Here is a 111,808-nt window from a genome sequence, read left to right as displayed (position 1 = left end):
GACGTGCCTTGACAAAGGAACAGACACACCGATCCGGCTGCGAGAGCGGCCGAAGGCATTTGGTTCCGAAGTATCAGAAAAAATTCGGAGAACGCTGCGCCTGAAGGCTCTCAGCAGGACTCTCCGAAGTCCGCCGGCTCATGCCGTGGCGGACCTATCGCACTATCTAGATATGAAGCGAAGCTAAGATCGCCGAAAACGCCGCTCCAATTTATCAGGGCGCTTTCGAAGGCGCATTTCGCCACGAAGACAATGTGGATATCCCCGGTCTTCCGCACAGACGCCATAGCGAATCCCCCAACCTAGAAAAGCTGCCGCTTCTCTATCAGTCCCACTCGTCACAAAAAGCGTCGCCAACTCAGGAGCACTCGCCGCGTGAACACTACTCGTTTGTGCTGTCGAACTCGCGTTCTGCCGGCTTGCGCCGGCATTCCATAAGGACGCGAAGTGTGAACGGATCACGAATTTAGAAGATTTGCCGACCATGCTTCGATGCTGTCTCGATGGCCGGTTCTCTCCGTTGTTCGACAGGAAGAAAACTACATGCGCCTCGCTTTCGACGCAATGACCAGAGGAGATGAATCATTGCGCCGGGGACACGAGGTAAATGAATTCGGTTCGCTACTCCTGATGTAAACCAATGATTTGCTGGATGTCTAAAATCGCGGGAAATGGCCAAGTCAAATTGACGCGCCGCCGCCGACGGCCAGACAAAAGCCCTTCATAAATGTGTCAAGACGGCACTTGCGCGACCTCCAAAAGCATCTTGCACACAAGGGACTGAATCGCGGGCCATTTAGCGGCGCGCGCAATCGAAGCCAAAAAATATAGGAAGGTGTGGCTTAATTGCATCGACATAAAGACGTCGCAATCGGGTAGTCGCCACGCAAAAAAAAGACCCGGCTGAGCCGGGCCTTTGTGAGCGGGTATAGGGTATCGGCCGATCAGGCGGACGCCGAAAGCGCCTTAACGCGCGCCGTCAGACGCGACACCTTGCGGGACGCCGTGTTCTTGTGAATGACGCCGCGCTGAGCCGCCTTCATGACCACGGGGGCGGCGGTCTGCAGGGCCTGAGCCGCCACGGCGGCGTCGCCGGAGGCGATCGCCTCCTCGACCTTGCGCACGAAAGTCCTCAGCACGCTGCGACGGGCGCGGTTCACCGCAGTGCGGCGGGCGATCTTGCGAACGGCCTTTTTAGCCGAGCTCGTATTGGCCATTTGTTCTGCTTTCTTTGGCGGAGAGCCGACAGCTCCCCAGAAAAATAATCGGGCCGCGAAAACGCGGCCACATCCCGAGCCTTATACGCCCGCGTCCGGCCGCACGTCAACGCAAAATGCGCGGCCGGAGCCGCGAGGCGCCTCCGGGCGGGCCCCTCTTCGGCAGGTTCACCGATTCTTGAATTTCGGCCGTCTCTTCTCGATAAAAGCCGCCATGCCTTCCTTTTGATCCTCGGTCGCGAACAAGGCGTAGAAGGCGCGCCGCTCGAATTTCACCCCTTCAGCCAGGGTCGATTCATAGGCGCGGTCGACTGCTTCCTTGGCCGTCATCGCGGCGGGCAGCGACATCCCCGCGACGATCTGGGCGGCCTTGATCGCTTCGGCGAACAACTGCTCCTCGGGAACCACCCTCGCGACCAGACCGGCGCGCTCCGCTTCCTCGGCGCCCATGAAACGCCCGGTGAGGCAGAGGTCCATGGCCTTGGCCTTGCCGATGGCCCGGGTCAGCCGCTGCGTGCCGCCAGCCCCCGGAATGACGCCCAATTTGATCTCGGGCTGGCCGAATTGCGCCGTCTCCGAAGCGATGATGAAATCGCACATCATCGCGAGTTCGCAGCCTCCCCCGAGCGCATAGCCGCTCACCGCGGCGATGATCGGCTTGCGCAGCCTCGCCACGCATTCCCAACGCGAAATAAAGTCGCCGAGATAGGCGTCGGCGAAGCTTTTCGCCTGCATTTCCTTGATGTCCGCCCCGGCGGCGAACGCCTTTTCGGAGCCGGTCAGAACATGACAGCCAATGCGCTCGTCCGCCTCGAAGGCGGTCAGCGCCTGATCGAGCTCGTCGATGAGTCTCGCATTCAGCGCATTGAGGGCCTCGGGCCGGTGAAGCCTGACGAGCCCGGCGCCGCCATGGATTTCGACCTGGATGGTCTCATAGCTCATGCACGCATCCTCCTTGTCTTTCCGGGACGATTCCCCATCCCATGAAACATGGGACGGATTACGGCGGCGCGACGCGCTCGATCGCGGCGCCCGCGCCGACCGAAACAGCCCAAAATCCGGCGACTCCGCTCCTTATATTTCGAAGTGGCCGCCGCTTTCGGACGTCTCGCCGAAGCCGTCGGCGAGGGCCCGGAAGTGAAGTTCCTCGAGCGTCACCGATTCGAGCTGCTCGAAAATGCCGGCTTCGATTTCCTGCAACATCGGGTCCAATATGGCGTTCAGGGACGCCGCCTGCGGCCGGGCGGCGGATTCGTCATCGACGCCGAGCGCCGCGCGCACGATTTCGCCCATCGTCAGCCTGCGGCGTTCGCGCGCCAGCTCATATCCGCCGGAGGGACCGCGCAGGCTCTTGAGGATTCCCGCGCGCACCAGCGCCTGCAGCAGACTCTCGAGCCGCCGGGGCGGAAGATCGTAGCGTTTCGCCAGCTCCCTGGACGATACCGGCCGCCCGCGCGCATGCAGGGCGACGTCGAGCACCGCCAGCAATGCGAAATGGGCGGCGCGCGGCAGAAGCGTCATGTCCGGGCGTCTTCGCCCATGCCGGTGGAGCCGAAACCCCCGCCGCCGCGCTCGCTCGCCTCCAGCGCTTCTTCGGTTTCGAAGAGCGTAACCCGGGCGATGGGGGAGACGACCAGCTGGGCGATTCTCATGCCGCGGATTATCTCGAAAGGATGCGCTCCGAGATTGATCAGCAGAGCCCGGACTTCTCCCCTGTAGTCGCTGTCTATGGTCCCGGGCGCGTTGAGAATCGTCACCCCGTGGTCGAGAGCGAGGCCGGAGCGCGGGCGCAACTGCGCCTCGAAACCATCCGGCAGCTGGATCGAGAATCCGGTGGGCACGAGATCGCGGGCGCCCGGCTCCAGCACCAGCTTGCGCCCGGCGGGCAGGGCTGCGCGAAGATCGAGCCCCGCGGCTCCCGCGCTGGCGTAAAACGGCAGCTCCAAACCTTCGCCATGGGGCAAACGTCGAATCATGACTTTCATGCCGAAGTCTCGCTGTTGCGGTCCGCGAGCATCCTGGCCAGACGCCCCGCCAGCCTTTCGGCCACCTCTTCCTTCCCCAGGCGCGGCCAGTCTTCGACCCCCGAGGCGGTGACTATGTGCACCGTATTTTCGTCGGCGCCAAATACCCCCGAGCTGACGTCGTTGGCCACCAGCAGATCGCAGCCCTTGCGCAGGAATTTTTCCTGCGCCCGCCGCACTGTGTCGCCGGTTTCGGCGGCGAAGCCCACGACGATTCCAGGCCGGTCTTGGCCCGGCGCCGCGACGGTCGCAAGAATATCGGGATTCTCGACCAGGGTTAAAGACGGCGGCGCGCCCGATTTCTTTATCTTTTGCGCCGCGGCCTCCACGCGCCAGTCGGCGACGGCCGCAGCTGCGACGAATACGTCGGCCGGCAGCGCGCTCTTCACCGCCGCCAGCATTTCCTGGGCGGTTTCGATACGGCGCACATCGACGCCCGGCGGATCTTCGAGCGTCACCGGCCCCGAAATCAGCGTCACCCGGGCCCCTGCCCTCGCCGCCGCAGCCGCTATGGCGTGCCCCTGCTTGCCCGACGACCGGTTGGCGATGAAGCGGACAGGGTCGATCGGCTCGTGGGTCGGCCCCGAGGTCACCACGACATGACGCCCGGCGAGACCTTCGGCGCCCTGGCTGAGAGGCGGCCGCAAGAACATGTCCTGCGCCAGCGCCGCCTCTATCGCCGCGATGATGTCGGCGGGCTCGCTCATGCGGCCGGGACCACGTTCTCCGCAGGCCATGTCGCCTTCTTCCGGACCGACGAACAGGGCGCCGTCCGAGCGCAGCAAAGCGACGTTCCGCTGCGTCGCCGGATGGAGCCACATGCGCAGGTTCATCGCCGGCGCAAACAGGACCCGCTTGTCCGTCGCAAGCAAAAGCGTCGTGGCGAGATCGTTCGCGATTCCATTGGCGGCGCGGGCCAGCAGATTGGCCGTGGCCGGCGCGACCACCAGAAGATCCGCCTCTCGCGAAAGCCTGATATGCCCCATTTCGCCTTCGGCCGCGGCGTCGAAGAGATCATGAGCGACCGGCTTGCCGGACACCGCCGCAAAGGAAAGATCGGTGACGAAGCGCCTGGCGGCTTCGGTCATGACCACCCGCACGGCGGCTCCCCGCTCGGCCAGTCGACGCACCAGCTCCAGACATTTATAGGCCGCCACGCCGCCGCCGACGACCAGCAGGACGCGCTTACCGGCGAGGTTCTGCGCCAAAAATCCCTCCGTCACATGAAATCCGTGTCCAAGCCCCGCGCCGGGCGACAATAGCGGTTTTGTCGGCGGCGCCCAAGGGCGCGCGACGCTACATATGGGAGCGAATCCCGGCTCCGGTAAACGGGGGACGGACCCGGCAGAACAAAAGAGCGCGCGCCGCCGCTCCGTCGAAGGGGCTGGCTCTTTTCAAGCGAGCATGGCAAAGCGACGCGAATGTCTTTACAAGACGCCAATCAGGCCCTCGTGCGCCCGCTGATCTCCCGGCTGACCCTGCGCGACTTTCGATCCTATGTCGCGCTGGACATTCGCCCGAGCGCGAGACTGGTGGCGCTCACGGGCGAGAACGGCGCCGGCAAGACCAATATTCTCGAAGCGATCTCGATGTTCTCGCCCGGGCGAGGCCTGCGCCGGGCCGAGATCGGCCAATGTGCGAGGCGCGCCGGACCCGGCGGCTTCGCCGTTTCGATCGAAGCCGACATCCGCGGCGACGGCGTGCAGCTCGGCCACGGTTACGAGCCCGCCGGGCAGGACGCCGCGACGCGCCGCTTCCGTATCGATCGGGCGCCGGTTTCCTCCGCGCGCGCCTTTGCCGATTACGTCAATGTGCTGTGGCAGACGCCGGCCATGGACGGGCTGTTCTCGGGTCCCGCGGGCGAGCGACGGCGCTTTCTCGACAGGCTGACGCTGGGTGCGGACGCGGACCACGGCGCCCGGGTCGCCCGGCTGGAGCGCGCGTTGCGCAACCGCAACCGACTGCTGGAAGACCAGGGCGACTCCCGCTGGCTGTCGGCGGCGGAACAGGAAATCGCTTCGCTCGGCGTCGCCGTGGCGAGCGCCCGGCTCGATACGACCGAGCGCCTCTCCGCCCTGATCGAAGCCGGCAGAAACGACGCCTCGCCCTTCCCCCACGCCGTGATCCGGCTTGAGGGCGATCTGGAGCGGATGCTGGTGGAGGAGCCGGCCTTTACCGTCGAGGAGCGCTATCGCGCGACGCTGGCGGAATCCCGCCGCCGCGACGCCGCCGCGGGCCGCACCCTGATCGGGCCGCAGACCAGCGACCTCGTCGTGTTCCACGGCCCCAAGGGCGTCGCCGCGCAGGACTGCTCCACGGGCGAGCAGAAGGCGCTGCTCACCGGCCTGGTTCTGGCGCATGCGCGGCTGGTCGCCGCAATGAGCGGGCGAAGCCCGCTGCTGCTGCTCGACGAGGCGGCCGCGCATTTCGATTCGAGGCGGCGCGAGGCCTTGTACGAAGAGCTCGAGAATTTCGGCGGGCAGGTCTGGATGACGGGCGCCGATCCCGAGCTTTTCGCCTCGCTCTCGGATCGGGCCGATATTTTTACGGTTGCGCCGGGGACAGTCGAGCGGCGTTAGTTTTCGCGCAAAGTGGATCGCGCTTCGCGCGAAGAAAGAAACGCATGAGGTGAGGCGCCCCTACCTTACAAACGCCGTCTTGGCCGGGACAAGCCCGGCCATGACGGCCTCCTGGAGATGTGTGACTCCCTTAGCCCCTAATAGGGAGGGAAAGCGCCGTTCGCCCGATGCGCGGATTAATCCAGCAGCTGCCGCAGCACATAAGGCAGGATGCCGCCATTGCGGAAATATTCCAGCTCGTCGAGCGTGTCGATGCGCGCAAGAAGCGGCACGTCCTTCGTATCTCCATTGGGGAAGGCGATTTTGGCGTGCAGCGTCTGGCGCGGGGCGAGGCTGTGGCCGAGGCCTTCGATGGTGACGGTCTCTTCGCCGGTGAGGCCGAGGGACGACCAGCTCGTTCCAGGTTCGAATGTCAGCGGCAGAATGCCCATGCCGACCAGATTCGAACGGTGGATGCGCTCGAAACTCTGCGCGATGACGGCGCGCACGCCCAGAAGCGCCGTGCCCTTGGCGGCCCAGTCGCGCGACGAGCCATTGCCGTATTCAGCTCCGGCGAAGACGACCAGAGGCGCGCCCTCGGCTGCATATTTCATCGCGGCGTCATAGATCGACACGACCTCTCCGCCCGGGAAATGCCTGGTGTTTCCGCCCTCGGGCACATTGCCGGCGTCGTCCTTGAGCATATGGTTCTTGATGCGGATATTGGCGAAAGTGCCCCGCATCATGACCTCGTGATTGCCGCGCCTGGTGCCGTACTGGTTGAAGTCCTTGGGCTCGACGCCCTGCTCCTGCAGCCATTTGCCGGCCGGCGAAGCCGCCTTGATCGAGCCGGCCGGAGAAATGTGATCGGTTGTGATCTTGTCGCCGAACAGCGCCAGGACGCGCGCGTTCTGGATGTCGGAGACAGGCTTGGGCTCCCGGGTCAGCCCGGCGAAATAGGGCGGATTGCGCACATAGGTCGATTCCCCGTCCCATCCATAGGTTTCTCCGGACGGAACCTTGATCCGGCGCCAATGCGCGTCGCCGTCGAAGACGCCGGCATAGGCGCCGCGGAACATCGAACGGGTGATGTTCTTGCGGATGGTCTTTTCGATCTCCTCGTTGCTGGGCCAGATGTCGCGCAGGAAGACAGGCTCGCCTTTCTTGTCGTGGCCGAGCGGCTCGCTGGAAAGATCGATCGCCACCGTGCCGGCGAGTGCGAAGGCGACGACCAGAGGCGGCGAGGCGAGATAATTGGCCTGCACGTCCGGGTTCACGCGCCCTTCGAAATTGCGGTTGCCGGAAAGAACAGAGGCCGCGACCAGATCATTGGCGTTGATCGTCTTCGACACCGGCGCAGGCAGCGGGCCCGAATTGCCGATGCAGGTGGTGCAGCCGAAGCCGACGAGGTTGAAGCCGAGCTTGTCGAGAGATTTCTGGAGCCCGGATTTCTGCAGATATTCCGCCACCACCTGGCTTCCGGGCGCGAGCGAGGTCTTCACCCAGGGCTTGACCTTGAGGCCCCGCTCCACCGCATTGCGCGCCAAAAGTCCGGCGCCGATCAGAACGCCGGGATTGGAAGTATTGGTGCAGGAGGTGATCGCGGCGATGACCACGTCGCCATGGCCGAGATCGTAATTCGTATCCTCGACCGCGAAACGCTGGCCGAATCCGTCCGGCTTCTTGTATTCGGCGGCGAGCGCGGCCTCGAAGGTGGACTTCATGTCTTCCAGCGCGACGCGCCCTTCAGGCCTCTTGGGGCCGGCGAGCGAAGGAACCACCGTGCCGAGATCGAGCGAAATCGTGTCGGTGAATTCGGGCTCCGGCGAGCGCGTCGTACGCAGCATGCCCTGAGCCTGCGCATATTTTTCGATCAGCGCGACGCGGGCGGAATTGCGCGCCGAGACATGGAGGTAATCGAGCGTTTCGGCGTCGATCGGGAAGAAGCCGCAGGTCGCGCCATATTCCGGCGCCATATTGGCTATCGTCGCGCGATCGGCGAGGGAAAGATGGTTGAGGCCGTCGCCGTAGAATTCGACGAACTTGCCGACCACGCCCTTCTTGCGCAGCATCTGGGTCACGGTGAGCACGACATCGGTCGCGGTCACCCCTTCGCGCGGATGGCCCTCGAGCTTGAAGCCGATAACCTCGGGCGCCAGCATGGATAGCGGCTGGCCCAGCATGGCCGCCTCGGCCTCGATGCCGCCGACCCCCCAGCCCAGCACGGCCAATCCATTGACCATGGTGGTGTGCGAGTCGGTGCCGACCAGCGTGTCGGGATAGGCGGTCTCGATGGTCTGGGTCCGCCCCTTGACCTTGATCTTTTCCTTCTTTGTCCAGACCGTCTGGGCGAGAAACTCCAGATTGACCTGATGGCAGATGCCGGCCCCCGGCGGCACGACGCGGAAATTGTCGAAGGCCGACTGGCCCCATTTCAGAAAGCGGTAACGCTCGCCGTTGCGCTGATATTCGAGATCGACGTTCTGCTTGAGCGCGCGCGCCGCGCCGAAATTATCGACGATGACGGAATGGTCGATGACGAGATCGACCGGCGCCAGAGGGTTGATCTTCTGCGGATCGCCTCCGAGCGCGACAAAAGCGTCGCGCATCGCCGCAAGATCGACCACGGCGGGAACGCCGGTGAAATCCTGCATCAGGACGCGCGCAGGCCGAAAAGCGATCTCGACCTCCTTCTTGCCTTTCTGGGTCAGCCAGCCGGCGAAGGCTTCGATCATCTCCTTGGTGACGGTGCGCCCGTCTTCGTTGCGCAGCAGGTTTTCCAGCAGGACTTTGAGCGAATAGGGAAGCCGCGACACGCCGGAAAGGCCATTTTTTTCTGCGGCCTTGAGAGAATAATAGTAATAGGTTTTGGCTCCGACGACGAGTTTTTTGCGGGCTTTGAAACTGTCGAGAGAATCCATATTCCTTATCCTTCCGGGTTCCGCATCGTTCTGCAAACGCCAAGCCAAGGGATGAAAAAAGCGTTCGAGACGAACTCTTTTGAGCCTCTTCGAAGGCCCGACGACGCCCTGGCGAAACGGGAATTTGCGCAAGAATCGCAGCTGCTACAATCCTCGCTTTCCAAATAGCCCGCAATGCAGGCGGCGCAAAGCGTTTTGCGCGGCGCCCGTTGTCGTCGCCGCGCCGCAGCGCAGCGCGCACGGCCTGTTCGGCACACAGAAAAACGGCCCCGGCGGGTTTGACGCCAGGGCCGCTTCCATGATGCGAAAGGGGAAAGGAAGCTCGCGCTATCCCGCCTGCATGGCCTCCGGCTTGGTCTTGGCCCGCTTGGCGATCAGCCTGTTGAGGGCGGAAACATAAGCGCGCGCGGCCGCGACCAGAGTATCGGGGTCGGCGCCGCGGCCGGTGACGGATTTGCCGTCCTCCGACAACCGCACCGAAACCTCCGCCTGAGCGTCGGTTCCCTCCGTGACGGCGTGGACCTGGAACAACTCCAGCGTGGCGTCATGCGGCGCGAGAGCCTTTATGGCGTTGAAGATGGCGTCGACCGGCCCATTGCCGGTCGCCTGATGCGTGACCTTCTCGCCGTCGATGTCCAGCGTCAGGGCGGCGGACTGCGGACCATGGGTGCCGGCCATCACCATCAGGGCCAGGACCTTGATGTGATCGTTGGCGGTGACGATCTCGTCGTCCACCAGAGCCGCGAGGTCCTCGTCGTAGACCACCTTCTTGCGGTCGGCGAGATCCTTGAAGCGCCGGAAGGCGTCCTCCAGCGCGTTTTCGCCGAGGTCGTAGCCCAGTTCCTTCAGCTTCTCGCGGAAGGCGTGACGCCCCGAATGCTTGCCCATGACCAGAGAAGTCTTGGTCACGCCGACGCTTTCCGGCGTCATGATTTCATAGGTGTGCGCATTTTTGAGCATCCCGTCCTGATGGATGCCGCTTTCATGGGCGAAAGCGTTCCGGCCGACGATCGCCTTGTTGTATTGGACCGGGAAAGAGGTCACCGCCGAAACCAGCTTGGAGGCGCGGGTCAGCAATTTGGCGTCGACGCCGGTGTGATAGGGCAGAACGTCCGGGCGGGTCCGCATCGCCATCACCACCTCTTCGAGCGCCGCATTGCCGGCCCGCTCGCCGATGCCGTTGATGGTGCACTCGATCTGCCGCGCGCCGCCGCGCACGCCGGCGAGCGAATTGGCGACGGCCAGACCCAGATCGTCGTGGCAATGCACCGAGAAGATGGCCTTGTCGGAATTCGGCACGCGCTCGCGCACGGTGCGGAACAGCTCCTCATATTCCGCCGGCGTGGAATAGCCCACGGTGTCGGGAATATTGATGGTGGTCGCGCCCGCCTTGATCGCGATTTCGACCGCGCGGCACAAAAAGTCCAGTTCGGTGCGGGTGCCGTCCTCCGCCGACCATTCCACTTCCGCGACATGGTTCCGGGCGCGGGTGACCGAAGAGGCCACCAGCTCCAGAACGCGCGCGGGCTCCATCTGGAGCTTGTATTTCATATGCACCGGCGAGGTGGAGATGAAGGTGTGGATGCGAGGCCGGCGGGCCGCCCGCAGAGCCTCGGCGCAGCGGTCGATGTCCTTGTCCGAGGCGCGGGCGAGACCGGCCACCGACGCGTTTTTCAGGCGCTTCGCGATTTCGGTGACGCTCTCGAAATCGCCCTCGCTGGCGATGGGAAAACCGGCCTCGATGACGTCGACGCCCAAGGCGTCGAGCAGGTCCGCGACCTCCAGCTTCTCCTCGAAGGTCATGGAGGCGCCCGGCGACTGCTCGCCGTCGCGCAAGGTGGTGTCGAAGATGACGACCCGATTGGCGTCATCCTGGCGGGACGCCGGCTGTGGGGCGGGATTGGTCTCAGTCATGGAAAAATTCCTAAAGCTGCCTGCCCGCGAGGGGCTGTCCTGGTTCGTTTCGCGCTATATCCCCTGTCGCCTGGGCAAAAGCCCTTAGTGCGCTCAGGGGCGGCTAAGCAGAAGCAGCAGGAGGGCAGGACGAGCGCAGGCGAGCGGCGCCGCGGGGCGTCGCATCTTGGGGGCAGTCGCAGGGGCGATCGCGCGCGCCATGCTCCAAAATCCTCACATCGCCAAAAGAGCTCAGGTCTTCCGAGCCAGGATAAACGGCTTAGCGCCGGCTGACAAGCCTTGTGCACAGATTGCCGCCATTGCCTGCCGTAACCCCGATGGGCTGGTCTCACCTTGATTGCAATGCAATCATTGCTTAATTTCAAACGGGGATATCTTGAGGCGATCTGATGGCGAGCATCACAATCCGCAATCTGAACGAAGATTTGAAGCGCCGCCTCCGCATTCGCGCGGCCGAGCATGGCCGCTCCATGGAAGAAGAAGCGCGAGAAATCCTGCGCCGGGCGGTCAGCGGCGCCGTCGCGCCAAAAAATCTCGGCCAGGCTATTCACGACCGCTTTGCCGCCATAGGCGGCGTGGAGTTGGAGCTTCCCGCGCGCGGCCCGATGCGCGACCCACCGTCATTTTCTCATGAATGACGCCGTTATCCTACTGGACACAAACATCGTCTCCGAGCTTATGCGGCCAAATCCTTCGCGGGCGGTCCTGGACTGGTTCGCCGCGCGGGACTCGACCAGGCTGTTCCTCAGCGCGGTCAGCGAGGCCGAATTGCGCTTGGGCGCGGCGATACTCCCCGCCGGCAAGCGCCGCGATGGTCTGACCGCCGCGATAGACATAATGATCGCGGAGGATTTCGCAGGCCGTCTCCTGCCCTTCGATAGCGCCGCCGCCAAGGCTTATGCCGTCATCGCGGCAAAGCGCCGAGCGGCTGGCCAGCCGATTATGGAGGCCGACTGCCAGATCGCCGCCATCGCCCGCGTCCGGGGAGCGGCGGTGGCGACCCGGAATGTGCGTGATCTCGAGGGATGCGGCGTCGAGATTGTCGATCCGTTCAATGTGAGTTGAGGCCGAGCCACGCCTCCAGCATTTGGATCTGGCGCGGGTTCTATTGGTCAGGCGTTTCCGCCCGATTGGAAAGCGCGCCAGCGAGCGCCCTTTCTCGAAAAAAGAGCGAATCGCCGCTCCCTCGGGTATAAGACGACTACAAAATCTCAAAATCCGGCGCGTTCCATGACTGTTCGACTGCATAAAGGCGACCTCCCCGACGACTATCGCTGGGGGCCGATCGTCGCCATCGACACCGAGACCCTGGGCCTCAATCCGCTGCGCGACCGGCTATGCCTGGTGCAGCTTTCCAATGGCGACGGCGACGCCGAGCTGGTCCAGATCGCCAGGGGACAGAGCCGCGCGCCCAATCTCGAGCGCCTTCTGAGCGACCCCGAGACCCTGAAGCTTTTCCACTTCGCCCGCTTCGACCTCGCCATTCTGGGCCAGACCTTCGGCGCGATCCCGCAACCCGTCTATTGCACCAAGATCGCCTCCAGGCTGACCCGCACCTATACCGACCGCCACGGGCTCAAAGACCTGGTGCGCGAGCTTTTGGGCGTGGAAATCTCCAAGCAGCAGCAGTCGTCGGACTGGGGCGCGGAGACACTGACCGACGCGCAGCAGGCCTATGCCGCCTCGGATGTCCTTTATCTGCATCAGCTCAAGAGCCGCCTCGACGCCATGCTCGAACGCGAAGCGCGCATGGAGATGGCGGCCGCCTGCTTCGAGTTCCTGCCCGCGCGGGCGCGTCTTGATCTCGCAGGTTGGCCGGAAACCGATATTTTCGCCCATTCCTGAGCGATCAGGGCGCCTGCGCCTCGAATTCGCCACCGGAAGGGAGTATCCGCGCCAAAAATTGGAAAGCATCAAAACCGCGAAATTCCGCTCGTCGAGGCGTTCTTGCAGGAAGCTCCATCCAGTTCGCGCAGCCGGCTAGGCTCCATCGTCGCTCCTAGAGAGGACGCGTTCCCCGCGGCGCTGCGGCACACGGCCCGGGTCGCGCGGCTGCGGCGCCTGACGCTCTGGGGCAGCGGAGCTATCGTCGCGATCGTCGGCGTCATCATCCTGTTCCAGATGCTTCGTTTTTTGCCGGTGGACCTGCGCTTTTCCCATATCGGCCTGAAGGGAAGCAGGATAACCATCGAAACGCCCAGGCTCGTCGGCTATCGCCAGGACGGACGCCCCTATGCGCTGAAAGCCAAGCTCGGCATTCAGGACATGTCCAAGCCCGATCTTTTCGAACTCGAAAACCTCGAAGTGCGGCTGGAAACAAGCGGCGAAAGCGCGGTTCTGCTGGAGGCGGGCCATGGCCTCTATGATTCGAAGAAGGATCGCGCCGATCTCACGGAAACGGTGCGCATCCATGACGGCAAGAATTTCGACCTGCAGCTTCAATCGGGCGTCATGGACTTCAGGGCGAGCACCTTGACCTCCGACAGCCCGGCGAGGTTGAAACTGGACGGCGGAGAAGTGACATCCAATTCGGCGGAGTTCAGCCAGGCCGAGCGGCGGGCGACATTCACCGGCGACGTCCATTCCGTGCTCTATGGAGAAGCCGACGACGAAGGGGCTCCGGCGGCGGCTGATGGAGCGGCGCCGGCGCACGCCGTGCTGGAAGCGCCCCGGGCCGAAGACGAAGACCGCGGCGGGGCGAGCGCCCGCCCGAAAAAGTGAAAGCGATAATTCGATGCGTCTCCAGATATTCTCCACACTCCTGGCGGCCGCGCTCGTCTCGGTGGGGCCGGCGCATGCCAAAGGTGGCAGAAGCGGAGGGATTCTGCCCGGAGCCAGCGCGAAGGATCCCCTGAACATCGACGCCGGGAAGCTCGACTATTTCGACAAGGAGCAAAAGCTCGTTTATTCCGGCAGCGTCATCGTCGTGAACGGCCCGTCGACGCTGAAAGCTTCTAAACTCACCATCTTCCTCCAGGACAAGGGCGCCGGCGCAAAAACCCAGCCTTCCGGGGACTCCCAGGCCAGCAGCGACAGGGTCAAGCACATCGAGGCCGAAGGCCCGGTCACCATGGTGTCGAAAGACCAGGTCGGCACCGGAGACCACGGCAGCTACGACCGCTCCGAAAACAAAGTCTATCTGAACGGAAACGTGGTCCTGACCCAGGGCGAGAGCGTGACCAAAGGCGACCGGCTGGTCTACGACATCACCACCGGCCAGGCCGTTGTTCAGGCGGCGGGCGGCGGACAGAGTCCCGGCCGCGTTCACAGTATTTTCACGCCAAAAGAAAAATAGCCGGCCCGGAGACGGGGAGCCCCGGCTTCGCCGGTCGGAACTCGAGCGGCGCCTATTCCGGCGAAGAATTAGCGCCCGATTATTTATATGGCGCGGTTTCCGTCGCTTCGCCGCCACTGCGGCGCTAAAACGGGGCCATGAAAACGAAACGGATTTTGCGTATCGAATTGCGCTCCTGCCTCGGAGAGCTGGGGAGCTGGCATCCCGCGCTCGCGGAACGGCTTCGACAAAAGGGTCATATCGTGCGTCTGACCCATGCGCCGGGGACGCCGACGCCTTCCGGTCTGCATTTGCTGATGCAATTGGAGCGTATGGTCTACCGACGGGCCGCGCCTCACCTCGACGCCGGGCCGCCGTCGCCCGCGCCCGAAGACGCCGGACCGCCGGATCTCGTGATCGATCTTACCGGGGCCGATCCGGGTCCGGTCGCGCAGCTCTCGCTGAAGCCGCTCTTCGATCTGCGCGCTTCCGAAGCCGCGGCGGCGGATGCGCTACTGGATCGGCGGGCTCCGCAGATCGACCTGATGCAGACGGAGCCGGGCGAGGCGCCTCGCTGCGTCGCAAGCGCCACGCCGGCGCTCGAAAATCGCGATTTGCTTTCGGCGGGTCTCCGCGCCGTCGCCGCGGCGCTCGCTTCCCTCGTCGAGAGCGCCGTCGACCGCGTCGCACGTGGCGAGGCTTCGCCTTCCGTCAGTCCCGCGGCCGCGCGCGCCACGCGGCGGGGGTCCCCGGCGCAATTCGCCCTCGGCGCCCTCGCCGCCAAGATCGAGAACCGGCTGACGCGGCTCGCCGTGCATCGCGAGCATTTTCGGATCGGATGGCGCCGCCCGGCCCCCGGCCAGACGATGGCGGACACGCTGTCCTGGCCCGATCAGCCTTATTCCTTCCTTCCCGACGACGGACGGAGGTATCTGGCTGATCCTTTCGTTTTCGCCCATGGCGGCAAAACTTTCCTTTTCTGCGAGGAATTCCCCTACGCGACCGGAAAAGGCGTTCTGACGGCTTTCGAGCTGAGGGATGACGGGTCCGTCGGCCCCGCCCTGCCTGTCATGGAGCAGCCCTGGCATCTTTCCTATCCGCAGGTCTTCGCGCGCGACGGCGAAATCTGGATGATCCCGGAAAGCTGCGCGGCCAATCGGATCGAGCTTTATCGGGCGACGCGCTTTCCCGATTGCTGGGCCCTGGAGGCGATATTGATCGACGATACGCCGGCCTCGGATGCGACCCTGGTCGAGCACGACGGCCGGTTTTGGCTTTTTGCCACCGTCTCCAGGGACGGTCTGTCGAGCTGGGACGCCCTTCATATCTATTACGCCGACCATCTGACCGGACCCTGGCAAGCGCATCCGGCCAATCCGGCGCTGATCGACGCCGGCTGCGCAAGACCGGCGGGCGCGATGTTCCTGCGCAACGGCGAGCTATGGCGCCCGGCGCAGGATTGTTCGCGCGGATATGGCGGCGGCCTTACGCTCTGCTCGATCGAGCGGCTCGACGACGAGGAGTTTCGCCAAACTCCGCGCGCCCGCATCGCGCCGCCCCGCAATCTCGGACACGGCGCTCACACGCTGAATTACGCCGCCGGGATCGAGACGATCGACGTGGTCGGCGCCAGATGGCGAAGGTGATCGGACCGCGAGATCGAGATACGACTCCGGACCAATGCGGGGCCGCTGCGTGAAAACCGCGCTGGGACGGCAGCCTCGAGGCCGCCACGACAATAATGAATTGGTAACCATAAGATATTAATTTTCGTTCAACGCGGGGGAATGGCCTCCCCTGTCGACCGGCAACGCGCGGATCAACGCTTTGACAACCACTGACGGCGGCATCGAGTCGGCGCGGTCGCGTTCCAGCGCGGAGCCGCTGGCCGATTCGAACATGCAAATCGACATCGGCGACCTCTACAAGGCGGTCGTTCGCCGACGGCTCCTGTTGGCGCCCGCGCTGCTGCTCACCTTTTCGCTCGCGGGAGCCTATATTCTCCTGACCCCCGCCCGCTACGCCGCCACAATGTCGCTCATGGTGGATACGCGAGAGCGACCGCCGATAGGAATGGACGCCCAGCCGGTGCCTCAAAGCCCGGACACGGGAATGATCGAAAGCCAGATGCGGTTGCTCACCTCGAACGAGGTTCTGCGCCGCCTGATCAACGACGAACAACTGCGCTCGGACCCCGATTTCGTCCCGGCCCGCCCGGGAATCTTCGCGAGGCTCAAGGCCCTCGTCGGAATTGCGCCGCCAAAATCCGAAGTCACCATCGAAGGGATCGTCGAGAATCTCGGCAACGCCATCACCGCAAAGCGCAACGAGAAAAGCTACGTCATCGACGTGGAGGTCAAAGCCTCCAGTCCCGAAAAAGCGGAACGGCTCGCGCGCGCATTGGTGACCGCCTATCACGAGACGCAAGCCCAGATGGGCGATGAAATCGCCGACAAGGAAATCGACTGGCTCGACAAGAGAATCGCCGATTTCCGCACGCGGCTGGAACAGGCCGAGCAACGCGTCCAGGATTACCGAAAATCCAAGGCCTTTCTGGTCACCGACGGCCACACTGCGCCGGAACAGCAGCTCAAGGACGCCAATTCCGCCCTGGTGGAAGCGCGAAAAAAGCGCGCCGAACTCCAGGCCAGATACGACCAGCTTCAGGCAGCGATACGCGCCGGGGGCTCGATCGAGAACGTGAACGAGGCCATCCGCTCGCCGGTCATCGAAAAGCTTCGCGGCGACTACGCCGCTTTATCGCGCGACGCGGCCTATGCCGAGTCGACGCTCGGCCCCCGTCATCCTTCCTATGCGATCATCAAGGCGCAGATGGCCGCTCTGCGGGCTCAGATGAAAGCGGAGATGCAGCGGATCTCGATCGCCGCCGCCAATGAGCTGAAGACCGCGCGCAACACCGAGCGGGGAAATGAACAGCTCGTCTCCGACCTGGAAAAATCGATACGCGAAAACGGCGGGCGCCGCCTCGAACTGAACGAACTCGAGCGGCAAGCGGCCGCCGTGCGCGAACGCTACGAGAAAGCCCTCGCCGCGCGAGAGAACGTGCATAGGGAGGTTGTTTCCTCGCCCAACGGCGTATTGATAAATCAGCCGACGGCGACGAAGAGCAAAGTCAGCCCGAAGACCCTTCCCGCCCTGATTATAGCCCTGGCCGCGGGACTCAACATCTGGATTGCGACCGCCCTGGTGCTCGAGTTCCTGGAGCGCAAGCGAAACGCCCCGAACCGGACCGGCGGCCCCTCCCCGCAGTTCTCCCCCGGCAAGCCCCGCGAGGCCGCGAGCGGCGGGGCTGCAAACGACTCGACGATTCCCCAGGTCGCCGACAGCCGTTGGAGAGCCTCCGACGGCGAGCGCCCGCCCGTCGTCGTCACGCTTCCTCCGCTGGATGCTGGCGGCTCCGACGCGGCAAGGGATCGCCACCTCGCCTCTCGCGTCAAAGCTGCGATGGAGATCCCCGGCGCGCCCTACCGCCGCGCAGTCGCCCGGCTCTATGACGCCCTCTGGACTGCGCCGACCGCTCGGGAGGCGACCGTCGTTGCGCTCGGTGCGAGTTCCGTCGGCGCCGGAGTGACGTCGACCGCGCTCTCGCTGGCCTTCCTGGCTTGCGCGCAAGGCGACCGGGTACTTCTTCTGGATTGCGACGCCCGCCGTCCCTATCTCGCCTCTTTGAAGACGAAGCTCCCACGTGCGGGAAAGCCCTTCGGCTACGAGGGAAACCTATACAATCTCCACAAAGACCGGCTGGCGGGCGGCGAGATTCTCATAGCGGAGCGGCGGTGGCCGCAGGAACGCGATTTCAAATCCTGTTTCGATCTCGTCCTGCTCGATTGCGGCGCCCTGCTCGGCGAGAATTCGAGCCTTCCGCCAGCAGATGAAATCGACGCGCTCGTGATGATCGAAAAGAGCGCGACGAGAGAGCGAAAAGCCTGCCTGCTGTTCGGCGAGGATTCGCTTCCCGCGCAGAGCTCCGACCAAAGCGATCGCCAGGCAGGCGAGCGCCGGATGAGGGCATGAGCGAATTCGCATATCCCCTCGCCGGTCGAGCCGCCATGCAGCGATGGGCGTCGCGGATATTCACTGTTTCCGCCATTCTGCTGTTTTGCGTGTCGCCGATGGCTCTCGGCGTCATCGGCTTCAATTACGACGGCGCCGGCGGCGCCATGTGGCAGAAGCTGCATCCGGCCACATATGCGGCTGCGCTGGCCTTCGCTCTCGACGTCGCGAGCAAGCCCGCGCCAGCGGCGTTCATCAGGGAGCTGCCGGCGAGATTTCCCGGCGCGGCGCTGTTTTTCATTTCCTGGGTCTTGACCATCATTTACGCCGTGCTCGTGCAGCATTTGCCGGTCACGAGCCTGATCGAAACCTATTTTCTCGCGCTCGTCGCCTTGCTCGTCGCCGACGATCTCGGCGAAGAAACGCATCGGTTTCTGCGCCGATTCATCCATGTCGTTCTCTTTGCGAACGCGATCATCGCGGTCATCGAGTTCGTCACGCACTGGAGGCTGTTTCCCTATGTGCTGTCGGGCGAGGAACTGACCTATGATTACCGTTCCACGGCCTTGCTGGGGCATCCTCTTCTGAACGCCGGCATCACGGGAGCTTACGCGCTCTGTCTTTTCCTTGGAGCCGACCAGTCCCTGCCTCCGATGGCGCGCGCGGTCATGATCGGCGTCCAGATACTCGGACTTGCGGCCTTCGGCGGCAGAACCTCCATGCTCATGTGCGGCCTGATCATGGGCGGCGTTCTCGTCAAGGATTTCGCGCTCATCCTGCTCGGCAAACGCTTCGATCTCGGACGGCTCCTGGCGGCGATGTTCTTCGCTCCCCTCGTTATCGGCGGCGTCGCCTATGCGACTTACGCAGGGATTTTCGACGATCTGATCGCCCGTTTCGTCGACGATAACGGATCTGCGGAAGCGCGCGTCATCATGATGCGGATGTTCGACGCCTTCGACCTGACCGACCTTTTGCTCGGCCCGAGCCCCGAGACGGTGACGTCCACGCAAAGATCGCTCGGCATCGCAGTGGCGATAGAAAACACCTGGATCGCGCTCATGTTCATGTACGGCATAATCATGAGCTCGTTCTTCATCATCGGACTTCTGGCCCTGCTGTGGGAAATCTGGCGGCGTTCGAGGCGCGGAGCGACGCTCCTGATCGTGTTTTTCATCGTCGTCATCAGCTCCGCGGTCGGGCTGGCCTCGAAGACGATGAAGCTCAATCAATTCACCTTCGTCATGCTGTTCATCTTTCCCCGCGAAGCGAAACCGTCTCCCGCTCGCAGCGGGCCGCGCGAGTCGTAAAACAGAGAAACAGAATCTTCACCGGCCGGCGCACAAATAGAGCCCGACTGCTGTCCCACGCCATAATAGACGCGGAGCCGATCATGGCCTCTCTCATCGCCAGCCTTCAGAATTACTTCAGGAAACGGCGCAACGGACGGTTGTCCGGACTCATCGACCTGCTGGCGCGGCGCCTGAACCGGCCCGTGCGCATCCTCGACGTGGGCGGGCGCCCGGTGTTCTGGGAGACGGTCGAAACCTCCAACATCGAAGAGATAACCCTCGTCAATATCGAAGCGGTCGATCTTTCGGGCAAGGAGACCCGCTTCCCGATGGAGGCCCTCAACGCCAACGCCCTCGACCTGTCGAAATTCGCAGGCGGCAAGTTCGATCTCGTGGTCAGCAACTCCGTGATCGAGCATCTCGGGTCCTGGAGCAATATCAAGCTTTGCGCGCGCGAGATGCGTTCGGTCGCCGACTGCGGCTATGTGCAGACGCCGTCCTTCTGGTTTCCGGTCGAGCAGCATTTCATGATCCCCGTCTTCCACTGGCTGCCGAACCAGTTGAGGGTGATCTTGCTGCCCTATCTGCCGCGCGCCGGATATGAGGATGCGAAATCGCTGGACTGCGCTCGGGATTATATCGAAGAAATCAATCTGCTGACCGGCAGGGAAATGGCGTTTCTTTTTCCCGATGCGCGCATCGACCGCGAAAAGCTTCTGTTTTTCACGAAGTCCTATGTGGCGGTGTGGGACGCGGCCGCCTGAATCGCGTGGCGTTCGCCCGCGGCGCGCGCTCTATGCATTCGAAGACGCGGCTGCGAAACCCGGCGAAATCTCTTCGAAAATCCGATCATAGCCCTCCATGGCGGCGCGCAGGGTGAAATCCCTCGATCGCCGCTGACGAGGCGAAGGATCTCCCGGCGCTGAAAGACTGGCGGAGATCGCCGCCGCCATCGCCGCCTCGTCGCCGACGGGAACAATCCGGCCGAGCTCAGGAGAATTCACGATTTCCCTCGGCCCGCCGCTGTCGGTCGCAACGACCGCCAGCCCATGGTCGAGCGCTTCCACGACGGCGAGCCCGAAGGTTTCGCGATAGGAGGGCGAGACGAAGCAGCGCGCCCTCGACAAATAGGCTCCCGTATCGGCGACATAACCCGGGAACTCAACGCGATCGGCTATCCCCAGACGCTCCGCTTCGGATTGCAGCCTCTGAAGATCGGGACCCTTGCCGAGAACGATCAGGCGCGCTCCCGGATAGGCCACTTGCGCAAAGGCCTTCACCAGAAACAACAGGCCTTTGTCGACGACGAGCCTGCCGACGGCGACCACGATCGGTTCGCGGGCGCCGAGGGCCTCGGCCGTGACCGGCGGATGCGCGATTTCCGGCGAGGCCGGATTATAGACCGTCCTGAGCCGCGCCGGCGCCGCATGGAAACGGCGGATCAGTTCGTCTCTCAAGGCGTCCGAGACAGCCACGCTTTGCGCCGCGAGCCGCGACAGGACGGGGATGAGCTTATAGCCGATCTGGCTGAGCTTGCTCGGCTCGCCCTCGGCAAAGCCATGGTAGCAGATCACCGCCCGCCGGCGCCTGCCCGCGAGAAGAGCGGCGACCAGATGTTTCAGATTGGTGGCGCCAAGCGCGGAAATGCTGACGTCGGGAGCAAGAGTGAAAAGCCGGGCGGCGAAGGCGAGCGTGCTCAGGACCGGAAGCTGCGGCAACACCGCCATTTCGATCCGTTCGTCGAGCAGGCCCAGCCATTCCTCCGCCCGATGATCCACCACGAGCACGACGCGATCGCCGCGCCTCGCATAACCGGTCGCGAGGCGCGCCATCACCTTCTCCGCTCCGCCGCCAGCCATCGCGTGCACATAGAAGACCAGGGTCGCTCGCCCCTGCGGAGTTTTCATCGGGTCAATTCCTCTGGCCGGCGAGGCTGGCGCTTGCCGAGCCCGCATCTTTCTCGCCGAGCAGCTCGAGCAGGCGGGAGGCGACATTGCCCCAGCCGAAGCGGCGTTTATAGGCCTCGACAGCGTCGTGGGCGGGAGCGGCGGCGGAACCGACCAGCTTCCAGAACTCCTCCTGCGAAGCGTCTTCCGTTATGAAGCGCGCCCAGGGCGGAGCGACCTCGCGGTGGATCGGCAAATCGCTGCAGACCACCGCGCATCCGCACATCGCGCTTTCCACCAGAGGCATGTTGAAACCCTCGGCCCTGGAAAGCGAAACGAAGCATCTGGCCTGGCGGTAAAGCCGGACCAGGGCGCCGTCGTCATTCAGATTCTGGAGCCAGATCAAGCGCTCCGGTCTGCGCCGCGCGGCCTCTTCCACGCGGGCCGCGATCTCGCCCCAGCCCGGCCTTCCAACCAGCACGACCGGAAGCGCTCCCGCGTCGCCGCTTTCGACGACAGACAAAAGTCGGTCGTAGTTCTTGCGCGGCTCGACGGTGCCGACCGCAAGAACGAACTCTCGCGGCAATCCCGGGATTTCAGCGTCTGACGCGGTGTCGAGATCGACGCCGGGAGCATTGCCGACCGCAACTATGTCCTGCCGGTTCAGCTGCGCCTGCAGTTCTTTCGCGACCGGCTCCGTCGTTCCAAGAAGCGTATCGTAGCGGCGGGCCATGAAGTTCTCGACGTCCCGGTAGAGCAGCCGGCCCTTCCAGGGCATGGCCCGCTCCCTGTTCCAGGGGAAAGCGTCGTGGATTATGCGGCACAGGCGCATATCCGTGGCGCGGAACAAGGGGCTCGCCGGCGCGGTCGGAAAAATCACCGCCTCGGGTTTGACGCCGAGGCGCGCGATCTTTCGCGGAAGCATGAGCCAGCTGCGATAAATGTCGGGAACCTGAACCACATTCAGCTTGGGATCGAACCCCTCGGCGTCGCGAACGAAGGCGAGCGTATCGGGGCGGATCGCGCTGACCGCCTTGAAGAGATGAACGCCATAGCGCTCGACTCCCGTCATCGCTTTCCGCCGCGTGGCGAGCACCAGGTCGAAAACCAGCATTGGAACGAACCTCGTCGAGACTGCGATTCAGCGCGCAAGATCCATCAGGGAATCGAGCAGGCGCCGCGTGGCTTGCGATTGGGAGCGATCCGCGACTCGCGCCGCGATTTTGGCGGGATCTATCCGCGACTGGAGCATCTCGTCGCGCAGTTTCACGAGTTCGTTCACGAAGTCCTCGACATTGTAACCGCGCGCTATGCTGATCCCCTCGAGACCGGCATAGGCTTTCACCAGAGTCGGCAAAGGCGAAAGCACGAAAGGCCGCCCGCAGGCCAAAGTCTCGATGACGATGAAGGGGGAGCCTTCGCCGTAACCCGAACACAGCAGCCCGACGTGGCATTCCCGGATCGCCTCGGCCAGCGCCGCCGCGTCCAGAAATCCCTTGTCGGCGACCAGGGCGCCGAGGCCGGCCTCGACGAACTCGTCGTAGTCCGAGCCGAAATAGCGAAACTCGAACAGGCCGGGCGCGTCCTCGGCGAGCCGGCGGATGATCGCATAGAGCAGTTCGGGGTTTTTCTGCGGCGCGATGCGGCCGGCGTAAAACAGCCTCACAGGGGAGTGGTTCAGATCCGGCAATGGCGCCGGGCTGAACCTGTCGTCGTACCAGGCCTCGATAAAGGTGACCCGGCGTCCGAGAAGTTTCTGCACGACGCCCGGCAGGCCGCTGGGATCGCGCCCGACCACCTGCACCCTGTCGGCGAAGATCGGCAGCAGGAAGCAACAGAGATGGTGCAACAGGTAATGAGCGCGGTTCTGCGGGCTGGGCCCGGTGCCGTGAATGGTCACGACCCGTCGTCCTTTGAACATCCACCCGGCGAGCAGATATTCCGGGCGGCTGAACTCCAGGACCGCGACCTGCCTTTCCCGGAGGAAGCCTGCGATTTCGCGGCGCTGCGCAAAGAGGCCGGCGAGGTAACGAACCCACTGGGGCAGACGCGGCGAACCATATTCCCGCACGCGGAAATATTCCTCGACCGGCCGGGTGACAGCCGCGCTGACCAGCGCCGCCCGCCCATCCGCGCAGGCCAGGAGGGTCGCCAGATAACGCTCGATGCCGCCCTGGCGGCTGAACACGTCGTTCTGATGAAAAAAGGCGACCCTCTTTGTCGAAGGAGCCTCCCCTGCCCGGGATGCGCCGGCCGTTGTCGGAACGCTCACGCGGCGGCTCCCGAGAAACGCCTCGCCTGCTTTTGCAGAATGGCTCTGCATGCGGGAAAGGCCAGGATGATGAGGGCGGCGTAGGAGACGACCCCGGCCGCGACGACAAGGGCCAAGGAGATTATCGAAGTCGGCTCCGGCAAAAGGCGCACGACCAGCCCCATCGCTCCGGCCGCAAGCAGAATGCGCGCGAGATGGCCGAGTGGCGGGAAGGGCAGGCCCAGCAATGCGAAAGAATAGGTGAAGCCGCCGATGCACGCGAGGGCCGTGCCGAGCAGCATTCCCAGCGCCGCGCCATATACCCCCGCAAAATGCAGCCCCGTCGCGCAGAACGCCAGATTGAGCATGGTTTCGACGATGGTGACCCGCATGGAGATATCCGTGCGCTCGAGCAAGAGCATGGTCTGGTCGCTGGTATGGAGCCGTAAGCCCCGCAGCCCCGCGGCGAGCATGGCGATGGGAAGAATGACGATCGTGGCCTCGCGGAAGCTTTCCGCGATCAGGAGATTGGTCAGCGGCTTCGACAACAGGAACACGCCGAGGCAGGCGGGCGCAAGAATGGCGAGCAGAAGCACGCCGCTCAGGGACACTTGGTCCAGCGCTCCTTTTCGATCCCCGCGCTCCAGGTTGCCCACCGCGAGAGGATAGGCCGCCGCCGTGAGCAGCATCGAGAGAACATTGGCGATCCTCTGTCCCAATCCCCAGCCGACGGACATGAGCCCGAGCGCGACCGGCCCCTCGAAATATTGAACGAGGACTCGAATTGCGTTGCCCGCGCCCCAGCCGAAGACCCCTCCGAAGATGAGGGGAATGCCATAGCGGCGAACTTCGGCGAAAATGGCGGTGTCGAATTTCCCCAAGCGGAACCTGATGCCGATTTGTCGGCACAACAACGCGAGCGCGACGAGCTGGCCCAGTGCCTGGGCCGCGAGCGCCACGGCGGGGAACGGCCCCAGCAGGAGTATGGCGACGATGGAAAGGCCGGCTCCCGCGCCGGTGCCTATGAGCTGCGCGACCGTATAGGGACCGATGCGATGCTCGGCGCGGGCCCACTCCCCGTAATGCATGAGCAGGGTTCGGGTGGTCAGATAGGCCGCAGTGGCCCAGAAGATCGAGCCGTTGGCCGCGGCGCCGAGCGTGGCCAGAATCGGCGCGGACAAGATCACCTGCAACAGCGCGGCGTAGAGCGCCATGCGATTGTCCATGAGCCGGAACCGCTCCGCGTCGCTCTCGACGAAGCGCGGATGGAAGCGGAGCACGTAAAGCGACCAGGGGGTCACGCCGATATAGGCCGTGATTTCCTGGGCCGCTATCACGAAAGTGACGACGCCGTAGGAGGCGGGATCCAGGAGATAGGTCCAGGCGACCGTGGTCGCGAACTGAACCGCGGGCGGAAAAAACTGCGCCGGAAGATAAAGAAGCGTGTTGCGCAGCAGCTTGCCGGTGTGATCTGTCATCTCGAGCAACTCATGAGCGATGGCGAAACATGACTTGCCGCTGACCGCCACAGCGAACGCAGAGGAGACGTCTCCGCCCGTCCGCCACTCGGTATCAAAAACTCTTATAAAAATTGCTTCTTCTGATTTGCAAAAAAACCTGTATCGGAATGCGTCCCGGGTTGGGACATCCGACCTCGCGAACCGTGCCAGATCGGGAGTCGCAGGCTCCTCTCGCTCCTCATCCTGGAGCCCGCGCGGCCCCTTGGAGCGAAAAAGCCCCTGCAACGGACCGCATTCCTTAAAATGGGGTAAACGCCATATTTGACGGCGCTTTAGCCAGCGCCGCGTCCTCTCTGTCAAACACCTTTTGGCTTAAATTATCGTTAAAATTTGTCCCAGTCCGCAGCCCGGCGCTCATGCCGGCGGGCCGTGGTGTTTCGCTTGCTCCCTTACCGCCAGAAGCCGGTCGACGCTCCAAAAGAAAACAGGCGTCGCCGAGCAAAGAACAATCAGCGGTGTGGGTAGAATCTCATGTTTGCGCTTCAGTCCTCGGCCGTCGAAAACCTCGTCGTGGCCTCCGATATCTCCGTCAACCTGCCGAATATGGGGTCGGCGCTGGACGCCATGATGAGCCGCGCGAGGGCGAAAAGCGGATTCACGCTCTTCACCGTCAACCTCGACCATCTCGTGAAGCTGAAGCGGGACCGTGGATTTCTTTCGGCTTATAAGCGGGCCGATTTCGTCACCGCCGACGGGTGGCCGATCGTTTGGATGCTTCGGCAAAAGGGAGGAGAGGTGAAGCGCACGACCGGCGCCGATCTGGTCGAGCCGCTCTGCGCGCGCGCGGCGCGGGAAGCCCTGCCGGTCTTCTTCGTCGGTCCGAGCTATGCCTCCCAGCGCAAGGCGCTCGATATCCTGACCCGTCGTTACCCTGGCTTGAGAATCGCCGGCGCCGATACGCCGCATGTGCGCATCGACGCGATCGAAGAAGCCGCCGCGGCCCTCGCGACATCGATCAAGGAGTCGGGCGCCCGCTTTTGCTTCCTGTCGCTCGGCGCTCCCAAGCAGGAGCTGCTCGCCGACGCCCTTCGCCGCCATTGCCCGGAAGTCGGCTTCATTTGCGTGGGCGCGGCGCTGGATTTCATCTCCGGCCATATGGTCCGCGCTCCGCGCGGCGTGCAGCTCCTGAAACTGGAGTGGCTGTGGCGGCTGGCGAGCGATCCGCGACGCCTCGGCGCTCGCTATGCGCAGTGCTTCCAGCTCCTCGCCGCCGAAGCCTGGCGCATGGCGACGGACAGGGATCTGCGCCCCGATGCGCAGGCTCACCTGTCCAATCCGTGAAAGTGAGCGTCCCGAAAAAGGGCCAACAAAAAACCCGCTGCTTCCGCAGCGGGTTTTTTGTTGGGGCAAATCTAGGGCGTTTCCAGCCGCAGTGGACGCAGGTTCGGCGTGGGAAACGCGTCAAAACAAAAACCTAGAGTCTTTTCATGTCTCCATGGAACATGAAAAGACTCCAGAAGCTTTTGCCGCGAGACCGCGCCTGAACTCTTTGGTCCGGCGCGATATTGCGACCTCTCGCCCGATCAGGCCGCGGGAAGCGCAGCCTTGGCCTGGGCGACGATAGCCGCGAAAGCTTCCGGCTGGTTGATCGCGAGGTCCGAGAGCACCTTGCGGTCCAGCGTAACGCCGGCCTTGTTCAGGCCATCGATGAAGCGGCTGTAGGTGAGGCCGAACTCACGAACGGCGCCGTTCAGGCGCTGGATCCACAGCGAGCGGATCGTGCGCTTCTTGGCCTTCCGGTCGCGCGTCGCATATTGCATCGAGCGATCGACGGCGGCCTTGGCGGCGCGAATGGTGTTCTTGCGGCGGCCGTAGAAGCCCTTGGCGGCCTTGAGGGTCTTTTTGTGCTTGGCGTGGGACGTAACGCCCCGTTTGACGCGAGCCATGACGAAACTCCTTCAGAAATCTGTTTTGAGCTTGCGCTCGAGCGAGGGGATCAACCGTTCGGCAGGAAGTATTTCTTGATGTTGTCGCCGTCGGTCTTGAACAGGATCGAGGTTCCCCGCAGATTTCTGATCTGCTTGTTCGTGCGCTTGATCATGCCATGGCGCTTGCCCTTTTGGGCGTAGACCACCTTGCCTGTCCCGGTGATCTTGAAGCGCTTCTTCGCGCCGGATTTGGTCTTCAACTTGGGCATTTTGCTCTCCTGGGCCTTCGCCCTTTGGTATTTGCGCGGGTCCCTCCGCGTCAGAGCCGCGGAACCGCGTTCGCATGAGCGAAAAAAACCGCCCCGGCAGCCCATCACTGGCCGGGCGGTTTGGAACGGGGCTAATAAGCAGGGATGGAGCCAAAAATCAAGGGCGCATCCAGGCCTACCCAGGGCTATCGCATTTGACCGAGGACGGATCTGGCGAAGGCGTCGGACCATCCGGAGCGCTTGCGCTTCCGTCGGATGGAGATTTCCGGCCTTGCTCGCTTGAGGACGTTGAGGGCGAGCTTTCGGATGGTCGCGAGATTTTCGGCGCCGTGATCCTTGCGGTTGCGGGCCCTGTCCTCGTCGAAGGTCACGTCCAGCACCCAGTGGACGCCGTTCTCGATGCTCCAGTGGGCGCGAACCGCCTTGGCGAAGGCTTCGGCGGACAGCTTTGCGGAAGAAAGATAGTAGCGGCAGGACCGCGTGATCCTGCCGTCGCGCTCGACCTCTGTCTCGATCCGCCCGATGGTCGAAAGCTGCGGCATCGCCGGGCGATCCTTGTCGCCCTTTGGAAACAGCCAGCCGACATCGTGAACGACCGCGTGGCGACGCGTCTCCACCCGGCCATGATCGGCGTCCGTCGTCTCGAATGTCCCGGCGATGCAAGCTTCGGGGTCGGCCAGAAACGTCTCCACATCTTTCAGTGTCGCCGGGCGGTTGGCCTTCAGGGCGAACAGCCAGTCGCCGCCGCGGTCGAGCACCTTCTGCGCCGTCGGAGCGTTGCAGTGGATGGCGTCGGCGGTCACCAGCGCGCCGGTCAGGTCGAGCAGATCGATGAGCGCCCGGGCCGCAGTGATCTCGTTGCCGCCGTCCTCCACCGCCTTCTGGCCGATGACCAGCTTCGCATCGGCGGCGAAGGCCGTCACCACATGCAGCGCCGAGGCGCCTTTGGCCTTGTCGAAGGAGCGGCGCAGCGTCTTGCCGTCGATGGCGACGACGCCCGCGCCATCCTCGCCCAGCGCCTCCAGAAAGCGCCCGAAACAGGCCGCCAGCGCCTCCGGGTCGATCTGCCGGAACAGACGCGAAAACGTGTCGTGGCTCGGCAAGCCGTTCTCGAGGCTCAGGACTTCACGAAACAGCTCTTCCCGGTCCTCGGCAAAGTCGGCAAATTCGACGCAGCCCTCGCAGCCGCAGATCGACGCCGTCAGCGCGATCATCAGAATATCCAGCAACTCGTGCCGCGTGGCGTTGCCGCTGCGCGGATCGGGAACATCCCGCAAGATCGTGATCAACAGGCTCATCGGCTCCTCGCGAATCGGAACCAATGACAGAATCCATTCAACAGCCCGGCGCTACCTCATTTCGTCAAATGCGATTCCCCTGCAGGCCTACCCCCCCCCGGTTCGTTTACGGAAATTCTATAGCAAGCGATCTAAAGTTGCGTCATCGCCGAAGGGAGCGGACGCGCCGTCGTTCATATAACGAGGCCGGTGCGACCCGTTTAAACGAAAGAAAATATTTTGCTTCAGGTCGTCGCAAAACGCTCGGGTCTGATCGCCGCCTTCATCGCGAATCGCCTGCCCTCGTCGCTTCCCCCGAACCGCTGGCTCGTCGTTCTCGCCGCGTTCGTTTTTCTCGGGTCCAATCTGGTTTTCGCTTTCAGCCTGCAATGGGCTCCGGCGCTCTCCCTGATTTGCGGGGCGCTCGTCTCGGCCGCCCTCGTCTGGCGGCAGGGGCCAGGCGCCGAATCGACCTTTTTCAATGCCCCCATCGACGGGCGCCTATGGGCTTTCTGCGCCGCCCTTGGCGTCGCGCTGGCTCTGCTCGGCGGCGAAACCCATTTTCTCTACGCCAATCTCGATTGGCTGATACGAGATGCGGTGCTCGGCGATCTGACCCATCGCGAAGCGCCGGTGCATTATCAATATCAAGGGGTCGAATATTTCCTGCGGGCGCCCATCGGCATGTATCTGCTCCCGGCGACCGTGGGGAAATTCCTGGGGCTCCAGGCGTCCCATGGCGCGCTGCTGGCGCAAAACGCCCTGCTCTGCGCGATCACCCTTTACATCGTCGGTTCGCTCGCAGGCGGCTGGAAGCTCGTGCTCCTCATGGTCGTTTTCAGCGGAGCCGACGTAGTTCCGAATCTGACCACGTTTTTTCTTCACCCGCACTCTGGAGGACTGCCGGACGATTTCGAGCTGTGGAACGGGCAAATCCAATATACCAGCCACCTCGCCCAATTGTTTTGGGTGCCCAACCACGCTCTCCCCGGCTGGTTTTTCGGCGCGCTCTGTCTGCTGGCGGTCCAAGGGGAGGTCGATCTCGCTGTATTGGGCGTGTGCTTCGCAGCCGCAATGATCTGGTCTCCGCTCGCGATACTGCCGGGCCTCGTTTACCTGCCTTATCTGGCGTGGCGGACAGGTTCGCGGCTTTTTTCATCGACGCGCCTCTGGCTCGGCATAGGCGCCGGGGCGGCGTTTCTTCCCGTGGCGATCTACTTGACCATCGAGGCCGCAGCTGTCCCGCACGGCCTTTTGCCCATCGGCGCCGGCCTGTATCTGGTTTTCATCTGCGTCGAGATCCCCCAAGCTTTTCTTCTCATATGGCTTTGGGGCCAGGTCCGCTCTTCCGTAAAGGGGCTGCTGGCGGCGTCCATCGCTATTTTGCTCGTCCTCCCCTTATTCAGCTTTGGCCCCTACAACGATCTCGTCATGCGCGGATCGATCGCCCCGCTCTTCATTCTCGCCTTCGCCTTCTCCGATGTCGCGCTCAGGGGGCCGCCTGATCGGATATGGCAGGAAAAGGCGGTTTTCTGGATCGTATCCCTCGGCCTCTTTACGCCCGTATTGGAGCTCAAGCGCGCGCTCGTGCATCCGGCCTTCGCGATCAGTTCATGCAATTTTCTCACAGCCTCGCATCAGCTGGACTCCGGAGGGGGCGCCCCGACGAACTACCTCGCGAGAGTGGAAACGGCGCCCGCAAATTTCCTGCGGGCGACGACCGACGCAGCGTTGACCGTCACCGCAAAGCCCTGCTGGCCGGACCACCCATTGCGCGCGCTGCTGGCGCCGCTCCCGCGCGAGTGACGCCCTACTAGGCGTTTCCAGCCGAAATGGGCACCGGTCGGGCGCACGAAACGCGTTAAAACAAAAACCTTGAGTGTTTTCATGTCTCCATCGAACATGAAAAAACTCTAGGCGAAATCCGCGCGGATCGGCGTATGGTCGGAGGGCTTGTCGCCGGCCCTGAGCGACTTGTCGATCGCGACGCTCCCGAGACGGTCGGCGGCCTGCGGCGAGAGCAACAGATGATCGATGCGCAAGCCGCAGTTCTTCTGCCAGGCGCCCGCCTGATAATCCCAGAAAGTATATTGCTGCCGCGCATCGGTGACGGCCCGCAGCGCATCCACGTAGCCCAGATTGAGAAGGGTGCGGAATTTGGCGCGAGTCTGCGGCAGGAAGAGCGCGTCGCCCTTCCAGCCCTCGGGATCATAGACGTCGGCGGCGGCCGGAATCACATTGTAATCCCCCGCGAGCACGACCCGCTCCTCGGCGGCCAGCAGCTCTGCGGCGTGCGCGGCGAGCGCCGACATGAAGGCGAGCTTATAGGGATATTTATCGCTGCCCACGGGATTGCCGTTGGGGAGATAGATCGAAGCGATCCGATATAGCCCGCCGGCGCTGTCGGCGACCGCGGCCTCGATGTAGCGGGATTGGACGTCCTCGAAGCCGGGCAAGCCGGTCCGAATATCTTCCAGAGGCGCTTTGGACAGGAGAGCGACGCCGTTGAAGGTCTTCTGGCCGAGGATCGCCACATTGTAACCGGCGTCCTCTACCTCCTGGCGGGGAAAGGCGCCGTTCTCGCATTTGAGTTCCTGGAGACACAGCACATCCGGCGCGGCGTCCTTCAGATAAGCGAGCAAATGCGGCAGCCGCTGCCGCACAGAATTGACGTTCCAGCTGGCTATACGCATAAGTCGGGCGCTCCGCTGCGGGTCCATTCTTTAAGCGCGGAACGGGCCGGCGCGCAATTCCACGATCCGGGAAACGGCATGAGCGGGAAAAACACCACCAAGATCATCTTCGACCTCGGCAATGTGCTGCTCGATTGGAGTCCGCGCTATCTCTATTCGAAGATCTTCCACGACGAGGCCCAGCTCGACTGGTTCCTCGCCAACGTCTGCGCCGACGACTGGATTCGGGAACTGGACCGCGGAATGCCCTTCGCCGAGGGCGTCGCGGAGCGCAGCAGGCTCTTTCCGCAATTCGCCGGCCAGATAGAAGCCTTCGACACGAGGTGGCAGGAAACATTGAAGGGAGCGATAGAGGGCTCGGTGCGCCTCCTCGAGGAGCTGCACGACGCCGGCGCGCCAATCTACGCGCTGACCAATTTCTCCGCCGAAAAATACCGGGAAACGCGACCGCGCTACGGCTTTTTTTCCCGTTTTACCGGCCTCGTCGTCTCCGGTGAAGAAGGGCTGATAAAACCCGACCCCGCCATTTACAGGCTCCTGCTGCAGCGGTTCGGGCTCCGGGCCGAGGAATGTCTGTTCATAGACGACAGGCCCGCCAATGTCGTCGCCGCGCAGGAACTCGGGATCGCCTCCGTGCGCTTCGAAGATCCGCTTCAGCTGGAAGCCGCGCTGAGAAGCTACGGCTTCCTGCAAAGCTCCCGGGCAAGCTCGATTTCCTGAGCGATGGCGAGAGCCGCCGCCCTGGGGTCGGGAGCCCGGGTGATCGGCCGTCCGACCACGAGGAAATCGGCGCCGGCTATGATCGCCTGGCCGGGCGTCATCACCCGTTTCTGATCGCCGACCTCGGAACCCGAGGGACGCACCCCCGGAGAGACGAGCAACATCCCGGGCCCTAAGAGCGCCCGGATCATCGGCAGCTCCAGGGGCGAAAGAATGAGCCCGTCCATGCCGGCCTCGCGCGCCTGCGCCGCCCTCCGCGTCACGAGCTCCGTCACCCCGAGCGCATAGCCGGCCTCGGCGAGGTCGGTTTCGTCGTAAGAGGTGAGGACGGTGACTGCGAGAAGCCGCAAGCCGCTGTCCCCCGCGCCGACCCGCGCCGCCCTCATGCTTTGCGGAAAGCCGTGCACGGTGAGAAAATCGGCGCCGAGACGCGCGATCTGCCTGGTCGCACGTTCTACGGTGGCGCCGATATCATGCAGTTTGAGATCGAGAAAAACCCGCTTTCCGGAGTCTTTCAGCTCCCCGGCGAGATCGAGCCCGCCGCCGTACGCGAGCTCCATGCCGATTTTGTAAAAGGAGACTGCATCTCCGAGACGGCCGATCAGCTCGCGCGCAGTCGCCACATTATCGACGTCCAGCGCGGCGATCAGGCGATCCGCCGCGCGCAGATTATCGCCGGGGTCGCTCACTTGGAGAAGCCGGCGGCGTGGCCGGCGCGGCGATAGCGCCATACCCGCGCGGGGGGGAAATTGAGCAGGACGGGCGCCGATCCCTTGCCCACATAAGCGCCGCTGAGGCCATGGGAATGTATCGGCATCGGAGAAATCGTCAGCCCGTAGGTGAACTGGATGTACAGGCCCTCCGGCCCCATCAGCTCGAAAGCCTGATGCAGCAGCTCGATGCGGTCGTGCTCCGGCCGGATCAGCAGAGGCAGGCTCGAGACGACCGTAGAAACCTGGCCGTTCAGGTGGCCTTCGAGGGTCTTTTTGAGATCATAGGCGTCGCCCTGCACGATCTTGGCGCCCGGGAAGCGCTCGGCGAGCAAATGGCAGAACTTGGTCTCATATTCGACCAGGACCAGCCGATCCAGCGGAATGCCGCGGGAAAGCAGCGCCTTCGTCACGGGCCCCGTGCCCGGCCCGAGCTCGACGATCGGCCCGGGGCGGGAAAGATCGACGTAGCTCGCCATTACTTTCGCCAAATTCCGACCCGAAGGCGAGACCGCGCCGACGATATGGGGCTTCTCGATCATCTGTCGAAAAAAACGCGCACTGTCTGAAAGACTGTGTTTTTTGGACTCTTGGAGGTGCGGCACGGATAGTCGCCTTCAAGTTCGCAATGTCTGGTCGCCAGGACTCTCCCGTCAAGAAGAGAGACGGCCTCGGCGGCGGCCCCGCGGCGCGAAGCCCCCCGCTACTTCCTAACCTCCCGCGTCGAGTTTGGTAATCCCCCTGGCGCGTTTTCCGCTCGAACGGAAACGCTCGAGCGATAAGAAATCGCGCCAGGCTAGGAGTTGGAGCGCATTCTTATCGCAAAACTCTGTCAACTTTTGCGGAATGCGCTGTAGCTCCATCGGAACTTACTTTCCGAACAGCTCCTTCATCCTGGAAAAGAAGCCGGCGGCCTCCGGATGGGTGTGGTTGGAGGATTCGTCCTCGAATTCCTGCAGCAATTCGCGCTGGCGCTTGGTGAGGTTCTGCGGAGTTTCGACGCTGATCTGGACATGGAGGTCGCCCTGCTCGCGCCCGCGCAGCACCGGCATCCCCTTGGCCTTGATCTTGAGCTGGCGTCCCGACTGCGTGCCCTCGGGAATCTTGAGCTTGCATTCGGCCCCGTCGATGGCGTGCACCGTTATTTCGCCGCCGATGGCGGCGCGCACCATAGAGATCGGGACGCGGCAATAGAGATCCGCGCCGTCGCGCTGGAAGAAAGCGTGCGGCTTCACCGAGAGAAAAATATAAAGGTCGCCCGGCGGGCCGCCGCGCAGCCCCGCCTCGCCTTCTCCCGCCAATCTGATGCGGGTGCCGTCCTCGACGCCGGCCGGGACATTCACCGAAAGCGTGCGCTCCAGCGACTTGCGGCCGGATCCCGCGCATGAGGGACACGGGTTGTCGATGATTTCGCCGCGGCCCTGGCAGCTGGGACAGGTGCGCTCGATAGCGAAGAAACCCTGCTGCGCCCGCACTCTTCCATAGCCGGCGCAGGTGGAGCAGGTCTTGGGTTTGGAGCCTTTTTTGGCTCCTGCCCCACCGCAGGCGTCACAGGTGACGGAAGTCGGAACCTTGAGCGTCGCCGTTTTGCCGGTGTAGGCTTCCTCGAGCGTGATCTCCATATTATAGCGCAGGTCGGAGCCGCGCTCCCGGCCTCCGGAGCCGGAGCGCCCTCCCCGGCGGCCCATAACGTCGCCGAACAGATCCTCGAAAATGTCAGCCATCGAGGCGGAGAAGCCGTCGCCGCCAAACCCGCCGGGCCCGCCGCCCTGCTCGAAGGCGCCGTGGCCGAAGCGATCATAGGCGGCGCGCTTCTGGGCGTCCGAGAGCGCCTGATAGGCCTCGTTCAGCTCCTTGAAGCGGGCTTCGGCCTCCTTGTCGCCGGGATTGCGGTCGGGGTGGCACTCCATCGCCGACTTGCGGAAGGCGATTTTCATTTCGACTTCGGTAGCCGTCCGGGAGACGCCCAAAACCTCGTAGTAGTCGCGTTTGGCCATGTCAGTCTTGGTTTGGTTTTTGCGGCGCGCCGCCGATCTGCTCGCCCGCCGCCTGATATATGTCCTCAAGGCGATACAGCAATTCCGGCAAGTCTGTAAGCGCTGTTTGCCAAATTACGTGAAAGTCGAGTTCAATATACCCGTGAGCGATGCGATTTCGCATCGCGATCATGGAGCGCAAGGGCATGTCGGGGCGCCCTGCGACAAACGCCGCATGATCGCGGGCTAAACGCGTCGCCGCCTCGCCGATGATGGTCAGGCTCATGGCGACCGCCTGCTGGGTCCGAGGATCCACAAGAAATTCGTCTTCTTCCATGCCATCCACGAAAGAAGTCGCCCGCTGACCCGCCTCGAACATTTGATCCGGGAGCACAAAAACATCCCGCTCCTTCATATGGGCGCCGCCTCGGCGATGATTTTCGCACGAATGCGTTTCGGCAGTTCCGCGGGCGTCACAAGATCGACTGGAGCCCCCAATATCTCCTGCAAATCCATTTGCAACCCGCCGAGGTCGAACAGAGTGGCCCCCGGCAGCGCGTCGACCAGAATGTCGATGTCGCTCCCCTCTTTGTCCTCGCCGCGCAGCACCGAGCCGAAGACGCGCGGATTCTCCGCGCGCGAACGGCCCACAGCCGCGCGGATGGCTTCACGATTCTTTTCAAGAGCGAAAGACGGTCTCATCGCCTGTCTCTATGTGCTGTGCTAAGGGAGTCACATTCCCTTAGGGCCGTCATGGCCGGGCTTGTCCCGGCCATCCACGCCGGGACATTGGTGTTTCTTGCAAAGCTGCGCGTCATTCCGCAGTTGTAGCGATTGTCTCGTCCCCTGTCAGGCATTGGCGCTCTGCGAAGCCAACGCACAAAAATACGCGGTTGGAGGCGCTTACGAAGATTTCGCCGCCATCTGGCGTGGATGGCCGGGACAAGCCCGGCGATGACGGGGCTGGCGATTTTCGGGATGTGTGCACGCCCCAGCCCGGTCGAGAGAGAAAAACGAGGCCGATTTTAGCGGGCTTTTTGCGCTTCGGCTAATCATTGCCCGTAAATTCGCCGTCCTCGTCGTAGTCGGAGCGCGAGTCGTAAGCCTCCCGCCTTGCATCAAAAATCGCCCAGTCGTCGCAGTCTTCGGCTGTCTCGGGATCCGGCTCGATAGGCGGACCACGCCCAAAATCTCGGTCGTCCAGCCCTTGCTGGAACGCTATTTCAAGGGGTGTTCCTGGCTTCCTCGGATAGTTCGACATGTGAAATCCCTTTTTCAAAAAACAAAAGCAAAAACCTCGCCTCTCGCCCTAACCCTCTCCCCGCATGCGGGGAGAGGGGGCTCTTGCGTATTACTTCTTATGGTCGTCGCCGCCGACTTCCTTGAAGTCCGCGTCGATCACGTCGTCCTTGGCGTCGGCGCCATGCGCTCCGCCGGGGGCCGCGCCCTCGGCCTGCTGGGCCTTGTACATGGCCTCGCCGAGCTTCATGGAGGCCTGCGCCAGCTCGTTGGTCCTGGCTTTGATGTCCTCGACGTTGTCGCCCTCGAGCGCGGTCTTGAGGGCCGCGATGGCGGCCTCGATCGCGCTCTTGTCCGCGCCGGAGACCTTGTCGCCGAACTCGGTCAGGGACTTCTCCGCCGTATGGACGGAGGCCTCGCCGTGGTTCTTGGCGTCGACCAGCTCGCGACGGGCCTTGTCCTCGGCCGCATGGGCCTCGGCGTCCCGCACCATGCGGTCGATGTCGGCGTCGGAGAGGCCGCCCGAAGCCTGGATGCGGATCTGCTGCTCCTTGTTGGTCGCCTTATCCTTGGCGGTGACGTTGACGATGCCGTTGGCGTCGATGTCGAAAGTCACCTCGATCTGCGGCATGCCGCGCGGGGCCGGGGGAATGCCGGTGAGATCGAAGCGGCCGAGGCTCTTGTTGTCGGCCGCCATCTCGCGCTCGCCCTGGAACACATTGATGGTGACGGCGGTCTGGTTGTCCTCCGCGGTCGAGAAGACCTGGCTCTTCTTGGTCGGAATGGTGGTGTTCCGATCGATCAGGCGAGTGAACACGCCGCCGAGGGTCTCGATGCCGAGCGACAGCGGGGTGACGTCCAGCAGCAGCACGTCCTTGACGTCGCCCTGGAGCACGCCGGCCTGGACCGCAGCGCCGATGGCGACCACCTCGTCCGGGTTGACGCCCTTATGGGGCTCCTTGCCGAAGAACTGCTTGACGATCTCCTGCACCTTGGGCATGCGGGTCATGCCGCCGACCAGAACCACCTCGCCGACTTCGCCCGCGGACAGTCCCGCGTCCTTGAGCGCCTTGCGGCAGGGCTCGATGGTGCGCTGAATGAGGTCGTCGACCAGCGCTTCGAACTTCGCGCGCGTCAGCTTGAGGGTCAGATGCTTCGGTCCCGTCGCATCCGCCGTGATATAGGGCAGGTTGATCTCGGTCTGGGTCGCGGAAGACAGCTCGATCTTGGCCTTTTCGGCCGCTTCCTTGAGGCGCTGCAGCGCGAGCTTGTCCTTGGTGAGGTCGATGCCCTGCTCTTTCTTGAATTCGGAAGCCAGATATTCGACGACGCGGTTGTCGAAGTCCTCGCCGCCGAGGAAAGTGTCGCCGTTGGTCGACTTCACTTCGAACACGCCGTCGCCGATCTCCAGGATCGACACGTCGAAAGTGCCGCCGCCGAGGTCATAGACCGCGATCGTGCCGCTCTGCTTCTTGTCGAGGCCATAGGCCAGCGCCGCCGCCGTCGGCTCGTTGATGATGCGGAGCACTTCGAGGCCCGCGATCTTGCCGGCGTCCTTGGTGGCCTGGCGCTGGGCGTCGTTGAAATAGGCCGGAACCGTGATCACCGCCTGAGTGACCGGGCCGCCGAGATGCGCTTCGGCGGTTTCCTTCATCTTCTGGAGAATAAAAGCCGAGATTTGCGAAGGCGAATACTGCTTTCCGGCCGCCTCGACCCAGGCGTCGCCATTGCCGCCCTTGACGATATGATAGGGTACCAGACCGATGTCCTTCTTGGTCATCGGGTCTTCGAAGGTGCGGCCGATCAGGCGCTTGATGGCGAAGAAAGTCTTCTCGGGATTGGTCACGGCCTGCCGTTTCGCGGGCTGCCCGACCAGACGCTCGCCATCGTCGGAGAAGGCCACTATCGAAGGAGTCGTGCGCGCCCCTTCCGCGTTTTCTATGACCTTGGGGCTCGACCCTTCCATGACGGCCACGCAGGAGTTGGTCGTGCCGAGGTCGATGCCAATAATCTTCGCCATTTTGTTGGTCCTTCCAAGTGCAAATTCATCGGACCCCGAAGCGGTCCACGGAAATCGGGCTGTCGACGGCTCTTCCAAAGCCCGTCTCGCGCCCTATCCCTTCGGTCATGAGATTGTATCTGAGCCGCTCCGACGCAAGGGCGTATCCGGCATTCTCGGCGCATATAAAATGATGCGCCGATGGCGGCAAGCGCGCCGCCGGAATTTGGGCCATTCCCTCGCTTTTGGCTGTCAAAACAACGAAGTGAAACGGCAGAATCAGCAAAAAGCCAAAGCCGTCGGGCGATCGACGTCTCGATATTCGAGTAGAAGACCGGCAACCCCTGCATAAGTGCTATTTTTGGTGCGTCTGTGTTTGGCGCGGGTCGGCGTTTTATCGGCTTTTATGTTCGTCTATACTATTTAAGCTTTGCTCTCGCCAACGCTTTCCATACCGGACTTTGGTTCATATTCCCGAGACGCCGAATCAGCAGCGCGACTCGCGCGCCTGCCGCATGACTAGTGATAAATATTGATATTCGTCACTAGTCATGCCACACTGAGCCGTCAATCCCCGCGACGGACGCCATGCAAAGACTTTTCTCGCTTTTCGCGCCCTTGCTGACGGCGGCGCTCGCAGCCGCTGCTCTCGGCGGTTGCGATTCAAAGCCCAGGGCGGCGGATCGGGCTCCCGACCGCCCGGCGCTGGTCTCGATCATTCATTTCGCGCCTCAATCCCGGGCTCGGGAGTTCACCGCCGCCATTCGCCCGCGGATCGAATCCGACCTCGGCTTCAGGGTCGCGGGAAAGGTTGTCAGACGGCTCGTCGAGGTGGGCCAGAGGGTAAAGGCGGGAGCGATCCTCGCTGCGCTCGACGACGCCGACCTCAAGCTGCAAAAAGAGCAGGCGGATGCGGAATACGCCGCGTCCAATGTCGTGCAGATGCAGACGACGGCCGACGAGACCCGCGCCGCCAGGCTGAAACAGCAGGGCTGGACCGCCCAGGCGGCGCTGGACAGGGCGCATGCGGCGGCGCAGGAGGCGCGCAGCCGCAACCAGCGCGCGGCCCGCGCGGTCGAACTCGCCAGGAACAGCCTCGACTACGCCGTTTTGCGCGCCGACGCCGACGGGGTGGTGACGCAGACCTCGATCGAACCGGGCCAGGTGGTCGCCGCAGGCGCTCCCGCCGTCCGGATCGCCCGTGACGGCGAGATGGAGGCTGCGGTCGCCCTGCCAGAGTCCTACGCCAACGCCGCCGGCGAAGGCGAGGCGCGCCTTTTCCTGTGGTCGCGTCCCGACAAGACTTATCGCGCCAAATTGCGTGAACTCAGCCCTTCCGCGGACCCGGCCACGCGCAACTTCGCGGCGCGCTTCTCCATACTCGATCCCGATCCGGCGATCTCCCTCGGGATGAGCGCGACGCTGGTCATCGCCGGCCGCAGCGAAACTCCCGCGATCGGCGTGCCGCTCTCCGCTCTGTTCAATCAGGGGGAGGGAGCGGGGTTGTGGCGTGTCGATGCGGAAGGAGGCCTCTCCCTCATCCCGGTCTCGGTGCTGCGCTATGAAGCCGACCGGGCCATCGTCTCGGGGCCGCTCGAAGAGGGCGACAAATATGTCGTTCTCGGCGTGCAGAAGCTCGACCCCGCCCAGCGGGTCCGCGTCATCGTGCAGAACTGATCCCGGGGACCTCCGCCGATGAAGGCTTTGAACCTCTCCAAATGGGCCGTGGAACATCCCAGGCTGGTTCTGTTCCTGATGATCATGATCGCGTTGGGCGGCGCGATGTCCTACGCGAGATTAGGGCGCGCCGAAGATCCTTCTTTCACGATCAAAGTGGTCAACATCACCGCGGTTTGGCCGGGATCGAGCGCCAGGGAAATGCGGGACCAGGTAGCCGATCCGATGGAGAAGAAGCTCCAGGAGCTGGCCTTTCTCGACAGGATGGAAACCTACGCCAAGCCTGGCTTTCTGGCGATACAGGTCACATTCAAGGACACGACTCCGCCTGCGCAGATACCGACGCTGTTCTACCAGTTGCGCAAGAAGCTCTTCGACATCAAGGGCGACCTTCCCGCGGGCGTCGTCGGCCCCGCCGTCAACGACGAATATGGCGACGTCGACTCGACGCTTTACGCGGTCACCGGAGATGGCGCCGACTATCATCAGCTCGACAGGATGGTCGAAGTTCTGCGCCAGCGCCTTCTGCAGACTCCCGACGCCGTCAAGGTGAACGTCTACGGCAACCAGGACCGCAGGGTTTTCATCGAGTTCAGCCAGGCGAGGCTCGCCAATCTCGCGATCGCGCCGCAGGCGATTTTCGATTCCATCGCCAAGGAAAACGCTGTGTCCGACGCCGGAGCGTTCCAGACCGGAACCAACCGGGTCAGGGTTCAGGTCGCCGAGTCGCTGCAAGGCGCGGAGGCGCTCGCGGCCCTTCCCGTCGCCGCAAACGGCCAGACGCTTCGGCTCGGGGACATAGCGACGATCACGCCGGGGTTCGAAGATCCGCCGTCCTTCGTCGTCCGCCACAAGGGCGCCTCCGCCATCGTGGTCGGAGTCGTCATGGCCCGCGGCGCAAACATCCTCGCCTTCGGCAGGAATCTCGCCCGGACGGTCGAGGAGGTCCGCGCAAACGCCCCTCTCGGCATAGAAATCGAACAGATCGCCGACCAGCCGCGGGTGGTGGAGGAGGCGGTGGGGGAATTCACCCGTTCCTTCGTCGAAGCGCTGATCATCGTTCTTCTGGTCAGTTTCTTTTCGCTCGGCGCGCGCGCCGGCGTCGTCGTGGCGCTCTCGGTTCCGCTGGTGCTGTCCATCGTCTTCATATTCATGAACGCCCTGGGCGTCGATCTCCAGCGCATCTCGCTCGGCGCATTGATCATCGCGCTCGGCCTTCTGGTCGACGACGCCATCATCGCCGTCGAGATGATGATGGTGAAGATGGAACAAGGATACAGCCGCGTGAAGGCGGCGACCTTCGCCTGGGACTCGACCGCCTTTCCCATGCTGACGGGAACGCTGCTGACCGCGGCGGGCTTCATGCCGGTGGCTTTCGCCAATTCCTCCACCGGCGAATACACCGCCTCGATGTTCTCGGTGCTGGCGATCGCCCTGGTCGCGTCCTGGTTCGTGGCGGTCGTCTTCACCCCTTATCTCGGCGTCAAACTCCTGCCCGACTTCACGAACCACTCCCGCCGGGACCCGGATGAAATCTACCGGAGCCCCTTATATTTGCGGCTACGCAAGGCGATCGCCTGGAGCGTCGATCATCGCGGTCTCGCGGTCGCCGCCACCGCGGGCGTGTTCGCGCTTGCAGCGCTCGGTTTCCTTCAAGTGCAAAAGCAGTTTTTCCCGCTGTCCGAGCGGCCGGAGCTGTTTTTCCAGCTCAAACTGCCCGAAGGCTCCTCGATCGGGGCCTCCATGGATGCGGCGAAGCAGGCCGAAGACCTGATCAAAGACGACGGCGACGCTCTTTATTACACGAGCTATATCGGCGGCGGGCCGCCGCGCTTCTGGCTCGGTCTCAATCCCGCGCTGCCCAACGAATCCTACTCGGAGCTGGTCATCGTCGCGAGGGACATTCCGGCGCGGGAACGCCTGAAGAAAAAGCTGGACGGCGCGATCGCCTCGGGCAAGCTCAGCGCCGCCCGCGCCCGGGTCGACCGTTTCAACTTCGGACCGCCGGTCGGTTTCCCGGTCCAGTTTCGCGTTATCGGCGACGATCCGGCCGAGGTGCGCGCAATCGCGTATCGGGTGCGGGACACGATCCGCGCCGACGAGGCGGTGGTCGATCCTCATCTCAACTGGAACGAACAGGCGCCGAGCGTGAAGCTCGTCATCGACCAGGATCGCGCGAGGCTTCTCGGCCTCACGCCGATGGAAGTCTCCGTGCGGCTCCAGATGCTGATTTCCGGCGTGACCGTCACCACGATACGCGACGGGATCGATCGGGTCGAGGTGGTGGCCCGCGCCGCGCCGAGCGAGCGGCGCGATCTCGGAAGGCTCGCCGATATGGTGATCTACTCGAACGGCGGGCAACCCATACAGGTCGCGCAGATCGCCAGGATCGAGTATCAGCACGAAGACCCCATCTTCTGGCGGCGCAACCGCGATATGACCGTCACGGTGCGGGCCGATGTGATCGACGGCGTGCAGGCGCCGGACGTGACCGCGCGCCTGTGGCCGAAGCTCGAGGAAATAAGAGCGGGCCTGCCCTCCGGCTACCGGCTGGAGATCGGCGGCGCGATCGAGGAATCCGCCAAGGCCAACGCCTCGATCGCCGCCGTATTCCCCGCCGTCGGCATGCTGATGCTGACCATCGTGATGTTTCAGTTGCAGGACTTCGCGAGGCTCGGCCTCGTCATGGTGAGCGCGCCGCTCGGAATCATCGGCGCTTCTCTCGCGCTCAACCTGACCGGCGCGCCCTTCGGCTTCGTCGCATTGCTGGGGTTGATCGCGCTCTCCGGGATGGACATGCGCAACTCGATCATATTAGTCGATCAGATGCGTCAGGATCTGGAAGAGGGCGCCGATTATCGCGAGGCCATCATCGGCGCCACCGTGCGGCGGGCCCGCCCCGTCGCGCTGACGGCGACGGCCGCGATTCTCGCGATGATTCCCCTCTCCCGCTCGGCTTTCTGGGGGCCGATGGCGCTGACGATCATGGGGGGACTGCTGGTGGCCACGTTTCTTACGGTGCTGTTTCTGCCGGCGCTCTACGCGCTCTGGTTCCGGCGTTCGCTTCGCGCGCAGACCCCTGAGCGCAGCCGGTCCGGCGGCTGGGCGCCGACTCGCGGGGTCGTCGAGGGGGCCGAATGAGTCAAACAGCCGCGCCCCGGGAAGGCGAGCAGCGCTGCAAGATCATAGCGGCGGCGGAGCGCCTGTTCCGCGAAATCGGATACCAGAAAACCACCGTCGCGGACATCGCCCGCGCGCTCGGCATGTCGCCCGCCAACGTCTACCGCTTTTTCGGGGCCAAATCCGAAATCAACCAGGCGGTGGGCCGCCAGATGATGCGAGAGGTGGAAGAAGCCCTGCGCGAGATAGCCCTGGGGCCTGGGTCGGCCTCGCAGCGGCTTTTCGACCTCGTGACCGCCAACGAGGCCATGAACGCGGCCCGATATGTGAGCGACCGCAAGCTCCACGATATGGTGGAAGCCGCCCTCACCGAGAACTGGCCGATCATCGCCGAGCATATCGGCAACGTCGACGCTTGTCTGGAGCTGGTGATCGAGTCGGGCGTCAAATCGGGGGAATTCGCTCCCCTCGATCCAAAGCTGGGCGCACGGCTGGTGCACACCGCCTGTATAAGATATTGCCACCCCAGACTGCTGGTCGAGTGCGCGGATCACGCCGTTCCGTCCAGCGCCCAGATGATCGACTTTTGCCTCAAGGCGCTGCGGAACGGGCGCTGATCCAAGGTTTTCGTCATGATCCGGATCGACGCCCCCGCCTCTTTTTTCAAAAATTGCGGCCGGGTGGCGCAACGGCAATGAAATTGCTACAAGCTGCCGGCAAAAGCCCCACCTTTCGGGGTTGCAAAACCCTGAGAGCCACGACAGATGCGCAGCGGCAAAGTTGAGCGCGCCACTTCCGAGACCAAAATCGCTGTTTCCGTCGGCCTCGACGGCCATGGCTCGGCCAGGATCTCGACCGGGGTCGGCTTTTTCGATCACATGCTCGACCAGATCGCCCGGCATGCGCCGCTCGACCTCGAACTCGAGGCCAAGGGGGACCTTCATATCGACGCCCACCACACCGTCGAAGACGTCGGAATAGCCTTCGGCCAGGCGGTCGACGCCGCCCTCGGCGACCGCAAGGGCATTGCCCGCTACGGCGACGCCCATGTGCCTCTCGACGAGGCGCTGTGCCGCGTCGTCGTCGATGTCTCGGGCCGCCCTTTCCTGGTGTATGGGGTCGAGTTTCCGTCCGAGAAAATCGGCGAGTTCGACACCGAGCTGGTGCGGGAGTTCTTCCAGGCCGTGGCCGTGCATTCGCGCATCGGGCTGCATATCGACTGTCTTCGCGGCGTCAACAGCCATCACATCGCCGAGAGCGTGTTCAAGGGATTCGCCCGCGCTTTCGGCAAGGCGGTCGCTCTCGACCCCCGCCGCGCCAGCGCCGTGCCGTCCACCAAGGGCACGCTCACCTGCTGAAGGAACAGGCCCATGGCCATTTTCACCGTCCATGTTCCCGCAACTTCCGCGGGCGAGGCCCCGCCGGCCGAGAAGATCGTGTTCCTGCGGGACGGTTTCTCGTTCCCCGCGACCTTGTTCGGGCCTTTCTGGCTGGCCTGGAACCGCGCATGGCTCGCGGCGATCGGCTGGGCCATACTGCTCGCCGCCATAGCGCTGGCCGGCCACAAGCTCGGCCTTCCCAAACGGACCATGGCGCTCGTAAGCCTTGCCCTTTCGGTGGTTCTGGGGTTTGAAGGCGTCCGGCTGCTGGCCTGGAGCCTGACGCGAAAAGGCTACAGCGAGAGCGGCGTCGTCGTGGGAGACGACGCCGAACAGGCGGAGGAAATATTCTTCCACAACTGGCGGCCCGCAGCGGCTCCGCCGCCGCCTCCACCGCCGCCGCCTGCAGCCTAGTGCGAGGAGCTTCGCTATTGACCACGGTCATCATCGATTACGGTTCGGGCAATCTCCATTCCGCCGCGAAAGCTTTCGAGCGCGCGGCGCGGGAGCATGAAATCGCCGGGGCCGGGATATGCGTTTCGGACGACCCCGACGTTCTGCGGAGCGCCGACCGCGTCGTGCTGCCGGGGGTCGGCGCATTTGCGGATTGCCGACGGGGCTTGCTCGCAATTGCGGGCCTCGCGCAGGCGCTCGAAGAAGCCGTGATCGAAAAGGGCCGGCCCTTCCTCGGCATATGCGTCGGCATGCAGCTGATGGCGGCGCGCGGCCTGGAACATGGGGAAACGCCCGGGCTGGGGTGGATCCCGGGCGATGTGAGGGCTATCGCCCCCTCCGATCCCGCCTTAAAAATCCCTCACATGGGGTGGAATACGGTTTCGCTGACCCGGCCCCATCCCGTTTTCGAGGGAATTAAGACGGGCGAGAACGGCCTTCACGCCTATTTCGTCCATTCCTACCACTTCGTTCCGGAATCGCCGGAGCATGTTCTCGCCCGAACCGATTACGGGGGCGCGCTGACGGCGGCCGTCGCCCGGGACAATCTTCTCGGCGTTCAGTTTCACCCCGAGAAAAGCCAGAGGCTTGGTCTCGCTCTCATCGCCAATTTTCTGAGGTGGCGTCCGTGATTCTCTTTCCTGCGATTGACCTCAAAGAAGGTCGGTGCGTGCGGCTTCTTCAGGGCGACATGAGCCGCGCCACCATTTTCAACGAAGATCCGGCCGACCAGGCGCGCTCCTTCGAGCGGCAAGGCTTCGAATATCTGCATGTGGTCGACCTCGACGGCGCTTTCGCCGGGGCGCCGCGAAACGCAGACGCGGTCGAGTCCATTCTCGCCGCGCTGACGATTCCGGTTCAGCTCGGCGGCGGCATCCGCGACATGCGCACCATCGCGCGCTGGCTCGAAAAGGGCGTCACCCGCGTCATCATCGGCACGGCCGCGGTCAAGGACCCGGCGCTGGTGCGCGAAGCGTGCCGTCTTTATCCGGGACGCATCGCCGTCGGCATCGACGCCAAGGACGGCATGGTCGCGGTGGAAGGCTGGGCCCGCACCACGAGAATGTCCGCGCTCGATCTCGGCCGCAGCTTCGAGGACGCCGGCGTCGCTGCGATCGTCTATACCGACATCGCGCGGGACGGCGTGCTGAAAGGCCTCAATATCGAGGCGACGCTGGCGCTCGCGAACGCCCTCGCCATCCCGGTCATAGCTTCGGGCGGATTGGCGTCGCTCGACGACGTGGCGCGGCTGATCCAGCCAGATTGCGCGCGGCTCGCCGGCGCAATCACCGGTCGCGCCCTATATGACGGACGGCTTGATCCTGCTCAGGCGCTGGCTCTTTTGCGCCAGGCGCCGCAGGCCGCCCGCGCGAGCGCCTGATGCTTAAGTCCCGCCTCATTCCCTGCCTCGACGTCAAGGACGGACGCGTCGTCAAGGGCGTCAATTTCGTCGACCTGCGCGACGCCGGCGATCCGGTCGAAGCCGCCAAGGCCTATGACGCCGCCGGCGCCGACGAGCTGTGCTTTCTCGACATAACGGCGAGCCACGAGAACCGCGGCACGCTTCTCGACGTGGTTCAGCGCACCGCTGAAGCCTGTTTCATGCCCCTGACCGTCGGCGGCGGCGTGCGCGCCCTCGACGACATTCGCAACCTGCTGCTGGCGGGCGCCGACAAGGTCTCGATCAATTCGGCCGCGGTGGCCAATCGCGAATTCGTTCGCGAAGCGGCCGAGAAATTCGGCTCGCAATGCATCGTCGTCGCCATCGACGCCAAAAAGGTCGCGAGCGGCCGCTGGGAAATCTTCACTCACGGCGGCCGCCGCGCCACCGGCATAGACGCGGTGGAGTTCGCCCGCGCGGTGGATGCTCTGGGAGCCGGAGAAATCCTGCTCACCTCGATGGATCGCGACGGCGCGAAGAGCGGTTTCGATCTCGATCTGACCCGCAGCGTCGCCGACGCCGTGAATGTTCCGGTGATCGCTTCCGGCGGCGTAGGCAATCTGGATCATCTCGTCGAGGGCGTCAGAGAGGGGCACGCCAGCGCCGTGCTCGCGGCCTCGATCTTCCACTTCGGGGAATATTCGATCCAGCAGGCCAAGCTTCACATGGCCCGCGCCGGTCTTGCGATCCGCCTCGACGGGCTGGAGGCGGCATGAGCTTCGAACTCGAAGATCTCGCAAACATCATACGCGACCGACGCGACGCGGCGGCGGAAAAGTCCTACACCAGGAGCCTGTTCGAAGGAGGTCTTCCGCGCATCTCCAAGAAATTCGGGGAAGAAGCTGTCGAAACGGTGATCGCCGCGCTCAGTCAGGACGATGCGTCCCTGAGAGGCGAAATCGCCGATCTGCTTTATCATCTCCTCGTGCTGATGGAAGCGCGCGATATCTCTCTGAAAGACGTATTGGAGGAACTGGAGCGCCGCACCAGCCGCTCCGGCCATGAGGAAAAAGCCTCGCGAGGCGCGGCGCCATGAGTGCGACCCAGGCCGAAGCGCCGGCGCCCGACCTAGACATAGCATCGCCCTACCGTCACTTCACGCGAGCCGAATGGGCGAGGCTGCGCGCCGATACGCCCCTGACGCTGACATTTGAAGATCTCACGCGGCTCAAGTCGCTGCACGATCCGATCTCGCTCGAGGAAGTGATCGAGATCTACCTCCCGCTTTCACGTCTCCTCGCACTCTATGTCGCCGCCACCCAGGGGCTATTCAAAGCGACGCAGAGGTTCCTCGGAGCCGAAGACGGCAAGGTGCCATACATCATCGGCGTCGCCGGCTCGGTCGCGGTGGGCAAATCCACCACCGCCAGAATATTGAAGGCGCTGCTTTCGCGCTGGCCGAACACGCCCAAAGTCGAGCTCGTCACCACCGACGGCTTCCTCTTCCCCAACAAGGCGCTCGAAAGCCAGGGCCTGATGGATAAGAAGGGGTTTCCCGAAAGCTACGACAACAAATCGCTTCTGCGCTTCCTGTCCAGCGTCAAGGCCGGGCGCGGCAATGTCGAGGCCCCGGTCTATTCCCATCTGACCTATGACGTCGTCGAAGGCGAAAAGCTCATCGTCGACCGGCCCGACATATTGATCGTCGAAGGCGTCAACGTGCTGCTGGCGCCCCGGCCGCCGCGCGACGGCCGCGAAGTGCCCTTCGTGTCGGATTTCTTCGATTTTTCGGTATATCTGCATGCGACCGAACGCGATCTCGAAAAATGGTATGTCGAGCGCTTCCAGCAATTGCGGCAGACGGCGTTCCGCGATCCGCGGTCCTATTTCCGTATTTACGCCGACCTCGACGAGGTCGAGACCGATCGGATAGCCCGCGACATCTGGCAGCGGATCAACCTCCAGAACCTGCGCCAGAACATCGCGCCCACCCGTCCGCGGGCCAGCCTGATCCTGACCAAAGCGCAGGATCACCAGATCGCCGAAGTGGCGCTGCGCAAGCTTTAGCCGCGAGCGCTCTGCGTTCGAACAGCGGGAAATCGGCACGGCCCAAAGCGCAGGCGAACTCCTGCGACGATACGCTCCACGGCGGTTGCGCCATAAAAAGCCTTTCAGTATTATATTGTTAAGTGTTGTCTCAATCAAATGCGCAGGAAACCGCTATTCAGGATAGCATCCTGACCGGAATGCTGGGGCTCTCCTGCTTCTGAACGAAATTTCCTCTTGCAGAGTTTAAGCAGGGGATCAGTCGATTGCGCTGGAAAGTCGTTCAGGCGGTTTCCCGGCGATGAAGCCTTTCGAATGCGAGCGGCCGAACGCGAGCCGAACCCGACGCGCCTGCTCATCCTGGCCGAAACGGAAAGAATTTCGATGACTGCCCGATCGAGCGCGATAATTGCTTGCCGCCCCGAGGCGCCCCTGTCTCTCCAGGAAAAAACAAATCCTCGGACCGACAGGCGGGCGGCGCCCGACGAGAAACGGCGCCGCCAATGATTTCCGCAGTCAAGAACCGCCTTCTGGCCTGTTTGCGACGCGAAAACGCGCCTCTCGACCGCGAGGCGGCGGAACGGCTGCGGGCCGAGCAGTTCTCGGCCATCCTGAACCAGACGCCGAATATGATGGTCGCGAACATTTGCAACGCGATCGTGCTTCTGGCCGCCTTTTCTTCTTCTCCCAGACGCGCCGCGGCGTTGTTGTGGGCGCTCGCTGTCGTGTTCCTCGCCGGCACGATCTACTTCAGATACAAGCGGCGCGGTCCGGGTCCCCGGCCAAAGGCCCGGCGCTCCTCCGCAATGAGCAGGCTCGTCTTTCACACGCTTTCTCTCAGCCTGTGCTGGGCGGCCGTTCCGCTGCTGTTTTTTCCCGAGGCCGCGCCCGGGGCTCAGATCCTCGTCATATGCCTTTGCGCAGGGATGCTCAGCGGCGGCGCATTCGCGCTCGCGAGCATTCCTCTTGCAGCAGTGTTGTTCATGGCGCCCATATTCGCAGCCTCGGCGACGACCCTGCTGCGGGCCGGCGGAGATGACTACCTGCTCGCTTTCGTGGTCCTCATCGTCTACACTCTGGTGTTGCTGCGCGGCGCCTTCGCTTACGCGGAGCAATTGCGCTCGCGCGTGCTGCGGCAATTGGAAACCGAACAGAGAGTGCGTACCGACGCGCTTACGTCGCTGCCCAACCGGCTCTGGTTCCACGAGGCTATCGAAACCGAATTCGCCCGCATATCGGGAGACAAAAAACTCTTCGCCCTGATCTACGCCGATCTCGACGACTTCAAGATCGTCAACGATCGGCTGGGCCATGCCGCGGGCGACGAATTGCTCATCGGGGCCGCGGAAAGGATGAAATCCGTCGTGCGCCCGACCGATCTCGTGGCGCGCCTCGGAGGCGATGAATTCGCGGTCGTGGTAACCTCCATCGACGAGCCTGAAGACGCTCTCGTCGTCGCGCAGCGGGTGATCCAGTGCTTCGAGGCTCCATTTTCGCTCGGCTCGTCGGGCGAGGTTTCCTGCGCGGCGAGTCTCGGCGTCGCCATAGCCCCCCGTGACGCGGACAATCCGCACTCTCTGTTGCGCAAAGCCGATATCGCGCTTTACCGGGCGAAACAAAACGGCGGACCGCTATGCGTCTTCGAACCGCATCATGAAGCGGTGGCGCGCGAGGAAAGAACCCTGGAGCGAGATTTGCGCCGAGCGCTTCAACTGAACCAATTTGCGCTGGTGTTTCAGCCGCTGCTGGACTTCGACACGGGGATGATCGCGGGATGCGAGGCCCTGCTGCGATGGGAGCATCCGACCCGCGGCCAGGTGCCGCCTTCGATCTTCATTCCGATCGCCGAGAGGACCGGCTTCATTCACGATCTCGGCCTGTGGGTCATAGAGGAAGCCTGCCGAACCATCCCCCAGTTTCCCAAAGACATCCGCGTCGCCGTCAATGTGTCGGCGGTCCAGCTCCGCGCCCCCGATTTCGCGCAGCGCATGCTCGACAGTCTTTCGACGGCAGGCGTCTCGTCGAACCGTCTCGGCATGGAAATAACCGAAACGGCGCTGCTCTCCGACGATCAGGCCACCAACAGCTCGATACGCTCGCTGGCCCGTGCGGGAGTCGAGATCAGCCTGGACGATTTCGGAACGGGCTACGCTTCTTTGAGCTATCTCCGCAAACTGCCCCTGCACAAAATCAAGATAGACCGGAGCTTCGTCAAAGATGTCCTCGAGCGGTCCGACTGCGAGGCGATCACCCGCGGCGTGATCAGAATGGCCGCCGACCTCGGCATCAGCTGCGTCGGAGAGGGCGTCGAGGATGCCCGGCAATTGAGCTGGCTGCGTCGAAACGGCTGCTCCGAGGCGCAGGGGTTTCTCATCAGCCGGCCCCTCAGCGCCCCGGATTTGAAGAACTTCATCGCGTCCTGGGATCCGCAGCACGTCGCGGCCTGATGGCCGGCGCCCTCCCGCTGTTTACGGGAAGGGCGCGAAGCCGGTTCGATCAGGCGCCTTTCTTCATCTCGATCACATTATCTGGCCGCCCCGCTCGCGCGGGCGCTCCGTTCAGCGTCAGACCCGCGCCATCGGCCGAGACCGCGACATGGGAGCCGTCGGGAATTTCTCCAGCCAGCAGGCGTTCCGCCAACGCGTCCTGAAGCTCCTTCTGGAACACGCGCTTCAACGGCCTCGCGCCATAGGCGGGGTCATAGCCTCTCTGCGCCAGCCATTCACGCGCCTTGGCGTCGGGCTCCAGAACGATCTTGCGATCTTCGAGGAGCTTGGCGAGCCGGGTGAACTGAATGTCGACGATGGAGCCCATGTCCTCGCGGCGCAGGCGGTGGAACAGGATGATCTCGTCGACGCGGTTCAGGAACTCCGGCCGGAAATGGCCGCGAACGACCTGCATCACCTCGTCGTGGACGGCCGAGGAATCCTCTCCTTCCTTCTGCATAACCAAAAACTCCGCCCCGAGGTTCGAAGTCATGATGATCAAGGTGTTCTTGAAGTCGACGGTGCGTCCCTGGCCGTCGGTCAGGCGGCCGTCGTCCAGAACCTGCAGCAGGACATTGAAGACATCGGGGTGCGCTTTCTCGATTTCATCGAACAGCACCACTTGATAAGGCCGGCGACGGACCGCTTCGGTCAGCGCCCCGCCCTCCTCATAGCCGACATAGCCGGGAGGCGCGCCGATCAGTCTCGCGACCGAGTGCTTCTCCATATATTCGGACATGTCGAGCCGAACCATCGCGGTTTCGTCGTCGAACAGGAAAGAAGCGAGCGCTTTCGTAAGCTCCGTTTTGCCGACGCCGGTCGGACCGAGGAATATGAAGGAGCCGATCGGCCGGTTGGGGTCCTGCAGGCCCGCCCGCGCGCGCCGCACCGCCGTCGAAACCGCGGCCACAGCCTCCTTCTGCCCGACGACCCGCTTCGCCAGCTCCTGCTCCATGTGAAGAAGCTTCTCGCGCTCGCCTTCCAGCATTTTATCGACCGGAACGCCGGTCCAGCGCGAGACCACCTGGGCGATGTGGTCGGTCGTGACCGCCTCTTCGACGAGGGCGCCCTTGTTCTGCTCTCCCTCGGCCAGCTTTCGCTCCAGATCGGGGATCACGCCATAGGCGAGTTCGCCGGCGCGCTGATATTCGCCGCGCCTTTGCGCCTGGGCGAGTTCGTTGCGGGCGTTGTCGAGCTGCTCTTTCCATTTCTGGGCTTGTCCGAGCTTGTCCTTCTCGGACCTCCAGCGCTGGGTGAGCGACGCCGACTTCTCCTCGAGCGCGGCCAGCTCCTGTTCGAGGCGCGCCAGCCGGTCCTTCGACGCGGCGTCGGTTTCCTTCTTGAGCGCCTCCTGTTCGATGCGCAGCTGAACGATGCGCCGGTCGAATTCGTCGAGTTCCTCGGGCTTGGAGTCGATCTGCATGCGCAGGCGCGAACTGGCCTCGTCGACGAGGTCGATCGCCTTGTCGGGCAGGAAACGGTCCGAGATATAGCGATTGGACAGGGTGGCGGCGGCCACCAGAGCGCTGTCGCTGATGCGCACGCCGTGATGCAGCTCGTATTTCTCCTTCAACCCGCGCAGGATCGAGACGGTGTCCTCCACGGTCGGTTCGCCGACGAAGACCGGCTGGAAGCGACGCGCCAGCGCAGCGTCCTTCTCGACATGTTTGCGATATTCGTCCAGCGTGGTGGCGCCGACGCAATGCAGCTCGCCGCGCGCCAAAGCGGGCTTCAAGAGGTTCGAGGCGTCCATGGCCCCGTCCGCCTTGCCGGCCCCGACGAGCGTGTGCATTTCGTCGATGAACAGAATGACGGCGCCCTCGGCCGCGGTGATCTCGTTCAGGACCGCCTTGAGGCGTTCCTCGAACTCGCCGCGATATTTCGCGCCGGCGATCAGAGAGCCCATGTCGAGCGCGAGCAGCTTCTTGTCCTGGAGCGACTCCGGAACGTCCCCGTTCACGATGCGCAGGGCGAGGCCTTCGACGATCGCGGTCTTGCCGACGCCGGGTTCGCCGATGAGGACGGGATTGTTCTTCGTGCGCCGGGAGAGAACCTGTATGGTGCGGCGAATTTCGTCGTCGCGGCCGATCACCGGATCGAGCTTGCCTTCCCGCGCCGCTTCGGTGAGGTCGCGGGCGTATTTCTTCAGCGCGTCGTATTGGTTTTCCGCGGTGGCGCTGTCGGCCGTGCGACCCTTTCGCAGATCCTCGATGGCGGCGTTGAGCTTCTGCGGCGTCACTCCGGCCTCGGACAGAATGCGCGCGGACTCCGCTCCCTTCTCCAGGGCGAGCGCGAGCAGCAGCCGCTCGACCGTGACATAGGAGTCGCCCGCCTTTTGCGCGATCTGTTCGGCGTTGTCGAAAAGCCGCGCGGTCGCCGGGGCGAGATAAAGCTGGCCCGCGCCCGAGCCCGCCACTTTGGGCAATTTGGCCAGCGCAGCCTCGGTCTTCAGGCGCGCTTCGGCGGAGCGTCCGCCGGCGCGGTCGATGAGGCCGGCGGCGAGGCCTTCTTCATCGTCGAGCAAAACCTTCAGAATATGTTCGGGAGTGAACTGCTGATGCCCCTCGCGGGTCGCCAGCGACTGCGCCGACTGGATGAAACCCCGCGCGCGTTCCGTATATTTGTCTATATTCATAAAACGGCTCCCACGAGCTTTGGACCGCCTCGACCGGCGCGTCCCGCGTCAAATGATGGCCCCTTGCGGCGGCCTTAAGCGCGATATGGGAACGGCTTTCCGAATTCAAAGGGGGCGCCGCAAAGCGCCGCGCATATGGCGCCGCCCCGCCTGCACGCGAGGCTCTTGGAATAAATATTCTGGAGGTTCATTATCGGCCTCCGAACCTCGCCGGAGAAACCATGCGCATAAAACGCCTCTACCGCTATCCCGTGAAGGGCCTCTCGGCGGAACCGATCGAATCTGCGGAACTGGAGGCGGACGGCTATTTTCCCGGGGATCGGCTATATGCGCTCGAGAACGGCCCTTCCGGCTTCGATCCCGCCCGGCCGGAGCACCAGCCCAAGATCAAATTCCTGATGTTGATGCGAAACGCCGCCCTCGCCGGCCTTTCCACGCGCTTTGAAGCCCATTCGGGCGCGTTGACCATCAAGAAACACGGCGAGGTCGTCGTTCGCGGCGAACTGGGCTCGCCGGAAGGCCGCGCGGCTATCGAGCGCTTCATGACGGAGTTCCTGGGCGAGGAAATCCGCGGACCGGTGAAGCTGCTCGAAGCTCCCGACGGCTTCCGCTTCACCGACTCGAAGTCCGGCTTCGTGTCCTTGCTCAACCTCGCCAGCGTGGACGCGATCAGCGCCGCGGAAGGCCGGACAGTGGATCCGTTGCGGTTCCGCGCCAACATCTATCTCGAAGGCATGGAGCCTTGGGCGGAGACGGAACTGGTCGGAAAGACCGTCGCCATAGGCGGAGTCCGGCTGGAAATTCTCAAGATGACGGATCGCTGCGCAGCGACCGGCGTCGAGCCCGGCACGGGAAAGCGCGACATGGACGTCGTCCAGACGCTGCGCAAGAATTTCGGCCACGTCGACTGCGGCGTCTACGCCCGCGTGATCGAAGGCGGACGCATCTCCCAGGGCGACGCCTGCGCTTTGTGATGCAGAAAACGCCCGCCTGGAAAATGCTCCGGCGCGGCCTTCGAGCCGGCGCCGCGCTTTTACGATGGCGGGTGCTCATTTCGGAGAGCGCCATATTTACGCGCCTATGAGCCCGTCGTTGCGGAGCGCCGAACAGGCGCCCCTGGCGATTATCAATCAGGCTGCCGGCAATATGGGAGACGCCCCGCATGACCGAGGCCAGGATAATTTCATTTGAAACCGGAACGAGGAGCCGCCGCCTCCAGATCGAGATCGAAAGCTGGCGAGCGCGCCTGCGGCTCGCCTACGCACGCGATTGGGACTGGCGAGCCCGCGAAATCTGCAAGCTGGAAATCCGCCGGCTCAGCGATCTGGCCCGCGCGCTGGCCCGCGAGATGTCTTAAAGCGCACTCACGCAAAAGCAGCGCGTGTGCGCTTAGGTCAGGCAAATTCGCTCTGTAGACACGCGCCGAGCGCCTTCGCGCCCGGCGCGGATCAGGTTGCTCAGTCGCCGAGCGGCAGTTCGCCGGCGGCGGGCGCTTCCTCGACGGCGCCGCCCGCCTCCGCAGCGGCGGCGCGCGGTCGCCGCCGACGGCGGGGAGCGAGATTATAGGCGGCGCCCTCCTCGCGCGGCTCGGGCGCGGGCGGCGGCGGATTTTCGACCGCCGGGGCGCTACGCGACACATTTATGGCCGGCGGCGCGGTGATGAAGGCCGGCAGGCCCACCGGCGCCGTCATGTCCGGCTGCTCCGCGGCGACCGAAGGCTCGTAACGCTCCTGCCGAGGCTGGAAGCGGCCCCGCCCGCGCTCGAAACCTGGCTGCTGGGAGCGCCCTTCGGGGGCCTCCTGACCGCGGTCGACGTTATTGCGGTCCAAATTGTTGCGCTCGGCTTGCGCGGCCCGATCCTGGCCGCGGTCAAATCCGCGGTCTCCCTGATTGCCCCGATTTCGTCCGCCGAAGGGCTGCCGTCCCCCCTGGCGCTCATGTCGCATTTCCCCGCCGAAAGGCCGTTCCTCAAAGGGCTGCGGCTGTGGTTGGGGCGCGGCGAAATGCGGCTGAACCTGAGGCTGGGGCGCCTGATAGGGCTGCGGCGCCGGATAGTTCGGCTGTTGCGCCGGCAGACGTTCCGCCAGAGGCGCAAATCGATCCGGCACGCCCAGGAAATCGTCGTCGTCGTCGACCTCCTCCTCGGGCTCGAAGGACTGCCGGCCGTAATTGTTGGTCTGCTGCTGGGCGGCCGAAATCAGGCGAAAATAATGCTCGGCGTGCTGCAGCAGGTTTTCCGCCATGACGATATCGCCGGAGGATTGGGCGTCGCGGGCGAGCTGCAGGTATTTCTCGGCGACATGCTGGGCGGTGCCGCGAATCTTGACGTCCGGACCGTTCGATTCAAAGGAGCGCGTCAGCGGATTGGGAACTTTTCTTCCCCCATTGCGCCCGCGCAGCCTCTTGTTTTGTCCTGGTCTCATTGACAATCCCCAATAATCCCCTTCGAGCGGCGCCGGGCTCGCGCCTGCCGCCGCATGGATGTGATAGATGACGCGCCGCGCGCGGTTGACTTGAGTGGCATTCGCTCTTTCTGGCGGAGGCTTTCCTGTGAGCCCCGCGACCGCCGTCCTGGAACCTGCAGAACTGCTCGGTTGTTGTTTTTCTTGAAGCGGTCTCTTCCGTTTCGCAGTGGCTTCGCCGACCCCATGCCATCGAAGAAGCAGCACTCTCTCCGCGCCGTTTCCGTTCTCGATCCAAGAACGTAGGCGGCTCCAGATCAGAGTTGAGCGGCAAGCTCCGACAATTCTTCAAAACGCTCCGAACTCCGGGCTTTTTAGCTAAAGCCGCGATCAGGCCGGTTGCGGGACGATGCAAGGTGATTGGGTCGGCGCAAATCGCTGCGCCCGTCCTATCCTTACGGCTTCTCAGCGCCGACGGCGGCTGCTGAAAATATTCCCGGCAAGGAGCGCTGGCGGATCATCACGCCCAGCATCATCAAAACTCGTTTATCGACTCCTATATATAAGACGGGCGCCGACTCGCCAAGACCATCGCATCAGCAAAGCACAAAAAACTCAAACTGTAGCTAATTTATCACGCATCCAACCTTGCGGCGACGGCACGCTCATGGCCTCCGGCGTCACGGGCCGTCGCCACGACCCCGAGGCCCGCTCCTGCAAAGAGAACGCGAATGCTTTGCGCCTGTCCGGCGCCCGCCTCCACGAGTCCCAATCCTCCGGGAACCACAATTCGGCCCAGGCTCCCGATGATTTCCCTGTAGCATTCGAGTCCGTCGGCCCCGCCGTCGAGCGCAAGCGCCGGATCGTGCAAGCGAACCTCGGGGTCGAGGCCGCCGATGTCCTCGCTTTTTATATAGGGGGGATTCGAGACGACGAGATCGAATCGAGAGCCGATCGCGTCGGCCCAGCGACCCCGAACCACGCTCGCGCGATGGGCGTGGCCGCATTGCGCGAGATTGGCTTGGGTCAGCGCACAGGCGGCGGGGGAGAGATCCACCGCCACACCGTAAGCCTGCGGCAGCTCGCTCAGCAGAGCGCAGATTATGGCGCCCGAGCCCGAGCCGAGATCGAGCAGCCTCAACGGCTCATGGCGCCTGCCGGAGAGAAGACTCAAGGATAATTCCACGAGCGTCTCCGTATCCGCCCTTGGATCGAGCACCAAAGGCGCGACCTGAAGATCGAGGGTCCAGAACCCGCGCGTCGCCAGGATGCGGGAGACGGGCTCCCGCCCCGCCCGTCTCGCCGCATAGGCGCTCAGGAGGCGAGCGGCGTCCTCGCCAAGCGGCGCGTCCGGGTTCAGCACCAGCTCCGTAGGACCGATCCCCGCCGCCGCCAGAAGCAGCGTTCGGGCATCGAAGCGCGCCTCTTCGACGCCGCTCGAGCTCAGCCGCCGGGCGACGGCCTCGAGAGCCCCGGCGCGGCTGACGCCGCCGGTCACTATCGGAACGGCGCCGCCGGTCATCTTCGGTTCTCCAGACGCGCCCTTGGCCACGATCAGGCGGCGCCTTTGGCGAGGCGCGCGCTCAGGCGCCGGGCGAAAGCATTGGCGTCGACCGGAGGCTCGCCATCGGCGATTCGTGCGAGATCGAGCAGCATGAAGCTGCCGTCTTCGACCTCGGCCCCAGGGGCCGCCTGCGCCAGGACCGTGATCGCGGGATGGCGCGGATTTATCTCCAGCACCGGCTTGCCCAGCGCGCCGGCCTGTCCGTGCTCGGCCAGCAATCGCGCGAGCTGGCGATCGAGGCCATGTTCGGGAGCGATCAGGCAGACTGCGCTCTCACGCAGTCTCGTCGAGACGCGCACGTCGTCGACATGCTCCTTCAGCGCTTCCTTCATCCTGGTCGCGAGAGCCGCGACCTCGGCGCTCGCATCGCCAGCCGATTGTTCCGCTTCGCCCTCCTTCAAGGGCACCAGCGAAAGGTCGGCCGCCCCTTGAGTGACCGATTTGAAGGGTTTGCCCTCATAGCCGACGCAGCTCGTCACCCAGAAAGCGTCGACCGCGTCGTCGAGAAGCAGAACCTCAACTCCTCGCGCGGAAAATTCCTCGATCTGGGGACTATGCGCGAGCCGTTTGCGGTCGTCGCCGACGAGATAATAGATCGCGGTCTGGTTCTCCCTGAGGTCCGCGACATAGTCTTTCAGCGTACGGGTCTTCTCGCTCGCGCGGGTAGAGGCGAAGCGGGCGAGCTTGAAGATGTCGTCGCGGCGCTGCGGATCCTCGTGCAGCCCTTCCTTGATCACGGCCCCGAAGTTTTCCCAGAGGCCGGCGAATTTTTCCGGCTCCGCCTCGGCGAGCTTGCCGAGCTCCTGCACGATGCGCGAGGCGATCGCCTTGCCGATCTGGGCCACGACCGGGCTCTGCTGCACCATTTCGCGAGAGACATTGAGCGGAATGTCGGAGCTGTCGACCACCAGCCGCACGAAGCGCAGCCATGCCGGCAGCAATTGTATCTCCCTGGAGATCAGCACGCGGCGCACATAGAGCTTGCTCTTAGCTTTGCGCAGCGGATCGAACAGGTCCAGCGGACGGGAGCCGGGTATGAAGGCGAGAACCGTATATTCGGTGCGCCCCTCGGCCCGCCAATGCACGGTCAGCGCCGGTTCGTCGAACTGGCCGCCGAGCTGCCGATAAAAGTCGGCGTATTCCTCATTCGATATTTCGGATTTGGGCTTGGCCCACAAGGCGGCGCCGTCGCTGATCCGGCGCGGCTCCTCGCCGGGCGCGCCTGCGATCTCGATCGGAATGGCGAGCGCGCCGGAATGTTCGCGCAGGGCCTGCTCGATCCGCCAGGCGTCGAGGAATTCTTCGCTCTCGGCATTGAGGTGAAGCGTCACGCGCGTGCCGGCGGCGGGGGCTTCCTCCGCCTGCGCCGGGGCGATTTGATAGGAGCCTTTCCCTTCGGAGGTCCACAACCAGGCTTCCTGAGACCCGGCGCGGCGGGTGGCCACCTCGACCCGGTCCGCGACCATGAACACCGAATAGAAGCCGACGCCGAACTGTCCGATCAGGCTCTGACCTTTATCCCCGCCGCCGTCGGCGTTGATCTTGTCGAGAAAAGCCCGCGTTCCCGAATTTGCGATCGTGCCGAGCGCCGAGACGAGTTCTTCGCGGTTCATGCCGATCCCGTTGTCGGCGACGGTCAGAGTCTTCTTGTCCTTGTCCAGCGAGATCGTGACGAGAGGGGCTCCCGCCTGGGCGGCGAGAGCTTCGTCGGACAGCGCTTCGTAACGAAGCTTTTCGCTGGCGTCGGCCGCATTGGAGACCAGCTCGCGCAGGAACACCTCGCGCTCGGAATAGACGGAATGCGCCATCAACTGAAGCAGACGCGCGACGTCGGCGGTGAAGCCGTGGCTGGTTGCATGCGTGTTCGAGTCGAGATTGACGTAAGCGTCGGTCACTTTCTGTCGCTCCAAAACATTCGGATCAAAAGGCGCGGCTGCTGGACTGCGGCCTCGGGGGCGTCGTGCGCTCGCGCCGATACGCGAGCCGCGACTAGAGCGCTTTCCGACCGGACGGAATCGTCTGGTCGATAAGAAACCGCTCCAGATTCGAGAAGCTTGAGCAAAATCTCATCGAAAAAGTCTACCAACTTTTTCGGATTTCGCTCTAGCCGCGGGCTCGCTCGCGCAACGCCCTATCGGCCAGCACCTCATATCGGCGGTGAGGAGGGAATTGCAAGATTGGACAGGAGCCTGGCGCGGCGGCGCAAGACGAGCCGGCGGAAGGAACGCCACCCGCCGGCTCGCCCATCGCCACGTACGCACCGGCGTTCAGATCGCACGCCCTTCCGGGGGGCTGGGGGGCTGACGATAACCGGAAAAGCGCGCCTCGGCCGGTCGAGGCAATAGTTGGGATATTGGGCGCGGCTCTTGGCCTGCAAGTGGCCCAACTTCGACCAAATCGTGAAATCTTTTTCGGCTCGACTGTGAGCGAAACAGTCGCAATTATGTCATCTGGCGCTTGCCCTTCCCTCGGGAGCAAGCGAACATGGCGATAACCAACATATCCAACGCCTCTTTCGGAGGACGGCGCATGAGCGACGGCGAACCGGATCAACAGCGCGGCGCTGCGGCCCATCTCACGCTCGTTGCGGGGATGGCCGCAGGATGGCGGGAAAAGCCCCCGGTTCCCTCTGCTTCGCGGGACGCTTCGCCGGTCGTCGCCTTCGACCGGAGCGAATTGCGCATCATCTTCGATCTCTACGGGCCGAGGGTGGCGAATGGCGACTGGCGCGATTACGCACTGGACTTCACCGCATCGAAAGCGGTTTTTTCGATCTTTCGCCGAAGCTGCGAAACTCCCCTTTATCGGATCGAGAAAAATCCCGCCCTGGCGAGACGCCAGGGAGCCTACTGCGTGATCGACGCCAGCGGGCTCATCCTGCGCAGGGGCCATGATCTCGCACGCGTCGTCGGCGTGCTCAACCGCAATCTCCGCGTGGTCGGCGCAGAGTGAAAAAAGGCCCCGCGCGCCGGCGGGGCCTTCGAAACTTCAGGCTCGAGGGCCGTCAGTCGTTTCTGTCGCCGAACAGATAGAGCAGCGACTGGAACATGTTGATGAAATCCAAATAGAGCTGCAGCGCGCCGAAGATGCTCTTCTTCTGGGCGAGCTCGTAGCCGTCGCCGGCGTAATACTGGTCCTTGATGGACTGAGTGTCCCAGGCGGTCAACCCGGAGAAGATCAGCACCGACAGGATCGACAGACCGAACTGCAGGCTCGAGCTGTGCAGGAAGATGTTCACCACGCCGGCGATCACCAGGCCCCACACGCCCATGATGAGGAAGGAGCCGACCGGGGAAAGGTCGCGGTTGGTGGTGTAGCCGTAGAGGCTGAGGCCGCCGAAGGCCGCCGCGGTGATGAAGAACACCCGCGCGACGGAGGCGCCGGTGTAAACCATCAGCAGGAACGACATCGAAAGCCCGATGAGGGCCGCGAAGGTCAGGAACAGGGTGCGGGCCGTCGCCGCCGACATCGAGTTGGCGCGCGCGCTGATGAAGAACACGAAGGCCAGCGGCGCCAATACGATGACCCAGCGCAACGGGCTCGTGTAGATGAGCTGACCGAAGGGCGTGAGCGCCAGTCGGCCGGCGGCGTTATGAGTCACGGAGAGCATCTGCGCTGCGAGCGCGACCAGGCCGGTGACGCCGAGGCCGAGCGTCATGTAGTTGTACACGCCCAGCATATAGGCGCGCAGGCCCTGGTCTATTTCCGCAGTCGCTTTTCTGGCGACATGCGCCCCGAAGGCCGTGTTGCGGTCGAAATTGGACATGAGATCCTCTCATCCAGCCGAGAAAACGCGCGCCCTGCGTTGAAGCTCGTGGCGCGAGCCTTGGCGTGAATATGGCGCGAGCCGCCCGACGTGACAAGATAGTCCCGCATGAACTCTTGTTAAGCTTGCCCGTATCCTTATTTTTCTTCCGATTTTCCAAGTCTCGATGCGAGAAGAGCTGCGCGCGAAAAAAGTCTCGTATTATAAAGCAGTCTCAGGAAGACCAGGGACTTCGCAGCGTGAAATCCACGCTTAGGCGCTGGGCCGACGAGGCTGGAGATCGAAAAGGAAAGTCTTTTCCGAGGTTTATGCTTTCCGCATAATTTCGTTTATCGAAGCAAAGCGCATGACCCGGCGCAATTTGGAGAACGCAGGCGCCCAAACCTTGGCGCGCTCTTTGTGTCCGGCGAAATCGGTCTTGCGCTGTACAAACCAGCCTTCAGCCAGGGGCGCAGCCTGCAGCATGTGGCCGAGCCCGCCACTTGCCGCGGCATTAGAATTGGGTAACATGACGCAATGACAGGCCGCATCCAGAGCGCTTGGATAAAGCGGCTGCCGCGCCTGAAAGATCCTTAGTGTCGCCTGTCCTTGCCACATGGAGACCCAGGAGGAATGATCATGCGAGACGACGAATCATCCGCGCCTTGTCCAAGTCGGAGCGGCGCCCGGGGACCCATCTACCTTTTTGCCCTGAAATGGGCGGCGGTGTCGATGGGACTGATGGTCGCAGCGGCGTTGCTGGGCGTCCAGCCCGCTTCCGCTCACGGTCGCCTCGGCGCCGCCGAAGGCCGCTGCCGGCTGTTCATCGGCCCCGACATCATGAATTTCACCGGCTATACGCCGGACGCCTCCAAGAGCGAATTCTGCGAGGACATTCCCGCGACCGGCCGCATGATCATGGTGCTCGACGACGAGCAGCCCGAGCTTCGCGACATGAAGATCGAGATCCGCATCGTCAAGGATGTGGGCAGCGAGGAGAAGGAGAACGAGAATCTCGACGCGGTCACTGTCGCCTATCGCGAACCGAGGCTCTACAGGACCGGAACGGTCAATTTCGAGCATGATTTCCCCGAGCCCGGTTATTTCGTGGGCATCGTCACCGTCATCGGAGACCACGGGGAGCGATGGGTGTCTCGCTTTCCCTTCTCGGTCGGCAAGACCTTCATGAGAACCTTGCCGGTTTATATTCTTCTCACCCTCGGCGTCTTCGCGCTCTTCGTCATTTACCTGCGCCACCGCAAACTGGCGCCGGTCGCGCCGGTAAAGCCGCTCGCGCCCCCCGAAGATCCCGAGCCGCACGACCCCGCGGCCACCCCGGCGGAATGATTTATGGAGCGCATTCTCGAAATGAGAATGCGCTCCAACTGTTTGATGCCAGCTGGAATAAGCTCTTACTCGGCGCCGCCGCCCGACCCGCCGGCGAGCATGTCGGCGAACCGCGCTATGGTCTCGCCGTAGACTCGCGCCTTGTTCCATTCGAGCAGAACGGGAAAGTTGGGCTGGCCCTCGTCCCAGCCGGCGCCGCGCCGCCAGCCATTGGCCTTGAGGAAATTGGCTGTGGAGGCGAGCGCGTCGGGAATGTTCCGGATCAGGTCTCGCTTTCCGTCACGGTCGAAATCGACCGCATATTTCAGATAGGACGAGGGCAGGAACTGGGTCTGGCCGATCTCGCCGGCCCAATCCCCGCGCATCTGCGCAGGAGACATGTAGCCTCTGTCCACGATCCTCAGCGCGTCCAGCAGTTCCGCGCGAAAGCGCTCGGATCGCCGGCAGTCATAAGCGAGGGTGGCGAGCGCGTCGAAGCTGCGGAAATTGCCGTTGTCGGCGCCAAAGCCGGTCTCCAGTCCCCAGATCGCCACGAGAACCGCGCCGGGGACGCCATATTCCTGCTCGATACGGCCGAGGAGCGCCGCATGGCGCTGCAACAGCGCCTTTCCTTTTGCGATCCGCGAGGGGCTCAGCAGGCGGCGGGAGAATTGCTCGAAACTCTGGTGGAAGATTCCCTGCGCCCGGTCCCGCAAAATGACCGAACGGTTATAGGAGACCCCGCGCAAGGCGGCGTCGACCGTCGCCTCCGAGACGCCTTCGCCGACGGCCTCGCTTCTGAAGCCGGCGACCCAGCTTTCAAACCCCGCGGGGTCGCGCCCGCAGGGCGCAGCGGAAGCCGGCAAAGCGAACAGAAGCGACAGCAAGAACCCGCCCTTCAGCGCAACCGGGGAAAGAGACGTCGGCTTCATGGGCGAGGCCTTCCGGGTAGAATTTCAGGGCGAAGGGCGCTTTCCCTCCCCTTGAGGGGCAAAGAGAAGAGTCACACATCTCAAGAATGCCGTCTTGGCCGGGCTTGGCCCGGCCAACATTCTGAATGCCGAAGCGCCCGCCCTTATCCGAGCCGTCCCCTTGCGGCGCGCAGCTTCTCGATGCGCAGGAGAGCGGCGTCGCGGCGTTCGCGGTGCTCCTCGATAACCTCCTCGTCGGCCTTGGCGAGGAAGCCCGGATTGGCGAGCTTGGCGTCGAATTTCTTCACCTCGCCCTCGAGCTTTTCGATTTCCTTGTCGAGGCGCTTCGCCTCTGCGGCGAGGTCGATCACGCCTTCGAGCGGCAAAGCGGCGACGACGCCGCGCACCACGATCTGGGCGCTGCTCTTCGGCGCGGCCTCGGCGAAGGTCACGCCTGCGAGCCGCGCGAGCCGCTTGAGCGTATCCTCCCAGGAGGCGGCGCGCTCACGGATGCGTTGATCGGCCCCCACGATGACGAGGGCGATCTCGGCGCCGGCGGGAAGGTTCATCTCGGCGCGCAGGGATCGTATCTCGGTGATGAGCTCGACCACCCAGCCGACCTCATCCTCGGCTGCAGCGTCGTCGAGCCCGTCCAGCTTCGGCCAGGAAGACAGCACGAGCATGTTCTCCCTCGCCTCGCCTTCGGCGCCCTTGATCGCCCAAAGCTCCTCGGTGATGAAGGGCATGAAGGGGTGCAGCAGGGCGTAGATCTGATCCAGCACGAAGCTGGTGCAGGCGCGGGTCTCGTCCTTGGCCGGTCCGTCCTCGCCCTGCAGCAGGGGCTTGGTCAGCTCGACATACCAGTCGCAGAAGATGTTCCAGACAAACCGGTAAGCGGCGTTGGCGGCGTCGTTGAAGCGATAGGCCTCGATCGCCGAGGTGATTTCCCGCGCCGCGCGGCCCGCCTCGGTGACGATCCAGCGGTTGAGCGTGATCTTGTTGGCGGCGGGATCATAGCCCGCGACCCGGGCGCAGCCGTTGAGCTCGGCGAAGCGCGAGGCGTTCCAGAGCTTGGTGGCGAAGTTGCGGTAGCCTTCGACGCGGCTGGTCGCGAGCTTGATGTCCCTGCCCTGCGCCGCCATCGCCGCCAGCGTGAAGCGCAGCGCGTCGGCGCCGTATTCCGAGACGAGATGCAGGGGATCGATGACGTTGCCCTTGGATTTCGACATCTTGGCGCCCTTCTCGTCGCGGACGAGGGCGTGGATATAGACGTCGTGGAAGGGGACTTCCTTCCTGAAATGCAGGCCCATCATCATCATTCGGGCGACCCAGAAGAAGATGATGTCGAAACCGGTGACGAGGACGTTGGTGGGATAGAAGCGCTCGAGCTCTCGTGTTTCTTCCGGCCAGCCGAGCGTCGAGAACGGCCACAACGCTGACGAGAACCAGGTGTCCAGCACGTCCTCGTCGCGCGTCAGGGCCACGTCGCGGCCGTGTTTTTCACGCGCGGCGATGTGGGCGTTTTCCTCGTTCTCGGCGACGAAGACATTGCCCTCCTCGTCGTACCACGCCGGTATGCGATGGCCCCACCACAGCTGGCGCGAGATGCACCAGGGCTGGATGTTCTCCAGCCACTCGAAATAGGTCTTCTCCCAGTTCCTGGGCACGAATTTGGTGCGGCCGTCGCGCACGGCCGCAAGCGCCGGCTGCGCCAGGGTCTTGGCGTCGACATACCATTGATCGGTGAGGCGCGGCTCCAGCACGGCGTGGGAGCGGTCGCCGTGCGGAACCATGTGGGTGTTGTCGGCGATCTGCTCGAGCAGGCCGCGCTCGTCCATCATGGCCACGACGCGCGCGCGGGCCTTGAAACGGTCGAGGCCGTCGAGGGCCCCGATAGCCGCGTCGAGCTCGGCCGAAGAGGCGACCCCGTCGATAAAGGCCTGATTGCCCGCCAGCGTCACATTGGCGTTGGCGTCGAACACATTGATCAGCGGCAGGCCGTGGCGCTTGCCGACCTCGAAATCGTTGAAATCGTGCGCCGGCGTGATTTTCACCGCGCCCGAGCCTTTTTCTGGATCGGAGTATTCGTCGGCGACGATGGGAATCAGCCGCCCGACCAGCGGCAGGCGCACCCGGCGCCCGACCAGCTTTTGATAGCGCTCGTCATCGGGATGGACGGCCACGCCGGTGTCGCCGAGCATGGTCTCCGGCCGCGTCGTCGCCACGACGATGAACTCGCCGGTTTCCTGACCGTCGCCCGTGACCAGCGGATATTTGAAGTGCCACAGATGTCCCTTGACCTCGGTCGGCACGACTTCGAGGTCGGAAATCGCGGTGTTCAGGACCGGATCCCAGTTCACCAGCCGCTTGTCTTTGTAGATCAGCCCCTCCCGATGGAGCTGAACGAAGACTTTCACGACCGCCTGCGAAAGCCCCTGATCCAGAGTGAAGCGCTCGCGCGACCAGTCGCAGGAGGCGCCGAGGCGCTTCAACTGCTCGACGATGGTTCCGCCGGATTCGGCCTTCCAGGCCCAAACGCACTCGAGGAATTTCTCGCGACCCATCTCGCGACGCGAGGGCTGCTGGCGCTCGGCGAGCTGCCGCTCGACCACCATTTGCGTCGCTATGCCGGCATGATCCGTGCCCGGCTGCCACAGCACGTCCTTGCCCTGCATCCGCGCGTGACGGGCGAGAATGTCCTGAAGCGTGTTGTTGAGCGCATGGCCCATATGAAGCGAGCCCGTGACATTGGGCGGCGGAATGACGATGGAATAGGGTTCGGCGCCGGCCCGCTCGGGCCTTCCCGCGCGAAAGGCTCCCGACGCCTCCCACTCATCGCGGATGCGCTTCTCTATGGCGGCGGGATCGAAGGTCTTTTCCATGGTCATGGGCTATCTGCAGCTACTCCCTCTCCCGGCTTGCGCGAAAGAGGGTTGGGGTGAGGGGCTCGGGGTAATACAGGCGTGGCGGAACGCCAAGAGTTCAAACTGAAAAATTCATGGTGCGATCAAAGTGGGCCAACTAACCCTCTCCCCGTGGATGGCCTATGGCATGAACACATTTCGAAAGTCGCCAATCCTGTCATGACGGGGAAAAGGCGGACAAGTCCGGCCCGCGGCGATCGGGCGAAAGGCGCACACCCTCCCCTCGAGGGGCGGGGTCGCCGCGAAGCGGCGGCCCAGGGTGACTTTCTGCTGCGATTTTAGTCGCTTATCCCCCACCACGTCGCGCAGCGCGCAAGGGTGAGGGATGGGGAGCCCCATGTTCCATGGTTTTCCCCGAAAGCCCTGCCACGACGGCTTCCGGGAGAGGCCGGCGCGCGTCGTCGCATTCTCCCCCAAGCAGCGGAGCGGCGCCGCGCTCTTTAAGCCAGCGCCTTCAAAGCGCTGAGGCCGGCGTAAACGGCCGTCGGTCCGAGCTCTTCCTCGATGCGGATGAGCTGGTTGTATTTCGCGATCCGGTCGGAGCGGGCGAGCGAGCCGGTCTTGATCTGGCCGCTGTTCACCGCGACGGCGATGTCGGCGATGGTGGAATCCTCGGTCTCGCCGGAGCGGTGGGAGAGGACCGTGGTGTAGCCGGCCCGATGCGCCATATCCACAGCGGCGAGGGTTTCGGTGAGCGTGCCGATCTGATTGACCTTGACCAGCAGCGAATTGGCGACGCCCTGCCTGATGCCCTCGTCGAGACGCTCGACATTGGTGACGAAGATGTCGTCGCCCACGATCTGGACGGTCTTGCCGATCCTTTCGGTGAGCAGCTTCCAGCCCAGCCAGTCGTCTTCGGCCATGCCGTCCTCGACCGAGACGATCGGATAGGACGAGACCAGCTTGGCGAGATATTCGACCTGTTCGGCGACGGTGCGCGTCACCTTCTCGCCCTCATAGACGTATTTTCCGTCCTTGAAGAACTCGGTGGCGGCGGCGTCGGTGGCGAGGCAGATATCCACGCCCGGCTTGAAGCCGGCGGTTTCGATCGCCTTCATGATGAAGTCCAGCGCGGCTTCAGCGGAAGGCAGATTGGGCGCAAATCCGCCCTCGTCGCCGACCGCGGTGTTGTATCCGGCCTTTTTCAGCGCGCTCTTGAGGGTGTGGAAGACCTCGGCGCCCCAGCGGATGGCGTCGGCGACGGTCGGAGCCCCGACCGGCATGACCATGAATTCCTGGAAGTCGATCGGATTGTCGGCGTGAACCCCGCCATTGATGATGTTCATCATGGGGGTGGGGAGAACGCGCGCCTGCGTGCCGCCGATATAACGATAGAGCGGCAGGGCCGAGGCCTCGGCGGCCGCCTTGGCGACAGCCAGGGACACGCCCAGAATGGCGTTGGCGCCGAGGCGCGACTTGTTGGCGGTGCCGTCCAGCTCGATCATGGCCTCGTCGACGGCCACCTGCTCCTCGGCCTCGAACCCCATCAAAGCGCTGGAGATTTCGTCGTTTACGCTCTGGACCGCCGCCAGCACGCCCTTGCCGAGAAAGCGCTTGGGATCGCCGTCGCGCTTTTCCACCGCCTCATGGGCGCCCGTCGAGGCTCCCGAGGGGACCGCCGCGCGCCCGGTGGAGCCGTCCTCCAGCGTGACATCGACCTCAACGGTGGGATTGCCGCGCGAATCGAGAATTTCGCGGGCGTGGATGTCGATGATCTCGGTCATTGAAAGGCCTCTTTGCTGCGGCGCGGGATTTTGCGCCTTTTAGCCCGATTGCGCCGCGCGGGGAAGCGCGGAATGCGAAGGCGGCGCGCTTTCCGGCCGCCGCGCTTGACGCGCCAGCCCGCCCGCCTCTAACTCTCGGCCCATGACCAAAACCCACCAAGGCCCGGCTCTTCTCGGCGAAAAGGCGCCCCTCCCCGCTTCGCCCGACGAGGCCGAACTCGACCTCGTCCCCAACCCCCATCCGGGGGAGACTTATCTGGTGCGTTTCACCGCCCCGGAATTCACTTCGCTGTGTCCGGTGACCGGGCAGCCGGATTTTGCGCATATCGTCATCGATTATGCGCCGGGCGAGTGGCTGGTGGAGTCGAAATCGCTCAAGCTTTATCTCGGCAGTTTCCGCAATCACGGCGCCTTTCACGAGGACTGCACTCTGCGCATCGCCCTCGATCTGAAAAACGCCATGTCGCCCCGATGGTTGCGGATTGGCGGCTACTGGTATCCGCGCGGCGGGATTCCCATCGACGTTTTTTGGCAGAGCTCCGAGCCGCCGCAAGGTCTTTGGCTGCCCGACCAGGGAGTTCCTCCCTATCGCGGCCGCGGTTGAGGAGAGTTTCGAAGAAGGTCGACCGGCCGTCGCGGCGCAACCCCGCTCAGCCTATCGACCCGGCGCATGAAGGGCGTTCCCCTTCATTTGCCCTGGAGAGTCGGCGGGTGCGAACCGCCCGATCTGTGCGCGAGCCTCGCCTGCACCGACAAAGCCATTCCGAGACATGTCAACAGCCAGATCGCCAAGAGTGTCGGCTTCACAAGAGGGCCCATCGCTTCCTCCCGTCGGATGTTTCCAGCCGCGAATGGTGGCCGCGAATGGCGAATAAGGCCACAAGAATTCCAGCCTAATTCGAATGAACATCGGCCCCGCCGCCTTCAAAAAGTCCGATTGGATATTCCAGAATTCACCCGTGGCGACTCCAAGACGCCTGATTCCAAAAAGGAAACTCCATGAAAAAGATCCTTGCGCTGTTAGCTTTGGCCTCCGCTGTCGCTTTCGCTCCCGTCGCGGCGCAGGCGCATATGACCGGTCACCCCCATCACCACCATCATCATCACCACCACCACCATCACCACTGATTTTCCTGGTGACGCCGGCGCCTGATCGCCTATGATCAGGCGCCTTTACTTTTACAGAGAAGCAATATGCGCTGCCAGACCGGCTTTCTTCTTATCGCCTTGTCATGCTGGTGGATTTCCCCGGCGCGGGCCCAGAGCAACGATCCGGCGCCGCACAGGCGTGACTTCGTGGTGGACACCGCAGCCGAATGGGGCGGCCAGGGCGGCGTCTACACCTGCCAGCAATGGCGCGCCTACGTCACCCGCATGTATCGCATCGGCGACCCACGGCGCCGCGGCTATATCGACGCCGCCGGCTTCGAGCTGATCCGGAAAGCCAGTCCCGTGTTCGAGAACGCGAGCTTCGATTATTTCGACGTCGAGAACAAAGGCCGCGTCTCGCAAAAAGATTTCATCGAGTTCGAAAGCCCGTTCTTCGCCCGCTTCGACAGAAACCACACCTGCCACATCACCATGAACGACGTCCGCGCCGCCAGCGAAACCAAGGCGGCGCCGCAGCAGCCGGCCGAGCGCTCCGGAGGAGGCCGAGGCGGCGGAATGATGGGCGGCGGGATGGGCGGCGGCGGGTTCGGCGGGCGTTGATCCGGCCCCCGCCCGGCGCTGCGAGCTTTTTGGAAGCGAAGGCGCGTTAAAAATCCGTCGTCCGGACGGACGCGACGATCCGCTCCAGGAAGCCGCAGAGATCTTCGGTCACGAAGTCCACATGCGGCTCCGAGCCATGGGCGACTTCCCAGGATTCGCGCTCCAGAATCTCCCCTTCGCGAGGCGTGACCAGCACCGTCGTCATGCCATGCTGATGCGGAACTATAAGATTGCGCGCGATGTCTTCGAACAGCGCGGCGCGTTTCGGCTCCACTGCGTGTTTTTCAAAGAAGCGAGCGTAGACGCCTGGGTCCGGCTTCGCCACGAAATCCGCGGCGATGATGTCGAAAATGTCCTCGAAAAGATGATCGAGCCCCAATTGCCGCGCCGTCTTGACCGCATGGTCGCGGGAGCCGTTGGTGAGAATGAGCTTGCGTCCCGGCAGAGCCGCAATGGCGGCCGCCAGGGTGTGATCGGGCTCGAGCGAGGAGCGATCGATATCATGCACGTAATGCAGATAGGTCGCCGCATCGACGCCGTGCTCGGTCATGAGACCGCGCAAGGTGGTTCCATATTGCAGATAATAATGTTTCTGCAGCGCGCGCAGGGACAGGCTGTCCAGACCGAACAGCCTCATCATGAAAAGCGTTATCCGATCGTCTATCTTCGGCCAAAGATCGGACGACGGCGGATAAAGCGTGTTGTCGAGATCGAACACGAAAGTGTCGATCCCGGCGAACCGCGCGGCTATCCGTTCCGCCTGAGATCGGGCTCCCTCCTGCAGGCGGCGCATTCCCTGCCCTAGCGCGTTATCAGCGTGCCCGCGCCGTGATCGGTCAGCAACTCGATCAACACCGCGTGCGGCAGCTTGCCATCGAGGATCACGACGCCTTCGACGCCGCGTTCGATCGCATACATGCAGGTTTCGACCTTGGGGATCATGCCGCCGGTGATGGTCCCATCGGCGATGAGGGCGGGGATATCCGAAACTTTCAGCTCCTCGATGAGCTTCTTGTTCTGGTCCAGAACGCCGGGCACATCGGTCAGGAACAAAAGCCTCTTGGCGCCGAGCGCTCCGGCGATGGCTCCCGCGAAAGTATCGGCGTTGATATTATAGGTGTCGCCTCCCGGCCCCTGAGCGATCGGCGCCAGCACGGGAATGAGCTCGCGTCCGAGAACCTGGTCCAGCACGGTGGCGTCCACCTTCACCGGCTCCCCGACGAAACCGAGATCGACCTGATCTCCCGTGGAGCTCGCGGGCCGCTCGAGCTTGGCTGCGGTCACCATGCGGCCGTCCTTGCCGCAAAGACCGATGGCCCGACCGCCCTCCGCATTGATGAAGCCGACGATCTGCTTGTTGATGGCCCCCGCCAGGACCATCTCGACGATGTCCATCGTGGCCTTGTCGGTGACGCGGAGGCCGTCCGAGAACTGCGAGGCGATCCCCAGCTTCTTGAGCATTGCGCCGATCTGCGGCCCGCCGCCGTGCACCACGACGGGATTGACGCCCGATTGCTCCAGCAACACCATGTCCCGCGCGAAATCTCGCGCAACGGAATCGTCTCCCATGGCGTGCCCGCCATATTTCACGACCACGGTCGCCTCGTCATAGCGCAGCATATGTGGCAGCGCCTGCATCAGGATCCGGGCTTGTTGAAGCGCGCTATCGGAGGAATTATCGGTCATCGGAACGGTTCCCAGAGCATTTGCGCCACATTGGAGCGCGTCGGGTCCAATCAGACTCGCACGCGCTCGGAAGTTTATTCGCCAGGCATGTTCTTATCCAAAAACCGCCGCGCACTTTTTGGGAACATGCTCTAGCCATTTACCAGGCATGTTCTTATCCAAAAACCGCTGCGCACTTTTTGGGAACATGCTCTAGCCCGCTGCGCCGTGGCGTTTCAGGCATTGCGTTCGTGCAGCAACTGGACGATGGACGCCCGCAGCTGCGCGATTCCTTCACCGCTATGCGACGAGGTGAAGACAAGTTCCGGATAAGCGGCCGGTCGCCTGGATAAAGCGGCCCGCGTCGCCTCGACCATGGGCGCGCGTTCGGAAACCTTGAGCTCATCGTATTTGGTCAGCACGATCTGATAGGAGACCGCGCTGCGGTCGAGCAGATCGAACATTTCCTCGTCGACGTCCCTGACGCCTCTTCTGCCGTCGACGAGAATGAACACCCGCGCCAGAGTCGCTCTGCCTCGCAGGTAATCCTGCATGAGCCGGGTCCAGCTCGCGATCTTTTCCTTGCCGACCGCCGCATAGCCATAGCCCGGCATGTCGACCAGCCGCAAACGCTCGCCGCCATTGGCGCCCACGCCCATTGCGAAGAAGTTGAGCTGCTGCGTCCGCCCCGGCGTATTGGACACGCGCGCCAGGGTCTTGCGGTTGGTGAGGGCGTTCAGCAGAGAGGATTTGCCGACATTGGATCGCCCCGCGAATGCGATCTCGGGCGGGCCGGCCGGCGGGAGATCGTCCGGGCGGGCGCTGGCGAAGATGAATTCACAGGGCCCGGCGAAAAGCCGGCGCCCTTCTTCGAAATAATCGTCGTTTTCGGGAGGCTGGGTCACGAGCAATCCCGCGGCGCGGCGTAAAGAAATGAAACGGCGCAGGGGAAGCCCCCTGCGCCGCGACGGCGGGCTTTACGCCCGGCTGAAGGTCTTGCGCAGGTTATCCCACAGTTCGAACTTCACCCCGGCGCGCGTCATGATCACCCACTGCTGCAGGATCGACAGAAGGTTGTTCCAGGTCCAGTAGATCACCAGTCCCGAGGCGAACCCGCCCATGGTGAAGGTGAACATCACCGGCATCCAGCCGAAGGCGATCTTCTGAACTTCGTCGGTCGGCTCGGGGTTCATCTTCATCTGGAGCCACATGGTCACGCCCATGAGGAGCGGCCATACGCCCAGCGCCAGATAGGTTCCGAACATCGGAATATGGGTCGGATCGTAGGGGATCAGGCCGAAGAGATTGAAGATATTGGTGGGATCGGGGGCCGACAGGTCCTTGATCCAGCCATAGAAGGGGGCCTGGCGCATCTCGATGGTGACGACCAGAACCTTGTAGAGCGAGAAAAACACCGGAATCTGAAGCAGCATCGGGATGCATCCGCCGAGCGGGCTGATTTTCTCCCGCTTGTAGAGCTCCATTTGCTCCATGTTGAACTTCTGCTTGTCGTCGCCGTATTTTTCCTTCAGCTCTTTGATCTTGGGCTGTATCGCCCGCATCTTGGCGATCGACTTGTAGCTGCTGTTGGCGATCGGCAGGAAGGCGAGCTTCACCAGCACAGTCACCGCCAGCACAGCCAGGCCGAAATTGCCGAGGATCTTGTAGAGGAAGTCGATGATGCGGAACATCGGCCGGGTGATGAAATAGAACCATCCCCAGTCGATCAGGAGATCGAAGCGCTTCAGCCCCGGGTTGATCTTGTAGGCGTCGAGAGTGTCGACTTCCTTGGCGCCGGCGAAGACATGGGCGAGGGCCGAAATTTCCTTGCCCGGCTCCAGAGTCTTCGGCTCGGAAACCGTGTCGGCCTGATAGGTCTTCAGATTGGCGCCGATCGAGGAATAACGCGCTTCCAGCGGCGCGGATTGATCGGGAGCGACCACCGCGCCCCAATATTTGTCCGTGAAGCCGACCCAGCCGCCGCTACCCTTGAAGGTCTTCTGGCCGTGGGGCTCCTTTTCGATCTTGTCGTAATTGACTTCCTGAGCGCCTTCGTCGCCGATCACGCCGATGAAGCCCTCGTGCAGGGCGGCGTAACCCGCGCTCTTGGGGCGGCCGATGCGAGTCACCCGGGTGAAGGAAAAGAGCTGAACCGGCTTTTCGGTCGTATTCTCGACGCTGTCCTCGACCGTGAAGAGATATTCGTCGTCCACCGAAATCTTGCGCTTGAAGCGCAAGCCCTGGCCGTTTTCCCAGCTCAGCGTGACCGGATGGGTCGCAGTCAGCTTTTCGCCGTCCGCCGACCACAGGGTGTCGGTCGTCGGCAGCGCCGGGGCCTCGTCGACCGCCGCGGTGAGGAAGCCGGTTTCGGCGAAATAGGGCTCGGGACTTTCTTCCGGCGACAGAAGCACGATGATCGGGCTCTGCCGATCCACCGTCTCATGGTAATTTTTCAAAGAAACGTCGTCGATCCGCCCGCCCTTGAGGGCGATCGAGCCGGCGATGGACCGGGTGTCTATCGTAATTCTGGGACTCGCTGCGAGCGCCTCGGCGCGGTTCTTCAGGACCAGCGGCCGCGCGGCGCCCGCTGCGGATTTCTCCGGCGCGCCGAGCTTGGGCAGGGTGGCCTCGCGCTGCTGCTCGATCACGCGCGCGCGCTGCTTATCCATCTGCGGAAAGGCGTAGAAATAATCCCATATGCCGATGAACGCCAACGACAGGGCGGCGGCGATGAGCATGTTCTTGGTATGTTGTGTCATGGCGCGACTGGCCTGTTCTTTGGTTTTTTGGGGCGATCTGCTTCGTGCGAACGGCCGAGGCGCGCCAGCCCGTCCGCCATTTGCGCGATGAGGTCCGCAAAAGGCGCCGTGAGCGCGGCGCGCCGGGCGATGAACACGTAATCGCGACCAGGGCGCGCGCCATGAGCTTTGGAGACTCGCAACGCTTCCTTCAGGCGCCGTCGGATTCTGTTCCGCCCGACCGCGCCCGCCACTTTCTTGGTCACTGTGAAGCCGAAACGCGGCGCGCCTTCGGCGTCGTCCGCGCGAACAGCCATCAGCACCTTGAACGCGCCGTAGTTGCGCGAAATCCCGCTCGCGGAGGCGCGAAGGAATTCCTCGCGCCTGCGCAGCCTTTCAGGCGCAGCAAGACCGGGCGCCGAAGCTCCCGAAGCTTCTCTGGTCATTTTCGCGCCCGCCCGAAAGTAGGCTCAACGATCCGCTCAGGCGGAAAGACGCTTGCGTCCGCGAGCGCGCCGCGTCGCGATGACCTTGCGGCCGCCGACAGTCGCCATGCGCGAGCGAAAGCCATGCCGGCGCTTGCGCACGAGTTTGCTGGGTTGATAAGTTCTCTTCACCGTTGCTCTCCGCTAGCAGGGCCGAAGGAATGCTCCATTCGGCTCTCGCCTCTAACATTTTCGACGGAGCGCCTCAGCCCCGCCGTGCGCCGGAGCCCGCCGCGCAGGATCATGCCTGCCAGGACGCCCCTTACGCTCTTTCCCCGCCAGCCGTGTCCTGCGCCCGAAGGAGCGAACCGGCTCGAGCCATGCCGCCGCGCGAACCGCCGGCCTGAGGCGCATTTGTCATAAAAGTTGACGGACTTTTAAGACTGAGCGCCTCGACTCTTCCAATCCGCGCGACTTCGGCGTTGGAGCGGAAAGCGCGCTAAAGATACAGGCGCCGCCCCGAAAGAGGCGACGCCGCAGCCGGCATATAGGGGAAAGCTTCTCGCCAAGTCAATGTCGTGCGGCGACCGGCCGGGACGCGCCGGGGCGGAAATGCGGCTTTTTATCACACGACGGAAACAATCCCTCTTGGGAGAGTAGATCAATTTAGCCACAAGGTTTAACAAATGTGGAGCGCCGACAAAAAACCGATTCGTCCTCAGGCGAGGCCGCTTCGGCTAAAACTTCAGGTTTGCAGGGCAAGTTCGACGTCGCCCGACGTCATGCGCTACCCCGCGTCGGCTCGGCATGAGGCTGGCTCCGCCTCTTTAGATTAAGAAGTTGGGCCAGCGAACGCCGCGAGAGTGATGGTTTGTTAACCATTGTAGCTTAGCGTTAATTGAATAGGTGATGTGGGCGCTCAGCCTCTTCGAGGCGAGACAGCGCCGCCGCATGTCGGCGACGCGCCGTCGGTCGCAAGAATTCATGGAGCTCGGTGGGGAACCAACATGCGCGTTTTACTGATCGAAGATGACAGCGCGACCGCTCAGAGCATAGAGCTCATGCTCAAGTCCGAGAACTTCAACGTCTATACGACGGATCTCGGCGAGGAAGGCATCGATCTAGGCAAGCTGTACGACTACGACATCATCCTGCTCGACCTCAATCTTCCGGATATGTCGGGGTACGAGGTGCTTCGGACCCTGCGCGTCGCCAAGGTCAAAACGCCCATCCTCATTCTTTCCGGGCTCGCGGGGATCGAGGACAAGGTCAAGGGGCTGGGTTTCGGCGCAGACGACTATCTGACCAAGCCTTTCCACAAGGACGAGCTGGTCGCCCGCATTCACGCCATCGTGCGCCGCTCCAAAGGCCATGCCCAGTCGGTCATCACCACGGGAGACCTGATCGTCAACCTCGATCAGAAGACGGTGGAGGTCAATGGCGCGCGCGTGCATCTGACGGGCAAGGAATATCAGATGCTCGAGCTGCTTTCCCTGCGCAAGGGCACCACCCTCACCAAGGAAATGTTCCTCAATCACCTTTATGGCGGCATGGACGAGCCGGAACTCAAGATTATCGACGTGTTCATCTGCAAGCTGCGCAAGAAGCTCGCCAACGCCAGCGAGGGGCGCAACTATATCGAAACCGTCTGGGGCCGCGGCTATGTGCTGCGCGAGCCCAACGAGGCGGACGAACGCATCACTGCCTGATCCAAGGGATTGAAGCAAAAAAGCGCGTTCCGGCGCTCCGCCGGAGAGCGCTTTTATTTTGTCCCGCCGTCTTCGCAACAAGCGAGGCGACGCCGCGATCTTGGGAGAAACGGCGCGGCGCCGGAGTGCTTTCAGCTCGCGCCGCTTTTGATCCGGCCTGAAAAGAACATGCTCCGTCAATGTGATTCGGAGGGCGTTCGACTGCATTTGAACCGAACGCGCTCTACACCAACGCGAGTCGCGGCCGCCGCCGAGCGCGAGGGCGCCAGATCCCATCGCCGGAAGCCGCCGCGTAATTTTCGCAATCCTCACCGAGGCTTTCCGATGCGCCGAGGAAGAGAAAGCCATCGGGCGCGAGGGCGCGCCCCAAGCGCGCCAGCGTCTCCTGTTTGCGCCGGGGCTCGAAGCGGAGCAACGCGTTGCGGCAGAAAATCGCGTCGAAGGTCCCGAAGTCGCCGGGGTCCGACATGAGATTGAACCGTTCGAACGACACCCATGCGCGCAAATGCTCATTCACGCGCCAATTGTCTTCGTGGCGATGGAAATAGCGGAGCAGGCGGCTGGTCGACAAACCGCGCTGCACTTCGAACTGGCTGTAGACGCCGCTTCGGGCGGCTTCTATCGCGGCTCCGGAGATATCGGTCGCAAGAACCTCCACGGTCCATCCGCGCAGCGCTCTCGCCTCATGGTCCAGGGCCATGGCCAGGGAATAGGCTTCCTGTCCTGTGGAGACCGCGGCGCACCAGATGCGCAGACGACGGACCTCTGATCTCGCCTTCATGAGCTCTGGCAGAACGCGCCCGACGAACTCCTCGAAAACGACGTGATCGCGAAAGAATGAAGTCTCATTGTCGATCAGGGCGTCGATGACCTCGTCGACGAGAGCTTGGCTTTCTCGCGCGTCGATGGCGCTCGCGAGCTCCAACAAATCGGCGAGGTTGTGGGCGCGAAGGATCGGCGCGAGACGGCTTTCGACGAAATATTGGCGATCGGGCGCAGGAGCGGCGCCCGTCAAGGCCGCCATCTGGCTCCGGAAGCGCGCATATCCAAGGCCCGCATGCAGGCCCTGGCTTGCGACGCCGGCAGGGGGGAGACGGGAGGCGTTCGACGCAACCTCGGAAAACACTGCACTACGCATTACCGACATGCCTTACGCTGGGACGCCGACGAGACGCATACGGCGCCGTCGGCCGACTGTTCGGCTACACCAGGCCGATTTCCTGGAACTTCGCCCGCATGATGTGCTGGTCGAAGGGCTTCATGATATATTCGTCGGCTCCCGCATGCATCGCGCGCGCTATATGGCCGACTTCGTTCTCGGTCGTGCAGAAGACGACCTTCGGCTCGGAGCCCCCGGGCATTCTCCGCAAGGCGCCCAGAAACTCGAACCCGTCCATCTCGGGCATGTTCCAATCGAGCAGAATGACGTCCGGCATCGCCTTCGCGCATTCCTCGATCGCGATGCGGCCATCGGCGGCTTCCGAGGTTCTGAAATGCATCGCCTCGAGAATCCGCCGGGCGACCTTGCGAATGACCGCGCTGTCGTCGACCACAAGGACCTGTTTCATAGATGCGCTCCTCTGGCTGAATTTCCTGAAATGACGGCTCTGTTTTTCAACTCGCTCTGCCGCGAAACCTCTGCGATCAGCCTCGCCACGTCGACGATGGGCAAGAAACCTTCGCAGCGACGATAACAGTCTGACACGAGCATGGTGAAATGTGCGTCAACGTGGCCGGGACAATCGATGCGGTCCGCTTCTTCGCTGTAGACGACGTCGCCCGCGTCATCCACGAGAAACGCGTAATCCTCGCCGTTGTGAACTATGCCGACAGCGATGGGCTTTGCGTTCGTCTCGTCCGATTCGATGCGCAGGCATCGATCCAGATGCAGGACGGTAACGATCCGACCGCGCAGATTGGCGAGACCCGCGATCTCGGGAGGCGCCAAAGGCACAGGCGTGAGCTTTTCCGGGTGAAACACCGTTCTCACCTCATCTACCGGCAGGCCCACGATTTGCGCTCCCACCCTGACGGTGAAATAGGTTGATTTCCGCGACTCGCGCCGTTGCAGGCGATGATCGCCGTAACCGGGATATCTCGGATCCAAGTTCATGCTGCGATCTCCGCCTTCGCCGGCGCCCCGGCCCTATCCCCGGTCGCGCAGGCTAGGCCGATGAAATTCTCGAGAAAACCGAGAAGCGCTCCGCGATCCAGTTTTCGCGCCACCGCTCTGATCCCCTCCGCGGCTGCGGCTTCGAGAACCTCCGGCGCGGCGTGGCGCGCAAGTCCGATGACGGGTTTGCCGGCGCAACCGGGCAGCGCCAGGAAGGCGCGAGCCAGACCATGGCCGACCGCGACCTCCATATCGACGTCGGTGACGAGGGCTTCCACCTCGAGGCCTTGCTCGATCAAGGCGAGCGCTTCCCGCCCCGATGTCGCGACGCTCGCTTCATAGCCCGCGCCGGCAAGCGCCAGACCGAGCATATCGAGAACGATTTGCTCGCCGTGCGCGAGAAGCACACGGGGACGGCGTTCGATCGCCCGCGCAATTGCGGGGGGATCGGCGCGGTCGAACAAATATCCTGCATCCAGGAATTCCACGACCTCGCCCGCCAGATTTGCGACCCCGGCGATTTTCTCGTTCGGTCCCCTGGACAGAAAGTCTATGAATTCTTCACGGACGTCGACGACCTCCTCGACGAGGAGGCCTAAGGGCTCGCCTCCGGCGAGGAGCAAAAGCGGATAGGGGCGCGGGCCGACGACGATGTCGTCCGACGCGGGAATCACCGGAAGCGGGCGCCCGTCCTCCAGGGTCACGAAGAGGTCTCCGGAACGCAGGAGACGCCCGGCTTCAACCTCCTCTATCCGTAAGACCAGCGACATCGGCAGGGCTTTCAAGGCCCCCGCCCCGGCCCGAAAAAGCACTACCCCGGTTTTCCTTTTTTCTTCCTGGAGGGGTTCGGCCGCCCGGAAAGACGGACTCTCCGCCATTTTCCCGACCCCTGCGCGCTCGAGCACTACAGCGGGATCGAGCATCAGCACGGCAGAGCCGTCGCCGAGGATCGTCTGGCCGGAGAAAATGCCGATGCGGGCCAGGGCGCCGACCAGCGGCTCGATCACGACCTCCTGCACATCGGCTATGTTTTCGACCATCAAGCCGAAGCGTACGCCGCCGAGGCGAAGAACGACGACGAATCCTCTTTGCCCGAAGCGGGTTTCATCGACCGCGGCGACCTCCAGGGTTCTGGCGAGATCGACCAGCGGCAGGGCGTCGCCACGCAGCGTCAGGATCGGCGCCTGGTGCATAAACTGGATTTCGCTGTCGAACCCCTCGCCCACGCCGACGACTTCCGCCACCGCCATCTGCGGCACGGCGAAACGCAGACCGCCGCTGAAGACGATCAGCGCCGGGGCGATCGCCAGCGTGAGTGGAATCCGCAAGGTGACAGTGGCTCCGACGCCGGCGCGAGAGCTGATCGACACGGTTCCGCCGATCGACTGGATGTTCTCGCGCACCACATCCATGCCGACGCCGCGGCCCGATACCTTCGTAACCTTCGTAGCGGTCGAAAAGCCGGGAGCGAGAACGAACTGATAGAGATCCGCATCGGACATTCGCTCCAGCGCTTCGGCGCCGGCGAGCCCCCTCTTCCTGGCGGTTTCCTTTATTCGCGCTATGTCCAGCCCGCGCCCGTCATCTTTGATCTGCAGCGTAATCTGCCCCGCGTCGTACGAAGCGGCGACGCGGATGAGGCCGGCCGGCGGCTTTCCGGCTGCGATGCGGCGGGAAACGGGCTCGACGCCGTGATCGGCGGCGTTGCGGACGATATGCGTCAGCGGCGCCCTGATGATTTCGATAACCTGCCGATCAAGCTCGGTTTCGGCGCCTGCCGTTTCAAGCCGGATCTCCTTGCCGAGCTCCATCGACAGGTCGCGCACGAGCCGCGGCAGCGTGGCGAAGAGCATGCCGACCGGCTGAAGTCGCACGCGCATGACGGCGTCCTGCAGATCGCCGGTCGCGCTGGAGAGATTCTGCACCGAGCCTTTAATGCGCTCGTCGCCGGCTGCGGATGAAAGATCCAGCAGCTGGTTGCGGGTCAGGACGAGTTCCGAGACAATCCCCATCAAGCGATCGAGGACGCCTACCGGCACGCGCACCGTTTCGGCGGCGCGGGGATATCGGCCCGCCGGAGCGTCAGTCTCGTAATCCGGAGCCTCCAGCGGCGTGACGGCCTTGGCGCCGCCTTCCCCGGTGACAGCCCCTGCGCTCCTCGCTCCCTGCAGCAGCCTGGCCTGCGCCGCCTCGACTTCCTGCAAGAGGTCGCTGTCCTCTCCCTCTGGCTCCGCTTCCAGCCGGCCCGTTTCGGCCAGCAGAAGCGTCAGGCGGTCGACGACCCTCAACATCAGGGAAACATGTTCCGGACTGGCTTGGGCGCCTTCGCGAAAGCCGCCGATAAAGGCCTCCACCGAATGGGTGAGGCGGCCTATGCGCGGCAGGCTGAGGAAACCGCTGCTGCCCTTTATGGTGTGGACATGCCGGAACAGGCTGGCGACGAGAGCGGAATCAGCCGGGTCTTTCTCGAGGCGCAGGAGATCCATCGACGCGGCGTCGATATGTTCGGCCGATTCTGCGAGAAATTCGGAAAGAAGATCGTCCATGGCCGCATCCGCGCCGCAAGCGCAGCAGGAGCCCGTTCGGTTCAAACGCAGTCGAACGCGCTCCAAATCTCACTGAGGGAGCATGTTCATTTCCAAAAACCGCTTCGCACTTTTTGGGAACATGCTCTAGCGGGTCGAACTCTGGAGCACAGGGGTTAAAAGACTTCAAATGATTGCGAAATTCCCGCGGGGCCGCCGGGCGCCGCGGGAGAGCAATTAAAAAGGGGGTCGGCTTTACGCGACTGCGCTCTGAAGCTGTTCCGCTTCGAGGGTCAGCGGCTTCGCATCGATGGTCACGACGTCGCCGGCGAGGGCGAGGGAGATCTCGAGGTCGCAGGAGCGGGCGATGAGGCCGGTATAATAGGCCTGGATCGAGCGCGCATCGATAACGCCCTCTTCCGGCTCCCCGATCAGAAGCGACGCGAGACCCGGCGCTAGTCGCGCGTTGGTTCCCTTGGCCTCGATATGGAAAGCTATCTCGTCGCCGTCTCCCTTCGCCGAAACCGAAATGTCTCCGCCGCGGGGAACCGCAGCGTCGGCGACGAGGCAAAGGTTGAGCAGCAGCTTCACCTTGTTTTTCGCCATCAGGACACGCGGCACGCTCCATTCGATCCGCGTGCGTTCGTCGGCCAGAAGCTGGCGCGTGACGTGCTCGGCGTCGCCGGTGTCGATCGAGGAGCCCTTGGAGCCGGCGGCGCCGAAAGCGAGGCGGCAGAACTGGAGGCGCGAGGAAGCTTCCGCCGCGCTGGATTTGATGAGCGCCAGCGCATGGCCGCGCATTTCGGCGTCTTTTTCCTCCTCCAGGACTTCCAGGCCGTTCACGATGGCTCCGACCGGCGAAATGACGTCGTGGCAGACGCGGGAGGCGAGCAAGGCCGCGAGATCGAGGGAGTCGAGCGCGAATTTCGTCATGGGGTCATCCAGCTTAAGTCCCCTGGAGCCGAACACCACGGAGACGCGAGACATGCGACGCGGGCAGGCGCGAAGCCGGCGCGATTTCGCATAGGAGACTAACGAGGTACACGAATCACTGTAATGATTTCGTTAATCTTTAGCTCCTGACGATCCGGAAGGAAAGCTCGGCCGTTTTCCAATTAAAATGTATTGAACGACTCCTGCGGGCTTTGCCGAGACTTTGGCTCGATTTGCAGCGATATGAACGATGTCAGACGCGATCGCGCCAGGCGTAGTACCAGTCGATGAAAGCGGAAACGCCGTCCACCGCCCCCGTCGTCGGCCTGTAACCGGTCAGGCTTTCGAGCAGTGAGCTGTCCGCGAAATTCTGGGGAACGTCGCCCTTCTGCATGGGAAGATTGTTGCGGATCGCCTTCTTTCCCAGCTTGGTTTCGATTATTTCTATGAAATCGTTCAGGTTTATCGGCTCGCCCCGGCCTATGTTGACGATCCGCCACGGCGCCGCCGGCGATGTTCCGGCGCCCTCGCCGGGGCCCGTCGGCGGGCGTTCCATCAGGCGGACGATAGCCTCGACGAGATCCTCGACATAGGTGAAGTCGCGCGCCATGGCGCCGTGATTATAGACGTCGATGGGCCGTCCCGCCTCGATCGCGTCGACGAATTTGAAGAGGGCCATGTCCGGGCGGCCCCAGGGACCATAAACGGTGAAGAAGCGGAACAGGGTCGTCGGAATCGACCACAGATGCGCATAGGAATGCGCCATCGCCTCATTGGCTTTCTTGGTCGCGGCGTAAAGCGTCAGGGGATGGTCGGCGCGCTCTTCCTCGCGGAAGGGAACCTCGACGTTGGCGCCGTAGACAGAGCTCGTCGACGCCATCATGAGGTGCCGAACCGGATGGAGTCGGGCCGCCTCCAGGACATTGAAGCCGCCGACGAGATTGGAGTCGACATAGGCGCGTGGATTTTCCAGGCTGTAGCGCACGCCGGCCTGGGCCGCGAGATGAACGATCACCTCGGCCTGCGAGGCCCGGACCGCCTTGTCGAGCGCGGCCATGTCCTCCAGCATCGCGGTCGTGAAACTGAAGCCCGGCATTTTCTCGAGCAAGGCGACGCGCGCCTTCTTGAGCTCCACGTCGTAATAAGCGGTCATGCCGTCGTAGCCCGACACCTCATGACCGAGTTCGAGCAGGCGGCGGGAGAGATGGAAACCAATGAAACCGGCGGCGCCGGTGATAAAAACCCGCATGAGCCCCACACACTGATGGTTGCGCCAGTCCGGCGGCGGCACTCATCGCCTGCGCCCGGAACACTGTCAAGCAAAGAGCAAGGTTTAAGGTGGCGACGCTCTATTCGATCGCCGCGATTTCGAGCGCGGCCTCCAACCCGAGGAGACGGCCGAGAGCTCTGACCCGGCCGTAGAGCCGCTCGCTGGCGAGGGCCGCGCGATCCGGGGGCAGAGTGAGAACCAGCCGATTGCGCTGCACCCGCATCGGCGTCAGAGGCAGCACGCCGGGCATCGAGGCCGAAAGCAGATAGGCGACCCGCATCGCTGCGCCCAGCACCCGCGCCCGGATCAGCAGCCTGGTGGTCAACAACCCCCGCAGGGCCGAGAATCCATGCTCGCCGTCGAGCCCCTGGTGGCGAAACACCACGGCGAGCGCCAGAAAGGCCCTGCCCGGGTGATCCACGCCGACGAAGGCTCCGTGGGTGACGATGTTGGTGGCCTGCTGGGCGCGATAATCGGGGTGGGCGCGCCACGCCACGTCCGACAACAGGCAGGCGGTATGGCGCAACCGCTTCTCCTCGAAGCTTTCGTCTATTTCGGAGGAGGCCATGAAACCGTCGGTCCAGCCGATGAGATCCTCGCCGTAGCCCGGAGCCCGGGACATCAGAGCGTCGACCTCGCGGGCCGCGACGAGCAGGGGGTCGGCTGCGCGCTCGGCGTCGCTCAAGCGCTCATAGATAAGGCCTTCGCGCACGCCGGCCGCCGAAACGATGATCTCCCTGGGCTTGGCGCGGCGGATGATTTCGTCGAGCACGATGGCGCCATAGGCGAGAAGCGGGCGGCGCGCCGCCGAAACGGTGGCTATGTCGGCGATCGCCTCGCTGTCGATGCGTTCGACCAGGGCCGCGAACTCGGCCGCCTCGCTGGTCTGGATACGATAGTTGTGCATGACGTCCAGCGGATAGTTCCGCTGGCGCATATGGAGCCTCGCGAGGGCGCGCCAGGTTCCGCCCACCGCGTAGAAAGTGCGGCCCCTCAAGGCGGAAAGCGGCCTCGCTTCGGCTATGGCCTTGCGCGCGATGCGGCTCGCCTCGCGGGTGGAGCGCTTCGATGCGTCCATCAGCGCCAGTCCTCCGAGCGGCAAGGTCACGCCCTTTCCGCAGGAGCCGCCGCCGACGTCGATCAGTTCCAGGGAACCGCCGCCGAGGTCGCCGACGACGCCTTCGGGAGCATGAATCGCCGAAATGACGCCGAGAGCGGAAAGCTCGGCCTCGCGTTTCCCGGTGAGAAGGGATATCTCGCGGCCGATGGCGGTTTGCGCCGAGGCGAGAAAAGCGGGCCCGTTGGCGGCGTCTCTCGCCGCGGCCGTCGCGACGACGGTGATGTCGTCGACCGCCATGGTCTCGCAAAGGGCGCGAAAACGGCGCAAGGCCTTCAGCGCCTTGTCGACCCCCTCCTCGGCGAGGCGGCCGGTCGTGACCACTCCCTTCCCGAGCGCGCACATGGCTTTCTCGTTGAAGATGGGCGTAGGCGCGCGCGACAGCCGCTCATAAGCGACGAGCCGGACCGAATTGGAGCCGATATCGACTATAGCGAGCGGTCGCGGCCGCAGCGGCTCACTCATTGTCTCTGCGCTTGAGCAGAGAACGCGGGCGCCATTCCTTGAGCGACTTCCCGCGACCCGAAAGGCTCGGATTGGTCATGAAATATTTGTGCGCGTTGAAACGCTCCTCCCCCTCCGCGGGAATGACGCGGGCGGAGGAGCCGTCGGGCAGGACGCGATAGCTTTGTTCGTTGTCTATCAGATTGGCCATCATGATTTGATCGAGGACCTGCTGATGCACCGTCTGATTCGTGATGGGCAGCAGCGTTTCGACGCGCCGGTCCAGATTGCGCGGCATCAGGTCGGCGGAGGATATATACACATGCGCGCGCGGATGGGGCAACGCGTAGCCGCCGCCGAAAGCATAGATGCGGGCGTGCTCCAGGAACCGCCCGACGATCGACTTGACGCGAATGTTTTCGGAGAGGCCCGGAACCCCCGGACGCAGGCAGCAAATTCCCCGCACCACGAGCTCTATGGAGACGCCCGCCCGCGAAGCGAGATAAAGGGCGTCGATGATCTCGGGATCGACCAGCGCGTTGCACTTGCCCCATATCGTCGCCGGCTTGCCGGCTCTGGCGAAGGAGACTTCCTGCTCGATGTGTTCGAGCAGCTTCTTCTTCAAGGAAATCGGCGACACCGACATGCGCTCCAACCCCGCCGGCTCGGCGTAGCCGGTGATGAAGTTGAAAATGCGCGAGACGTCGCGGCCGATGACGGGATCGGCGGTGAAGAGGGAGATGTCGGTGTAGATCTTTGCGGTGACGGGATGGTAGTTTCCGGTTCCGATATGGCAATAGGTCGCGAGCCCCGCCCCCTCGCGGCGTACGACCATCGACAGCTTTCCGTGGGTCTTCAGTTCCAGAAAGCCGAACACCACCTGAGCGCCGGCGCGCTCCAGGTCGCGGGCCCAGCGGATATTGGCCTCCTCGTCGAAACGGGCCTTGAGTTCGACCAGAGCCGTCACCGATTTACCCGCTTCCGCGGCCTCGATCAGGGCGCGCACGATCGGGCTGTTGGAAGAAGTGCGATACAGCGTCTGCTTGATCGCGACGACATTGGGATCGCGCGCGGCCTGCTGCAGAAACTGCACCACCACATCGAAGGATTCGTACGGATGATGAACGGCGAGATCCTTCTGCTTGATCGCAAGGAAGCAGTCGCCGCCATTGTCGCGCACGCGCTCGGGGAAGCGCGGATTATAGGGCTTGAACTTCAAATCCGGGCGATCGAGCGCGACGAGCTCGGAAAGATCGATCAGCGCCAGCATGCCCTCGAGTTCGAAAACCTCGCTCTCGTCGACGTCGAGTTCGGCCGCGACGAGCCCGCGAAGAGTCATCGGCATGTCTGAGGCGAATTCCAATCGGATGACGGAGCCGCGGCGGCGGCGCTTCAGAGCGGTCTCGAACAGCCGAACCAGGTCTTCGGCTTCTTCCTCGACCTCGATGTCGCTGTCGCGGATGACCCGGAACAATCCCTGGCCCCGCAGGATGTAGCCCGGGAACAGGCGCTGAGCGTGCATCACGATCAGTGTTTCGAGCAGCATGAAGCGCTCGCGGCCGTGACCGCCGGCGGAGGTCGCGCCCGGAAGGCGCACGAAACGCTCGATCTTCTGAGGCAGCCTCACCAGGGCCTGCAGGGTTTTGCGATCGCCCGGCCGGACCAGCTCCAGCGCGAGGGTGAAGCCGAGATTGGGTATGAACGGAAAAGGATGCGCGGGATCGACCGCAAGAGGCGTGAGAACCGGAAAGATGCGGGTCAGGAAGTGATCCTCCAGCCACTCGCCGTCCGCCTTGGAAAGATCGCCGGGTTCGACGATGACGATGCCGACTTCCTCGATGTCCTGGCGCAGCTCGCGCCACCGGCGCGCCTGAGCGGTCGTCAGCCCGGCGACCCGCTCATTTATCTGGGCGAGCTGTTCGGCCGGCGTCAGGCCGTCCTGGGACAGGGCGGAGAGCTCCGATCGCGCCTGCCCGCGCAGTCCCGCGACGCGAACCATGAAAAATTCGTCGAGGTTGTTGGCCGAGATCGAGAGGAACCGCAGTTGCTCGAGCAGGGGATGATTGCGGTTGGAGGCTTCTTCGAGCACTCGGGAATTGAATTCGAGCCACGACAATTCCCGGTTGACGAAGCGCTTGGGCGACGCGAGCAGGTCGTCCGAGCCCGAAGGAACGTCGATGACGACGTCGCCGGCCAGCGCTTCCAGCACTTCCCTCTTCTTGTTTCTCACCTGCTGCTGGGTCACAACTCTTTCTCCGACCGCTTCGTTCTCATAATGCCATAGGACAAGGCGCGCGGCGATCACCGATTTTTCAGCTCTCCTCGCGCCGGGCGATGAGCTCCGCGGCAAGGGCGCGGGTGACCGGCCGGCCGCGGGCCAGCGCCTCCCTGTCCGCTTCCTCGACGAAAGCCCGCGCCGCCTCCAGCGAGCGCTCGAGTCGGAGCGCGACGTAATCGATCAGCCAGGGATCGACCAGCAATTGCCGGTCGCGGAACATTTTCTCCATGGCCGCCCGCATCAGTTCGTCGTCGGGCGCCTCGATCTCGGCAACAGGGGCGCGGCGCAGCCGCGAGAGCAGATCGGGCAGCCGCCAATGCTCCGCGCGTGGCCGCGAGGATGCGGTCATCAGCAGAAACACGCTGTTTTCGCGAGCGAAATTGATCAGATGAAAAAGCGCCGGCTCGCTGCCGCAGCGGTCGACGTCGTCGATCCCGAGAGCGGCGAATTTCTCCCCGGCGAGGAATTCGGCCGGCGGGACTTCCCGCGAGAATATGCGGGCCGCGGCTTTGCGCGCCCAGATGGCGAGCAGATGGCTCTTGCCACTGCCCGGCGGCCCGACCAGAAGCAGCGCGTTATCCGGCCAATTGGGCCATTGGTCGATCATCTCCAGCGCGGCGCGGTTCGACGGCGCCGGCAGGAAGTCCTCGCGCCGGAAGCTCGGTTCGACAGGCAGCTCCAGCGCAAGCTGAGGCGTGGGGTTTCTATCCGGTTTTCCGTCCCCCATGGCGGATCAGCGGCTCTCCACCGATCCTTGCGCCGGGCGCAGGTAGAAGTCGCTCTCCCGATAACGCCGCGCGAGAAAACGCAGGATGACGCCGGCGGCGGCGGCGACCGGCACGGCGACGATCATGCCGACGAAGCCGAACAGGGCTCCAAAGGCGAAAAGGGCGAACATCAGCCAGACCGGATGGAGTCCGACCGAGGCGCCCACGAGGCGCGGCGAGAGGACGTTGCCGTCGAGGAAGAGCCCGATGCTCACCACGCCCACCGCCTCGACCGGCAAACGCCAGTCCGGCCAGTCCTGAACCAGCGCCATGCTGATGGAGAGCACGAAGGCCGTGATCGAGCCGACATAGGGAATGAGGCTGAGCACGCCGGCGATGACGCCGACGAGGAACCCGAAGTTCAAGCCGATCAACGTCAGCCCGACGGCGTACCAGCAGCCGAGAAAAAGGCACACGGCGGATTGGCCCCGCAGAAAGCCGGACATCGCCTTGTCGATATCCCCCGCCAACTGCCTCGCATCCTCGCGGTAGCGCGGAGGCACCATCTGATCGAGGATCGCAATGGTCTCGTCCCAGTCGAGCAGCATGTAGAAAGCGACCACCGGCGTGACGACGATGACCGACACGATATTGATCAGGGCCACGCTGCGCGAGACCAGCGACCGCGCGAAATCGGCCGCCAGGGCGCTGCCGTCGCCGATGACGTCGCTGAAGTATTTCTGCAGGTCGATGGTGGGCGCCGAAGCCGCGAGCTCGTATTTCTGCAAAAAGGCGTTGTAATGCGAGGTCAGCTTTTCGCTCCACTCCGTCAACAGGCCCTGCAGCGTGGCGACATAGCCCGGCAGGCTGGCGATCAGTCCCTGAAGCTGGCGCGAAAGCACGGGCGTGATGAGCAGCGCCGCCGAGACCACGATGAAAATAAACACCGCGAGGAGGATCATGGTGGCGCCGAGCCGGGACATCCCCCAGGCCTGCAGGCGATCGGCCACCGGATTGAGCAGATAGCCGAGCACGGTCCCCGCGACGAAAGGCGTGAGAATGGAGCTGAGAGCATAGGAGGCCGCCGCCAGGACGGCGAAGGCGGCGCCCCACCAGAGCAATTGACGCTCCAGCCCGATGCGGGCGCCCGCGTCGTAACTGCGCCGGTAGTCTCGGTTCGACATTCTCATCGTCCTCCTGGAGCGCATCGACGCGAGAATCGCGGCGTTCGAGACAAAATGCGGCTCCGGTCGATCGAACGCATTTATACTTGGCCCCCCGCCCGAGGAACCAGGCCCAGAGATAGACGCAGGCCAAACCCATGGTCAATGGCGATGCGTCGGCTCCCGTCGGCGAAGATCAGGCGAGATCCGTCGCCGCCGACGACCTCCCTTTGGTCGCGAGGGCGGCGAGGCCGAGGGCGAGAGCGACGCAGGCGAGCGCCAGCGTCGAAATCGCGTTGACCTCGGGCGTAACCCCCAGCCTGACCTGCGAATAGATCCGCATCGGCAGGGTGGTCGCCCCGGGCCCGGTGGCGAAGCTCGCTATCACGAGGTCGTCCAGCGAAAGCGTGAACGCGAGCAGAAAGGCGCTGACGAGCGCAGGAGCCGCCGACGGCAGCACCACCAGAACGAAGGCCTGCAGCGCCGTGGCGCCGAGGTCCTGGGCCGCCTCCTCCAGCGCCGGATCGCACGACCTCAGGGCCGCGACCAGCACGACCGTCGTGAAACACATGGTGAAGGTGGCGTGGGCGATCACCAGCGTGACGAAGCCCCGCTCCATGCCGAAAGAGACAAAGGCGCTGAGCAGGGCGAGCCCGAGCACGACCTCCGGCATCACCAAGGGGGCGTGCAGCGCGCCGAAGAAGAGGCTCCGGGTCCTGAACTCTCCAAATCGCGTCAGCGCCACCGCAGCGCAGAGGCCCAGCGCGGTGGCGATGATCGCCGAAAGCACGGCGGCCTCCAGGCTGATCCTGGCCGCGCCCAGCATCGCCGCGTCGTCGAGCAGGGCGAGATACCATCTGGTGGAGAATCCGCCCCAGACCGTGACCAGTTTCGAGGCGTTGAAGCTCATCCCCGCCAGGATCAGGATCGGACCGTAGAGGAAGGTGAATCCAGCCGCCATTGCAGTGCGGCGGGCGAGATCGGTCCCGGTCATGAGCGTTCCCCATCCGCGCGCAGCCGCGCCCGCTCCGCAATCAGGAGCGGCCCGATCAGCAGGGCCAGCAGGATGATCGCCGCCGCGCTGGCGGAGGGCCAATCGCGGTTGGCGAAGAAATCGCTCCACAAAGTCTTGCCGATCATCAGCGTTTCGGAGCCGCCGAGAAGGTCGGGGATCACGAATTCGCCCACGGCGGGGATGAACACCAGCAGGCAACCGGCGAAGACGCCCGAACGCGACAGCGGCAGGGTCACCCGCCAGAACACTTGCGCGGGGGAAGCCCCGAGGTCGGCGGCCGCCTCCCTGAGCGCCGGATCCTGTCGCGCCAGCGCCGAATAGAGCGGCAGAAGCATGAAGGGGAGATAGCTGTAGACGATCCCGATGACCACCGCGACATTGGTCGCATAAATGGAAAGCGGAGCGTCGATGACATGCAGGGCCATCAGCGCGTGGTTGATCAGCCCCTCGTCCTTCAGCAGCGCGATCCAGGCGTAGACGCGGATCAGAAAACTGGTCCAGAACGGCGCGACCGCAAGGCCGATCAGCAAAGGCCTGACCCGCGCCGGCGCCCGCGCCATCGCGAGAGCGAAGGGATAGGCCACCAGCAACATCAGGAGGGTCGAGACGCCCGCGATGGCGAGCGAGTTCAGGTAGGAGTCGAGATAAAGCCGATCCTCCCCGAAGGACTGATAGGCCTCGAAGGTCAGCGATCCGAGTTTCTTCACGAGGCCGGAAAAACCGTCGCCGAAGCTGAAGACGGGCTCGTAGGGCGGGCGCGCCTGGGCGGGCCGCGAAAGGGAAATCTTGGCGATCAGCGCCATCGGCGCGAGAAAAAAAAGGCCGATCCACAGATAGGGAGCGCCGAGGACGAGGCGCTGGCCGACGTTAAGCTTCCGGCGCATCATTCGCTCCCCGGAAACAGCGCGCCCGCGTCCGGCGCGATCGCGAGCCGGACCGCTTCGCCCAGCGAAAAGACCATCCCTTTGGAGCTCGATACGTTCAGGGCTTCGCCCCCGCCGACGCCGACGCGCAACCGGGTCGTCTCGCCCCTGAAGGCCACGTCCTCGATCACGCCGCGGACGCCCTCCCCCTCGCGCTGCACGACGATCTGCTCGGGGCGCAGCGACAGCGCCGCAGGGGCGCCGCCCGGCAACGCGCAGCCTCTGCGCTCCAGGCGGCCGAAAGGCGCCTCGAAATATACGGCGTCGCCGTCGCGCGAAATCCGGCCCTCGATCATATTGGTGGCGCCGACGAAGCTCGCGACAAAGCGGCTCGCGGGCTTCTGATAGATTTCGACCGGCGAGCCGATCTGCTCCACTGCGCCTGCGCGCATCACGGCGATGCGGTCCGCCAGCGCGAGGGCCTCGTCCTGATCATGGGTGACGATGACGAAGCTGGTTTTCAGCCGGCGCTGTATGTCCTTGAGCTGAAACTGGGTTTCCTCGCGCAGCTTGCGGTCCAGGGCCCCCAGCGGCTCGTCCAGCAGCAGCAGCGACGGCCCCGGCGCCAGGGCCCGGGCGAGGGCCACCCGCTGCTTCTGACCTCCCGAGAGCTGGTCGATTTTTCTGCCGCCGAAGCCCTGCAGCTGGACGATCTCGAGCAGATGGTCGACGCGCGCGGAGATTTCCTCGCGGCCGGCGCCCCCCCGCCGCCGCAGCCCGAAGGCGACATTCTCGAAGACGTTCAGATGCGGAAAAAGCGCATAGGACTGGAACATCATGTTGATCGGCCGCCGATGGGGCGGAATGCCGAAGAGGTCCCTCCCCGAGAGCAGCGCCTGGCCGGAGTCCGGCGTCTCGAACCCGGCGATGAGCCGCATCAGGGTGGTCTTGCCGCAGCCCGACGGCCCCAGCAGCGCGAAAAACTCTCCGGCGCCGACGCTGAGGGAAACATCCTCGAGCGCCGCGACCGGGCCGAAGCGTTTCGAAATATGTTCAACCGAAAGAAGGGGCTGCGTCGTCATGCCGCGTGTTTTAGACGCCCTTGCGGCCGGGGTCGAGGCGCCCGCGGCGAAAACCGGCGCGGCGGCGCTCCGCTTGTTAAGCTTTCCGCCTTAATGTCTGCGGGCGCGGCGCGGCGGCGGGACGGATCAGGGAAAGCCGGAGAATTGAAATGGCCAAGGTGACCGGATTGTCCGGCAACGAGATCTACTGCCTCGCCCGGAAGCAGCTTTCGCCGGGCGAGATCGTCGTCGGCAACAGCGTCAACTCCATGGGGTTCCTCGGTTCGCTGGGGGCAGGCTTCAACAATCTCCTCGGCGGCGAGGTCTCCCAGGTCACGGAGGCCATTCACGAGGGCCGCGCCGCCTCCTTCGCCCGCATGGTGGAAGAGGCCATGCGCAACGGGGCCTCCGGCGTCGCCGGCGTGACCGGGGAACTGCGGGGCTTCAGCGGTTCGACCGAGTTTCTTTTCGTCGGCTCCTGCGTCCATCGCGCGGCAGGCGGAAGCGACCGCTTCTTCACCAGCGCAGGGGACGCTCAGGAACTCTATTGCCATATGGACGCCGGCTACGAGCCGATCAACCATGTCTTCGGCAATGTCGCCTATTCCATGGGCCTCGGCGGCAGCCTGTTCGGCTCGCTGAAAACCCTGTTGCGCGGCGAAATCCGGGAATACAGCGATATCTTCAACCATACCCGCCATGCCGCGCTCGGCCGTATGGTCGCCGCCGCGCGCCAGGACGGCGCCAATGCGGTCGTCGGCGTGAGGACGACCATCTGCCCCTGGGCCGGCGCACATGAGATGATGATGGCGGGCACGGCGGCGATCAACCCGGCCTTGCCTCCGGTGACCTACACGAGCCCCGTGACGAGCGATCTCACCGGCGAAGAGCTTTGGGCGATGACCAGCCTCGGCTATGCGCCGGTGAAGCTGCTCATCTCCACCTCGGTCTATTCCCTCGGCGTCACGGGCGGCTTCCTGGCCGCCTTCAAATCCTTCAAGAGAGGCGAAATCAACGAATTGACCAGCCTCATCCACGACGCCCGCGAGATCGCCATCGATCGCATCAAGAGCGAGGCCGACGATCTCGGCGCCGAAGAGGTGATCGGGGTGAAGACCTATATTTCCGAAATCGGGTCGGGCCTCGTCGAATTCCTGGCGATCGGAACCGCGATGACGAAGCTCGCCGGAATGGCGGTCAAGACCCCTGCCCTGCCGGCTCAGGCGATCATTCGCGACAAGGACACCTGGGTCGACGGCGACTTCGGCTTCTCGCTGGATCGGCAGGGGCAGTAGTGATCTGAACCGGAAAGACTCTAGCCGCCGCCTGAAAACAGCTTAGCCATAATTCACTGCTCCGCTGAGCCCGGCATAGTCGAGGGGCTTCGAGCGGAATGACGTACCGCATGGATGACGATCCGGCTGGCTGTGGCCTCGTAAAGCACGAGATAAGGGTAAGGCGTGATTATAAGGCGACGGATGGCGGGGTCGTCCGTGCGCGTTCCCATGAACGGATGAACGGGCAATAACTCGATAATGGATTACAAGCGCCCCTTTACGCGCTTGGCGCCCTGCGGCGAATGCGCGGCAATATGTTCAATAATTGCGTCTAGGTCCGCCAGCGCGGGAAGAGTGTAGACAACTCTCACAAGCCGTGCTTCGCCCAAATGGCGCCAACCTGCTCATCCGTAGCGAATTCGCCGCGCTCGGCGGCAGCCCTCGAGACGGCAATCGCAGCGCGCTCGTCTTCGCTCAAAGGGATTATCGGCTCATCGCGCCCGGCGAGCTGCAAGACAATACGCGCGATTTCGTCCTGAGCTTCAGGAGGAAGGCCGCGAGCGGCTTCAACGGCGCGTTCCAGCAGCTTGGTCATGAGTAAACCTTAGGCCTCTCACACGGGGGACGAAAGCGAAAAGACCGGCTGTGATTATGCACATATAATCCGCACGCAGAAATATCCGCAATTATTACTCCCCTACGCCTTCTCGAAAAGCGCCCGCCAGTGCCGGGCCCCTTGCGGGGTCGGCAAATCTTCGAGCGCTGCAAGCGTCAATCCGTCCACCGCCAGCGCTTCGATCTGCCTTCGTGTCAACAGTCAGGGCGGCCCGGTTCTCTTGGTCCATACGCGCGCCCCGGATCGCAAACGCCCCTTATTGCTGGGGTCCGAGAGGCCGAACTTCCCGGCTCACAGAGAGACCTCCAGCACCATGTTCGTCGGCGTGACGCTCGCGCGGCGGACTTTTGTGAAGCCTGCATCATTGAGCACATCCGTCAGCTTTTTCTGACCCGCCTGCGCGCCGAGCCCACGGCCGACTTCCTGCGCCAGCGACGCCGGCGTGCAGACGATCGTCGAGAAACCGTAGAAAATCTGGCCCAGGGGATTCAGATTTTCCTTCATGTGATCGCCGGCGAGCGGTTCCACCAGCATGAAAGTTCCGTCCGGCTTCAGCGTTTCGCGAATGTGGCGCGCCGCGCCGACAGGATCGCCCATGTCGTGCAAGGCGTCGAAGATACAGGCGAAATCATAGCCGTCGCCGGGGAAATCCTTGGCTTCGGCGACATGAAACTCGATGTTCGAAAGGCCGGCCTCCGCAGCCTTGCGGCGCGCGGTCTGAATCGACGGTTCATGAAAATCGAAACCGATGACGCGCGAGTTGGGAAACGCCTGCGCGAGCAGGATGGTCGAGGATCCATGGCCGCAGGCGATATCCGCGACCTTTGCCCCCTCCTTCAGTTTAGCCTCGACGCCGTTCAGGCTCGGTATCCATTTTTCAAGCAGATTGGCCATGTAACCCGGACGGAAGAACCGGTCCGTCCCGCAGAAACAGCCCGCGGCGTGCTCGCCCCACGGTCGGCCCCGGCCCGATCTGAAGGTCTCGACAGCCTTTTCATGGGTTTCGAATTGAGAGACCACGGCCTGAAAGAAGCCCTGCATGCAGGCGGGCTGGCCTTCACGCGTGAAAATATGCGCCTGTTCCGGCGTAAGGGAAAAACACTCGGTCTCGGCGTCGTAAGCGACATACCCGGCAGCGGCGTTCGAGCCGAGCCATTCATGGAGATATTTTGGATTGAGCCCAGTCTTGTGCGCAAGTTGCGCGACCGTCGCCGGACCGATCTCGTCGAGCGCCCGATAAACGCCGGCCTGATCTCCGATATAGGCCATCAGAACGCCCATCGCCCCGGCGACGTCCACCACCACTTTGCCGGCCAGCGCCTCTAATTTCTTTTCGTCGAGTTCCGCCACTGTTTTTCTCCTACCGGCGCCCGCCTGAACATGCTCTGGCGCGGCGTCTGAGCTGGCATTAGGATATCAACATCAGGCTTCGCCGAAAGCGAACAGTTTACGGAGAAAATGGCCCCGCAATGCCCCTCGATCGGACAGACTTCGCCTTAATCGCTCTTTTGCAGAATAACTTCCGAATGCAAAACAAGGAGCTGGCGGCGGCGGTCGGCCTGGCGCCTTCGAGCTGTCATGAACGGGTGAAGCGCCTCTGGGACGAAGGCGTGTTGCTATCAGCCCACGCTCAGGTTGATCCCAAGAGGCTCGGCATCGGGCTCGAAGCTCTGCTTTTCATCGAACTGGGGAAGCATGAGCGCCAGACAGTCGACAGCTTTTTGGAGGAGGCCGTAAGCATCCCCGAGGTTCGCTCCGCATTTCTGATATCGGGACGGCATGACGTCGTCGTGCATGTGCTGGCGCGAGACACCGCGCATCTGAAGAACCTGGCGCTGGATCATTTCACCAGCCGGTCCTGCGTTACGCGAGTCGAAACATCGATTATTTTCGAAGCGCGGCTGCGACACGAGCTGCCGCATATCGGGTAGCGCTCGGCGTTCTCAGTTTTTGCAAATACTCTAAGTTTTTGTTTTAACGCGCTTCCTACGCCGAACCGGCGTCCACTTCGGCTGGAAACGCTCTAAGTTTTTGTTTTCACGCGTTTCCTACGCCGAACCGGCGTCCACTTCGGCTGGAAACGCTCTCGCCTGTGCTGCGGCGATAGCCGCAGCGACGGCGCTGCGTGCTTGGGGGCTGTTCCTCCAGCACGTCGCGCCGACGAGCGATGCCGCCTGCTCGCAGATCGCTTGCGCGTCCTGCGTCGCTAGCTTTTCAAGCGTATGGATTCCAAGTTGTTCAAATCGCTCGACGACCTTCGGGCCAACTCCTTTGACCCCGAGCAGCGCATCCCTTTCGGCGACGCCGAATTTATGCCTCATGGACGACTTTCGCGCTGCGGATCACGATTCCTACGCCTTCTCGAAAACCGCTCGCCAATGTCGCGCCCCTTGGGGGGTCGGCAAATCGTCGAGCGTCGTGAGCGTCAATCCGTCCACCGCAACGGCTTCGATCTGTTTTCGCGTCAGCGGCCAGGGCGGCCCCACGATCTCCTGTCCCTCGTCCCTCGCCCGGGCGATGACCAGAAGCCGCCCGCCCGGCGCGACGAGACCCGCCAGCGCCCGCGCCGCCCGCGGCAGCAGAGCTTCGGGAAGGGCCTGAAGCGTATAGCACTCGTGCACCAGATCGAAGGCGCCGCTCCACTCGGGCGGCAGGTCGAAAAGATCGGCGGCGCAAAACGCGATCCCGCTCTCCGGAAAGCGGCTTCGCGCCCATTCCACCGCACCGGCCACGAGGTCGAAGCCTGTGACCCGAGCGCCCGCCTGCGCCAGCGCCGCGGCGTTGTCGCCGAGCCCGCAGCCGACGTCCAGGGCGCGCCGGCCTTGCAGCGATCCTTGCTGTTCGAGCCACTGAGCCAGAAGCGGATGAGGCGCGAGATTCGCCCAGGGCACCTTGGCGGGATCGCCTTCGCTGAGGGCGTAGACCGCCTCGAACCAGTCGCGCCGCTTAGGATCGGCCTCGACGCCTCCCGGCGTCATATGGGGGTCGAGGGCGTTGAGCCGCTCCCGCGCCTTCGCCCGGCGCGTTGCGAAATCGGCGTCGCTCACGTCTTTTTCTCCCGCTTTTTCTCCTGCCATCGGCCCGCCTCGTCTTCCTGATTGTAAACGACCTCGCAGCCCGCATCGCGAAGCTTGCGCCATTCCTCGCGAGCGGCCTGAAGCTCGCCCGCGTCATTGCCGTCGAACATCAGCACGGCGCGCGTCCTGGGAGTTGTCCCCGGCTCCAGGATCGCCGGCGCCGCCAGGGCGCCGAGGACGAAGAACCGCACATCCGCCTCGTTGGGATTGTCGTTGTCGACGGTCAGATAGATCGGCTGCGTCTCCGGCGCGCCGTCGGCCTTGGTCCCGTGGGGGAGGAATTTTTCCGGGTCGTAGGACCACAGAAAATCATCGAGCTTCTTGAGGCGCTTTTCGTCGCCGGCCTGAACCGCGACCCGCCACTCCCGCTCGAGCGATTTTTCCAGCAGCACGGGCAGCGCCTGCTCCAAAGTGCGGCGGGTGAGATGGTAGAAGTAGACCTCGATCATGGCGCCTAGCAATGGCCAATTGCACAGCGGCGCGCAAGCGCCTACTGCGTCTCGAATGCCGCTTCGCCCGCCCGCGCGCAAGATGCGCGCGAGACGTCGAAGGCGCGCGGATCGCCGTTACTTTTTGCGGGCCATGTTCTTCTTGAGAGCGCCGTCGATCGTGTAATCCGGCGGCACTTCCACGATGTCGTTCCTGCGGACATAATCGGCGTAAGCGCTCTGCAGCGCCTCGAAAACCTTGGGATTATCGGCGGAAACATCCTTGGACTCGGTGGGGTCGAGCTTGATGTTGTAAAGCCGCCATTTGAAGTCCCCGAAAGGCGGGGCGTTGCGCACGAGCTTGTAGTCGCCCTGGAAGACAGCAGAGCCGCCCGCCACCTCCTGAGCGACGATTCCGTCGTCATGGAGTTTTGTCGACTTTCCGGCGGCCAAGGGCGCCATGGTCACGCCTGCGAGATTCGCCTGTTCGCCGCGCGCCGACCGAACGCCGGCGTAGTCGAGAATGGTCGGGACCACATCGACGACGGACGCGAGCTTGTCTGTGGTCTGGTCGATCCCGATGCGTTTGGGATAACGGATAATCAGAGGCGCGCGAATGCCGCCTTCGGAGGCGGAGCCCTTGTAATTGGGGAACGGCGTATTGGCCGCCCCGGCCCAACCCGGCCCATATTCGGAATAAGACCCCTTCTGGCCGATATGATCGTAAGAAAGGTCGAAGTTCTTTTCATAATAGGCCGGGAAGAACTTCTGCAGCTCGGCGCTCTCGCCGCCATTGTCGCTGAGGAACAACACCACGGTATTGTCGAGCAACCCTTTTTCTTTAAGGTGCGCAACGACTCTGCCGATGCTCATGTCCATATATTCGACCATGCCGGCATAGACCGCCATCCGCTTGGAGGAGACCTTCTTCTGCTCCGGCGACAGAGCGGCCCAATCGGGCCCGCCCGCAGCGCTGACGCTCAGGCCGCCCGGCATGATCCCCAGTTCCGTCTGCCGCTGGTAGCGCATGTCGCGGATCGCGGACCACCCCGAATCATATTCGTGATCGTAACGATGAATGAAGTTCTCGGGCGCCTGATGCGGCTGATGCACGGCCTGGAACGAAAGATAACCGAAGAAGGGCTTCTTATCGTCCGAGTTCTTGTCGATATAAGAGAGCAGTTTGTCTGTGTAGAACTTGGTCGAGTAGAAGTCGTCGGGCAGCTCGATTTCGTTGACGCCCTCATAGAAATGCACAGTGGCGTAACCCGGCGTGTAGGATTTCTTCTCGAAATTATCGGCGCCGCCCTCGGCCAGCACGACCGATTCTTCAAACCCCTGCGACGCCGGAAGCGTTTCCCTTGTTTTTCCCAAATGCCACTTGCCGGCCATGTAGGTGTGATAGCCGGCCTTGCGCAAAGTCGTAGCGACCGTGGGCGCCCGGCCGTTCAGCGCGCCCTCATAGCCGGGCTTGCCGATCTGATTGTCGGAGAGGAGCTCCGACATATTGCCGAGGCCGACACGGTGATTATCGGCGCCGGTCATCAGCATGCTGCGCGTCGGCGCGCAATAGGCCGATGTGTGGAAATTGGTGAAGCGAATGCCCTGCGCCGCGAGACGGTCTATGCTCGGGGTGTAGATCTCTCCGCCATAGGCGCCGACATCGGAATAGCCCATGTCGTCGGCGAGGATCAGCAATATGTTCGGCCTTTGTGGCCGCGGCGCCGCATCCGCCGAAGCGCCGAGAAAAACCAGGGCCGATGACAGAGCGAGTCCGGCATTCCGCATGAGCGCCCGGTTACGCATTCGGCTATCTCCTCGCTATAATTTCGACGGGCGCCTTGAAAATCCTTCGCCCCCTTCGAAGCCATGTTTGGCTGCAACCGGGCTTTTTTACAAGGCCACAGCGCCGCCGGGACGGATATTAGGCGAGCACCCGGCGAAGGTTCCTCCCATTCGCCGAAGGACATATACTCCTCGCCCGAGACAAGCGATTCACGGCTTGTTCTCCGGCGCGCCTCGCGCGCAACCTCCTGGAGCAAAAATATTGGCCGCCGCGCCCCGCAGCCTCGTGACCCCGCAAAAACGCGACGACGACACCGACGCCTCGATCCGGCCGCTGACGCTCGCCGATTTCACCGGCCAGGAGGCGGCGCGCGCCAATCTCAAGGTGTTCATCGAGGCGGCCAAGACCCGCGGCGACGCGCTCGACCATGTGCTGTTCGTCGGGCCGCCCGGCCTCGGCAAGACCACGCTGGCCCAGATCATGGCGCGGGAGCTCGGCGTCAATTTCCGCTCCACCTCCGGGCCGGTGATCGCCAAGGCGGGCGACCTCGCCGCACAGCTCACCAATCTCGAGCCCCGCGACGTATTGTTCATCGACGAAATCCACCGTCTCAATCCGGCGGTGGAGGAAATCCTTTACCCCGCCATGGAGGATTTCCAGCTCGACCTCATCATCGGAGAAGGGCCGGCGGCGCGCTCGGTGAAGATCGACCTCGCGAAATTCACCCTCGTCGGCGCCACCACCAGGGCCGGCCTCCTCACTACGCCTCTACGCGATCGTTTCGGCATTCCGGTGCGGCTCAATTTCTACACCGTGGAGGAGCTGGAGCTGATCGTGCGGCGGGGCGCGCGGGTGCTCGGCCTCGGCATGACCGATGGGGGCGCGCGCGAAATCGCACGCCGCTCGCGCGGAACGCCCCGCATCGCCGGCCGCCTGCTGCGCCGGGTGCGCGACTTCGCCATTGTCGAAGGCGCGGAACAGGTCACAAGGGAGCTCGCCGACCGCACGCTGACCCTGCTGGAAGTGGACAGTATCGGGCTCGACGTCATGGACCGGCGCTATCTCGACATGGTGGCGCTCAATTTCGGCGGCGGCCCGGTCGGGATCGAAACCATCGCCGCCGCCCTTTCCGAGCCGCGCGACGCCATCGAGGACATCATCGAGCCCTATCTGCTGCAACAGGGTTTTTTGCAGCGGACGCCGCGCGGGCGACTGCTGACGCCCCACGCTTTCCGCCATCTGGGATTAGCCGAGCCGCAACGCGGGCCCGCGCAGTTCGGGCTGTTTGGGGATGGGGAGGAGTGACGCTGAAGATGCGCCGCTCGGAAAATCCGCGCGCTCATGCTATATTCGCCCCATGACCGACATCGCCAAACGCGCCGCCGAGGCTCTCGAACTGCTACCGCCTGAAATGCAGGAGGCGGCCGTCGCCTATCTCTATGAGCAGGGCGAGAAATTCCGCCTCCTCAAGGCGCTGGTGCAGGAGGGGATCGACGATGCGGAAGCGGGACGCGTCGTCGAATGGGATTTCGACGCCTTTTTGCGCGAGGCGCGGGAACTGAACGCGAAACGACGGCCAGCTGAATGAAGGTCGTCATTTCATTTCGTGCCTATTCCGATATGCAGAATATTTATCTCTTTGACGCTGAACGGAATCAGGCTTTTGCAGAGAAGCGGGCGGGCCACATCCATCGCCAGTTCGAGAATATTGCTCGATTTCCCGCGCTTGGCAGGCTTTGGCCCGATCCTGACAGCAAAATTCGAAGACTTGTAGCCAGCCAACATCTCATCTTTTATCGAACGGATGAGGAAGCAATCCTGATCCTCCGCGTTCCCGGCGGAAGCATGGACGTGGAAAACGAGCTTTTAAGATGACTGCGCCACACCTCTTCAAAATCCGCGTCTATTACGAAGACACCGATTTCTCGGGCTTTGTCTATCACGCCTCGCATGTCCGCTTCATCGAGCGCGCACGAACCGAAATGCTGCGCGAGCTCGGCCTCCAGCAGCGCGCGCTGCTCGAAGGCGAGGCAGGCCCAGGATTTTTCTTTGTGGTTCGCGCCATGGAGCTGGATTTCCGCCGTCCTGCGCTGATGGACGATCTTCTGACCGTGGAGTCGCGGCTCGTCGCCATCGGGGGCGCCTCTATCACATTCGTGCAGCGGATCCTGCGCGAGGACGAGCCCCTGGTCATAGCCAAGGTCACGATCGCGGCAGTCGAGAATGGCCGCGCGTGCCGCCTGCCGCCGGACGTCAGGGCGAGATTCGAAACTTTCCTGTGCCCGTGACGCGCAATGACGCGCAGCCGGAGGCCAAAACCCTGCGTCCCCATTTCCCGATCTTTGCGCCGCGGCGAGGCTTGCTCTTGACCAAACATTAACCCTTACGGTTTCTTAATTCCGACGCAGCGCGAAATTTGTGCGGCGCAACCGCCGCAGCCGCAGAAACGGCGAAATTCACGCGCAATAAGTCGCTTCGAAGCAACGCCTTGCCGCACACGGGCGTCCGTTTTTAAGGAATCGCAATGAATCCGGCCGAAATAGCGGCGAGCCCGCTCGCCAGCCCCGCTGCTGAAATCACTGTTTGGGGCATGTTCTGGGGCGCCCATATCGTGGTCAAGACGGTCATGATCGGGCTGCTTCTCGCCTCGGTCTGGTGCTGGGCCATCATCATCGACAAAGTATTGCTGCTGAGGCGCACCCGCCGCGCCATGGACCGTTTCGACGAGGCCTTCTGGTCCGGCAATTCGCTCGATGACCTCTATTCCAAGGCCTCGGAAAGGCCGACCACGGGTCTCTCGTCGCTTTTCGTCGCGGCGATGCGGGAGTGGAAGCGCTCGATTCAAAATCCTCACGCCTCTTTCATGGGGCTGCAGACCCGCATCGACAAAGTGCTCGACGTATCGATCGGCCGCGAGGTCGAAAAACTGGAAGCCAATCTCCTGGTCCTGGCCACCGTGGCCTCGGCCAGCCCCTTCGTCGGCCTGTTCGGCACGGTCTGGGGCATCATGACCGCCTTCCGCTCCATCGCCGCGTCGAAGAATACTTCGCTGGCCGTGGTGGCGCCCGGCATCGCCGAGGCTCTATTCGCCACCGCCATCGGCCTCTTCGCCGCCATTCCGGCGTTGATCGCCTACAACAAGCTGCAGTCCGACGTCGCCAAATCCCAGGGCCGCATGGAAACTTTCGCGGACGAATTCTCCGCCATCCTCTCCCGCCAGATCGACCAGAGCGCCGGGCGCGGCGATCGCGCGGCCTGAGCCTTTCAAGGAGCACGACCGATGGGCGTTTCCATTAAGGCAGGCGGCGCGAGCGGCGGCAGGCGCAGGAGGGGCCGTTCCCGCCACGCCCCGATGGCCGACATCAACATGACGCCGTTCATCGACGTGATGCTGGTGCTCTTGATCATCTTCATGGTCGCAGCGCCCCTGCTCGCCACCGGCGTCGCCGTGGATCTGCCGCAGACCAAGGCCGGCCAGCTCAACATCGACCAGAAGCCGGTGGCCGTCGCGATCGACGAAAAAGGACAGATATTCCTGATGGATCAGCCGATCGAGCTCGCACAGCTGACCGACAGGCTCAAAGAGGCCGCCAAGCAGGGCTTCGACGAACGCATCTATGTGCGCGGCTCCAAGGCCGTGAATTATGGCCGCATCGCTGAAGTGATGTCGCTGATTACGACGGCCGGATACAAGAAGGTCGCGTTGGTCACCGAGCAAGAGAAGAAATAGGAAGGCGAAAGTGGGCTTTTCACGTCAGCAGCCCGGCTTCCCTGTTTCGGCGGCGGCCCATGTCGGGCTTCTGGCCGCGACGCTGATCGCCTTCTCGCACAATCCCAAATTCGACGACGTTCCGGAAACCGTTCCGGTGGAAGTGGTCTCGGATCAGGCGCTGAACCAGATCACGAAAGGCGAAAAAACCGCTCACGCGGTCAAGCCCGCCCAGCGCGCGGAAAAAGTCGCCCCGCAGGTCGAAACCCATCCCCATCCGCCGCAGGCGGAAGCCAAACGGGACATTCCGACGCCCCCGCCGCCGCTGAAGCGCTTGTCGGAAGAGCCCAGCGAAGACGACACGCCGCAAAAGCAGGACAGGGAAACGCCGCCGACCCCGCCGAAGCGCGTCGCTGCCTTGACGCCCCCTGCGCCCGAACCTCCCGCCCGCCCGGCGCCGCCCGCGCCGAAAGCCGCTCCCGCGCCTCCCCAGAAGCCGCAGGCCAAAGCCGCGCCCGAGCCTGAAAAAGACGAACCCGACGACGCCGAGGTCACGAGGCCGAAGCCGCCGGTGAAGCCGAAGCTCGATAAGGCGAAGGACGAGACCCCGCCGCAGCCCAAGACTCCGCCAAAGCCCCCGGAAAACCCGAAGGCCAAGGAAACGCCGCGGCTGAAGACCGACGAAGTGGCCAAGCTGCTGCAGCAAAAGAAGCTCGAAGCCCGCACAGAAAAAAGCGACGCCGGCGAGGAGAAGGAAGCCGCGACCGAAAAGCCCGTCAAGAGCGAGAAGCCGGGCGGCGCCGCGAGGCCCAAATCCGGCGACGAGCAGGCGCCCAAATCGAAGTTCAACGCCGCGAACATCGCCAATCTCTTGAGCCGGGAGGCGCCGCAGCAGCGCGCCTCGACCGGGGCCGAGAAGACGCAAGTGGCCTCGCTCGGCGCTCCCGCCGCCTCGGCCGCGAAGATGTCGCCTTCGCTGCAGGGGAAGATCGACGCCTATACGGTCGAGCACTACCGCCGGTGCTGGGCCACCGCGCTCTCGATGAACGCGCTCAATTATGTGCCGCGCGTGGAGTTCCGTCTCACCCGCACCGGCGCGCTGGAAGGATCGCCGCGGCTGCTCAACCCCTCCTCCGACCCTGTGGAGAAGGCGCGCGGAGAACAGGCCCTCGCCGCCGTCCGCCGCTGCAGCCCGATGTCGATACCCGCCGAGTTCTCGCCCTACTACGACTATTGGCGCGTCACGGAACTGGACATGAAGGAAGATATGTAACGGACAGCCGATCCGTCGATCCACCAGCTTTCTCCCGCCGCGCCGGAACGCAATAGATCCCGGTCCCCAGGAACAGACCATGAGCATCAAAATTTCACGCAGAGCCGCCACGTCGCTGATTGCGGGAGCGGCGCTGACGCCATTCGTTCCGGCGCGCGCCGCGCGTGTGCTCAATCTGCATGCCGGCGGCGGTTTCGAGCCCATCAACGTCGCCGTGACCAATTTCGTCGGCGACGAAGCGGCGCGCACCGTCACCAGCGTCATCAACAACAACTTCAAACGCTCGGTGTTCTTGAAGCCGGTCGACGCCGCGAGCGTCGGCGGCGGCGTCGCCAATCCGGACCAGACTCCCAATCTCGACGTCTACCGCTCGATCAACGCCCAATTCGTTTTGACCGGCAGATCGCAACGCGGCGGCGACGGACGGCTCAGCACGGAGTTTCGCCTCTTCGACGTCACGACCGGCGAGCAGGCCGCCGGCAGCCAGTTCGTCACCGAAGCCGCCAACGCCCGCCGGGTCGCGCATCTGGTTTCCGATGCGGTATTCACCCGCATCACCGGCGAGAAAGGCTTTTTCGACACCCGCGTCGTCTTCGTGGACGAGAGCGGTTCGAAGGACCATCGCCGCAAGCGATTGGCCATCATGGATCAGGACGGCGCCAATGTGCGCTACCTCACCCGGGGGGAAGACCTCGTGGTCACGCCGCGCTTCTCGCCTTCGTCGCAGGATGTGACCTATATGGCGATGAGCGCCGACGGCGATCCCAAGGTGTTCCTGATGAATGTGGAAAACGGCCAGCGCGAGGCGGTGGGAAATTTCCCCGGCATGAGCTTCTCGCCGCGTTTCTCGCCGGACGGGCTGAAGGTCATCATGTCGCTGTCCGAAGGCGCCGAAACCAATCTCTACACGATGGAGCTGCGCTCGCGCACGACGACGCGCCTCACCGATACAGCGGCGATCGACACATCGCCCTGCTACTCGCCGGACGGCGGGCAGATCGTCTTCGAGTCCGACCGCGGCGGATCGCAGCAGATCTATGTCATGAGCGCGCGCGGCGGCGGCTCGGCAAAGCGCATCTCTTTCGGCGCGGGTCGCTATTCGACGCCGGTCTGGTCCCCCAAGGGCGACTATATCGCCTTCACCAAGCAGAACGGAGGCAATTTCGCCATCGGCGTCATGAAGACCGACGGTTCGGGAGAGCGCATCCTGACCGAGGGCTTCCACAATGAAGGCCCGACCTGGGCGCCCAATGGCCTGTTCCTGATGTTCTTCCGCGATTCAGGGGGCGCCGGCGGACCAAAGATCTATATGGTCGACGTCTTCGGGAGATCCGAGTTCCAGGTGCCGACGCCCAATTACGCCTCCGATCCCGCCTGGGGGCCGCTGCAGGATTAAAAAGGGAGAGTATCGGCGAAGCCTCCGCTTCGCCGCGTCGCCGGCTTCATGCTAAAGCTGATCCATGAGCAAGCCGGTACGCATCGACCCGAGCTGGAGCCAGCGCCTTGGCGCAGAGTTTGAGCAGCCCTATTTTGCTGCGCTGCGAAGCTTCGTGCGCGACGAATACGCGTCGCACAGGATTTTCCCTCCCGCCGCGAGCATCTTCCGCGCCTTCGACGAATGCCCCTTCGACAAGGTCAAGGTCGTCATCCTGGGCCAGGACCCCTATCACGGCGCCGGGCAGGCCAATGGGCTATGCTTTGCGGTTAATCCCGATATCCCCGCCCCGCCCTCGCTTCAAAACATCTTCAAGGAGATCGAAAGCGATCTCGGGCACCCGGCGTCACGCGATCCTGATCTTTCCCGCTGGGCGCGGCAGGGCGTGCTGCTGCTCAATGCGACCTTGACCGTGCGCGAAGGCCTGGCCGGCTCGCATCAGGGCAAGGGCTGGGAGCAGTTCACCGACGCGGCCGTCCGAGTCCTGAACGCCGAACGCGAGGGCCTCGTCTTCATGCTTTGGGGCAATTACGCGCGGCGAAAGGGCGCGAGCATCGACCGTTCCAGGCATCTGGTCCTCGAATCCGCCCATCCTTCGCCGCTTTCGGCGCAGCGCTTTTTCGGTTGCCGGCATTTTTCCAAAGCCAACGCCTGGCTCGCCGCCCATGGCGAAACGCCGATCGAGTGGTGAAAGCGCGTCAGCGGGTTTCCGGAGCTGCGGGTGCGGGCAAGCCATCTTTATGGTGGTCGTAATCCGACCAGCACCGACGCAGTCGCGCCGAGCGCGGAGCGCTTCCTTCACTAGCCAGCCAGTCGGGAATTTGCGCGCTGTCCACGAGGTAATTGGTGGGAATCGCATTGCCCCCGCCCAGCGCGGAAACGGCCTCCATGATAGAGCAATCGCTGAAGTCGTAGCGCGGCTGGCTGAAATTGCGCACAACCTCGTCCAACGCCGAGCCCGAGCCCAGCACGACGAGAATCCAGCCGCAGATTCTGGCGGTTCTGGAAAGCTCAGATTTAAACAGCGTCGAAGCGAAAACGAAAGCGATCAAGGTCAGCGACGTTATCGAGCCGCGCATCACGAGGTCGTTCACCGGGCCAAAGCCGAAGAACGGAAGGCAGAGCAGAATCAGGGCGTTCACCGCGAAGATGCTGCGATCCTGCTTTGAAAGCAGTTTGCGGTTGAGATAAAGGAACAACAGGCATGGAAGCTGCACCGCAATGAAGAAGAGGTAGAGAGCGACAAAATTGGGCTGCTCCGCCATGATGCCGTGAGCGATGGTGGAAGAGGCGATGGTCATATAGACCGCCACGGGCAGGAAACAGGCGGCGACGACGACCCCCCACCAGGTCCGCGACGAAAGAAGATGGGCCCGCCAATCCGTCGCCGCGAGATAAAGCAGCCATACGACCGCCGGAAGGATCGCGAGCGGCGACCAGAACATCGCGCCGGCGACGGAAACTCCGATAACGGCGGTGTCGACTTCCCCCTTGGTCTGCAACAGGACGAGAGCCGCCAACCACCATGCCGGCAGCGCGTGATTGGGAACCCAAAAAAACTGCACCACGCTGCTGGAATACTGGAAATAGGGATGCCAGGCGTCGAGCCCCTCGATGAAGACGCGATGCAGGCTATAGCGCGGGACAAAGGTAACGACGACGCCGACTCCGATGACGGTCAGGCCCCCGAACAAGACCATGACGGCGAGGCGCTTCCATCCGTCGCCGAGGTTTTTGAGGAAGTAGAATATTCCGCCAAGAATAAGCGAGTTCTGCGTCAGCAAGGCGATATGGGCGGCCAGCAGCCCGAAGCCGCGGCCGATGAGACTCGGAATCACATACATTCCGAGCGGAGCGCGCAAAGTATAATCGACGCCGTCAACCGAGTATCTGACCGGAAAAGCGTTCTGCACCATATCGGCCAGAACGGCGTCGCGAATGCGCCAATCGTAGGTTGCGTAAAAAAGATTGGTTTCGCCCCCAACGACGAGGATGACCAGGGCCAGCGCCGTGCAGATAGCCAGCTCGCGCAATTTCGCGGGCGCGGCGAGAAACCCCTGGTCCGCCTGCAGCCGCGTCGCGCCGATCAGGTACAGGCCGCCTGCGAAGCCGACAGCCAGCGAGAGTGCGGGCGCGAGCTTCAAATAAGCGGCAAAAAAAAGAGCCGGCGCGAAAAGAAGAACCGAAACGAAGACGACGATCGAACGATTGCTCAACGCCAAAGGCTTCACGCGTGAAGATGTATACGCCATCGAGACTGTCATTTTGCGACCTTCAAAATACGGGCGAAAATCAAGAGAACGTCGGGCGAGAGGGCTGGGCTTCGAATCCATTTTCCGGTTGGAACGCTTCAGCGCGACGCCCGCCTTGTCCGGAGAATCCAAAGCTTTGTCACACCGCGATTTTGCTCTCGCGCCGGCAGTAGTTTTGGATGACCTCGATCATGTAGTCGATTTCCTGATCGCCGAGCCCTGGATAAACGCCGATCCAGAACGTCCGGTCGACCACCGCATCCGCGTTCTCCAGACTTCCGACTATGCGAAAGTTCCGGCCCTTCATGTAAGGCTGTCGCGCCAGATTGCCGCCGAAGAGCAGCCGCGTTCCGATTTTTCTGGATTGCAGCTCGAGCAACAGGCCATGACGGTCGATCGGGGCGCCCTCGCGCAAGGTCAGCGTGAAACCGAACCATGAGGGTTCGGAGCCTGCGGTCGCCTCGGGCAGGATGAAAATATCCTGCAATCCCGCAAGGCCGCTGCGAAGGCGTTCGAAATTCCTGCGCCTTGCGGCGATGAACTCCTCCAGCCGCTCGAGCTGCGCGACGCCCACCGCAGCCTGCATGTCGGTCATCTTCAGATTATAGCCGAGATGCGAATAGGTGTATTTGTGGTCATATCCTTTGGGCAGGTCGCCGAGGGTCCAGCCGAATCTCTTGTTGCAGCTGTTGTCCTCTCCCGGCCCGCAATAGCAGTCGCGGCCCCAGTCGCGCAGCGACTCCATGATTTTATTGAGATTGTTGTCGTTGGTGAAGACGGCCCCGCCTTCTCCCGTCGTTATGTGATGCGCTGGATAGAAACTCAGCGTTCCTATGTCTCCGAAGGTTCCGACATGCTTCCCTTTGAAGGTCGCGCCGAGCGCGTCGCAGCAATCCTCGATCAGAAACAAGCCATGCCGGTCGCAGATCGCGCGGATCTCTTCGACAGCGAAGGGATTGCCGAGGGTATGTGCGATCATTATCGCCCGGGTGCGCGGCGTTATCGCCTCTTCGATGGCGGCGACGCTGATATTGTAGGTGGGGATCTCCACATCGACGAGGACGGGCGTCATATTGGCCTGAAGGATCGGGTTCACCGTCGTCGGAAATCCCGTTGCGCAGGTGATCACCTCGTCGCCCGGCCGCAATTGCCGCTCCTTGAGCCTCGGGGAAGTGAGGGCCATGAACGCCACCAGATTGGCGGAGGAGCCTGAATTGACGGTCAGCGCATGCTTGACCCCTATGCGCGCTGCGAGCTTCTCCTCGAACTCGGCGTTGAAGCGCCCCGTGGTCAGCCAGAAATCGAGCGCCGAGTCGACCAGCATCTGCATGTCGCGGGCGCCGTATATCCTGCCGGACACCGGAACGCTGGGCCTTTCGCGATCGAACGGCTTACGCCCGTGCGCCACCGCATGGTATCGGCCGACGAGCTCGAGAATCTCGGCCCGCAACGCCGCGGCGTCCTTCAAACTATCACCCGGCATATAAAACCCTGGCCTCTGCTATTCCTGCCGTCGACTTTGGATTACGACGCGCGCTCGCCCGAAAAGTCTAATGAAGTCGCGCCTAAGATGAGGTAAACGTAAGGCTCGCCGGCCTTTGCGCGCTTTCCGCATCGCATGCCGACGGTAAACGAGGGAATCGTGTATTTGGCGAGACGCCTGTCCTGGACCCATCTGCTGGCGGCGCAGCTGCTTCTCGGCTTTCACCATCCCGCACTGGCCGGGCATGGCGCGGCCAATGTGCAGGTTTACAACGCAATCGGCGTCCAGAGCGCCGGCGGCGCGTTGAGCGTGTCGGGCGGGCTCGGGGCGACCTATTACGCGGACGCCGGGCTCGAAAATGGGACCTATCTCACGGTGACGCTGCCGCAGGGCTTCACCTTTGGCTCGATTCCCGCCTTGAAGGCGATCGTGACCGGGGTTCTCGAGGTCGGAAAAGGCGGGATGGTGGTTTCCGGAGGAACCGGATCGGGCTTCGTCACCTACCGCTTGATCGGATCGATCCCTGCGGGCGCCCCGCTCGTCTTGACCGGGGGGAGCACCGGCACGGTATTCACCGTTGAAAACGCTTTTGCGCTCACCCAGCAGTCGAGCGAGCCTCTCGCCATCGCATTCCAGGCGAGCGGCAACGCAATGCCGGCGCGAAACGACCCGGTCCCTGTCACCGTTCCGGCGTTCCGCAGCTCGCTCGGCGTCGAACTGACGCTGCAGACCCAGAACAATTCGATCGACGTGACCTGGCCCTCCCTCGGCGCCAAATTCACGGCGTCGGGCGGCACGATCCCCGCCGCCGCCTATCTCGGGAGCGTCTCCTTTCACGTCGCCGGCAATGTGCTCAACGCAGATGCATCGGCTTTCACGGTCGGCCCCGACGACGCGTCGACCCTGACGGTGCGCGGCGCCTTTCGACATCTCTCCGGCGCTTATCTCGATCCGGGCAACAGCGCCTGCTCGACCGTCCCGCCGGCTGGCGCGATCATCGGCGCCGTCAGCGCCACATCCCTGATCTTCGCCGGCGTCCTGCCGCAGCGGGTCTATGGGGTGTGCCTGATCGCGGACGGGGTGCGCCTCCTCGACGAAAACCCGGCCGGAAGCATACGCTTCAGCCTGCCGAAGACCCTGCGCTTCGGTCCCGCATACGCAGCCGATCCTTCGGATATCCGCTATGACGGCGGCGTAGTGACGCCGCGGCTGACCTTCATCACCGGCTCCGACGCCGGCTATAGCTCGCTGGTTTCGATCACGAACCAGAGCGCTACGACGGCGACCCTTTATGCCGTGGCCGAGCCATTCACCGGCGGCCCCCCGCTGCCGGGCCTTCTGGGGACCTTGGCGGCCGGCGCCGGCATGGTGTTCACCGAGGCGCAGATCGGCACCGCGACCGGGCTCTCCCTCGCCAATTCGGGCCAGCGCGCCGTCGTCCGCATCATCGGCGTCGGCGCCGACGACGTAACCGCCAGCAGCCTGCTGGTGAACCCCGGCGGCGTGGTCGACAACGTGCGTTGAACCGACGCGGGCGGAAAGCGAGCCCGGCCTCGCGCGGCCCGCCGGCCGTCTAATCGAAATTAATTCTTTCCCTTTCGATCACCAGCGGAAACTGGCGGGAGTAGTTCAGCAGCAGGCCGATATATTCCCCGAGGACCCCGAGCGCGAAAAGCTGGATCGATCCCAGAAAAAAGATCGAGATGAGAACCGGCGCCACCCCCACGGGCACGCTGTACCAAAAGAGCAGCTTGATGAAGAGATAGACCACGCCGGCGACGAAGCTCAGCAGGGAAACGGAAAATCCGAGAAAGATCATCAAGCGCAATGGCGCGCGGGAATAGGTGGAAAGGCCGAGAAGCGCGAAATCCGCCAGCGAGAAGAAATTATAGCTGGAGCGGCCATGCCGACGCGGCGGCTGGTCATATTCGACGACAGCCCTTTCGAAGCCGACTTCCATCACGAGGCCGCGAAAATAGGGCTCCGGCTCATTGAGTTCGCGCATGGCGTCCACGACGCGGCGATCGTAGAGACCATATCCCATGAAATTGGGGATCTGCTCGATGCGGGAGAATTTGCGCATCAGGAAATAGAAAAGCGAGCGGGTAAAGCGCAAAAAGGCCTTTTCAGGCGTCCCCCGCCGCACCGCGATAACCGCTTTGGCGCCCTTGCGCCAGAGTTCGACCATTTCGGGAATCAAGGCCGGAGGCGTTTGAAGATCCGCCAGAACCGGAACCACGGCGTCGCCGCGTCCTTGCAAGAATCCGTAATGGGACGACCGCGCCGCGCCGAAATTTCGCGCGTTGACGATTATTTTGACCCGCTTGTCGCGCGCCGCTATGCCGCGAAGGATTTCGACCGTTCGATCGAGCGAGCAATTGTCGATGAAGATATGTTCGTAATCCAGATCCGGGAGCTTGGACGCCATGACCTCGCGAACCGCGTCATAGCATTCCGCAATCCCCCCCTCTTCGTTGTAGCAAGGCGTCACGATGCTGAGGGTGGTCATGGTTTTTCCCGATCGGCTTGGGCTCATGGAGTCACATTCTTACAAAGCAAGGAAAAAAAAATATCTTAACGTTAAGAAGGCGCGGGTCTGGAGCTTTCGACGACGACGGACGCAGACGAGCCGCTTACAGGATCGACCATGAAAATCGCCAAGCGCTGCATCGCATGCGACGGAACACGCCTGAGCCCTTCCCCCGCGGTTCTCATGCCCTTCATCGCCAATCGGATCTTCAACTGGGTCCCGGCGCATATCGGTCCCGAATGGGGTCTTCGCGACCTCGAAAGCGGCATGGCTTATTCGATCTGCAATTCCCTCATCTGCGACGATTGCGGCATGCTGTTCCTCGACATGCGTTTCGACGACGAGGAAATGGCCGCGCTTTATCGGGACTATCGCGGTGAAGACTATACCGCCCAGCGCGACCGCTTCGAGCCGGGATATGCCGCGCGCAACGCGCTTTTGCTCGAAGGATCGGGATACCTCGCTCTGATCGAGGCGTTCCTGCGGCCTCATCTCCCGCAAATGCCCCGAGTGCTGGATTGGGGCGGAGACACCGGAGTCAACACGCCGTTTCGCTCAAGCGCGGCGCGGCACGATGTCTACGACATTTCAAACCGCCCTCTGGTCGCCGGCGCCCGCGCGGTGGATCTTGCGACAGCCAAGAGCGGCGAATATGATTTGCTCGTCTATTCGAACGTGCTGGAACATGTTTCTTATCCGCGCGAGGCGCTTCGCGAAATCGCGGGTGCGATGCGACCCGAGACGGTGCTCTATCTCGAGGTCCCGCATGAGAATGTCGTCAGGGAGCACGAAGACCTCGCGGCGCGGCTCC

At 63.4% G+C, this 111,808-nt stretch carries 103 protein-coding genes (1 of these 103 only partly in view); 45 read left to right on the top strand and 58 right to left on the bottom strand.

The features are described 5' to 3' along the window. Positions 1–944: 944 nt before the first annotated feature. From rpsT to coaBC, 5 genes are all read right to left on the bottom strand, one after another. Complete coding sequence (gene rpsT, locus H2LOC_RS20550; protein ID WP_136494523.1) at positions 945–1,217, bottom strand: 30S ribosomal protein S20; 273 nt, start codon at positions 1,215–1,217, stop codon at positions 945–947. Between the two features lie 168 nt (positions 1,218–1,385). Next, positions 1,386–2,159 (bottom strand): enoyl-CoA hydratase, encoded by a 774-nt coding sequence (locus H2LOC_RS20545; RefSeq protein ID WP_136494522.1) that lies wholly within the window; start codon positions 2,157–2,159, stop codon positions 1,386–1,388. Between the two features lie 132 nt (positions 2,160–2,291). Further along, complete coding sequence (locus tag H2LOC_RS20540; protein ID WP_136494521.1) at positions 2,292–2,738, bottom strand: RrF2 family transcriptional regulator; 447 nt, start codon at positions 2,736–2,738, stop codon at positions 2,292–2,294. After that, the gene (dut, locus tag H2LOC_RS20535) at positions 2,735–3,202 is read right to left on the bottom strand and encodes a dUTP diphosphatase (RefSeq protein ID WP_136494520.1); all 468 of its coding nucleotides are present in this window, start codon (positions 3,200–3,202) and stop codon (positions 2,735–2,737) included. Before dut ends, H2LOC_RS20540 begins: the two co-directional genes overlap by 4 nt. Next, the gene (gene coaBC / locus H2LOC_RS20530; RefSeq protein WP_246206916.1) at positions 3,199–4,464 is read right to left on the bottom strand and encodes a bifunctional phosphopantothenoylcysteine decarboxylase/phosphopantothenate--cysteine ligase CoaBC; all 1,266 of its coding nucleotides are present in this window, start codon (positions 4,462–4,464) and stop codon (positions 3,199–3,201) included. The genes dut and coaBC overlap by 4 nt, the downstream gene beginning before the upstream one ends. Positions 4,465–4,662: 198 nt before the next feature. Here coaBC and recF point away from each other — a divergent pair, with 198 nt between their 5' ends. Continuing rightward, the gene (gene recF / locus H2LOC_RS20525; protein WP_136494519.1) at positions 4,663–5,820 is read left to right on the top strand and encodes a DNA replication/repair protein RecF; all 1,158 of its coding nucleotides are present in this window, start codon (positions 4,663–4,665) and stop codon (positions 5,818–5,820) included. Positions 5,821–5,996: 176 nt separating this feature from the next. Here recF and acnA read toward each other — a convergent pair whose 3' ends face one another. Next, complete coding sequence (gene acnA / locus H2LOC_RS20520) at positions 5,997–8,720, bottom strand: aconitate hydratase AcnA (protein ID WP_136494518.1); 2,724 nt, start codon at positions 8,718–8,720, stop codon at positions 5,997–5,999. Positions 8,721–9,047: 327 nt separating this feature from the next. Continuing rightward, entirely contained in the window at positions 9,048–10,634 is a 1,587-nt protein-coding gene (locus tag H2LOC_RS20515; RefSeq protein WP_136494517.1) for a 2-isopropylmalate synthase, read from the bottom strand. A 389-nt stretch (positions 10,635–11,023) separates the two neighbouring features. Between H2LOC_RS20515 and H2LOC_RS20510 the strand changes: the two genes are divergently transcribed. The 9 genes from H2LOC_RS20510 to H2LOC_RS20470 all read left to right on the top strand — a co-directional run bounded on the left by H2LOC_RS20510 (position 11,024) and on the right by H2LOC_RS20470 (position 19,978). Then, positions 11,024–11,272: a FitA-like ribbon-helix-helix domain-containing protein gene (locus H2LOC_RS20510; RefSeq protein ID WP_136494516.1), complete on the top strand. Its 249-nt coding sequence runs from the start codon at positions 11,024–11,026 to the stop codon at positions 11,270–11,272. After that, positions 11,265–11,699: a type II toxin-antitoxin system VapC family toxin gene (locus H2LOC_RS20505; protein WP_136494515.1), complete on the top strand. Its 435-nt coding sequence runs from the start codon at positions 11,265–11,267 to the stop codon at positions 11,697–11,699. Before H2LOC_RS20510 ends, H2LOC_RS20505 begins: the two co-directional genes overlap by 8 nt. A gap of 165 nt (positions 11,700–11,864) precedes the next feature. Further along, positions 11,865–12,479, top strand: coding sequence for a ribonuclease D (locus tag H2LOC_RS20500; protein ID WP_136494514.1), 615 nt, complete (start codon positions 11,865–11,867; stop codon positions 12,477–12,479). Between the two features lie 102 nt (positions 12,480–12,581). After that, a complete protein-coding gene (gene lptC / locus H2LOC_RS20495) occupies positions 12,582–13,355 on the top strand; it encodes an LPS export ABC transporter periplasmic protein LptC (RefSeq protein WP_136494513.1) in 774 nt (257 codons plus the stop codon). A 13-nt stretch (positions 13,356–13,368) separates the two neighbouring features. Beyond that, positions 13,369–13,929 (top strand): LptA/OstA family protein, encoded by a 561-nt coding sequence (locus H2LOC_RS20490; protein WP_136494512.1) that lies wholly within the window; start codon positions 13,369–13,371, stop codon positions 13,927–13,929. Between the two features lie 155 nt (positions 13,930–14,084). Further along, a complete protein-coding gene (locus tag H2LOC_RS20485) occupies positions 14,085–15,554 on the top strand; it encodes a glucosamine inositolphosphorylceramide transferase family protein (RefSeq protein ID WP_154331742.1) in 1,470 nt (489 codons plus the stop codon). 181 nt (positions 15,555–15,735) lie between these two features. Then, positions 15,736–17,943: a Wzz/FepE/Etk N-terminal domain-containing protein gene (locus H2LOC_RS20480; protein ID WP_136494509.1), complete on the top strand. Its 2,208-nt coding sequence runs from the start codon at positions 15,736–15,738 to the stop codon at positions 17,941–17,943. Further along, a complete protein-coding gene (locus tag H2LOC_RS20475; RefSeq protein WP_136494508.1) occupies positions 17,940–19,232 on the top strand; it encodes a VpsF family polysaccharide biosynthesis protein in 1,293 nt (430 codons plus the stop codon). The genes H2LOC_RS20480 and H2LOC_RS20475 overlap by 4 nt, the downstream gene beginning before the upstream one ends. 83 nt (positions 19,233–19,315) lie before the next feature. Then, on the top strand, positions 19,316–19,978 hold the full coding sequence (locus H2LOC_RS20470) for a class I SAM-dependent methyltransferase (RefSeq protein WP_136494507.1): 663 nt from the start codon (positions 19,316–19,318) through the stop codon (positions 19,976–19,978). A gap of 30 nt (positions 19,979–20,008) precedes the next feature. Here the strand turns inward: H2LOC_RS20470 and H2LOC_RS20465 are convergent, their stop codons facing one another. The 4 genes from H2LOC_RS20465 to H2LOC_RS20450 are packed head-to-tail and all read right to left on the bottom strand — an operon-like array spanning position 20,009 to position 24,829. Continuing rightward, positions 20,009–21,121 carry a glycosyltransferase gene (locus H2LOC_RS20465; protein WP_162009810.1) on the bottom strand — a complete coding sequence of 371 codons (1,113 nt, stop codon included), beginning with the start codon at positions 21,119–21,121 and terminating at the stop codon, positions 20,009–20,011. A gap of 4 nt (positions 21,122–21,125) precedes the next feature. After that, the gene (locus H2LOC_RS20460; RefSeq protein WP_136494505.1) at positions 21,126–22,214 is read right to left on the bottom strand and encodes a glycosyltransferase; all 1,089 of its coding nucleotides are present in this window, start codon (positions 22,212–22,214) and stop codon (positions 21,126–21,128) included. 27 nt (positions 22,215–22,241) lie between these two features. Next, on the bottom strand, positions 22,242–23,372 hold the full coding sequence (locus H2LOC_RS20455; protein ID WP_162009809.1) for a glycosyltransferase: 1,131 nt from the start codon (positions 23,370–23,372) through the stop codon (positions 22,242–22,244). Next, positions 23,369–24,829, bottom strand: coding sequence for a lipopolysaccharide biosynthesis protein (locus tag H2LOC_RS20450; RefSeq protein ID WP_136494503.1), 1,461 nt, complete (start codon positions 24,827–24,829; stop codon positions 23,369–23,371). Before H2LOC_RS20450 ends, H2LOC_RS20455 begins: the two co-directional genes overlap by 4 nt. A 513-nt stretch (positions 24,830–25,342) precedes the next feature. On the opposite strand from H2LOC_RS20450, the gene H2LOC_RS20445 reads away from it, so the two are divergent. Further along, on the top strand, positions 25,343–26,152 hold the full coding sequence (locus H2LOC_RS20445) for a WecB/TagA/CpsF family glycosyltransferase (protein WP_136494502.1): 810 nt from the start codon (positions 25,343–25,345) through the stop codon (positions 26,150–26,152). Between the two features lie 242 nt (positions 26,153–26,394). On the opposite strand, the gene rplT is transcribed toward H2LOC_RS20445, so the two are convergent. The 3 genes from rplT to H2LOC_RS20430 form a co-directional block, all read right to left on the bottom strand. After that, entirely contained in the window at positions 26,395–26,757 is a 363-nt protein-coding gene (gene rplT / locus H2LOC_RS20440) for a 50S ribosomal protein L20 (protein ID WP_136494501.1), read from the bottom strand. Between the two features lie 50 nt (positions 26,758–26,807). Continuing rightward, positions 26,808–27,008, bottom strand: coding sequence for a 50S ribosomal protein L35 (gene rpmI / locus H2LOC_RS20435; RefSeq protein ID WP_085771164.1), 201 nt, complete (start codon positions 27,006–27,008; stop codon positions 26,808–26,810). A 185-nt stretch (positions 27,009–27,193) separates the two neighbouring features. Beyond that, a complete protein-coding gene (locus H2LOC_RS20430; protein WP_136494500.1) occupies positions 27,194–28,306 on the bottom strand; it encodes an ISAs1 family transposase in 1,113 nt (370 codons plus the stop codon). A 219-nt stretch (positions 28,307–28,525) separates the two neighbouring features. Here H2LOC_RS20430 and H2LOC_RS20425 point away from each other — a divergent pair, with 219 nt between their 5' ends. Then, positions 28,526–30,091, top strand: a complete 1,566-nt coding sequence (locus H2LOC_RS20425; RefSeq protein WP_136494499.1) for a hypothetical protein — start codon at positions 28,526–28,528, stop codon at positions 30,089–30,091. A gap of 107 nt (positions 30,092–30,198) precedes the next feature. Here H2LOC_RS20425 and xth read toward each other — a convergent pair whose 3' ends face one another. Next, positions 30,199–30,978, bottom strand: coding sequence for an exodeoxyribonuclease III (gene xth / locus H2LOC_RS20420; protein ID WP_136494498.1), 780 nt, complete (start codon positions 30,976–30,978; stop codon positions 30,199–30,201). Positions 30,979–31,056: 78 nt separating this feature from the next. Between xth and H2LOC_RS20415 the strand changes: the two genes are divergently transcribed. After that, complete coding sequence (locus tag H2LOC_RS20415; RefSeq protein ID WP_136494497.1) at positions 31,057–31,698, top strand: HAD family hydrolase; 642 nt, start codon at positions 31,057–31,059, stop codon at positions 31,696–31,698. Here H2LOC_RS20415 and pyrF read toward each other — a convergent pair. From pyrF to dnaK, 7 genes are all read right to left on the bottom strand, one after another. Then, on the bottom strand, positions 31,656–32,366 hold the full coding sequence (gene pyrF / locus H2LOC_RS20410; RefSeq protein ID WP_246207222.1) for an orotidine-5'-phosphate decarboxylase: 711 nt from the start codon (positions 32,364–32,366) through the stop codon (positions 31,656–31,658). The two genes, H2LOC_RS20415 and pyrF, sit on opposite strands and share 43 nt — an antisense overlap. Before the next feature lie 17 nt (positions 32,367–32,383). Beyond that, a complete protein-coding gene (locus H2LOC_RS20405; protein WP_343040046.1) occupies positions 32,384–32,887 on the bottom strand; it encodes a class I SAM-dependent methyltransferase in 504 nt (167 codons plus the stop codon). Between the two features lie 390 nt (positions 32,888–33,277). Next, positions 33,278–34,405: a molecular chaperone DnaJ gene (gene dnaJ, locus H2LOC_RS20400; protein ID WP_136494495.1), complete on the bottom strand. Its 1,128-nt coding sequence runs from the start codon at positions 34,403–34,405 to the stop codon at positions 33,278–33,280. Position 34,406: 1 nt separating this feature from the next. Next, positions 34,407–34,799 (bottom strand): HepT-like ribonuclease domain-containing protein, encoded by a 393-nt coding sequence (locus H2LOC_RS20395; RefSeq protein ID WP_136494494.1) that lies wholly within the window; start codon positions 34,797–34,799, stop codon positions 34,407–34,409. Continuing rightward, positions 34,796–35,086 carry a nucleotidyltransferase family protein gene (locus H2LOC_RS20390; RefSeq protein WP_136494493.1) on the bottom strand — a complete coding sequence of 97 codons (291 nt, stop codon included), beginning with the start codon at positions 35,084–35,086 and terminating at the stop codon, positions 34,796–34,798. The genes H2LOC_RS20395 and H2LOC_RS20390 overlap by 4 nt, the downstream gene beginning before the upstream one ends. 346 nt (positions 35,087–35,432) lie before the next feature. Next, positions 35,433–35,645 (bottom strand): hypothetical protein, encoded by a 213-nt coding sequence (locus H2LOC_RS20385; RefSeq protein WP_136494492.1) that lies wholly within the window; start codon positions 35,643–35,645, stop codon positions 35,433–35,435. A 90-nt stretch (positions 35,646–35,735) separates the two neighbouring features. Beyond that, positions 35,736–37,643: a molecular chaperone DnaK gene (dnaK, locus tag H2LOC_RS20380; RefSeq protein WP_154331740.1), complete on the bottom strand. Its 1,908-nt coding sequence runs from the start codon at positions 37,641–37,643 to the stop codon at positions 35,736–35,738. Positions 37,644–38,210: 567 nt separating this feature from the next. Between dnaK and H2LOC_RS20375 the strand changes: the two genes are divergently transcribed. The 11 genes from H2LOC_RS20375 to H2LOC_RS20325 all read left to right on the top strand — a co-directional run bounded on the left by H2LOC_RS20375 (position 38,211) and on the right by H2LOC_RS20325 (position 50,125). Then, positions 38,211–39,299 carry an efflux RND transporter periplasmic adaptor subunit gene (locus tag H2LOC_RS20375; protein ID WP_154331739.1) on the top strand — a complete coding sequence of 363 codons (1,089 nt, stop codon included), beginning with the start codon at positions 38,211–38,213 and terminating at the stop codon, positions 39,297–39,299. A gap of 18 nt (positions 39,300–39,317) precedes the next feature. Next, entirely contained in the window at positions 39,318–42,440 is a 3,123-nt protein-coding gene (locus tag H2LOC_RS20370) for an efflux RND transporter permease subunit (RefSeq protein ID WP_136494491.1), read from the top strand. Beyond that, on the top strand, positions 42,437–43,036 hold the full coding sequence (locus tag H2LOC_RS20365; protein ID WP_136494490.1) for a TetR/AcrR family transcriptional regulator: 600 nt from the start codon (positions 42,437–42,439) through the stop codon (positions 43,034–43,036). Before H2LOC_RS20370 ends, H2LOC_RS20365 begins: the two co-directional genes overlap by 4 nt. A gap of 147 nt (positions 43,037–43,183) precedes the next feature. Further along, positions 43,184–43,777, top strand: coding sequence for an imidazoleglycerol-phosphate dehydratase HisB (gene hisB, locus H2LOC_RS20360; protein ID WP_136494489.1), 594 nt, complete (start codon positions 43,184–43,186; stop codon positions 43,775–43,777). Positions 43,778–43,789: 12 nt separating this feature from the next. Continuing rightward, on the top strand, positions 43,790–44,212 hold the full coding sequence (locus H2LOC_RS20355; RefSeq protein WP_136494488.1) for a DUF2628 domain-containing protein: 423 nt from the start codon (positions 43,790–43,792) through the stop codon (positions 44,210–44,212). Between the two features lie 17 nt (positions 44,213–44,229). Next, positions 44,230–44,883 (top strand): imidazole glycerol phosphate synthase subunit HisH, encoded by a 654-nt coding sequence (gene hisH, locus H2LOC_RS20350; RefSeq protein WP_136494487.1) that lies wholly within the window; start codon positions 44,230–44,232, stop codon positions 44,881–44,883. Beyond that, positions 44,871–45,632: a 1-(5-phosphoribosyl)-5-[(5-phosphoribosylamino)methylideneamino]imidazole-4-carboxamide isomerase gene (gene hisA, locus H2LOC_RS20345; protein WP_136494486.1), complete on the top strand. Its 762-nt coding sequence runs from the start codon at positions 44,871–44,873 to the stop codon at positions 45,630–45,632. Before hisH ends, hisA begins: the two co-directional genes overlap by 13 nt. Continuing rightward, on the top strand, positions 45,632–46,408 hold the full coding sequence (gene hisF / locus H2LOC_RS20340) for an imidazole glycerol phosphate synthase subunit HisF (protein ID WP_136494485.1): 777 nt from the start codon (positions 45,632–45,634) through the stop codon (positions 46,406–46,408). Before hisA ends, hisF begins: the two co-directional genes overlap by 1 nt. Then, positions 46,405–46,728, top strand: coding sequence for a phosphoribosyl-ATP diphosphatase (locus H2LOC_RS20335; RefSeq protein WP_136494484.1), 324 nt, complete (start codon positions 46,405–46,407; stop codon positions 46,726–46,728). The genes hisF and H2LOC_RS20335 overlap by 4 nt, the downstream gene beginning before the upstream one ends. Beyond that, a complete protein-coding gene (coaA, locus tag H2LOC_RS20330) occupies positions 46,725–47,699 on the top strand; it encodes a type I pantothenate kinase (RefSeq protein ID WP_136494483.1) in 975 nt (324 codons plus the stop codon). The genes H2LOC_RS20335 and coaA overlap by 4 nt, the downstream gene beginning before the upstream one ends. Before the next feature lie 482 nt (positions 47,700–48,181). Beyond that, positions 48,182–50,125 (top strand): putative bifunctional diguanylate cyclase/phosphodiesterase, encoded by a 1,944-nt coding sequence (locus tag H2LOC_RS20325; RefSeq protein ID WP_136494482.1) that lies wholly within the window; start codon positions 48,182–48,184, stop codon positions 50,123–50,125. A 49-nt stretch (positions 50,126–50,174) separates the two neighbouring features. Here H2LOC_RS20325 and clpB read toward each other — a convergent pair whose 3' ends face one another. Further along, the gene (gene clpB, locus H2LOC_RS20320; protein ID WP_136494481.1) at positions 50,175–52,799 is read right to left on the bottom strand and encodes an ATP-dependent chaperone ClpB; all 2,625 of its coding nucleotides are present in this window, start codon (positions 52,797–52,799) and stop codon (positions 50,175–50,177) included. 221 nt (positions 52,800–53,020) lie between these two features. On the opposite strand from clpB, the gene H2LOC_RS20315 reads away from it, so the two are divergent. Beyond that, on the top strand, positions 53,021–53,773 hold the full coding sequence (locus H2LOC_RS20315; protein ID WP_136494480.1) for an MOSC domain-containing protein: 753 nt from the start codon (positions 53,021–53,023) through the stop codon (positions 53,771–53,773). A 188-nt stretch (positions 53,774–53,961) separates the two neighbouring features. Next, positions 53,962–54,156 (top strand): hypothetical protein, encoded by a 195-nt coding sequence (locus tag H2LOC_RS20310; protein WP_136494479.1) that lies wholly within the window; start codon positions 53,962–53,964, stop codon positions 54,154–54,156. 100 nt (positions 54,157–54,256) lie between these two features. Here the strand turns inward: H2LOC_RS20310 and H2LOC_RS20305 are convergent, their stop codons facing one another. The 3 genes from H2LOC_RS20305 to htpG all read right to left on the bottom strand — a co-directional run bounded on the left by H2LOC_RS20305 (position 54,257) and on the right by htpG (position 58,573). Continuing rightward, positions 54,257–55,222: a DUF4167 domain-containing protein gene (locus H2LOC_RS20305; RefSeq protein ID WP_136494478.1), complete on the bottom strand. Its 966-nt coding sequence runs from the start codon at positions 55,220–55,222 to the stop codon at positions 54,257–54,259. A gap of 613 nt (positions 55,223–55,835) precedes the next feature. Beyond that, on the bottom strand, positions 55,836–56,723 hold the full coding sequence (gene prmC / locus H2LOC_RS20300; protein WP_136494477.1) for a peptide chain release factor N(5)-glutamine methyltransferase: 888 nt from the start codon (positions 56,721–56,723) through the stop codon (positions 55,836–55,838). Between the two features lie 32 nt (positions 56,724–56,755). After that, positions 56,756–58,573 (bottom strand): molecular chaperone HtpG, encoded by a 1,818-nt coding sequence (gene htpG / locus H2LOC_RS20295; RefSeq protein WP_136496918.1) that lies wholly within the window; start codon positions 58,571–58,573, stop codon positions 56,756–56,758. A 784-nt stretch (positions 58,574–59,357) separates the two neighbouring features. Here htpG and H2LOC_RS20290 point away from each other — a divergent pair. Continuing rightward, entirely contained in the window at positions 59,358–59,717 is a 360-nt protein-coding gene (locus H2LOC_RS20290; RefSeq protein WP_136496917.1) for a DUF2794 domain-containing protein, read from the top strand. 52 nt (positions 59,718–59,769) lie between these two features. Here H2LOC_RS20290 and H2LOC_RS20285 read toward each other — a convergent pair whose 3' ends face one another. Both H2LOC_RS20285 and H2LOC_RS20280 read right to left on the bottom strand, forming a co-directional pair. Beyond that, on the bottom strand, positions 59,770–60,531 hold the full coding sequence (locus H2LOC_RS20285; protein ID WP_136494476.1) for a Bax inhibitor-1/YccA family protein: 762 nt from the start codon (positions 60,529–60,531) through the stop codon (positions 59,770–59,772). 306 nt (positions 60,532–60,837) lie between these two features. Further along, positions 60,838–61,128 carry a hypothetical protein gene (locus H2LOC_RS20280; protein ID WP_136494475.1) on the bottom strand — a complete coding sequence of 97 codons (291 nt, stop codon included), beginning with the start codon at positions 61,126–61,128 and terminating at the stop codon, positions 60,838–60,840. Positions 61,129–61,149: 21 nt separating this feature from the next. Between H2LOC_RS20280 and H2LOC_RS20275 the strand changes: the two genes are divergently transcribed. Continuing rightward, entirely contained in the window at positions 61,150–61,857 is a 708-nt protein-coding gene (locus H2LOC_RS20275) for a hypothetical protein (protein WP_246206914.1), read from the top strand. Positions 61,858–61,922: 65 nt separating this feature from the next. Here the strand turns inward: H2LOC_RS20275 and H2LOC_RS20270 are convergent, their stop codons facing one another. The 3 genes from H2LOC_RS20270 to eno all read right to left on the bottom strand — a co-directional run bounded on the left by H2LOC_RS20270 (position 61,923) and on the right by eno (position 67,395). Beyond that, the gene (locus H2LOC_RS20270) at positions 61,923–62,768 is read right to left on the bottom strand and encodes a lytic murein transglycosylase (RefSeq protein ID WP_136494474.1); all 846 of its coding nucleotides are present in this window, start codon (positions 62,766–62,768) and stop codon (positions 61,923–61,925) included. Between the two features lie 143 nt (positions 62,769–62,911). Next, positions 62,912–65,629, bottom strand: coding sequence for a valine--tRNA ligase (locus H2LOC_RS20265; RefSeq protein ID WP_136496915.1), 2,718 nt, complete (start codon positions 65,627–65,629; stop codon positions 62,912–62,914). Positions 65,630–66,111: 482 nt separating this feature from the next. Next, entirely contained in the window at positions 66,112–67,395 is a 1,284-nt protein-coding gene (gene eno / locus H2LOC_RS20260; RefSeq protein WP_136494473.1) for a phosphopyruvate hydratase, read from the bottom strand. A 142-nt stretch (positions 67,396–67,537) separates the two neighbouring features. Between eno and queF the strand changes: the two genes are divergently transcribed. The 3 genes from queF (at position 67,538) to H2LOC_RS20250 (ending at position 69,105) form a co-directional block, all read left to right on the top strand. Further along, positions 67,538–67,999 (top strand): preQ(1) synthase, encoded by a 462-nt coding sequence (queF, locus tag H2LOC_RS20255; protein WP_136494472.1) that lies wholly within the window; start codon positions 67,538–67,540, stop codon positions 67,997–67,999. Between the two features lie 395 nt (positions 68,000–68,394). Further along, positions 68,395–68,523: a hypothetical protein gene (locus tag H2LOC_RS21980; protein WP_281350534.1), complete on the top strand. Its 129-nt coding sequence runs from the start codon at positions 68,395–68,397 to the stop codon at positions 68,521–68,523. A 66-nt stretch (positions 68,524–68,589) separates the two neighbouring features. Then, complete coding sequence (locus H2LOC_RS20250) at positions 68,590–69,105, top strand: EF-hand domain-containing protein (RefSeq protein WP_136494471.1); 516 nt, start codon at positions 68,590–68,592, stop codon at positions 69,103–69,105. Positions 69,106–69,151: 46 nt separating this feature from the next. Here the strand turns inward: H2LOC_RS20250 and H2LOC_RS20245 are convergent, their stop codons facing one another. From H2LOC_RS20245 to rpmH, 6 genes are all read right to left on the bottom strand, one after another. After that, positions 69,152–69,898, bottom strand: coding sequence for a pyrimidine 5'-nucleotidase (locus tag H2LOC_RS20245; protein WP_136494470.1), 747 nt, complete (start codon positions 69,896–69,898; stop codon positions 69,152–69,154). Positions 69,899–69,906: 8 nt separating this feature from the next. Next, a complete protein-coding gene (gene argB, locus H2LOC_RS20240; protein WP_136494469.1) occupies positions 69,907–70,791 on the bottom strand; it encodes an acetylglutamate kinase in 885 nt (294 codons plus the stop codon). Positions 70,792–71,006: 215 nt separating this feature from the next. Next, complete coding sequence (gene yihA, locus H2LOC_RS20235) at positions 71,007–71,675, bottom strand: ribosome biogenesis GTP-binding protein YihA/YsxC (protein WP_136494468.1); 669 nt, start codon at positions 71,673–71,675, stop codon at positions 71,007–71,009. Positions 71,676–71,747: 72 nt separating this feature from the next. Continuing rightward, positions 71,748–73,529 (bottom strand): membrane protein insertase YidC, encoded by a 1,782-nt coding sequence (yidC, locus tag H2LOC_RS20230; protein ID WP_136494467.1) that lies wholly within the window; start codon positions 73,527–73,529, stop codon positions 71,748–71,750. Next, positions 73,526–73,954: a ribonuclease P protein component gene (gene rnpA / locus H2LOC_RS20225; RefSeq protein ID WP_136494466.1), complete on the bottom strand. Its 429-nt coding sequence runs from the start codon at positions 73,952–73,954 to the stop codon at positions 73,526–73,528. Before rnpA ends, yidC begins: the two co-directional genes overlap by 4 nt. 36 nt (positions 73,955–73,990) lie before the next feature. Continuing rightward, the gene (rpmH, locus tag H2LOC_RS20220; protein ID WP_115835612.1) at positions 73,991–74,125 is read right to left on the bottom strand and encodes a 50S ribosomal protein L34; all 135 of its coding nucleotides are present in this window, start codon (positions 74,123–74,125) and stop codon (positions 73,991–73,993) included. Positions 74,126–74,940: 815 nt separating this feature from the next. Between rpmH and ctrA the strand changes: the two genes are divergently transcribed. Beyond that, the gene (ctrA, locus tag H2LOC_RS20215) at positions 74,941–75,642 is read left to right on the top strand and encodes a response regulator transcription factor CtrA (protein ID WP_136494465.1); all 702 of its coding nucleotides are present in this window, start codon (positions 74,941–74,943) and stop codon (positions 75,640–75,642) included. A gap of 223 nt (positions 75,643–75,865) precedes the next feature. Here ctrA and H2LOC_RS20210 read toward each other — a convergent pair whose 3' ends face one another. From H2LOC_RS20210 to H2LOC_RS20150, 13 genes are all read right to left on the bottom strand, one after another. Next, positions 75,866–76,780 (bottom strand): CheR family methyltransferase, encoded by a 915-nt coding sequence (locus H2LOC_RS20210; protein WP_136494464.1) that lies wholly within the window; start codon positions 76,778–76,780, stop codon positions 75,866–75,868. Positions 76,781–76,844: 64 nt separating this feature from the next. After that, positions 76,845–77,210 (bottom strand): response regulator, encoded by a 366-nt coding sequence (locus tag H2LOC_RS20205; RefSeq protein WP_136494463.1) that lies wholly within the window; start codon positions 77,208–77,210, stop codon positions 76,845–76,847. After that, a complete protein-coding gene (locus H2LOC_RS20200) occupies positions 77,207–77,755 on the bottom strand; it encodes a chemotaxis protein CheW (RefSeq protein ID WP_136494462.1) in 549 nt (182 codons plus the stop codon). Before H2LOC_RS20200 ends, H2LOC_RS20205 begins: the two co-directional genes overlap by 4 nt. Further along, the gene (locus H2LOC_RS20195) at positions 77,752–80,301 is read right to left on the bottom strand and encodes a hybrid sensor histidine kinase/response regulator (protein WP_136494461.1); all 2,550 of its coding nucleotides are present in this window, start codon (positions 80,299–80,301) and stop codon (positions 77,752–77,754) included. Before H2LOC_RS20195 ends, H2LOC_RS20200 begins: the two co-directional genes overlap by 4 nt. Positions 80,302–80,535: 234 nt before the next feature. Further along, positions 80,536–81,213: a histidine phosphotransferase ChpT gene (chpT, locus tag H2LOC_RS20190; RefSeq protein ID WP_136494460.1), complete on the bottom strand. Its 678-nt coding sequence runs from the start codon at positions 81,211–81,213 to the stop codon at positions 80,536–80,538. Between the two features lie 253 nt (positions 81,214–81,466). Next, positions 81,467–82,462 (bottom strand): NAD-dependent epimerase/dehydratase family protein, encoded by a 996-nt coding sequence (locus H2LOC_RS20185; RefSeq protein ID WP_202620502.1) that lies wholly within the window; start codon positions 82,460–82,462, stop codon positions 81,467–81,469. A gap of 100 nt (positions 82,463–82,562) precedes the next feature. Then, on the bottom strand, positions 82,563–84,065 hold the full coding sequence (ppx, locus tag H2LOC_RS20180) for an exopolyphosphatase (RefSeq protein ID WP_136494459.1): 1,503 nt from the start codon (positions 84,063–84,065) through the stop codon (positions 82,563–82,565). Further along, positions 84,058–86,241 (bottom strand): RNA degradosome polyphosphate kinase, encoded by a 2,184-nt coding sequence (locus H2LOC_RS20175; protein ID WP_246207220.1) that lies wholly within the window; start codon positions 86,239–86,241, stop codon positions 84,058–84,060. The genes ppx and H2LOC_RS20175 overlap by 8 nt, the downstream gene beginning before the upstream one ends. 115 nt (positions 86,242–86,356) lie before the next feature. Next, positions 86,357–87,049, bottom strand: a complete 693-nt coding sequence (locus H2LOC_RS20170) for a P-loop NTPase family protein (RefSeq protein ID WP_136494457.1) — start codon at positions 87,047–87,049, stop codon at positions 86,357–86,359. Between the two features lie 6 nt (positions 87,050–87,055). Then, positions 87,056–88,213 (bottom strand): AI-2E family transporter, encoded by a 1,158-nt coding sequence (locus H2LOC_RS20165; RefSeq protein WP_136494456.1) that lies wholly within the window; start codon positions 88,211–88,213, stop codon positions 87,056–87,058. A gap of 175 nt (positions 88,214–88,388) precedes the next feature. Beyond that, positions 88,389–89,186, bottom strand: a complete 798-nt coding sequence (locus tag H2LOC_RS20160) for an ABC transporter permease (RefSeq protein WP_154331738.1) — start codon at positions 89,184–89,186, stop codon at positions 88,389–88,391. Beyond that, positions 89,183–90,094 carry an ABC transporter permease subunit gene (locus H2LOC_RS20155; protein WP_136494455.1) on the bottom strand — a complete coding sequence of 304 codons (912 nt, stop codon included), beginning with the start codon at positions 90,092–90,094 and terminating at the stop codon, positions 89,183–89,185. The genes H2LOC_RS20160 and H2LOC_RS20155 overlap by 4 nt, the downstream gene beginning before the upstream one ends. After that, positions 90,091–91,152, bottom strand: coding sequence for an ABC transporter ATP-binding protein (locus H2LOC_RS20150; RefSeq protein WP_136494454.1), 1,062 nt, complete (start codon positions 91,150–91,152; stop codon positions 90,091–90,093). The genes H2LOC_RS20155 and H2LOC_RS20150 overlap by 4 nt, the downstream gene beginning before the upstream one ends. Before the next feature lie 149 nt (positions 91,153–91,301). Here H2LOC_RS20150 and H2LOC_RS20145 point away from each other — a divergent pair, with 149 nt between their 5' ends. After that, positions 91,302–92,426, top strand: coding sequence for a heavy metal-binding domain-containing protein (locus H2LOC_RS20145; protein WP_154331737.1), 1,125 nt, complete (start codon positions 91,302–91,304; stop codon positions 92,424–92,426). 349 nt (positions 92,427–92,775) lie between these two features. Here the strand turns inward: H2LOC_RS20145 and H2LOC_RS20135 are convergent, their stop codons facing one another. Next, positions 92,776–93,003, bottom strand: coding sequence for a hypothetical protein (locus H2LOC_RS20135; protein WP_136494453.1), 228 nt, complete (start codon positions 93,001–93,003; stop codon positions 92,776–92,778). A 312-nt stretch (positions 93,004–93,315) separates the two neighbouring features. Beyond that, the gene (locus H2LOC_RS20130) at positions 93,316–94,374 is read right to left on the bottom strand and encodes a methyltransferase domain-containing protein (RefSeq protein WP_136494452.1); all 1,059 of its coding nucleotides are present in this window, start codon (positions 94,372–94,374) and stop codon (positions 93,316–93,318) included. A gap of 119 nt (positions 94,375–94,493) precedes the next feature. Here H2LOC_RS20130 and H2LOC_RS20125 point away from each other — a divergent pair, with 119 nt between their 5' ends. After that, the gene (locus H2LOC_RS20125) at positions 94,494–94,955 is read left to right on the top strand and encodes an Lrp/AsnC family transcriptional regulator (protein ID WP_136494451.1); all 462 of its coding nucleotides are present in this window, start codon (positions 94,494–94,496) and stop codon (positions 94,953–94,955) included. Positions 94,956–95,375: 420 nt separating this feature from the next. Here H2LOC_RS20125 and H2LOC_RS20120 read toward each other — a convergent pair whose 3' ends face one another. The 3 genes from H2LOC_RS20120 to H2LOC_RS20110 all read right to left on the bottom strand — a co-directional run bounded on the left by H2LOC_RS20120 (position 95,376) and on the right by H2LOC_RS20110 (position 98,335). Then, the gene (locus H2LOC_RS20120) at positions 95,376–96,071 is read right to left on the bottom strand and encodes a class I SAM-dependent methyltransferase (RefSeq protein WP_246206912.1); all 696 of its coding nucleotides are present in this window, start codon (positions 96,069–96,071) and stop codon (positions 95,376–95,378) included. Further along, positions 96,068–96,550, bottom strand: coding sequence for a DNA polymerase III subunit chi (locus tag H2LOC_RS20115; protein ID WP_136494448.1), 483 nt, complete (start codon positions 96,548–96,550; stop codon positions 96,068–96,070). Before H2LOC_RS20115 ends, H2LOC_RS20120 begins: the two co-directional genes overlap by 4 nt. Positions 96,551–96,667: 117 nt before the next feature. Beyond that, positions 96,668–98,335, bottom strand: a complete 1,668-nt coding sequence (locus tag H2LOC_RS20110; protein ID WP_136494447.1) for an arylsulfatase — start codon at positions 98,333–98,335, stop codon at positions 96,668–96,670. A 241-nt stretch (positions 98,336–98,576) separates the two neighbouring features. Between H2LOC_RS20110 and ruvB the strand changes: the two genes are divergently transcribed. From ruvB to ung, 9 genes are all read left to right on the top strand, one after another. Beyond that, entirely contained in the window at positions 98,577–99,620 is a 1,044-nt protein-coding gene (ruvB, locus tag H2LOC_RS20105) for a Holliday junction branch migration DNA helicase RuvB (protein WP_202620501.1), read from the top strand. Between the two features lie 52 nt (positions 99,621–99,672). Beyond that, positions 99,673–99,903, top strand: coding sequence for a hypothetical protein (locus H2LOC_RS20100; protein ID WP_136494446.1), 231 nt, complete (start codon positions 99,673–99,675; stop codon positions 99,901–99,903). Further along, complete coding sequence (locus tag H2LOC_RS20095) at positions 99,900–100,190, top strand: type II toxin-antitoxin system RelE/ParE family toxin (RefSeq protein WP_136494445.1); 291 nt, start codon at positions 99,900–99,902, stop codon at positions 100,188–100,190. The genes H2LOC_RS20100 and H2LOC_RS20095 overlap by 4 nt, the downstream gene beginning before the upstream one ends. After that, positions 100,187–100,603 (top strand): tol-pal system-associated acyl-CoA thioesterase, encoded by a 417-nt coding sequence (gene ybgC, locus H2LOC_RS20090; protein ID WP_136494444.1) that lies wholly within the window; start codon positions 100,187–100,189, stop codon positions 100,601–100,603. The genes H2LOC_RS20095 and ybgC overlap by 4 nt, the downstream gene beginning before the upstream one ends. Positions 100,604–100,839: 236 nt before the next feature. After that, positions 100,840–101,574 carry a protein TolQ gene (gene tolQ / locus H2LOC_RS20085; protein ID WP_136494443.1) on the top strand — a complete coding sequence of 245 codons (735 nt, stop codon included), beginning with the start codon at positions 100,840–100,842 and terminating at the stop codon, positions 101,572–101,574. 21 nt (positions 101,575–101,595) lie between these two features. Further along, complete coding sequence (locus H2LOC_RS20080; protein WP_136494442.1) at positions 101,596–102,045, top strand: ExbD/TolR family protein; 450 nt, start codon at positions 101,596–101,598, stop codon at positions 102,043–102,045. 10 nt (positions 102,046–102,055) lie between these two features. After that, on the top strand, positions 102,056–103,297 hold the full coding sequence (locus H2LOC_RS20075; RefSeq protein ID WP_136494441.1) for a cell envelope biogenesis protein TolA: 1,242 nt from the start codon (positions 102,056–102,058) through the stop codon (positions 103,295–103,297). A 79-nt stretch (positions 103,298–103,376) separates the two neighbouring features. Continuing rightward, positions 103,377–104,693, top strand: a complete 1,317-nt coding sequence (tolB, locus tag H2LOC_RS20070) for a Tol-Pal system beta propeller repeat protein TolB (RefSeq protein WP_136494440.1) — start codon at positions 103,377–103,379, stop codon at positions 104,691–104,693. A 64-nt stretch (positions 104,694–104,757) separates the two neighbouring features. Continuing rightward, positions 104,758–105,423 carry a uracil-DNA glycosylase gene (ung, locus tag H2LOC_RS20065; protein WP_136494439.1) on the top strand — a complete coding sequence of 222 codons (666 nt, stop codon included), beginning with the start codon at positions 104,758–104,760 and terminating at the stop codon, positions 105,421–105,423. Between the two features lie 7 nt (positions 105,424–105,430). Here ung and H2LOC_RS20060 read toward each other — a convergent pair whose 3' ends face one another. Together H2LOC_RS20060 and rfbH are read right to left on the bottom strand one after the other, a co-directional pair. Beyond that, complete coding sequence (locus tag H2LOC_RS20060) at positions 105,431–106,984, bottom strand: hypothetical protein (protein ID WP_162009808.1); 1,554 nt, start codon at positions 106,982–106,984, stop codon at positions 105,431–105,433. A gap of 139 nt (positions 106,985–107,123) precedes the next feature. Beyond that, a complete protein-coding gene (gene rfbH / locus H2LOC_RS20055) occupies positions 107,124–108,467 on the bottom strand; it encodes a lipopolysaccharide biosynthesis protein RfbH (protein ID WP_136494437.1) in 1,344 nt (447 codons plus the stop codon). 165 nt (positions 108,468–108,632) lie between these two features. Here rfbH and H2LOC_RS20050 point away from each other — a divergent pair, with 165 nt between their 5' ends. Continuing rightward, on the top strand, positions 108,633–109,991 hold the full coding sequence (locus H2LOC_RS20050; protein WP_162009807.1) for a hypothetical protein: 1,359 nt from the start codon (positions 108,633–108,635) through the stop codon (positions 109,989–109,991). A gap of 49 nt (positions 109,992–110,040) precedes the next feature. Here H2LOC_RS20050 and H2LOC_RS20045 read toward each other — a convergent pair whose 3' ends face one another. After that, positions 110,041–110,976 (bottom strand): glycosyltransferase family 2 protein, encoded by a 936-nt coding sequence (locus H2LOC_RS20045; protein ID WP_136494435.1) that lies wholly within the window; start codon positions 110,974–110,976, stop codon positions 110,041–110,043. Positions 110,977–111,114: 138 nt separating this feature from the next. Between H2LOC_RS20045 and H2LOC_RS20040 the strand changes: the two genes are divergently transcribed. Further along, positions 111,115–111,808 carry the 5' portion of a class I SAM-dependent methyltransferase gene (locus tag H2LOC_RS20040; protein WP_136494434.1) on the top strand. 167 nt of this gene lie beyond the right edge of the window, so only the first 694 of its 861 coding nucleotides appear in the window; it begins with the start codon at positions 111,115–111,117; the stop codon falls past the right edge of the window.

This window comes from Methylocystis heyeri (assembly GCF_004802635.2).
In the GTDB taxonomy this organism is placed as follows: Bacteria; Pseudomonadota; Alphaproteobacteria; order Rhizobiales; family Beijerinckiaceae; genus Methylocystis; species Methylocystis heyeri.
This window is presented reverse-complemented; position numbering and strand designations above follow the sequence as displayed.

What these genes read in the sequence shown, in the direction of transcription:
- rpsT (WP_136494523.1), bottom strand. Translation starts at nt 1,217, where the DNA reads ATGGCCAATACGAGCTCGGCTAAAAAGGCCGTTCGCAAGATCGCCCGC.
- H2LOC_RS20545 (WP_136494522.1), bottom strand. Translation starts at nt 2,159, where the DNA reads ATGAGCTATGAGACCATCCAGGTCGAAATCCATGGCGGCGCCGGGCTC.
- H2LOC_RS20540 (WP_136494521.1), bottom strand. Translation starts at nt 2,738, where the DNA reads ATGACGCTTCTGCCGCGCGCCGCCCATTTCGCATTGCTGGCGGTGCTC.
- dut (WP_136494520.1), bottom strand. Translation starts at nt 3,202, where the DNA reads ATGAAAGTCATGATTCGACGTTTGCCCCATGGCGAAGGTTTGGAGCTG.
- recF (WP_136494519.1), top strand. Translation starts at nt 4,663, where the DNA reads ATGTCTTTACAAGACGCCAATCAGGCCCTCGTGCGCCCGCTGATCTCC.
- acnA (WP_136494518.1), bottom strand. Translation starts at nt 8,720, where the DNA reads ATGGATTCTCTCGACAGTTTCAAAGCCCGCAAAAAACTCGTCGTCGGA.
- H2LOC_RS20515 (WP_136494517.1), bottom strand. Translation starts at nt 10,634, where the DNA reads ATGACTGAGACCAATCCCGCCCCACAGCCGGCGTCCCGCCAGGATGAC.
- H2LOC_RS20510 (WP_136494516.1), top strand. Translation starts at nt 11,024, where the DNA reads ATGGCGAGCATCACAATCCGCAATCTGAACGAAGATTTGAAGCGCCGC.
- H2LOC_RS20505 (WP_136494515.1), top strand. Translation starts at nt 11,265, where the DNA reads ATGAATGACGCCGTTATCCTACTGGACACAAACATCGTCTCCGAGCTT.
- H2LOC_RS20500 (WP_136494514.1), top strand. Translation starts at nt 11,865, where the DNA reads ATGACTGTTCGACTGCATAAAGGCGACCTCCCCGACGACTATCGCTGG.
- H2LOC_RS20490 (WP_136494512.1), top strand. Translation starts at nt 13,369, where the DNA reads ATGCGTCTCCAGATATTCTCCACACTCCTGGCGGCCGCGCTCGTCTCG.
- H2LOC_RS20475 (WP_136494508.1), top strand. Translation starts at nt 17,940, where the DNA reads ATGAGCGAATTCGCATATCCCCTCGCCGGTCGAGCCGCCATGCAGCGA.
- H2LOC_RS20470 (WP_136494507.1), top strand. Translation starts at nt 19,316, where the DNA reads ATGGCCTCTCTCATCGCCAGCCTTCAGAATTACTTCAGGAAACGGCGC.
- H2LOC_RS20465 (WP_162009810.1), bottom strand. Translation starts at nt 21,121, where the DNA reads ATGAAAACTCCGCAGGGGCGAGCGACCCTGGTCTTCTATGTGCACGCG.
- H2LOC_RS20460 (WP_136494505.1), bottom strand. Translation starts at nt 22,214, where the DNA reads ATGCTGGTTTTCGACCTGGTGCTCGCCACGCGGCGGAAAGCGATGACG.
- H2LOC_RS20450 (WP_136494503.1), bottom strand. Translation starts at nt 24,829, where the DNA reads ATGACAGATCACACCGGCAAGCTGCTGCGCAACACGCTTCTTTATCTT.
- H2LOC_RS20445 (WP_136494502.1), top strand. Translation starts at nt 25,343, where the DNA reads ATGTTTGCGCTTCAGTCCTCGGCCGTCGAAAACCTCGTCGTGGCCTCC.
- rplT (WP_136494501.1), bottom strand. Translation starts at nt 26,757, where the DNA reads ATGGCTCGCGTCAAACGGGGCGTTACGTCCCACGCCAAGCACAAAAAG.
- rpmI (WP_085771164.1), bottom strand. Translation starts at nt 27,008, where the DNA reads ATGCCCAAGTTGAAGACCAAATCCGGCGCGAAGAAGCGCTTCAAGATC.
- H2LOC_RS20430 (WP_136494500.1), bottom strand. Translation starts at nt 28,306, where the DNA reads ATGAGCCTGTTGATCACGATCTTGCGGGATGTTCCCGATCCGCGCAGC.
- xth (WP_136494498.1), bottom strand. Translation starts at nt 30,978, where the DNA reads ATGCGTATAGCCAGCTGGAACGTCAATTCTGTGCGGCAGCGGCTGCCG.
- H2LOC_RS20415 (WP_136494497.1), top strand. Translation starts at nt 31,057, where the DNA reads ATGAGCGGGAAAAACACCACCAAGATCATCTTCGACCTCGGCAATGTG.
- H2LOC_RS20405 (WP_343040046.1), bottom strand. Translation starts at nt 32,887, where the DNA reads ATGGCGAGCTACGTCGATCTTTCCCGCCCCGGGCCGATCGTCGAGCTC.
- dnaJ (WP_136494495.1), bottom strand. Translation starts at nt 34,405, where the DNA reads ATGGCCAAACGCGACTACTACGAGGTTTTGGGCGTCTCCCGGACGGCT.
- H2LOC_RS20395 (WP_136494494.1), bottom strand. Translation starts at nt 34,799, where the DNA reads ATGAAGGAGCGGGATGTTTTTGTGCTCCCGGATCAAATGTTCGAGGCG.
- H2LOC_RS20390 (WP_136494493.1), bottom strand. Translation starts at nt 35,086, where the DNA reads ATGAGACCGTCTTTCGCTCTTGAAAAGAATCGTGAAGCCATCCGCGCG.
- H2LOC_RS20385 (WP_136494492.1), bottom strand. Translation starts at nt 35,645, where the DNA reads ATGTCGAACTATCCGAGGAAGCCAGGAACACCCCTTGAAATAGCGTTC.
- dnaK (WP_154331740.1), bottom strand. Translation starts at nt 37,643, where the DNA reads ATGGCGAAGATTATTGGCATCGACCTCGGCACGACCAACTCCTGCGTG.
- H2LOC_RS20375 (WP_154331739.1), top strand. Translation starts at nt 38,211, where the DNA reads ATGCAAAGACTTTTCTCGCTTTTCGCGCCCTTGCTGACGGCGGCGCTC.
- H2LOC_RS20370 (WP_136494491.1), top strand. Translation starts at nt 39,318, where the DNA reads ATGAAGGCTTTGAACCTCTCCAAATGGGCCGTGGAACATCCCAGGCTG.
- H2LOC_RS20365 (WP_136494490.1), top strand. Translation starts at nt 42,437, where the DNA reads ATGAGTCAAACAGCCGCGCCCCGGGAAGGCGAGCAGCGCTGCAAGATC.
- hisB (WP_136494489.1), top strand. Translation starts at nt 43,184, where the DNA reads ATGCGCAGCGGCAAAGTTGAGCGCGCCACTTCCGAGACCAAAATCGCT.
- H2LOC_RS20355 (WP_136494488.1), top strand. Translation starts at nt 43,790, where the DNA reads ATGGCCATTTTCACCGTCCATGTTCCCGCAACTTCCGCGGGCGAGGCC.
- hisF (WP_136494485.1), top strand. Translation starts at nt 45,632, where the DNA reads ATGCTTAAGTCCCGCCTCATTCCCTGCCTCGACGTCAAGGACGGACGC.
- H2LOC_RS20335 (WP_136494484.1), top strand. Translation starts at nt 46,405, where the DNA reads ATGAGCTTCGAACTCGAAGATCTCGCAAACATCATACGCGACCGACGC.
- coaA (WP_136494483.1), top strand. Translation starts at nt 46,725, where the DNA reads ATGAGTGCGACCCAGGCCGAAGCGCCGGCGCCCGACCTAGACATAGCA.
- H2LOC_RS20325 (WP_136494482.1), top strand. Translation starts at nt 48,182, where the DNA reads ATGATTTCCGCAGTCAAGAACCGCCTTCTGGCCTGTTTGCGACGCGAA.
- clpB (WP_136494481.1), bottom strand. Translation starts at nt 52,799, where the DNA reads ATGAATATAGACAAATATACGGAACGCGCGCGGGGTTTCATCCAGTCG.
- H2LOC_RS20315 (WP_136494480.1), top strand. Translation starts at nt 53,021, where the DNA reads ATGCGCATAAAACGCCTCTACCGCTATCCCGTGAAGGGCCTCTCGGCG.
- H2LOC_RS20310 (WP_136494479.1), top strand. Translation starts at nt 53,962, where the DNA reads ATGACCGAGGCCAGGATAATTTCATTTGAAACCGGAACGAGGAGCCGC.
- H2LOC_RS20305 (WP_136494478.1), bottom strand. Translation starts at nt 55,222, where the DNA reads ATGAGACCAGGACAAAACAAGAGGCTGCGCGGGCGCAATGGGGGAAGA.
- prmC (WP_136494477.1), bottom strand. Translation starts at nt 56,723, where the DNA reads ATGACCGGCGGCGCCGTTCCGATAGTGACCGGCGGCGTCAGCCGCGCC.
- htpG (WP_136496918.1), bottom strand. Translation starts at nt 58,573, where the DNA reads ATGGCGCATTCCGTCTATTCCGAGCGCGAGGTGTTCCTGCGCGAGCTG.
- H2LOC_RS20290 (WP_136496917.1), top strand. Translation starts at nt 59,358, where the DNA reads ATGGCCGCAGGATGGCGGGAAAAGCCCCCGGTTCCCTCTGCTTCGCGG.
- H2LOC_RS20285 (WP_136494476.1), bottom strand. Translation starts at nt 60,531, where the DNA reads ATGTCCAATTTCGACCGCAACACGGCCTTCGGGGCGCATGTCGCCAGA.
- H2LOC_RS20280 (WP_136494475.1), bottom strand. Translation starts at nt 61,128, where the DNA reads ATGTGGCAAGGACAGGCGACACTAAGGATCTTTCAGGCGCGGCAGCCG.
- H2LOC_RS20275 (WP_246206914.1), top strand. Translation starts at nt 61,150, where the DNA reads ATGCGAGACGACGAATCATCCGCGCCTTGTCCAAGTCGGAGCGGCGCC.
- H2LOC_RS20270 (WP_136494474.1), bottom strand. Translation starts at nt 62,768, where the DNA reads ATGAAGCCGACGTCTCTTTCCCCGGTTGCGCTGAAGGGCGGGTTCTTG.
- H2LOC_RS20265 (WP_136496915.1), bottom strand. Translation starts at nt 65,629, where the DNA reads ATGGAAAAGACCTTCGATCCCGCCGCCATAGAGAAGCGCATCCGCGAT.
- eno (WP_136494473.1), bottom strand. Translation starts at nt 67,395, where the DNA reads ATGACCGAGATCATCGACATCCACGCCCGCGAAATTCTCGATTCGCGC.
- queF (WP_136494472.1), top strand. Translation starts at nt 67,538, where the DNA reads ATGACCAAAACCCACCAAGGCCCGGCTCTTCTCGGCGAAAAGGCGCCC.
- H2LOC_RS21980 (WP_281350534.1), top strand. Translation starts at nt 68,395, where the DNA reads ATGAAAAAGATCCTTGCGCTGTTAGCTTTGGCCTCCGCTGTCGCTTTC.
- H2LOC_RS20250 (WP_136494471.1), top strand. Translation starts at nt 68,590, where the DNA reads ATGCGCTGCCAGACCGGCTTTCTTCTTATCGCCTTGTCATGCTGGTGG.
- H2LOC_RS20245 (WP_136494470.1), bottom strand. Translation starts at nt 69,898, where the DNA reads ATGCGCCGCCTGCAGGAGGGAGCCCGATCTCAGGCGGAACGGATAGCC.
- argB (WP_136494469.1), bottom strand. Translation starts at nt 70,791, where the DNA reads ATGACCGATAATTCCTCCGATAGCGCGCTTCAACAAGCCCGGATCCTG.
- yidC (WP_136494467.1), bottom strand. Translation starts at nt 73,529, where the DNA reads ATGACACAACATACCAAGAACATGCTCATCGCCGCCGCCCTGTCGTTG.
- rnpA (WP_136494466.1), bottom strand. Translation starts at nt 73,954, where the DNA reads ATGACCAGAGAAGCTTCGGGAGCTTCGGCGCCCGGTCTTGCTGCGCCT.
- ctrA (WP_136494465.1), top strand. Translation starts at nt 74,941, where the DNA reads ATGCGCGTTTTACTGATCGAAGATGACAGCGCGACCGCTCAGAGCATA.
- H2LOC_RS20210 (WP_136494464.1), bottom strand. Translation starts at nt 76,780, where the DNA reads ATGCGTAGTGCAGTGTTTTCCGAGGTTGCGTCGAACGCCTCCCGTCTC.
- H2LOC_RS20205 (WP_136494463.1), bottom strand. Translation starts at nt 77,210, where the DNA reads ATGAAACAGGTCCTTGTGGTCGACGACAGCGCGGTCATTCGCAAGGTC.
- H2LOC_RS20200 (WP_136494462.1), bottom strand. Translation starts at nt 77,755, where the DNA reads ATGAACTTGGATCCGAGATATCCCGGTTACGGCGATCATCGCCTGCAA.
- H2LOC_RS20195 (WP_136494461.1), bottom strand. Translation starts at nt 80,301, where the DNA reads ATGGACGATCTTCTTTCCGAATTTCTCGCAGAATCGGCCGAACATATC.
- chpT (WP_136494460.1), bottom strand. Translation starts at nt 81,213, where the DNA reads ATGACGAAATTCGCGCTCGACTCCCTCGATCTCGCGGCCTTGCTCGCC.
- H2LOC_RS20185 (WP_202620502.1), bottom strand. Translation starts at nt 82,462, where the DNA reads ATGCGGGTTTTTATCACCGGCGCCGCCGGTTTCATTGGTTTCCATCTC.
- ppx (WP_136494459.1), bottom strand. Translation starts at nt 84,065, where the DNA reads ATGAGTGAGCCGCTGCGGCCGCGACCGCTCGCTATAGTCGATATCGGC.
- H2LOC_RS20170 (WP_136494457.1), bottom strand. Translation starts at nt 87,049, where the DNA reads ATGGGGGACGGAAAACCGGATAGAAACCCCACGCCTCAGCTTGCGCTG.
- H2LOC_RS20165 (WP_136494456.1), bottom strand. Translation starts at nt 88,213, where the DNA reads ATGTCGAACCGAGACTACCGGCGCAGTTACGACGCGGGCGCCCGCATC.
- H2LOC_RS20160 (WP_154331738.1), bottom strand. Translation starts at nt 89,186, where the DNA reads ATGACCGGGACCGATCTCGCCCGCCGCACTGCAATGGCGGCTGGATTC.
- H2LOC_RS20155 (WP_136494455.1), bottom strand. Translation starts at nt 90,094, where the DNA reads ATGATGCGCCGGAAGCTTAACGTCGGCCAGCGCCTCGTCCTCGGCGCT.
- H2LOC_RS20150 (WP_136494454.1), bottom strand. Translation starts at nt 91,152, where the DNA reads ATGACGACGCAGCCCCTTCTTTCGGTTGAACATATTTCGAAACGCTTC.
- H2LOC_RS20145 (WP_154331737.1), top strand. Translation starts at nt 91,302, where the DNA reads ATGGCCAAGGTGACCGGATTGTCCGGCAACGAGATCTACTGCCTCGCC.
- H2LOC_RS20135 (WP_136494453.1), bottom strand. Translation starts at nt 93,003, where the DNA reads ATGACCAAGCTGCTGGAACGCGCCGTTGAAGCCGCTCGCGGCCTTCCT.
- H2LOC_RS20125 (WP_136494451.1), top strand. Translation starts at nt 94,494, where the DNA reads ATGCCCCTCGATCGGACAGACTTCGCCTTAATCGCTCTTTTGCAGAAT.
- H2LOC_RS20115 (WP_136494448.1), bottom strand. Translation starts at nt 96,550, where the DNA reads ATGATCGAGGTCTACTTCTACCATCTCACCCGCCGCACTTTGGAGCAG.
- H2LOC_RS20110 (WP_136494447.1), bottom strand. Translation starts at nt 98,335, where the DNA reads ATGCGTAACCGGGCGCTCATGCGGAATGCCGGACTCGCTCTGTCATCG.
- H2LOC_RS20100 (WP_136494446.1), top strand. Translation starts at nt 99,673, where the DNA reads ATGACCGACATCGCCAAACGCGCCGCCGAGGCTCTCGAACTGCTACCG.
- H2LOC_RS20095 (WP_136494445.1), top strand. Translation starts at nt 99,900, where the DNA reads ATGAAGGTCGTCATTTCATTTCGTGCCTATTCCGATATGCAGAATATT.
- ybgC (WP_136494444.1), top strand. Translation starts at nt 100,187, where the DNA reads ATGACTGCGCCACACCTCTTCAAAATCCGCGTCTATTACGAAGACACC.
- tolQ (WP_136494443.1), top strand. Translation starts at nt 100,840, where the DNA reads ATGAATCCGGCCGAAATAGCGGCGAGCCCGCTCGCCAGCCCCGCTGCT.
- H2LOC_RS20080 (WP_136494442.1), top strand. Translation starts at nt 101,596, where the DNA reads ATGGGCGTTTCCATTAAGGCAGGCGGCGCGAGCGGCGGCAGGCGCAGG.
- tolB (WP_136494440.1), top strand. Translation starts at nt 103,377, where the DNA reads ATGAGCATCAAAATTTCACGCAGAGCCGCCACGTCGCTGATTGCGGGA.
- ung (WP_136494439.1), top strand. Translation starts at nt 104,758, where the DNA reads ATGAGCAAGCCGGTACGCATCGACCCGAGCTGGAGCCAGCGCCTTGGC.
- H2LOC_RS20060 (WP_162009808.1), bottom strand. Translation starts at nt 106,984, where the DNA reads ATGGCGTATACATCTTCACGCGTGAAGCCTTTGGCGTTGAGCAATCGT.
- rfbH (WP_136494437.1), bottom strand. Translation starts at nt 108,467, where the DNA reads ATGCCGGGTGATAGTTTGAAGGACGCCGCGGCGTTGCGGGCCGAGATT.
- H2LOC_RS20045 (WP_136494435.1), bottom strand. Translation starts at nt 110,976, where the DNA reads ATGACCACCCTCAGCATCGTGACGCCTTGCTACAACGAAGAGGGGGGG.